The following is a 112001-nucleotide window of genomic DNA, read 5'->3' as shown; positions in this document are numbered from 1 at the left end:
GGCGCCGCGCCCGACGGCGTGTGGTTCGTGGAACTCGCCTCGACCACTGACGGCACCGACGTGGCCCCGGCCGTCCTCCGCGCCATCGGCGCCCGCGAGGCGGGCCTCCTGGAGCCCTCCGCGCACGACGCCGCCTCCCGCCTGGAGGAGTACTTCGCGGACCAGGACGCGCTCATCGTGCTCGACAACTGCGAGCACCAGCTCGACGGCGTCGCCGACCTCGCCGCGCGCCTCCTCGGCGCCTGCCCCGGCCTGCGCGTGATCGCCACGAGCCGCGAAGCGCTCGCCATCGGCGGCGAGCACCTGTACCCGATCCCGCCGCTGCCGCTGTCGGAGACCGACCCCGCCTCCAGCCCCGCTGTGCGGCTGTTCGTGGAGCGCGCCGCCGCGGTCCGGCCCGGGTTCAAGCTCGACGGGTCGAACACCGAAGCGGTCGTGGAGATCTGCCGCCGGCTCGACGGCCTCCCGCTGGCCGTGGAACTCGCCGCCGCTCGCATGAGGGCACTGGACGCGGCGCAGATCGCGTCCCGCCTCGACGACCGGTTCGCGCTCCTCGCCGGCTCCGACCGCACCGCCCCCGCCCGCCACCGCACCCTCAGCGCCGTCATCGCATGGAGCTGGGAACTGCTCTCCGACGCCGAGAAGACCCTGGCCATGCGCATGTCCGTGTACCCGGCGGGCCTCGCACTGGAGCGGATCGACGACCTCGACGCGCTCGCCGGACTCGTCGACAAGTCCCTGGTCGACCGCGACGGCGAGCGCTACCGGATGCTCGAGACCATCCGCTCCTACGCCGTCGCGCGCCTCGAGGAGAGCGGGAACGCCGAGACCGTGGCCGACGCGATGGCGAAGTTCTGCGTGGAGATGGCGGAGTCCGCCGACGCCGAGCTGCGCACCGCCGCCCAGATCGAGGCGATGGCCCGGCTGACCGCCGAGCACGGCAACCTCGTCACCGTCATCGGCCGCGCGGTCGCCACCGCCGACGCCGAGACCGGCCTGCGCATGGTCGCGGCCCTGTTCTGGTACTGGCACCTCCTCGGCAGCCACACCGAGTTCCGCCACTGGACCCTCGCGGTGCTCGCCGTCCCGGCCGAGATCCCCGCACCGCTCCAGGCCGCGGCCCGCATCCTCGAAGGCATCGCCGCGACCGAGCAGCAGGGCTACACCGCGGGCGAGGCCGCGATCCGCGAAGGCGTCGCGATGGGCGGCGGCCTCGAAGCGGGCCCGGCCCGGTTCCTCGTCTCGATGGGCCCCGCGTTCCTCCCCGACGCGCCGCCCGCCGACCAGCGCGGCCTGGACGGCTGGGAGCTCGGGACGGCCCTGCTCATCTCGGCCGCCGCCGGCAGCGTCCTCGGCGGCCTCGAAGGCGCCGCGCCCGCCGAGCGCGCCGAGGCCGTGTTCGCGGGCCTCGGCGAGCGCTGGGGCCTCGCGTCGTCGCTGCGCATCAAGGCCGAGAAGCTCGGCTGGGAGGGCCGGCGCGAGGAGGCGCAGGTGGCGTCCGCCGAGGCCGCGCGGCTCCTCGACGAGCTCGGCACCCGCGGCGACGCGAGCGAGGCGTACGCCGAACTCGCGTGGTGGTACGCCCGGAACGGCGCCGTCGCGCACGCCTGGGAGGCGCTGGAGCGCGGCCTCGCGCTGGCCGAGGCCGCCCGGGAGCCGAACAGCCTCGCGTACGTGCGCTGGTTCCGCCTGCCGGTGCTCGTCTCCGAGGGCCGCTATGCCGAAGCGCTCGACGAGCTGCCCGCGGCCGAGCGGTCCCTGGACGGGGCGCCGAACCTCGGCGAGCGGATGCGCGTGCTGAGCGCGTCGTTCAAGGACCTCATCGTGCTGCTGCAGGGGGAGGGGAAGGCGACGGCGATCGCGGGCCTCGGTGCGCATCACATCGAGGGCGCGGCCGTGGCCGACATCGCGATGGCCGCGCGGGTCGCGGCGGCGATCGACCTCGCCGGCGGCGACGCGGCCGGCGCGGCCCGCAAGCTGGGCTTCGGGCGTGCGGTGCTCGGCATCGACGACGGCCGCGGCTACGACGAGGACCTGCACACCGATCAGCGGACGCGCGAGGCGCTGGAGCCGGAGGCGTTCCGGGAGGCGTACGACCGCGGCGCGGCTCTGGGGCGCGGGGACGCGGTCGCGGTGCTGATCGGGAAGTAGGAGAACGGAAGGCCGCCCGCGACCTGGGGTCGCGGGCGGCGCTGGTTTCCTGTGGCTCAGTGCCCGTACCGGACGGTGAGGCTGCCGACGCCGCTGGTCACGGCGATCGTGTAGTCCGCCTGGACGCTCGGGTCGGTGGCGATCTCGATGTTCCGGTCGCCCACGCCGCCTTCGAAGTCGACGTCGTAGGTGGTGCCGTCGTCGGGGACGGTGATGATGACGTCGCCGGTCCCGGCGTCGATCACGATGTCGCCGAGCACCTGGTCGTATTCGAGCGTCACGGAGCCGACCCCGGACTCGATCGTGGTCGAGGTGGCGCGCAGGTCCTCGCCGACGACGTCGCCCACGCCGGTCTCGACGTCGACGGCCCCGTCGACGCCTTCGAGGCTGACGGTCCCGACGTCGGTCTCGGCCGTCGCGTCGGTGCCCGCGGGCAGGCCCAGGACGTAGTTCGTCTGGCACTGGTCGACGTCGAGGCCGAAGAAGCGGCCCTGCGCGCACTCGCCGGTCGCGGAGAAGACGTCCCCGTCCCAGTCCTCGCGGGTCTCGGGCTCCTCGCCGAGCCAGCGGGTCTTCAGCTGGAACTCCAGGGCGGTGCCGTCGACGGCCTCGAAGGCGATGTCGCCGACGTCGGCTCTGACGTCGACCGCGTCCACGGCCTGGTCGTACTCCTTGGTGCGGGTCTCGTCCTCATCGGTGGAGGAGACGACCCAGGACCAGGAGCCGAAGATGGCGACGCCGGTGACGAGTGCGGCGCCGGTGATGGAGCCGCCGAGGATCCACCACACCTTGCGGGCGGGGTAGGCGGCCGGTTCAGGTGACTCGGGGGCGGCGGGCTTGGCGGGGGTGTCGATCATGACCGGTCCTTTGCGTTGCCTTGCAGGAACTTGAGAATGGCGAGGACGCGGCGGTTGCCGCTGTCGGTGGGCGGGAGTCCGAGCTTCGCGAAGATCGAGTTGATGTGCTTGGAGACGGCGCCTTCGGAGAGGAACAGGACCCCCGCGATCCCGGCGTTCGAGCGGCCTTCCGCCATGTGCGACAGGACCTCCCGCTCGCGCGGCGTGAGCCGTTCGAGCTCGTCGCCCTCGCGGCGGACCAGGAGCTGCGAGATGACCTCCGGGTCGAGGGCCGTGCCGCCCCCGGCGACGCGGCGCAGCGAGTCCAAGAACTCCTCCACGTCGGCCACGCGGTCCTTGAGCAGGTAGCCGATCCCGCGCATCTGCCCGGTGAGCAGTTCGACCGCGTAGCGCTCCTCGACGTACTGGGAGAGCATGAGGACCGCGAGGTCGGGGTAGCGGCGGCGGAGCACGAGCGCGGCGCGGACGCCTTCGTCGCTCTGGTCGGGCGGCATCCGGACGTCGGCCACGACCAGGTCGGGGCAGTCGCGCTCGACCGAGCGCAGCAGCGCCTCGGCGTCGCCGACGGTGTCGACGACCTCGATCCCGCCGATCTCCATGAGCCTGGCCAGGCCCTCGCGGAGGAGGACCGAGTCTTCGGCGATCACGACGCGCATGGCAGCTCCGCTTCGATGGTGGTGGGCCCGCCGAGCGGGCTGGTCAGGGTGAACGTCCCGTCGACCGAGCGGACCCGGTCGGCGAGGCCGCGCAGGCCGGTCCCGGACTCGGGGTCGGCCCCGCCGCGGCCGTCGTCGACGATCCGCAGGCACAGCAGGTCGCGGCGTTCGACGTCCTCGGCGAGGACGACCTCGACGGCGGCGTGCGCGGCGCCGGAATGCCGGGCGGTGTTGGTGAGGGCCTCGGAGATCACGAAGTAGGCGACCGCCTCGATGTCGCGGGCGACGCGCCGCTTCATGTCGACCTTGAGCCGCACCGGGATCGGCGACCTCGCGGCGACCGCCGAGAGCGCGGCGTCGAGCCCGCGATCCTCCAGGACGGCCGGGTGCAGGCCGCGCACGAGGTCGCGCAGGTCGGTGAGGACCTGCTTGGACTCCTCGTGGGCGTCGGCGAGGGCGCGCTTGGCGTCGTCGGGCAGGTCGGTGAGGGTGGCGCGGGCGATCCCGAGGTTCATGGCGAGCGAGGTGAGCCGCTGCTGCGCGCCGTCGTGGAGGTCGCGTTCGATGCGCCGGCGCTCCGCGTCGGCGGCGTCGACGGTCGAGTCGCGGCTGACGGTGAGGTCGGTGACCCGCAGCTCCAGCTGCTGGGCCCGGGTGGTGCCCACCAAGAGCTGGCGGGCGATGAGCCCGTCGAGCTCCGACAGGCCCCGCGTGATCCACGGCGCCGCGAGCAGGAGGACGAGGCCGCCCAGGAGGAGCGCCCAGTGGCGGATCTCCAGGCCCGACTGGAGGCCGAACAGCGGCGCGGCCATCATGGCGGGCGCGATCGTCCAGGCGACCAGGGCGATCATCGCCGCGAAGCCGCCATAGACGCCGGCGATCACGTGGTAGGAGAACTGCCGCCAGGTCTTCACGGCGGCGAGGACCCCGAGCATCGACTTCCAGGTGAACTCGACCGGCGGCGACTGGTCGGCGGGCCAGCGGATGCCGAGGAAGGCCGAGTGCCTGGAGCGCTGCACGGCGGTGAGCGCGGCGCTGGTGAACAGGATCGCGGCGAGCGCCGCGGCCGGGATGACGAGGGTGACGAGACCGGCGGCGCCCGTGGCGAACAGCACCCCGATGACGATTCCGCCGAGCGTGCCGACCACCGACCCGGTCACGAGGTGAACCAGGGCGAGCCAGGTGCGCCCGTCCCACAGGCCCGCCACGATCACGCGGGGGGCTCGGCGCCAGGGGAGCGCCTGCGGCACTGAGATGTCCATGCCTAGAACAGTAGGTAGTTCCGCAGCTCCGGGCATTGCCGCAGGCGCCCGGCTTCGGGGTGAAGTTTCCTCTACCCCCAAGCCCCAGGTTCGCTCGCAGCCGACGCCGTCACCGGTCCGTTCGACGTGCGGCCCGTAATCCGGATCGCCCGCGTGAACGGGCGCGGCACCTGCGGCGCGAGCCGTGGCCCGGTGGCCGCGGGTTCAGGTTCGGGGGTCGTTGCGGGGCCGGACGAATCCTGATTCGTAGGCGATGATGACCGCCTCGGTGCGGTTGGCGGCGCCGAGTTTGGCGAGGACGCTGCGGACGTGGGTCTTGACCGTCTCCTGGCTCAGGTAGAGGCGGTCGGCGATGGCCTGGTTCGACAGGCCCTCGGCGATGCGGCGCAGGACCTCGGCCTCGCGCTTGGTGAGGGCCATCGGGCCGTGCGCGTTGCCCGGCGGCGGGGCGTGTTCGGCGGCGAGGCTGCGGATGGCCTCGGGGAACAGGAGGCCGTCGCCCGCGGCGACGGTGAGGATCGCGCGGGCGATCTGGTCGATGTCGCTGCGTTTGAGGATGAAGCCCGCCGCGCCCGCGCGCAGCGCCCGGTACACGTACTCGTCGTTCTCGAACGTGGTGATGACCAGGACCTTCGGCGGATCCTCGAGTGCCGCGCGCAGGGTCTTGGTCGCCTCGATCCCGTCCATGCCCGGCATGCGCACGTCCATGAGGACGACGTCGGGCCGGTGCCGCCGCACCAGCGGCAGCACCTGGTCGCCCCCGGCGGCCTCGGCGACGGGGTCGATGTCGGGCCGGGCGGCGAGGAGCGCGCGCAGGCCGGTGCGCACGAGCGGGTCGTCGTCGGCGATGAGCACCGAGACCGGTGGGGTGGGCATCGTCCGATGATGCCACCCCTCCGGTGCGTCGGGTTCCACTGCTCAGCCTCGGGCGGCCAGGGCCGGGCGCGGCTCGGGCGCGGTCGTCTCGGGGCGGTCGGCGGCGAGGCGGCCGCTGAGGATGATCCACAGGGCGAGGACGACCATCGGCACCGTGCCGATCAGGGTTTGGGCGACCGGCTGGTCGTCGCCGAGGGCGGTGCCGACGAGGAGCGCGAGGACCATGTTGTTGCCCGCGTGGGCGAGGCTGGCGGCCCAGACCGAGCCGCTGCGCATGCGGAACCAGGTGAGGATGACCTCCTGGAACATGAACGACACCGTCCACACGGCCAGCCCGAGGGCGACGTTCGCGAACTCGATGTAGCCGAGGAACGCGAGCGGGTAGTGCCAGACGGCCCAGATCAGGCCGGTCGCGAGCGTCGATGCGAAGGGGCGCTCCGGGAACAGGCGCAGCCGCAGGTAGCTGGTCCAGCCGTACTCCTCGCCCCAGTAGATCGGGGTCAGCACGATCACGACGAGCAGGAGCGCGCCGATGGCGACCCAGACGGGCTGGCCGGGGATGAGCGCGAAGGCGGAGGCGTCGAACTCCCACATGCCGACGGCGACGGCGATGCCGATCGCGGCGGCGGCGAACGCGAGCGGGCCGAGCCAGGCGGCGAGGTAGAGGCCGATGTTCCGGCGGATGCGCGGTTTCATGCCGGTGTCGGCGAAGCCTTCGCGGGTGACCCATTTGCGGACGACGAACGCGGCGATCGCGGGGGTGAACGCGATCCCGGCCAGTTGGACGAGCGGGTTCACCAGCGACAGCCCGAAGCCGAGCCGTGCGATGAACATGCCGGCCCAGGACAGGCCGAACGCGAGGAGGAGGAAGACGAGAACGCCCTTGGTGCGGGTCGTCATGTGCGGGGGTCCTTTCGATTGCGGTTCGCCCCCAACGGTCGCCGCCGCGCCGGTCCTCTGACTCCCTCGAAATCGTGGTCTTCGGGTCCCTCGTGCGAGGGAGTCAGGCGCACGGCGGCCCTGGCAGACTCGCCGCCATGCGACAGTTTCTCCGCCTCCCCTTCACCACCGGCCCGTACCGCGGCGCGGTCCACGCGTTCCTCGGCGTGGTCCTGGCGGCATCGGTGGCCCTGGTCGCCTCCGGCCTCCTGATCCTCTGGCCCACGCGGATCCACGCACTCGTGCTGGGCGCGGCCGCGCTGGTCCTCACCGGCGCGATCGGGCTGCTGCGCCCGACCAGGCGGGCGAGCGTGCGGCTCGCCAACGGCCTGCTCTCGACCGGCCTCCCCGCCCCGCGACGGCCGCGGCGGTCGGCCTCGGCGGCGTGGCTGGTCGCGTGGACGATCGCGGGCGGGTTCCTCGCGGCCGTGGTCAGCCTGGCGCTGTTCACCCTCGGACTCCCGGTGGTGTGGCTCAACGACGGCGGCACCGTGATGTTCGGATCGGAGGTGACGATCGCGCCGGGCGCCGACGGCGCCTGGACGCTCGCTGCGGCAGTGGGCGCCGCCCTCGCGGCGGTCTACCTCTGCGCCGGATACGAAGCCCTCATGCGAAGGATCGCCGCGCTGCTGCTCGGCCCCGGCCTGGCCGAACGGCTCGCGGCGGCCGAGGCCGACGCCGACCAGGCCGCCGCCCGCAACCGCCTCGCCCGCGACCTCCACGACTCGATCGGCCACACCCTGACCGCCTCCACCATTCAGGCGGCCGTCGCCAAGCAGGCCATGGAATCCGACCCCGAGAGCGCCCGCCGGGCGATCGAGGCGATCGAGGGCACCTCCCGCGCGGCCCTGGACGACCTCGACCGGGCGCTCGGCGTCCTCCGCGGCGAACCGGCGACCGCGCGGCCCGAACCGGCCCTCGCCGACCTCGACCTGCTCCGCGACCGCATCGCCCAGACGGGTACCGGCATCACCATGCACCTCGACGGCGACCCCGACTCGGTGCCGGCGACGATCTCCCAGGAGGCGTACCGCATCGTCCAGGAGGGCGTCACCAACGCCCTCCGCCATGCGCCCGGTGCCGAGATCCGCGTGCACCTCGACATCACGGACGACCACCTGCACGTACGGGTGTCGAACCGGTCCACGGGCACGACCGGAACCAGCGCCCGCGGCCGCGGGCTGACCGGCATCGCCGAACGCGTGAGGCTCCTCGGCGGCGACGCCTCCGCCGGAACGGAGGGAGGAACCGACTGGACATTGCAAGCGACACTGCCGCTCCGATCCACTGCGAGGCCATGAGATGACGACGTTCAGTTCCGTATCAGCAACGCACGCAGCGGATCACGGAGGTCGGAGCGCCGGACGCGGGCGCGAGCGCGGTCCGCCTCTCGGCGCCCGGCGCGGGTGCCTGTCGGACCCGGTCCCTACGATTTCGAGATGGCCGAACCCGAGAGCACCGCCGGCAAGTACTTCGCCAGTCTGGAGGCGCGCGACTGGGATGCGTTGCACGCCTTGCTCGCCGAGGACGTGGTGTACGAGATGCCGCAGACGCGTGAGCGGGTCGTCGGCCGGGAGCCGTACATCCGCTTCAACCAGGAGTACCCGGGCGACTGGCACCTGCGAACGCAGCGAGTGGTCACCGAGGGCAGGCACGCCGCCGCCCTGGTGGACTTCTGGATCGGCGACGACCACGAGCCCGCCTGCGTCTGGCTCGACTTCGACGAGACCGGACGCATCACCCGCATCACCGACTTCTGGCCGGTGCCCTACGTACCTCCGACAGGCCGGGAGCACCTCGTCGAACGCTATTGAGCGGCCCCGCCGGTTGCCGCTTCGGTGCTCGCGAGAGACCGGACTGCGACTGCGGGGCCCGGCAGCGGGGTCCGGTCAACGAAGTCTGCTCAGCGGGGCAGCCGCGACGGGATGTCGTTGATCGTGCCGGTGAGGTCGTCGACTGAGTGGGCGAACTTCTGGGCTTGCTCGAAGGTGGCGCGGGAGAGGGCGATGGTGGCCCACACCTGCGCGAGTTGGAGGTGGTGCTCTCGCGTCGCGGGGTCCCGCTCGGTGGCTGCGGCGGATGCGTGGGTCACGGCGTGCTGCTGCGCTTCGCTCCACGTCGGAAGTTCGGACTCGGGGGTGGCCACGGCGCCGTCCTTTCGTCGAAGGTCGCTGGGTCGATGAGCACCGGTCGATGAACGCTGGGTCGATGGGCGGTGAGTCAATGAGCGCTGGTCGATGAGTGCTCAGTCGACCGGTTGCCGTCCTGGTACCCGGATCGAGCGAGATCCAAGCGTGGGGGCCGTACCAGAAGCCTTGCCGACTTCCGGTCGGCAGTGCACCGCCGTCCCCTGCGCATACGAAAGCACCGGAAGCATCGTCGATGCTCCCGGTGCCGATCTGTCGGGTTGACAGGATTTGAACCTGCGACCCCCTCGTCCCGAACGAGGTGCGCTACCAAGCTGCGCCACAACCCGATGTTCTGTTTTCCCGCGCACGCTGGGCGAACGCGTCGATTGGAAATGCTACCCGAACCCGGCGCGGGCCGTCGAACGGGGTCGGGGGCGCGGGGCCCGGTCACATCCGGGCCCCGGCCCCGCGACTAGAAGACCTTCGGGACGAACGTCAGCAGGCTCGCCTCCGGGGCGCACGCGAAGCGCACCGGCGCGTACGGGCTGGTGCCGAGCCCGGCGGACACGTGCAGCCACATGTCCTCCCACGGGTGCAGGCCCTTCACGCGCTCGCGGTCGATGCCGCAGTTGGTGACGAGCGCGCCGTAGCCGGGCACGCAGACCTGGCCGCCGTGGGTGTGGCCCGCGGCGACGAAGTCGTAGCCGTCGGCCTCGAAGGAGTCGAGGACGCGCGGTTCGGGCGAGTGCGTGAGGCCGATCGACAGGTCGGCGCTGCTGGGGACGGCCCCGGCGACGAGCTCGTAGTCGTCGAGGTCGAAGTGCGGGTCGTCGACGCCCGCGAAGTGGACGTTCATCCCGGCGACGACCTTGTCCGCGGCGGCGTTGTTCAGGTCGAGCCACCCGCCGTCGACGAGGACCTTGCGCAGCTCCTCGGTCGGCAGCGGCTCGCCGTACTTGTGCTCGTGGTTGCGGTTGAAGTACTGGAGCGGGTTCTTGAACACCGGCGCGTAGTAGTCGTTCGAGCCGAACACGAACGCGCCAGGGGCGCGCAGCAGCGGCCGGAGCGTCTTCGCGACGAGGTCGACCGCGTCCGGGTGGGCGAGGTTGTCGCCGGTCAGGAGCACCAGGTCCGGGTCGAGCGCGGCCAGGGACGCGACCCAGTGGGCCTTGCGCACCTGCCCGGGCGTCATGTGCAGGTCGGAGATGTGCAGGACCCGGATAGGCTCGGACCCTTCGGGAAGCGCCGGCACGGCGAAGTGCCTGAGCGTGTACTGGACGCGTTCGTATAGGGACGCGTAGGCGAGCGCCAGCGCCCCCGCGCCGACCCCGATCCCGGCTGCTGCGGCAAGTCCACGGCTGATCTTCATACCCCCAACGGTAGATTGTCGAGATATGAGCGAGCTAAAGACCCAGTTGGAAACGGATATGCGAGCCGCCCTCAAGTCGAAGGACAAGGTGACACTGGGCACGCTCCGCATGATCATCACCGCAATTCGGAACGAAGAGGTCGCCGGGAAGTCCAAGCGCGAACTCGACGACGCCGACGTGGTGAAGGTGCTGGTCAAGCAGGCGAAGCAGCGCCGGGAGGCGGCGGACGCGTTCCGCGCGGGGGGCCGCGAGGAGTCCGCGGACAACGAGCTCGCCGAGGAAGCGGTCATCAAGCGGTACCTGCCGACCGAGCTCACTGAGGCGGAAGTCACTGAACTGGTGCGGTCGGCGATCGCCGAGGGCGGGTTCTCGGGACCCCAGGACATGGGCAAGGTGATGAAGGCGATCGGCCCGAAGACGGCCGGGCGCGCCGACGGGAAGCTCGTCGCCGGGATCGTCAAGGCCGAGCTCGCCGGTCAGGGCCGTTAAGAGTCAGGACGGTTGAGCGTAAGGGCCGTTAAGGGCTTGCGCTTGTAGACCATCCCGAGCCCCCACCCACCCAGAAGGGGAACGTAGCGTCCAGGGTTGCGCAGGGGTCCGACAGGAATCGGCCCCGGAACGGGCTGCCCGGTCGTGTCGTTCGCCACGGCTATCGTTGAAGGCCGGCCCCCGACGCGCGTCGCCCCGCATCGCGGCGCGGCCCCGGGCCGCGGTTCGCAGCACTTTGAAACCTTGAGGAATCCATGTCCAGCCACATCTCGGCGGAGGCCGCGCGCCGCCGCACGTTCGCGGTGATCTCCCACCCCGACGCCGGCAAGTCGACCATCACCGAGGCCCTGGCGCTGCACGGCCGCGCCATCTCGGCCGCGGGCGCCGTCCACGGCAAGGGCGACCGCAAGGGCGTGGTCTCCGACTGGATGTCCATGGAGCAGGACCGCGGCATCTCGATCACCTCGGCAGCGCTCCAGTTCGAGTACCGCGACTGCGTCGTCAACCTCCTCGACACCCCCGGCCACGCCGACTTCTCCGAGGACACGTACCGGGTGCTCACCGCGGTCGACGCCGCGGTGATGCTCCTGGACGCCGCGAAGGGCCTCGAACCGCAGACGCTGAAGCTGTTCGAGGTGTGCCGGGCGCGCCGCATCCCCGTCATCACGTTCGTGAACAAGTGGGACCGGCCCGCGAAGGACGCCCTGGAGCTCATCGAGGAGATCGAGACGCGCATCGGCATCAAGCCGACGCCCGTGACGTGGCCGGTGGGCGTCGGCGGCGAGTTCCGCGGCGTCATCGAGCGGATCGCGTTCGGCGAGCGGAGCGAGCCGGACCGGAAGCACAGCGGGGAGCGGCGGGACGGCCGCCGGCCCGTGGGGCCGCAGGTGCCGGGCATGGTCCGCTACGAGCGGTCCCCCGGCGGGCAGCAGTCGGCGATCGCGGAGGTCCTCGGCGAGGACGAGTCCCTGGCGCGGTTCGGCGAGGACTACGAGCGGGCGCGCGAGGAGTCGGAGCTGCTGAGCGCCGTCGACGCCGACTTCGACCAGAAGACGTTCGAGTCCGGCCAGACGACGCCGACGCTGTTCGGGGCCGCGCTGGTGCACTTCGGGGTCGGGCAGCTCCTCGACCTGCTCGTGGACATCGCGCCGTCGCCGTTCTCGCGCGACGACGCCAAGGGCGAGCCGCGCGACCTGGAGGACGGCTTCTCCGGGTTCGTCTTCAAGTCGCAGGCGAACATGAACGCCTCGCACCGCGACCAGCTCGCGTTCATCCGCGTCTGCTCGGGCCGGTTCGAGCGCGGCATGCAGGTCACGCAGGCCCAGGGCGGGCGCACCATGTCGACGAAGTACGCGCAGACCCTGTTCGGGTCGGCCCGCGACACCGTCGACGAGGCGTGGCCCGGCGACATCGTGGGCCTGGTGAACGCCACCGGCCTGTCGGTCGGGGACACGATCTACCAGGGGAAGGCCGTCGAGTACCCGCCGCTGCCGGCGTTCGCGCCCGAGCACTTCGGGGCGCTCCAGATGCACGACACCTCCAAGGCCAAGCGGTTCCGCCGCGGCATCGCGCAGCTCGACGCCGAGGGGGTCGTGCAGGTCCTCTACTCCGAGCGGCGCGGCGAGGCCACGCCCGTGCTCGCCGCGGTCGGCCCGCTCCAGTTCGAGGTGACCACGGCCCGGCTCCAGGCCGAGTTCGACGTGCCCGCCACGATCGACCACCTGCCGTACCAGCTCGCGCGGCTCACCGACGCCGAAGGGGCGGCGCGGCTGCGCACCGCGCCGGGCGTCGAGGTGTTCTCGCGCCCGCGCGACGGCGCGTTCCTGGTGGCGCTGCCGAACAAGTACCGCATCCAGACCATCGAGAACGACTACCCGGGCATCAAGCTGGAGCCGCTGCTCGCCGGGGGCCAGGGCTGATGGCGCGCCTGCTCACCTCGGGCGACATCCGGACCCTCTCGCGGGGCCTGGGCATCACCCCCACCAAGAAGTGGGGCCAGAACTTCGTCGTCGACGCGAACACGGTCCGGCGCATCGCGGCCGCCGCGAAGCTCGCCGAGGACGACGTGGTCATGGAGGTCGGCCCGGGCCTCGGTTCGCTCACGTTGGCGCTCATCGAGATCGCCCGGAAGGTGATCGCGGTCGAGATCGACCCGAAGCTCGCCCTCGCGCTGCCCACGACCGTGGCGCACCGCGCGCCCGAGGAGCACCAGCGGCTCGTGGTCGTCGAGACCGACGCGGCCCGCATCGACCCCGCGCAGCTCCCCGAGCCGCCCACGGCGCTCGTGGCGAACCTGCCGTACAACGTGGCGGTGCCGGTCGTCCTGCACGCTCTGGAGCACTTCCCGACGCTGCGCAAGGGCCTCGTCATGGTCCAGGCCGAGGTCGGCGACCGGCTCACCGCGCAGCCGGGCTCGAAGATCTACGGCGGCCCGAGCGTGAAGATGGCCTGGTACGCGAAAGCGAAGCGCGCCGGGTCGGTGTCGGCGAACGTGTTCTGGCCGGTGCCGAACGTCGCGAGCGCACTCGTGGCGTTCGAGCGCATCCAGAGCCCCGACGCGAACCGGGTCGAGGTCTTCGGCGCGGTGGACGCCGCGTTCGGCCAGCGGCGCAAGATGCTGCGCCAGTCCCTGAAGGCGTGGGCGGGCGAGGACGTGGACGCGGTGCTCGAGCGGTCGGGGATCGAACCCACGAGGCGGGGTGAGTCGTTGGACATAGCGGAGTTCATCGCCCTCGCCGACGCCAAGGAGGCGCTGGGCGGGACCAGTCGGACCTGAGGAGGACCGCATGACCGGACAGACCGCTCCAGCCGCACCGCAGGCGGGCGTATCGGTGGACGTCCCCGCCAAGATCAACCCGCACCTGGGGGTGGGGGATCCGCGCGCCGACGGCTACCACGCGCTCTCCACGGTGTACCAAGCGATCTCGCTGCACGACACCGTCACCGCGCAACCGCGCGACGAGCCGGGCATCGCGATCACGATCTCCGGCGAGGGCGCCGGGGAGCTGCCGACCGACGAGGGGAACCTCGCGCACAAGGCCGCGAAGCTCGTCGCCCTGTACGCGGGGATCGAACCGGCCGTCAAGCTGCACTTGAACAAGCGCATCCCCGTCGCCGGGGGCCTCGCGGGGGGCTCCGCGGACGCGGCGGGTGCGCTGATCGCCTGCGCCCGGCTGTGGGACGTGGAGATCGGCGACGCCGAGCTGCACCGCCTCGCCGCCGGGCTCGGCTCCGACGTGCCGTTCTGCCTCAAGGGCGGGACCGCGATCGGCACCGGGCGCGGCGAGGAGCTGACGCCGGTGCGCGCCAAGGGGTCCTGGCACTGGGTGGTCGCGACCACCGACACGCAGATCTCGACCCCGGAGTGCTACAAGGAGGTCGACCGGCTCCGCGAGGACGGCATCGGCCGCTACTCCGCCGACATCGCTCCGATCGTCGCGGCCTTCGAGGGCGGCGCCGACGCCGACTCGCTGGCGCGGCTGCTGGTCAACGACATGGAGGCCGCGGCGGTGAGCCTGCGCCCGCAGCTCGCCTCGCTCATGCACGGCGGCCTGGAGGAGGGCGCGCTCGCCGCGCACGTCTCCGGTTCGGGGCCCACGGTCCTGTTCCTCGCCACCGACGTCAAGCACGCGGTGGCCCTGGCCCGCCGCATCCGGATGCGCGGCGGCGCCCGCAGCGTGCACCTCGCCCACGGCCCGGTGAGCGGCCCGGCCGCCTGAGCGGACCGCCGCGCCCGGAACGTCCACGCAGGACCTGGGCGCGGTGGCCGGCACTCGCTACTGTTGGGCTCGGACGGCGGCCGGGGACCGGCGCCCGCCGCGTCCCCGCCGCCTTCCCACTGCCTTCACCGCGCGACCGGTCCGTCCAATGGAGACCGGCCGTGCCGACCGATGCGAGTTGCCGCACCATGAGAGAGACGATGCGGATCGGGCTGCTCGGCCCGTTCCAGGTCACCGACGGCGGTGCGCCGGCGCCCGTCACGGGGGGCCGCCAGCGCGCCGTCCTCGCCGCCCTCGCCCTGGCCGCCGGGAGGCCCGTCCGCAGCAGCACGCTCGCCCGGCTCCTGTGGGGCGAGGACGACCCGGCCGCGCGGCACCGCCTGCACGCCATCGTCAACCGCCTCCGCCAGGCCATCGGCACCGACGCCGTCACCGCCGGGCCCGGCGAGTACACCCTCGACGTGGACCCCGAGGCGGTCGACGTGCACCGGTTCCGGGCGCTCGTCGCGGCGTCCAGGCACGCCGGCGCCGCCGAACTCGCACTGCTGGAGGAGGCGCTGGGCCTGTGGCGCGGGGAGCCGCTGGTCGACGTGGAGGCCGAGTCGCTGGCGCTCGCGCACGTACCCGCGCTCACCGAGGAGCGGCTGCGAGCTATCGAGCGCCGCACCGACCTGGTGCTCGCCGCGGGCGGCCACGCTGAACTCGTCGCCGAGCTCGGCGACCTCACCACGCGGCACCCGCTCCGGGAGTTCCTGTGGTCGCGGCTCATGCTCGCCCTGCACCGCTCCGGCCGCCAGGCCGAGGCGCTGGGGGCCTACCAGCGGGTGCGCACGCTCCTGGCCGACCGGCTCGGCGTCGACCCCGGGGAGGAGCTCCAGCGGGCGCACCGCACGGTCCTGGGGCCCGCGAACGCGGCCCTCGCCCCGGCGCCCGCGCCCGTGGACGCCGTGCCGCGCCAGCTCGCCGCCGACATCGCCGGGTTCACCGGACGCGCCGACCCGCTCGCCGACCTCGACAGTTTTTTGGAGCGCAGTCTGGAGCGCAGTCTCGGGCGCGGTCCCGGGCACGACAGTGCGACCGGCGCCGCGCTCGCGGTCGTCAGCGGCCCCGCGGGGGTCGGCAAGACGACGCTCGCGGTGCACTGGGCGCACCGGGTCGCGGGCCGGTTCCCCGACGGGCAGCTGCACCTGAACCTGGCCGGGCACCGGCCCGGGCCCGTCGCCGATGCGGCGCTCATGACGCTGCTGCTGGCGCTGGGCACCGATCCGGAGCGGATCCCGCCCGACACCGACGGCCGCTCGGCGACGCTGCGGTCCGCGCTCGCGGGCCGCCGCGTCCTCATGCTGCTCGACAACGTCTACGACGCCGAGCAGGTGCGCCCGTTCCTGCCCGGCTCAGCCGCCGGTGCTGCGGCCGGGTCGGGCAGCGTCGTGCTCGTGACCAGCCGGAACCGGCTGCGGAGCCTGCGCCGCCGCGAGGGCGCGCACCTGGTGGAGCTGGAGCCGTTCACGCCCGACGAGTCCGCCGCGCTCCTGGGCGGGGTGCTCGGGCCCGAGGCGGTCGCGGGGCACGCGGGGGCGATCGCGGAGCTCGCGGGGCTGTGCGGGCACCTGCCGCTGGCGGTGGCGCTCGCGGCGGAACGCGTGCGCAACACCGGGATGGCGCTCCCGGCGCTGGTCGAGGAGGCGCGCGAGGGCAGTGCGCGGCTCGACGCGCTCGGGGACGGCGCCGACGACGTGCGGAAGGTCTTCTCGTGGTCGTACGAAGCGCTCCCCGGGCCGGAGGCGGCGGCGTTCCGGGCGCTGGGGACGGCGCCGGGCACGGACATCGGGGCGGCCGCGGCGGCGGCGCTCACCGGGTCGCCGTCCGCGACCCGACTCCTGGAGTCCCTTGTGGACCACAACCTGCTGCGGCGCCCGCGGCCGGGCCGGTACGAGCTGCACGACCTGCTGCGCGTGTACGCGGCCGAGCTCGCCGCCGCCGACGGCGGGCACGATGCGGACCTGGCGCGGCTCCTCGACTGGTACATCGCCACGGGCCTGAGCGCGCGGGCCCATCTCCAGCCGACCTCCGAGGACCCGCGGCTGGAGCGGCCCGCCGGGGTCGAGCCGCTGGCGTTCGCCGACTCGCAGGAGGCGCTGGGCTGGTTCGAGGCCGAGCACGCGAACCTCGTCGCGGCGGTCGGCGCGGCGGCCGCGGCGGGCCTGGACCGGCGGTGCTGGCGGCTCGTGCACCTGCTGTGGGCGCACCTGGACCGGTGCCGGGCCTGGCCGGAGATGGCCGTGCTCGGCGAGGCCGGACTGGCGGCGGCGCGGCGCGCGGGCGACCGGTTCGGCGAGGCCGAGATGCTGACGATGGGCGCGAGCCTGCGCCACCTGGGGCGCTTCGAGGAGGCGATCGGGTCGCAGCGGGAGGCCCTGGCGCTCTACTTCGAGCTGGGGAGCACCGGCGGCCAGGCCGCGGTGCTGAACAACCTCGGGATGATCTTCCGCAGCATGGGAAGGCACGAGGAGGCGATCGACCACCTGCGCCGCTGCGCCGCGCTGGACGAGGCGGCCGGGGACCCCGCCGACCTGGCGGTCTCGCTGTTCAACCTGGCCCGGTCGTACATCGACGCGGGGCGGGCGGCCGAGGCGATCGAGGCCGCCGGGCGCTCGCTGGAGCTGCTGCGCGGGCTCGGCCACCGGCGCGGCCAGGGCCGGGCCATGGAGGCGATCGGCCTGGCGCACCGGCAGGCCGGGGAGCACGAGGCGGCCGCGCGGTGGCTGCGCGAGGCGTCCGAGGTGTTCGGCGAGATCGGCGACCGCTGGTACGAGTCGGTGAGCCTGACGGCGCTCGGCCGATCGCTGCGCGCTGGAGGACGCGGTGCGGAGGCGGCCGAGGTGCTGGAGCGGGCGCTCGCGCTCGCGACGGAGCTGGGCGACCCGCGGGCGGCGGAGATCCGGGCCCTGGTCGAGGGGTGAGCGGGCGGACCGGGACGCCCGGGCACGGTGATGGGGCGCCCGGCGGTCACTCGCCGAACGCCCCTGATCGCGCCGCACCCGAACGGCGCCCTCGCCGCCGGACGGCGCATCGATCCCCACGCCCGGAACCCGGGCTCCCCCAGCGGGTCAGTCACCACCCGCAGGTCGCGCCGCCGGCGCCGGGGGTCTAGAAGTCGCGGTTGTCCGCGCCGGTGATCCGGACGCTGAAGTCGCGGTTGTCGATGTCGTCCTTGGTGATCCGGACACTGTCGCCGGTGACGCGGGTCCCGGTGATCCGCACCGAGAAGTCCCGGTTGTCGGCGCCCGTGATGCGGACGCTGAAGTCGCGGTTGTCGGTCTCGTCGCCGGTGATGCGCACGCTGTAGGGCGGGGTGAACCCGTCCTCGCCGGTGATCCGGACACTGGCGTAGGGCGGCGTGAAACCGCCGTCCTCGCCGGTGATCCGCACGCTGTCGGGGTCGTTCGAGAGGGTCCAGTCGGTGCTGGCCTGGGCGGGGGCCGCGAAGGCGGCCACCGCGAGCGCCGCCAGCGAACCGGCGGCGGCGGTGCGGGCGAGCGCGGCCGAAGCGCGCCGCAGGGGCGATGTGGTCGTCTGCTGTGCCATGCGCCCCAACGTATGCGCCGCCGCTCACGCGCCGGTCACACGCGGCCCATCCGGCGCCCACGCACCGGTCACGGTGCCGCTCAGACGTTCCGGTCCCAGATCATCCTGAGCCCGTGCAGGGTCAGGTTCGGCTCGTAGTGGGTGACGGTCTCGCACTGCTCGATGACGACCGGCGCGAGGCCGCCCGTGGCCACGACCGCGGTCGGGTCGGTGCCGAGCTCGGCGGTGATCCGGCGGACCAGGCCGTCGACCTGCGCCGCGGTGCCGTAGACCATCCCGGACTGGAGGCATTCGACGGTGTTCTTGCCGATGACGCTGCGGGGCTTGACGAGCGGGATCTTCAGCAGGTTCGCGGCCCGCGAGGCGAGCGCGTCGATGGAGATCTCGATGCCGGGCGCGAAGGCCCCGCCGAGGAAGTCGCCGCTCTCGGAGATCACGTCGATGTTCGTGGAGGTCCCGAAGTCCACGGTGATGCACGGGCCGCCGTACAGGTGGAAGGCCGCGTACGTGTTCGCGATCCGGTCGGGCCCGGCCTCGCGCGGGTTGTCGATGCTCAGGCGCACCCCGGTCTTCACGCCCGGCGCGATCTGCACGAGGGTCGCGTGCGGGTAGTACCGCTGCGCCATCTTCGCGACCTCCGCGCCCTGCTGGGGCACGGTGGAGGACAGCGCGATCCCCGACAGGTCGACGCCGTCGCCGGAGAGCAGGGCCCGGAACGTCAGGCCCAGCTCGTCGGCGGTGGCGTGCGGGTCGGTGCGGATGCGCCAGGAGTGCTTGAGGGTCTCGCCCTCGAACACGGCCAGCACCGTGTTGGTGTTCCCGATGTCGACGCACAGCAGCACGGCTCTACTCCTCGAAGTCCAGGCCGATGTCGAGAATGGGCGAGGAGTGGGTGAGCGCCCCGACCGAGATGTAGTCGACGCCGGTGGCGGCGTGGTCCACGGCGGTGTCGAGGGTGATCCTCCCGGTCGCCTCGAGTTCGGCGCGCTCGCCGACGGTCTCGACGACCTCGGCGAGCTCCTTGGGGCTCATGTTGTCGCACAGGAGGAAGACGGCCCCGGCGGCGACCGCTTCGACGGCCTCTTCGAGGGTCTCGACCTCGACCTGGATGTCGACGTCGGGCTCGGCGGAGCGGACGGCGGCGAACGCCTCGCTGATCGAGCCCGCGGCCTCCTTGTGGTTGTCCTTGATCATCGCGACGTCGTACAGGCCCATGCGCTTGTTGTCGCCGCCCCCGGCGCGCACCGCGTACTTCTCGAAGGCGCGCAGGCCGGGCGTGGTCTTGCGGGTGTCGAGGACGGTGGTGTGCCAGTCGGCGAGGACGTCGGCGAAGCGGCGGGTGTGGGTGGCGACGCCGCACATGCGGCACAGCAGGTTCAGGGCCGTGCGCTCGGCGGCGAGGAGGGACCGGGTGGGGCCGGTGACGCGGGCGAGGACCTGCCCGGCGCGGATGCGGGAGCCTTCTTTCGCGAGGTACTCGAACGTCACGTCGCCGGGCATGGCGTGGAAGACGGCGTGGGCGACAGGGAGGCCCGCGAGGAGCCCGTCGGCGCGGGCGGTGACGGCCACGGTGGAGGTGTGCCCGGGGCCGAAGATCGACTCGGAGGTCACGTCGCGGCGCGCGTGGGAGAGGTCCTCGTCGAGGTAGTCCTGGACGGCGACGTAGACGTCCTCGGGGTCGAGGCGGCAGGCGAGCAGCCGCTCGTCGAGGCCGGCCCCGCCGGGGACTTCGGCGAATCTGCTCATGCGATGGGCTCCCAGGTGGTGTCGAGCTCCCCGTCGGAGCTGATGGAGAGGCACAGGTGGCCGAGCCAGGCGTCGGCGGCCTCGGGGTGGTCCTCGCGCCAGTGGCTGCCCCGGGTCTCGCGGCGGCGGTGGGCGGCGGCGGTGACCGCGGCGGCGACGGTGAGGAGGTTCGTGGCCTCCCATGTGGCCGGTCGCGGACGACCGGACACATTGTCCCCCAATGCCGTCAGCGACGCTGCGGTGGCCTCCAGTGACGCTTCGGAGCGGAGCACGCCGGCGCCGGCGGTCATCGCCTCCTGGAGGGGCGCGCGGGAGGTCGTGGAGCAGACGGTGCCCTCGCCGCCGGGGAGCTCGGGGACGCCGGGGCTCGGCTTGTGCTCGGCGAGGTCGTCGGCGATGCGCTGCGCGAACACGAGCGCTTCGAGCAGGGAGTTGGAGGCGAGCCGGTTGGCGCCGTGGAGGCCGGTGCAGGCGGCCTCGCCCGCGGCGTAGAGGCCGGGGACGCTGGTGCGGCCGTGGAGGTCGGTGCGGACGCCGCCGGAGGCGTAGTGGGCGGCGGGGGCGACCGGGATCATGTCGGCGACGGGGTCGACGCCGAGGGACCGGCAGGTCGCGGTGATGTTCGGGAACCGGTTCTCGAGCATGTCGCGGCCGAGGTGGCGGGCGTCGAGCCACATGTGCGGGCGGCCCTCGGCGATCATGCGGTTGGTGATGGCCTTGGCCACGACGTCGCGCGGCGCGAGCTCGGCGAGCTCGTGGAGGCCGGTCATGAAGCGGTCGCCGGAGAAGTCGCGGAGGTACGCGCCTTCGCCGCGGAGCGCTTCGGAGATGAGCGGCTGCTGGTCGCCGCCGACCCGGGCGGGGCCGGCGTCCGGGGCGGATTGTCGGTCCCCGGGGATACGTTCGAGGTCCGGTTCGGTGCCCCCGGTCGCGGAGCCGCCGCCGCGGCCGGGGGTCCCGGGCACGTACAGCGAGGTCGGGTGGAACTGGACGAACTCGAGGTCGGTCACGGTCGCGCCGGCCCGCAGCGCCAGCGCCACCCCGTCGCCGATGGACACGGAGGGGTTGGTGGTCGACTGGAAGATCTGACCGAGGCCGCCCGTGGCGAGCACGACCGCCCGGGCCTCGACACCGCCGACGCCGTGCTCCACGCCCGCGCCGAGGACGTGGAGGCTGATCCCGGCCGCGTGGCCGCGGGCGTCGGTGAGCAGGTCGAGGACCATGGCGTTCTCGATGATGCGGATCCACGGGTCGCGCAGGACCGCGGCGTGGAGCGCGCGCTGGATCTCGGCGCCGGTGGCGTCGCCGCCGGCGTGGACGATCCGGCGGGCGCGGTGGCCCCCCTCGCGGGTGAGCTGGAGCGAGCCGTCGGGGTCGCGGTCGAACTCGGTGCCGAGGTGGACGAGGTCGGCGATGCGCTGGGGGCCTTCGGTGACGGTGACGTCGACCGCCGCAGGGTCGCAGAGGCCGACGCCGGCGATCTGGGTGTCCCTGGCGTGCGCGGCGGGGGTGTCGAGGGGGTCGAGGACGGCGGCGACGCCGCCTTGAGCCCAGCGCGTGGAGCCGTCGTCGATGTGGACCTTGGTGACCACGGTGACGTGGAATCCGGCGCGGCGCAGGTTGAGCGCGCAGGTGAGTCCGGCGACGCCGGAGCCGATGACGCACACGTCGGTGGTCTCGGTCCAGGACGGGGCCTCGGCGCGCAGGCGCCGCGGCAGGTGGGGAAGGTGCGGGAGCGTCCCGGCCTCCGGCCCAGTGAACACGGGTGGCACGTGCCGTAGCCCTTCTAGCCCCGTCGGCCCGGTCGCCCGGGGTCCGGCTCGGTGTGCGCGCCGGCCGAGGCCCGCGCGCGGTTCGGATCAACTGTGCCCCGCGGACGCGCCCGCGCGCCAGCAGACGTGACGATCGCGTCACAGGAAAGAGTGGGAGTGCGGCGCACGTTCGCGGCGGCGCGGCGGGCGGGAACGCGAGTGATTCGCGGGTTCACGGTCGCCCCCGCTTGCAAGCGTGCCCGAGGGGTCCGACAGGGGTCCTCGGGCGATGCGTCCCGGCCGGTTCGATGAGCGGCCGCGGCGCGGCGGCGGGCCGCCTCGCGGCCGGAGGACGCAGCCCGACCGGATGGGGCGGCGCGGCCGGAAGACGCGGCCTGACCCGAAGACGCGGCCTGACCCGATGGCACAACGGGGACGGCCGGCGCAGAACGGCGGCGGGGGCCGTTCAGGCGCCGGACTGTCGGGGTGGCCGCCTCGTGCGGCCGGGCCCGGCCTGTACCGCGTGGTGCGGTGCAGGCCGGGCCCGGGTTCGCGGTGGTCACGGGTGCGGTCAGCCCCGGGCCGAGGCGCGCTGGACGAAGTCGGCGAGGTCGGCCGACTGGGCGATGCGCGACTCCTCGTGGACGTACATCATGTGCCCGGCCGGGTAGGTCTTCGTCTCGATGGCCGCCCGGGCCTCGAGCGGGATCTCGATGTGGTCGAGGGTGTACTCGATCGCCTCGACCGGCACGCCGCCGTCGTAGCGGCCCATCGCGATGTGCACCTTCATGAAGGGGTTCAGGCGCATGGCGTTGCCGAGCTTGCCGATCACGTCGACGGCCTCGCCCTCGAACTCCTTGTACGACCACGGGTGCACGGCGCGCGAGAGCCGCTCGTAGACGTGCTCGTTCTCGTATTCGAGCTCGGTGCGCACGTAGTGCTGGAGCGCGGCCGTGTACGGGCCGTCGGTGCCGACCAGGAACGGGTCGTACGGCATGCGCTCGTACGTGTAGTGGTCGGCGGGGCCGGTGAACCGGGTGTCGAGGCGGCCGGTGACCAGGCGCTTGTGGCGCAGCAGCTCCGCGTAGTAGCGGGTGTGCTCCAGGCGCAGGTTCGCGGCGTCGACGTACGCCTCGCTGACGCCCGCGAGCGACGCGACCTTGGCAACCGCGGCGGCGCGCTCCTCGGGGGTCAGGTTCTGGCCCTTGGCGAGGACGGCGCGGTACTCGTCGGCGTAGGCGCGGGCCTCGGCGACGAGGTCGTCGAGCTCGCGGTCGGGGTGGAGCCCGTGGTAGTGCGCGGTGGCCGCGTACATCGGCAGGAACAGCGGGCCCGGCAGGTCGGAGCGGCTGGTGTGGAACAGCGTCTCCATGTTGAAGGCCGGGGCGATGAACATGACGCCGTTGAGCGCCAGGCCGAACCGGGTGAGCAGGTACTCGGCGATGCCGGCGCCGCGGGTGCCGCCGTAGGACTCGCCGATGAGGAACTTCGGCGAGAGCCAGCGGTTGTTCCGCGTGGTCCACAGGCGGATGATCTCGCTGACGGACTCGATGTCCTTGGTGAACCCGTGGTAGTCGCGGGGGTTGCCGCCCTCGACGGCGCGCGACCAGCCGGTGGAGATCGGGTCGATGAAGACCAGGTCGGTGTGGCGCAGCAGGGTCTCCTCGTTGTCGAGGAGGCCGTACGGGGGCGGGGTGAGGTTCCCGGCGTCGCCGGAGTCGACGCGGCGCGGGCCGAGCAGGCCCATGTGCAGCCAGATCGAGGACGATCCGGGCCCGCCGTTGAAGGCGAAGGTGACCGGCCGCTCGGCGGCGTCGGCGTCGTCGAGGGTGTAGTAGGTGATGGAGACCTCGGCCTTGGGCTTGCGGCCGTTGAACTTCTCGTCCTCGGTGACCTCCTCGTGGAACACGATGCGCCCGGTGGTGGCCGTGTACGCGAGGTCGCCCAGGGTGTGGCGGGTGGTCTTCAGGTCGTCGACGGGGTCGGGCTTGTCGGCCTGCTTGGCCTCGTCGGTCCCTGTCGCGGCGGTCGCGGTCTTCGGTTCTTCGCTCATGAGTCTGTAACTTACCGCTCGGCTAGTGGCGACGCCACCACGTTGCCCGCGGTTCCCGGGGCGGGGTGCGCCTTGTCGGCGTTGACCTCGATGATCTCGTTGCGCTCGTTGACGTGAACGACCGTGGGCGCGAACGCGCGGGCCTCCGCGTCCTCCATCTGCGCGTATGAGATGAGGATCACAAGGTCGCCGGGGGCGACGAGCCGGGCGGCGGCACCGTTGATGCCGATCACGCCCGTGCCGCGCTCGCCCGCGATCGTGTAGGTCTCCAGGCGCGAGCCGTTGGTGATGTCGACGATCGCGACCTGCTCGCCGTCGAGGATGTCGGCGGCGTCGAGCAGGTCCGCGTCCACGGTCACCGAGCCGACGTAGTGCAGGTCGGCCTGGGTGACGGTGGCGCGGTGGATCTTGGACTTGAACATGGTGCGGATCATCGGGCGTCTCCTACGGTCACGGGGGCGTTGTCGATCAGGCGGGTCGTGCCCGCCTTCGCGGCGATGAGGATCCTCGCCGGGCCCCGGTCGGGGGCCTCGCCGAGGTCGGCGGACCGGACGGCGACGTAGTCGACGTCCAGGCCGGGTTCGGCCGCCAGCACCGCCCGGGCGGCGGCGAGCGGGTCGGGGGCGTCCTGGGCGGCCGCGATCGCGCGCGGGATCGCCAGCGCGGCGGCGCGGTCGGCCCCGGACAGGTACACGTTGCGGCTGGACCGGGCCAGGCCGTCGGGTTCACGGTCGGTCGCGACCGCGACGACCTCGATGCCCGTGTCGAGGTCGCGCGCCATGCGGCGGACCATGGCGAGCTGCTGGAAGTCCTTCTCGCCGAACACGGCCGCGTCAGGGCGCGTCAGGTGGAACAGCTTCGACACCACGGTGAGCACCCCGGTGAAGAACCCGGGGCGCGAGGCGCCTTCGAGGATCTCGCCGTCAGGCCCGGCGTGCACGGTGGTCAGGCCCTCGCGCCCGTCCGGGTACATCTCGTTCACGTTCGGCGCGAACACCACGTCCACGCCTTCGGCCTCGCACATCGCGAGGTCGGCGTCGAGGGTCCGCGGGTAGGTGTCGAGGTCCTCGTTCGGACGGAACTGGAGCGGGTTGACGAAGACCGTGACGATCACCGAATCGGCGACCTCCTTGGCGCGCTTGACGAGCGCCAGATGGCCAGCGTGGAGCGCCCCCATCGTGGGGACGACCGCGACGCGCCCGGGCAGGGCGGCGCGGGCCTTCGCCAGGTCGGCCTTCGCGTGGACCAGGACTGTCACTGCGACTCCTCGGTGTCGGGGTGGGCGAGCACGTCCAGCAAGCCCTCGGCGTCGGCGCTCTTCAGGCGCCCCGATTCGAGGGCGCGCTCGGCGGTGCGCCGGGCCATGGCCCGGTAGGTCTCGGCGATGTCGGTACCCGCGAGCGCCCGCAGGTGCCGGGCGACCGTGCCCGCGTCGCCGCGGGAGACCGGGCCGGTCAGGGCCGCGTCGCCGTGGCGCAGCGCGTTGTCGAGCGACGCGGACACCAGGGGCTCCATCAGCCGCTCCGGGTTCGCGATCCCGATGGCGCGCAACTGGTCCGCGGCGTCGTTCACGAGCGTCATGAGGTGGTTCGCGGCGTACACGAGCGCGGCGTGGTAGCGGGCCCGGTCGGCCTCGTCCACGTGCTCGGGCTCCCCGCCCATCTCCAGGACCAGGGCCTCGCCCACGAAGCGGGCCTCGGCCTCGCCGGTGATCGCCCACGAGATGCCGCCCAGGCGCTCCAGGTCCTCGTCGCGGCCGGTGAACGTCATCGCGGGGGCGAGCGCCACCGTGAGCGCCCCGGCGTCCCGCGCGGGCCGCAGGGCCGCGGCGCCGAGCGCACCGGAGGTGTGGACCCAGATCTGGCCGGGCCGCACCGGCAGCGAGGCCACGAGCGGGGCGATCGCGTCGTCGGGGACGGCGACGAGCACCAGGTCCGCGGCGGCGACCACATCAGGAGGAGTGAGGATCTCGGCGCCGGGCAGGTGCCGGGCGGCGCGGGCGAGGGAGTCGTCGGATACGGCGGAGGCCGCCACCACGCGGTGGCCGGCGCGGGTGAGGGCCGCCCCGACGACGGAGCCGACCCGGCCCGCGGAGACGACGCCGACGGCGAGCCGGGAGGCCGGTCGCCGCGACGCGCCGCTGCGCTGCTGATCCATGATGCTGATCCAGTCCTTCTCGAGGTACCGGTCATTGCCTACGCGTTAATTGTGCGTCTCCGGCACGGCAACGCCAGCCCGGGAGCCTCCGAGTGGCGATTCTCACTGAACGCCTAGGGTCAGGCGATGAGCGGGTTCGAGCGGTGGGGCACCGCGATGGCGCGCGCCCTGTACGGCCCCGAGGGCTTCTACCGGCGCGAACTCCCCGCCCACCACTTCGCGACCAGCGCCCAGACCAGGGTCTTCGCCGACGCGGTCGCCGCCGTGGCCGACGAGGCCGACGCGCGCCTCGGCCGCCCTGCGGACTTCGCGGTCGTGGACGTCGGCGCCGGGGGCGGCGACCTCCTCGCGCACCTCGCCGACCGCCTCCCCGCACGCGTCGCCCTCACCGCCGTCGAACTGCGCCCGCGCCCCGCCGGGCTGCCCGAGCGGATCGCGTGGCGCACCGAGCCCCCGGAGCGGTGCACGGGGCTGATCCTCGCGTGCGAACTCCTCGACAACGTCCCCTGCGACGTCGCGGTCGTCGACGAGCACGGCGAGCGCCGCTACGAGGAGGTCGACCCGCACGGCGCGACCAGGCTCGCAGGCCCGCTCGAACCCGCCGACGACCGGTGGCTCGACCAGTGGTGGCCCATCGCGGCACCGGGCGAGAGGGCCGAGATCGGGCGGCCGCGCGACGCCGCCTGGCGCGACCTCGCCGCGCAGCTCGTGCACGGCACCGTGCTCGCGGTCGACTACGGCCACACGGCGGACGGCCGGCCCGGCGGCGGCACGCTCACCGGGTTCCGGGACGGCCGCGACACCGCCCCAGTCCCCGACGGGACCTGCGACCTGACCGCGCACGTCGCGGTCGACGCGCTCGGCGCCGGCCGCGTCGAGCGCCAGCGCGACGCGTTGCGGGCCTTGGGCGTCGCGGCCGAGCGGCCGCCCCTGGACCTCGCGTTCCGGGCGCCGGTCGAGTACGCGACGGCGCTGGCGGGCGCGGGCGAGGCCGCGCGCCTCACCGATCCGGCGGGCCTGGGCGCGCACTGGTGGATGCGCACCGACCGGTAACGGGGCGCCGCGCTCAGACGGCGGCCTTGGCCCGGTACGCGGTGGGGCTCTTGCCCTTGCGGCGCTTGAAGGCGTTGCTGAAGCCGAACTGGTCGGCGTAGCCGACGCTGCGGGCGATCTGCGCGACGGTCAGGTCCGGATCGCCGAGGAGTTCTTCGGCGAGCTCCATGCGCCGCTCCGTCAGGTACGTCAGCGGCGGTTCGCCCATGATCTCGGCGAACCGCTTGGCGAGCAGCGCCCGCGAGACCCCGGCCTCGGTGGCGAGGCCCGCGACGGTCCACGGCGCCGAGGGCCGGGTGTGGATGGCCTCCAGGGCGGGCCCGGCGACGGGGTCGATGAAGCCGCGGTACCAGGAGGGCGCCTGCGATCCCTGCTGGTCGAACCAGGTGCGGAGGGTGCAGACCAGGCCCCAGTCGAAGAGGCGGTCGATGAACGCCTGCGTGCCGAGCTTGCGGGAGGCGAAGTCCTCGGTGCAGGCGTCGAGCATGACGCACACCTCGCTGCGGTCGTCGATGACGAGCACGGGCGGCAGGGCGCGCAGCAGCCGCTCGTGGCGGCGGCCGGAGGCGCGGTAGGCGCCGACGAACACGTCCGTGGCCTCGCCGGGCCCGCCGGGCGGGGCGGGGACGCCGTCGGGGCCGCACGCCTCGGGGTCGAAGCAGGTGAGCCAGTACTCCAGGTGGGGGCGGTGCACGGAGGCGGCGGTGTCGGCCATGCGGAACGGCTCGTGGCCGCGCACGACCGCGGTCTGGCCGCCCTTGACGGGGACCTCGGTGCCGTCGGCGAGGAGGATCACGCCGCCGCCGCGGGCGACGGTGACCATGGTGAGCGGGGCGCGGTCGTCGAAGCCGACCACCCAGGGGGCCTTGAGGAAGGCGCCGGAGAGGATCGCGCCCTCGGCGCGGATGCCACTGAGGAGTTCACTGAGCGGGTCCATGCCGCAATCGTAGACGATCGCGCATGGATCGAAGGGCCTCAGTCATCGCCCGTCCAGGCGTTCGCGGCTGTACTGGATCCGATGCAACGAAACGCCTTGGAGGCCAGCATGACCGCTCCGACCGCCCTCGTCGTCGTCGCGCACCACCGCGCCGACTCGCTCACCGCCCACGTCGGCGACGTGGCCGCCGCCCGCCTCAAGGAGGCCGGGTACGCGATCGACCTGCTCGACCTGCGCGCGGAGGGCTTCGACCCGCGCATGACCGAGGCCGACCAGCCCGACTGGGACGACCGCGACAAAGCGTACTCGCCGGAGGTGCGGGCGCACATGGCGCGCCTGCTCGCCGCCGACGTGATCGTCCCGGTCTTCCCCGTCTACTGGAACGGGGTCCCGGCCCTGCTCAAGGGCTGGATCGACCGGGTGTGGAACTACGGATTCGGGTACGGGCGCAGCGAGCCGCGGCTCGCCGGGAAGCGGATGCTGTGGCTCGGCCTGGCCGGCGCGGGCGACGGCGACGAGTTCGCGGCGTGGATGCAGGAGACCCTCGACCGCGTGCTGCGCGAAGGGATCTCGTTCTACTGCGGCATCCCCGACTCCGCGGTGGCGGTCCTCCACGACGCCGAGGGCGAGTCCCAGACCGTCGACGCCGAGGGGAACTTCAGCAAGGGCGCGCCGCTCACCGGCGACGCCCGCGCCGCCCACTACGCGGCCCTCGACCGCCGCGCCGAGCACCACCTGGAGGCGTTCCTGGGCCTGTAGGCAGAGCGCAAAGGCTTTGACGGGCGGGCGCGGCTGCCAGCACAATCGCGGGATGGGATTCGTGGACCTGTCAGGCGTGGGGTACGTGCTCGGGGACGGACGGACCCTGTTCTCGGACGTGTCGTTCCGCGTCGGCGAGGGCGCCAAGGTCGCCCTCATCGGCGCGAACGGGACAGGCAAGACCACCCTGCTCAAGATCGTCACCGGGGACCTCCAGCCGGAGTCCGGGACGGTCGCGCACGCGGGCGGGCTCGGCGTCATGCGCCAGCTCGTGGGCATGCGCGAAGGCGAGCGGCCCCTGCGCGACCTCGCGGTCGAGCTGGGGCCGCGGGCTCTGCGCGCGGTCTGGGAGCGGCGGCGGAAGGCCGAGTGGCGCATGATGACCGGCGACGGCGGCACCGAGCGCGACCAGCTCGCGTACGCGCAGGCCCTCGCCGACTGGGGCGAGGCGGGCGGCTACGAGTTCGAGGTCGTGTGCGACACCGTCGCAGTCGCGGTCCTCGGGAAGCCGTGGACGGAGGTCGAGCAGCGGCCCCTGCGGACGCTCTCGGGCGGCGAGCAGAAGCGGTTCGCGCTCCACCTGCTGCTCCAGGGCCGCGACGAGGTGCTGGTGCTCGACGAGCCCGACAACTTCCTCGACGTGCCCGGCAAACGCGAACTGGAGCAGGCGATCCGGGAGTCCGACAAGTCGATCCTGTTCGTCTCGCACGACCGGGAGGTCCTGGCGAACGCGGCCGACCGGATCGTGACCCTGGAGGCGGGGACGGCCTGGACGCACGGCGGCGGGTTCGCGACCTGGCACGAGGCGCGGGTCGCCCGGCACGAGCGGTTCGAGGAGCTGCGGCGGCGCTGGGACGAGGAGCACCACAAGCTGCGCGAGCTCATGCTCATGTACAAGAACAAGGCGGCCTTCAACTCCGACATGGCCTCCCGGTACCGGGCCGCGCAGACGCGGCTGCGGAAGTTCGAGGAGGCCGGGCCGCCGCCGGTGCCGCCGCGCGACCAGGACATCCGCGTGAAGCTCGAAGGCGGGCGCACCGGGAAGCGGGCCGTGGTGTGCGAGGCCCTGGAGCTGGAGGACCTGACGTTCCCGTTCGACCTGGAGGTCTGGTACGGCGACCGGGTCGCGGTGCTGGGCGCCAACGGCACCGGCAAGTCGCACTTCCTGCGCCTGCTCGCCCGCGGCGGCACCGACCCGGAGCCGGGAATGGGGCACGCAGCGGAGCCGGGCGTGGTCGCGGCGCTGGAGCCGGTGCGGCACAGCGGGACCGCGCGGCTGGGCGCCCGCGTCCACCCGGGGCACTTCTCGCAGACGCACGAGCATCCGGAGTTCGCGGGCCGCACGCTGCGGGAGATCCTGTGGGAGGGCGACCGGGACCGGCCGTCGCTGGAGCGGTCGAAGGCGATGAGCGCCCTGTCGCGCTACGAGCTCGCCCATCAGTCCGAACAGGACTTCGGGACGCTCTCGGGCGGGCAGCAGGCCCGGTTCATGGTGCTGCTGCTGGAGCTGTCGGGCGCGACCTGCCTGCTCCTGGACGAGCCGACGGACAACCTCGACCTCGCCAGCGCCGAGGCGCTGGAGGAGGGCCTGAAGTCGTTCGCGGGCACCGTGATCGCGGTGACCCACGACCGCTGGTTCACGCGCGGCTTCGACCGGTTCGTGGTGTTCCAGCGCGACGGCGAGGTCGTGGAGTCGGACGAGCCGGTCTGGGACGTGCGCTGAATCGGAGGGCTCCGGGTCGCGCCGGTCCATGACCGCCGCGGTCCCGATGCGACCGCGCCGCTTCGCGATCGCGCCGCTTCATGGTCGCCGCCGCGCCGACGCCCCGGCACGCGCGGACGTATTGGGCGCGACCGGGACCGCACTGGTGGCTGGCGGTCCCGGCCGCGCGTCCGGGGTGCGGTTCAGCGCAGCGTGATCGCCCCGGAGGGGCACCGCTCCGCCGCCGCGAGGGCCGCCGGGTCGCCTTCGGGCACTTCGGCGTCGAGGACGACCACGCGGCCGTCGGCCTCGGCCTGGTCGAACCGGCCGGGGTCGGTGAGCGCGCACATGCCGGCGCTCGTGCAGACCTCCCGGTCGGCGTCGATCCTCATGGGCGCCTTACCACTCGACGGGCAGGGTATGGACGCCGTAGACGTTCATCTCGACGCGCATCGGGATGTCCTCCGAGGGCACGGCGAGGCGCAGGTCCGGGAAGGCCGCGAAGAGCTTCGCGAACGCGATGCGCATCTCGACGCGGGCGAGCTGCTGGCCCACGCACTGGTGGAGGCCGTGCCCGAACGCCAGATGCCCGTGGGCGTCCCGGCCGAGGTCGAGCTCGCTCGGCCGCTCGTACCGCTCGGGGTCGCGGTTGGCGGTCTGGAGGACGACGGTGACGTGCTCGCCGGCGCGGATGACGTCGTCGTCGATCGCGACGTCCTCCTTCGCGATGCGCATGACCCCGTTGTGCGGCACGGTGAGGTAGCGCAGCAGCTCCTCGACTGCGGTCGGCACGAGGCCGGGTTCGGCGCGGAGCCGGGCGAGCTGTCCGGGGTGCTCCAGGAGCGCGAAGGTGCCGAGGCCGAGCATGTTCGCGGTGGTCTCGTGGCCGGCGACGAGGAGGATGAGGGCGATCCCGGCGGCCTCGGTGTCGTGGAGGTCGTCGTCGGCGGCGAGGGCGCTGAGCATGTCGTCGCCGGGGTGGTCGCGCTTGGCGGGCACGAGGGCCGCGAGGTAGCCGTACAGCTCGGCCATGGACTTGTTGCGGTCCTCGACGGACCGGGCGAGGTCGAGCATGTCGGCGGAGTCGCGCTGGAACGCGTCCCGGTCGGCGTAGGGGACGCCGAGCATCTCGCAGATGACGAGGGAGGGCACGGGGAGCGCGAACTCGCGCACCAGGTCCGCGCCGGGCCCGGCCGCGCGCAGGCCGGCGATGCAGCCGTCGACGATGTCGGCGATGCGCGGCTCCAGCTCCTTCATCCGCTTGACGGTGAAGACACCGGTGACCTTGCGGCGCAGGCGGGTGTGCTCGGGCGGGTCGAAGAATAGGAAGAACCCGGGCGGGACCCGCTCGCTGATGGACACGAAGACGTGCGGGAGGTCGGTGGGCGAGTGGAGGAACCGCTCGCCCATGACGAACCGGGGGTCGGCGAGGATCCGCCGGGACTCCGCGTGCCCGGTGGCGAGCCAGCCCTCGACGCCGTCGGGGTGGTACCTGATGCGGCGCAGCGGCCGGTCCTGGAGCTCCAGGAGCGCGGCGGGCGGGTCGTAGCGGGTCTCCCGGCGGTAGGGCATGCCGAATGGCGGCTCTTCGGTTTCGGACATACGAGAACTCCTGTGCGCGAACGTGATTCGGCCAGTGCGGTCCCCACCACAAAGGAGCCTAGGGGCGTTCGCGCCCGGACGCAACGCTCAGTAGCGGCCGTGTCCTAGATCCGACACGGCCGCCGGAGCCCCGGTCACAGGAGTTCCAGCAGCTCCTCGACGTACTGCGCCACGCCGTCGTCGTTGTTGCCGGCGGGGGCGATCTCGCTGGCGGCGGCCTGCACCCACGGGTGCCCGTTGGGCATCGCGACGGAGTGCCCGGCGGCCTTGATCATCGAGAGGTCGTTGGTGGCGTCGCCGAAGACGAGCACGTCGGACCAGTCGATGCCGAACTTGTCGAGGACCACCTGGATGCCGGCGGCCTTGGTGACCCCGACGGGGCACACTTCGAGCATGCCGACGCCGGACTCGGTGACGGTGACCAGCCCGGGGTCGACCACGTCCTGCGCGGCGACCAGCAGCTCGGGGCCGGTGAAGGAGTCGGACACGAAGTAGCCCTTGACCATCGGGCCGGTGAACGCGACGTCGCGCGGCGCGGTCTCCAGGCGCACCGCCGTCCACGGCCAGTCGGGCATCGGGTCGCCGGTGAGGGCGCGGTCGGGGTCGGCGGGCTCGGCGATCGCGCGCAGCGGGCCGACCTCGGCCTCGATGAGCCGCAGGGCCTCGTGGAGGATTCGCCCGTCCACGGACCGGTCGGCGAGCTCGACGACCGTGTCGTCGTAGCGGCACTCGAAGACGAACGCGCCCTGGGCCATGACGAGGAAGTCCGCGGAGGGGACGTCGTTGCGGCACAGGTCGAGCAGGCGCGGGCCGCGGCCGGTGGCGCCGACGAGGATGACCCCGGAGGCGGCGAGGCGCTTGAGCGCGGCCATGGTGCGGGGGGACACGGACTCGTCGGAGCGGACGACCGTCCCGTCGAGGTCGGTGGCGACGAGTCTGGGGAGCCGGGCCAGTTGGATCATGCGTCCTCCTCGGTAGTCTCGACCCGCCGCGGCGAATCTCGTTCGTCGAACATCCGCCGGGCTCAGGGGAACCAGCGGGCCAGCACCTTCGCGACGCCGTCCTCCCACACCGAGGGGGCGACCTCGTCGGCGGCGGCGCGCACGTCGGGGTCGGCCTGCGCCATGGCGACGGCGTGACCGGCCCACGCGAACATGGTCAGGTCGTTGTGGGCGTCGCCGAAGACCACGGTGTCGGCCGATGATACGCCGTAGCGCTCGGCGATGCGGGCGATGCCGGTCGCCTTGCTGACTCCCGGGGGGCCGATGTCGACCCAGCCGTTGTAGCCGACCTCCACGTGGTACGCCAGGGGATCGAGGCCGGCGCCCTGCGCGAGGCGCAGCGCGCGGGGGCAGCGGGTCGCGGAGCCGTACCGGTTGTCGGAGGCGACGCGGGCGACGATCCGGGCGGCGGGGCGCTCCAGGATGTCGTCGAGGTCGATGACCCCGGCCCACTTGGCGTGGAAGTCGCGCTTGAAGCCCCTGGTGTGCCACCAGCCGTCGAGCCCGTGGGCGACGGCGAACTCGACCTCCGCGTCGGCCGCGAGGAACGCCTCGACCGCGGCGCGCGTGTCGACGACCGCCTCGTGGGAGACCTCGCCGAGAGCCAGGTCGTACTCGGCCGCGCCGTGGTTCGCGGAGGCGAAGCCCTCGTCCAGGCCCAGGTCGGCGGCGGTGCGGACGGTGCCCCACAGGGCCCGGCCGGTGACGACCGCGACCGGGACGCCGGCCGCGCGGACCTTCGCGACGGCCTCGACCACGGCCTTGGAGGGCGTGGTGAGCTGCTTGTCGTGGTAGTCGACGACGGTGCCGTCGAGGTCGACGGCGACGAGCTTGGGGGGCTGCTCTCTCAGGGGGCCGGGGGCGATGTCTGACACGTCTCAACGGTAGCCCCACCGGGGTGAACGGCGGGGTGTCGAGCGGCTGAACTCACGTGGCCGGCCCCGTGAAAGCTGCAATCGCACCAAACCCACCCATCGCGGGGCGCGGGGGCATACCGTGCGTACATGTCCGACATCACGATCGAACGCGTCTACGACTACCGCCAGGACCCCCACCGGGCCGGGACGGTGTTCCTGGTCGACCGGCTGTGGCCGCGCGGGGTCAGCAAAGAGGACCTCGACGGCGTCGAGTGGGCCCAGGACGCCGCGCCCTCCCCCAACCTGCGCATCTGGTTCGGCCACATGGCCGACCGCTTCGCGGAGTTCACCGGCCGGTACCGGGGCGAGCTCGACGGCCACCCCGAGCGGGCCGAACCGCTCCTGGCCGCCGCCCGCCAGGGCCCGGTCACACTCCTGTACGCCGCCAAGGACACCGAGGTCAACCACGCCCTCGTCCTCAAGGGCTGGCTGGAAGAGCAGCTCGACGGATAGCGCCACGGCGCCGAACATGAAACCGGAACCGGTCGGCGAACGCTGTCGGACCCCCGTGTCAGGGTTTTGACCGGGGGCCCGCGATCCGCCGGTCCCAGGCGTCGCCCCTGCCCGAAAACCGCTCCCGCCGCCGCGCCCCCGGTTCGGTGACGGACCCCTGTGTCAGGGTTGAGCTCGGGGGGCGCCGAACCGGGCCTCCCGCGGCTCGGATGCTGCCTTCAAACCCCTGCCTTCGAAATCCCGCCTTCAAAGCCCCTGCTTAGAACCGCGAAGCGGCCCGCCGACCAGAAGTCGGCGGGCCGCTTCGCGCGTGCGCTACTTCTTCGGTTCCAGGATCTCCTTGCCGAGGTACGGCTGGAGCGCCTTCGGCACCTTGACCGTCCCGTCGGGGAGCTGGTGGTTCTCCAGGATCGCCACGATCCAGCGGGTCGTCGCGAGGGTCCCGTTCAGGGTCGCGGCGACCGCGTTGCGGCCCTGCTCGTCGCGGTACTTCACGTTCAGGCGGCGGGCCTGGAACGTGGTGCAGTTCGAGGTCGAGGTCAGCTCGCGGTAGCGGCCCTGGGTCGGCACCCACGCCTCGCAGTCGAACTTGCGCGAGGCCGAGGTGCCGAGGTCGCCCGCGGCGACGTCGATGACCCGGTACGGCAGCTCCATCTTCTGGAGCATCTGCTCCTCATAGGACAAGAGCTTCTCGTGCTCGGCGGCCGCGTCCTCGGGCCGGCAGTACGAGAACATCTCGACCTTGTCGAACTGGTGCACCCGGATGATCCCCCGGGTGTCCTTCCCGTACGAGCCCGCCTCGCGGCGGAAGCACGACGACCAGCCCGCGTACCGGCGCGGCCGCGTCAGCTCGCCCAGGTTCTCCCCCGAGTGGTACGCCGCCAGCGGGACCTCGGAGGTCCCCACCAGGTACTGGTCGTCGCGCTCGAGGTAGTAGATCTCGTCGGCGTGCTCGCCGAGGAAACCGGTGCCCTCCATGGCGTCCGGGCGCACGAGCACCGGCGGGATCATCGGCGTGAAGCCGGTCTCCACCGCCTGCTGCATCGCCAGGTTCAGCATCGCGAGCTGGAGCAGCGCGCCGTCGCCGGTCAGGTAGTAGAACCGCGAACCCGAGACCTTCGCGCCCCGCTCGGTGTCGAGCAGGCCCAGCGCGGTGCCGAGCTCCAGGTGGTCCTTCGGGTCCTCGATCTCGGTGCGCTCGCCGACCTCGCGCAGGACGATGTAGTCGTCCTCGCCGCCGGCGGGCGCACCGTCGGCGACCAGGTTCGGGATGGCCTTGCCGGCGGCGTCGAACGCCGCGGCGGTCGCCGTCACCAGCGACTCGGCCTCCTTGACCTCGCCCGCGAGGGTCTTCGTGCGCTCGAGGAGCTGCTGCTTCTCGTCGGCGGCGGCCCCGGCGATCTTCTTGCCCAGGCCCTTCTGCTCGGCGCGCAGGGACTCGAAGGACTGGAGGGCACTGCGGTGGTCGGCGTCGGCGGAGAGGAGGGCGTCGACGGCGTCCGGGGACGCGCCCCTCTTGCGCTGGCTGTCGCGATAGGCGTCAGGGTGCTCTCGCAGTGCTCGCAGATCAATCACGTCCACAGATTACCGGCCGGGCCGCCGGGCTCCCCAGCGCATATTGTGGGCGTGTGGCGGTAGATATGGACGAGGCGGACTTCGAGGCGGCGGTGTCCGACGCGCTCGACTCGGTGCCGGCCGAGCTGATGGCGATGCTCGACAACGTGGTGATCCTGGTTGACGACGAACCCGAGGGCGCCGACAAGGAGCTCCTGGGCCTCTACCAGGGCACGGCCCTCACGGATCGGGGCTGGGAGTACGGCGGAGTGCTCCCCGACACCATCACGATCTACCGCGGCCCGACCCTGCGCATGTGCGCGACGCCCGAGGAGGTCGTCGAGGAGGTCGCGGTGACCGTGGTCCACGAGATCGCCCACCACTTCGGGATCGAGGAGGCGCGGCTCCACGAACTCGGCTGGGGCTGACCCAGGGCACGGTTTCGCGGGCGCACCAAACCGCTTTTCGGTCGCGAGACCCGACCAATCCGTGGGCCCCCGGTTCAAGAACCGTGCCACAGGGGTACGACGTTTCCGCTGGAAGCGAGGCTGGCTCGTACTTCGGGCGGGGCGTTTCGCGGGCATGCCAAACCGGTTTTTCGGCGGTCGCACCGCCCAATTCGCGGGCCCCCGGTTCAACGACCGTGCCATAGGGGTACGACATTTCCAGGATCCGCATTCGCGAGGGCTTCACGATCACGAGTTCGCAAACACGAGCGTTTGTCAACACGGGCGTCGCATTCGCGAGGTTATGCTCGAAGGGTGACGACGTTTCGCATCGGTGAGGCCGCCGAACTGCTCGGGGTCTCCGCAGACACCCTCCGCCGCTGGATCGACGCCGGGCGGCTCGCCGCCGACCGCGACGAGCACGGGCACCGGGTGATCACCGGCGCCGACCTGGCCGCGTTCGCGCGCGACCGGGCCGCCGCCCCGGACGGCACCGGGAACTCCTCGGCCCGCAACCGGCTGCGCGGCATCGTCACCGGGATTGTCAAGGACCAGGTCATGGCCCAGGTCGACCTCCAGGTCGGCCCGTTCCGGGTCGTCTCGCTCATGAGCCGCGAGGCCGTCGACGAACTCGGCCTCGAAGTCGGCTCCCTCGCGACCGCGATCGTCAAGTCCACCAACGTCGTGGTCGAGAGATGACACCGCCGAGGGATGACACGGCTGAAAGGTGACAGCGCCGAGAGATGACACGGCTGAAAGATGACACCGCCGCACGATGAAACCGCCGCACGCCGAGTCGCAGACGATCCGCACGGCGCGGCCTCGGTGAGCGCCGGGCCGGCTGGCACCGCGAACCGCCGTACGACACCGCACCCACCCCGGGAGACCCGCATGCGCACCAGACCAGCACTCGCCCTCACCGCCGTCCTCGCGCTCGCCGCTCTCACCGCCTGCGGCAGCGGCGGTGAAGGCGACGACGCCGAGGAGTCCACGCTCACCGTCCTCGCCGCCGCCTCGCTCACCGAGGCGTTCACCGAGATCGGCGAGCGGTTCGAGGCCGAGCACGACGGCGTGGCCGTCGAGTTCAGCTTCGCCGCCTCCTCCGATCTCGCCGCGCAGATCACCGAGGGCGCGCCCGCCGACGTGTTCGCCTCCGCCGACCAGAAGAACATGGACAAGGTCGTGGAGGCCGGCGCCGCCGAGGACCCGCGGCCGTTCGCGCTCAACCAGCTCGTCATCGCCGTCCCCGAGGGCAACCCCGCCGGCGTCGCCGGCCTCGCCGACCTCGCGGGCCTCGACTTCGCCGCCTGCGCCGCCGAGGTCCCCTGCGGCGCCGCCGCACAGACCGCCATCGACGCCTCCGGCACCGCCCTCACCCCCGTCACCTTCGAGGCCGACGTCAAGTCCACCCTCCAGAAGCTCACCCTCGGCGAGGTCGACGCCGCGCTCGTCTACCGCACCGACGCCATCGCCGCCCAGGACGAGGTCGACGCCGTCGAGTTCCCCGAGTCCGCCGAAGCGGTCAACACCTACCCGATCACCGCCCTCGCCGACGCCGCCGCGCCCGACCTCGCCGCCGAGTTCACCGAGTACGTCCTCGGCGACGACGCCTGGGCCGTCCTCGAAACCGCCGGATTCCAGCGGCCCTAGCCGCATAGGATGAGGAACGCCATGCCCGCCAAGCGCAACCGCCAGCGCCGCCGCGTCCCGGCCGCGCTCCTGGTCCCCGCCGCCGCCGGGCTCGCGTTCCTCATCCTGCCCCTCGCGGGCCTCCTCGCCCGCGCCCCGTGGACCGAGCTCCCCGCGCGCCTCGCCGAACCCGCGATGCTCGACGCCCTGCGCCTCTCGCTCGTCACCGCGAGCCTCGCCACGGCCCTCTCGCTGCTCTTCGGCGTGCCCATCGCGTGGCTGCTCGCCCGCGGCGACTTCCCCGGGCGCAGCCTCCTGCGCGCGCTCGTGACCGTGCCGCTGGTGCTCCCGCCGGTCGTCGGCGGCGTCGCGCTCCTGCTCGTGTTCGGCCGCAGCGGGATCGTCGGCACGTGGCTGCACGAGCGCTTCGACGTCACCATCCCGTTCTCCACCACCGCGGTCGTCCTCGCCATGACGTTCGTGTCGATGCCGTTCCTCGTCGTCTCGGTCGAAGGCGCGCTGCGCGGGGCCGACGTGCGGTTCGAGGAGGCCGCCGCGACCCTCGGCGCCGGGCGCTGGACCGTGTTCACGCACGTGACGCTCCCGATGATCGCCCCGGGCGTCCTCGCGGGCGCGGTCCTGTGCTGGGCCCGCGCGCTCGGCGAGTTCGGGGCGACGATCACGTTCGCGGGCAACTTCCCCGGCCGCACCCAGACGATGCCGCTCGCGGTCTACCTCGCGCTCCAGTCCGACCTGGAGGCCGCGATCGTGCTCAGCCTGATCCTGCTCGCGGTGTCGGTCGCGGTGCTGGCGTCGCTGCGCGAGCGCTGGACGGCGGTCGCATGAGTACCCCTGGAGCGCACGGCCTCGACGCGCACCTCGTGGTCGACCGCGGGACGTTCCGCCTCGACCTGCGGCTCCAGGTCGCCCCCGGAGAGACCGTGGCGCTCCTGGGCCCCAACGGCGCGGGGAAGACCACCGCGCTGCGGGCGCTCGCCGGGCTGGAGGACCTGTCGGAGGGGCACATCGCGCTCGACGGTGTCGTGCTCGATGGTGTCGTGCCGGATAGTGCCGTGCCCGACGGCGCCCTCCCCGACCGGCCGCGCGGCGGTGCGCGCTGGGTGCCGCCCGAGCACCGGCGGATCGGCGTCGTCTTCCAGGACTACCTGCTGTTCCCGCACCTGAACGCTGTCGAGAACATCGCGTTCGGTCCGCGGCGGCGCGGCCTCGGCCGGGCCGAGGCGCGGGCGCTCGCGGCCGAATGGCTCGACCGGGTCGGCCTGGGGGACTTCGGGAAGCGCCGCCCGGGGCAGCTCTCGGGCGGGCAGGCGCAGCGGGTGGCGCTCGCGCGGGCGCTGGCGACGGACCCGGCGCTGCTGCTCCTCGACGAGCCGCTGGCGGCGCTGGACGCGCGGACCCGGCTCGACACGCGCGTGGAGCTGCACCGGCACCTGGCGGGGCTCGCGGGCCCGGCGGTGCTGGTGACGCACGATCCGGTGGACGCGCTCATGCTCGCCGACCGGCTCGTGGTGGTCGAGGACGGGCGGGCGGTCCAGGAGGGCGACGGCGAGTCGGTGACGGCCCGGCCGCGCACGGACTACATCGCGCGTCTGGTGGGCTTGAACCTGTACCGCGGCACGGCGTCGGGCCGGACGGTGCGGCTGGCCTCGGGCGAGGTGCTGGCGACCGCGGAGGCCCTGGAGGGCGATTCGTTCGCGGCGTTCCCGCCGAGCGCGGTGGCGCTGTTCCGCACCGAGCCGGACGGGAGCCCGCGGAACACGTGGCGGGCGGTGGTCGCGGGGGTGCACCGGCACGGGGACCATCTGCGGGTGCAGCTGGACGGCCCGATCCGCGCGACGGCCGACGTGACCCCTGCCGCGGCGGCGCAGCTCGGCCTCGAACCGGGCCAGGAGGTCTGGGCGGCGGTGAAGGCCGCCGAGATCCGCGCCTACCCGGCTTGAAAGGTGGCCGCGCCCGGCGGTGCACGCGAGAGCGTCTCGGTCTTCATCCCCCGATCGCGTGGATTTCCGGTGGGACACCGGTTTCCGGGCCCGGAAGTGTCGCACCCCTCGGCAAGCATCGCGCCTACGGTCCCCCTCAGGGTGGGTGGGGGCTGTGGATGGCACTACCTCTACTACGCGCGCGTAGGCGAGCAAAGTGAAGGCCGGAGCCGCATTGCGGCTCCGGCCTCTACTTTGGCCTCTACTCCGGCCTCTACTCCGGCCTCCTTGTCCGGACTTCGCGTCCGGCCTTCCTGTTCCCCGTTCGCGGGCTTCGCCTCCCGCTCGCAGGAGTTCACCCTCGGCGCGGCGTGGCCATCCCTAACGCGGCCGCGCCGGCCAGGGCGCGCTCCGCGGGGGCCTCGGCGGGCCGCTCGGCGGGGGTGCCGCCGTCGGTCTCGTCGGCCCGGGCCGCGCGGCGGATGACCGGGAGGCAGGCGAGGACGATGAGGATCGAGACGAGGCCGACGGCGACGAACGCGGTCTGGACGTCCATCACGGTCGACATCGCGCCGCCGAGCAGGAACCCGATGAGCTGGGCCGCGTTGACCCGGCCGTTGACCGCGGCGTTGGCGCGGCCCCGGAACGCCTCGGGGACCCGGCGGGCCAGCGCGATGCCGAGCGCGGAGTTCTCGCCGGCGTTGAAGATCCCGCCGATGAGGTTGAGCGGCACCATGAGCAGCACCGAGAAGAGCGGCAGGCCCTGGCCGACGCACATGAGGCCGACGCCGGCGAGGCAGGCCATGAGCATCCAGGCGAGCTGCACGTCGCGGTCGAGGCGGCGGATGAGCGCGGCGGCGATCCAGGCGCCGGCGACCATGCCGATCGTCCAGCACGCCTTGATGAGCCCGTAGGTGCTCTCGGAGGCGTCGTAGACTTCGCGGACCAGGAAGACGCTGAGGACGTTGACGGCGCACATCGCGGCGATCACGGCGCTGAGGCCGAACACCATCGCGGTGAGGAGCCGGTCGCCCTTGAGGCGCCACGCGGCCTTGGCCTTCGCGGCGGTCGCGGTGAGGTCGCGGCGGACGCCGCCGCGGCGGGTGCGGATGTCGAGGCAGCACAGGACGCGCAGGAGGGCGCATCCGGCGGCGAGCATGAGGGCCGCGCCGGAGGAGTGGGCGCCGATGACGAACCCGGCGACGGCGGGGCCGGCGGCGAGGCCGACGAGCGTGCCGGTCTGGACCATCGCGACCGCGTGGGGCAGGTCCTCGCGGCGGGCCATGACCGGGACGAGCGCGGAGACGACCGGCTGGTTGACCGCGGTCCCGCAGGCGTTCAGGATGACCAGGCCGTAGAGCGCGATCAGGTTGTCGGTGAAGGCCATCGCGACGATCGAGGCGGCCTGGAGCAGGCCCGAGAGGGCCATGAGCGCGCGGCTGTCGAAGCGGTCGGCCAGGCGGCCGGTGACCGGGGAAAGCACCACGAGGGGGAGCGTGGCGGCGATGATGAGGGCGGCGATGGCGAAGCCGCCGTAGCCCTCGGACTGGAGGCGGAGGGTGAGGGCGAAGTCGGCCGTGAACATGGCTGTGCCGGCGAGGAAGGCGCAGGCGGCGGAGGTGTAGACGTCGGACCAGCGGGTCCCGTCGGCGAAGGATGTGAAAGACATATTTCGAAGATACACTTTCACGCCTCGATGCGAAAGACCTTTTTCAGATTTCTCGAAGATTTTCTTTCACGCCTCGCCGGGACGCCCCCGCCGGACTTGCGGCGGGCCCGCCCCCGAGCCCGCCCCGTCGCAGGTCAGACCCGCGGGAAGAACCGGAACAGCACGCTGAACACGTGCGTGCCGTCCTCGGGGTCGTGCCCCTCCTCGGCGCGCTTCACGCCCAGGTCCACGTACTCCTGCTCCAGCTCCATGAACCGGCGCGTGAACTCCTCGGCCTCCTCCAGGGTCAGCCGGACGTGCCCCTGCTGCGTCATCGACGCCCGCCGCAGCGCCGGATCGACCGTGCGGGCCCGCTCCACCCACCGCGCGAAGTTCCGCTCCTGCTGCGCCCGGAACGCCTCGCTCATGGTCCGCTCGATCACCTGGTGGCTCTCGGGCGCGTCGTCGTCCGCCGAGATCGAGAACGAGTGCAGCAGCAGCCGCCACACGCGCTCGCGGGCGTCGCCGCGGCTCGGGGCCTCCTCGATGAACCCGGCCTTCGCGAGCGTCCGCAGGTGGTAGCTCATCGCACTCGGCGTCATCCCCGCGACCTCGGCGATCTCCGTGGCGGTCGCACCGTCGAAGCCCTCGGCCCGGCGCTTCGCGAGGAAGTCGAACACGGTCATCCGGGCCGGGTGCGCCAGCGCCTTCATCCGCTCCGGGTCGGTGATCTTGACGTGGTCCATGTCGACCTTGCGCGGCCGCGACGGCGGCTCCGGCGGGACCGGGACCCCCGGGACATCGGGCACGGGCGGCACGCCGAGGCCCGGGACCGGGGGCACTGGCGGCACCGGTATCCGCGGTACCGGGGGGATCTGGGGCTCCGGGACCGGCGGCGACTCCTCGCCCGAATGCGAAGCAGATGTTTCAGACATGCCTCAAGCTAACCACGCCGCAGGCGCGACCGCACTGAGGACCGCTCGGAAGATCCCTCAGCCCCCGCCGCCGGAGGCGACCGCGGCGCTGGCGCCCCGCCGGTTCGCGACCGCCTTCCGGGTGGCGGAGCCGACCCAGTGGGCTTCGGCGAACGCCTTGAGCCGCTTGCGGTCCGGGCGGGTCTCGCGGTCGGGGAACACGGCCTTCTCCAGGTTGACGGCGGCCACGAGCGCCAGGAGCGCCGCGGTGCGCTCGTCGGCGGTGCGGCCGGTCCGGACGGCGGAGGCGAGGCGGACGCGGGTCTCGTCGCCGATCCCGCCGCGGGCCTGGAGGTACCGGTTGACGGGGAAGACCCCGAGGGCCTTGCCGCGCTCGTGGCGCAGGGCCCCGTCGGCGACGAGGCCGTCCCGGACGGTCTCGGTGAGCTTCCTGGCGAAGCGCTCGACCACCGTGTGCGGGGCGCGGGGCTTGTCGGCGGCGAGGGCGGCCAGCCGCTCGTCGACCACCGGGTCGCCGGTGGGGGCCGGGTCGAGGACGCGGACCTTCTTGCCGTCCAGGTCGACGCGCCCGGCGAGCGCGAGCGTGAACAGGACCGCGCCGCCGAGCGCCAGGTCGAGGTATCCGCCGGTGCGCTCGCGGCCGGTGGTGCGGTCGTAGGCGAGGAGCGCCAGCTCCTGGGGGAGAGTGGACATGCCCTCAGCGTAGGCCGGAGCGGCTAGGCGGCGCCGCCCCCGCGGAGGCGGTCGAGCCAGGCGGCGGCGTCGGCGAAGTCGGTGTCGCCCAGCCCGGCGGGGGGCGGGACGGGCCGGTCGGAGTGGTCGCGCGGGTAGGACCCGAGGTACCGGACGTCGGCGCAGATGCGGCGCAGCCCGGTCAGGGCCTCGCCCATGCGCGGGTCGGCGAGGTGGCCGGTGCAGTCGAGGAAGAACGCGTAGCGTCCCAGGCCCTCGCCGGTGGGGCGGGACTCGATGCGGGTGAGGTTGATGCCGCGGATGGCGAGTTCGGTGAGGACGGCCAGGAGCGCGCCGACCCGGTCGTGGTCGATGGAGACGACCAGGGAGGTGATGTCGTTGCCGCTGGGCTCGGGCGGGGCGGTGGGGCGCACGACGTGCACGAAGCGGGTCTCGGCGCCGGAGCTGTCGCCGATGTCGAACGCCTGCACGGGGAGTCCGGCGGCCTCGGCGGTGAAGGGGGCGCACACGCAGGCGTCGAACTCGCCGTCGGCGACCCGCTGTGCGGCCTGGGCGGTGGAGAGCGCCTGGTGGACGACGGCGTTCGGGAGCTCGCGGCGCAGGAACCCGCGGACCTGGGCGATGGCGTGCGGGTGGGAGGCGACGGTGGCGATCGCGGCGGGGGCCTTCGCGGAGGCGAGCACGAACGTGACCGGGAGGACGACCTCTCCGGCGATGACGAGCGGATCGCCGCCGACGAGTTCGTCCACGGTGAGCGTGACGGTGCCCTCCTGCGAGTTCTCGATCGGCACGAAGCCGGCGTCGACCTCGCCGCGGCGGACCGCGTCGAGGATCTCCGGGATCGAGGGCAGCGGCACCGCGGCGGCGCCCTTGGCGGCGGGCAGCCGGCGGAGGGCGGCCTCGGTGAAGGTCCCGCGCGGTCCCAGATAGGCGAACTCCATGTCCCCAACGCTAGCAAGGCTCCTGGCGCACGGCCGCGAGCAGCGGTTCGACCGGGCCTGCGGCCCGCTCGCGGCGGAGCGGCGGCCCGGTCGCGGCCGGGCTGCGGACGGGGCGCGGCCGGGCGCGGATGAGACGGCGGTCTCAAGGGCCACCCGCCTTTCGCGGGGATGCCGCTGTCGCGTATGCTTGTCGAGCCCAAGCGGAATTCCGCGGTGGTGAGCCGGAGAAATCGGAATGCGACAGTCCTTGTCGCGTGCCAGGATCAACGTGCGCCCCCATCGTCTAGTGGCCTAGGACGCCGCCCTTTCAAGGCGGTAACACGGGTTCGAATCCCGTTGGGGGTACGACCCAGACGCGGTGCCGGTCACACGGAGCGCGGCTGGTATAAATTGAAGAGGTCTTGCGACCTTGACGGACTCGCACGAGTTCACCAAGGTCCCGTGGAGCAGCTAGGAGTGCTCGCCGCCCTGTCAAGGCGGAGGTCGCGGGTTCAAATCCCGTCGGGACCGCAGCGAAAACCCCCAGGTTCGCCTGGGGGTTCTTTCGTGCGCATGGCAAGCAGGGGCCGGCTACCGGCCCTTCCCGCTCCGGGCGGGAGCCGAAAGGGGGGCCGCACCGGTCGGTGCGGCCCCCCTTTCCGCGTCGCAGGCCGGCGGTCCTCAGGATCCCGGCGGGGCCGGCTCGTCCGGGAGGGGTTCGTCGCCGTCCGGGTCGGGGTAGCCGGGGGGCTCGTCGGGGATCGGGTCCCCGGGGCGCGGGTCGTCGGGCTCGCCCGAGACGTCGGGGACCTCGGCCGCGAGCTCGTCGGCGAGGGACGCGCCCCGCCGCTCCTCGTCCGGGGTCATGCCCCAGCGGTCGGCCTCGCGGTAGTCCTTCTGGTCGAGGATGTCGTCCTCCACGTCCTCGCCCTCCTCCTCGCCGTCGTCGATGAACCCGTAGGGCTCCTCTTCGCCCGCCGCGTACGGCGCGTTCTCGTCTGACACGGGCCCCTCCTCTGCGTTCCCGCCAGTGTCTACCCCCGGAGGCCCCCGGTCATGCGGACGCGCGGATTCGCCTCACGGGGCGCGTCACCTGGCGGACACCTCGCGCGGCGCCCGCCCGGAGCGCCGCAACCGGGTGCGCGGGAGGACGGCGGGCCGGTGCGCGATATCGTGGCTCCCCTGTGGTCACGGTGGGTGATCCCGCGATCATGAACGGATTTCAAAGCGCGTTCACCGTGAGTTCATTTTCTTCGTTAACCTTGTGATGTATGACGAATAGTGACCCTGTTCCCCTCGTTGACGCCGGTTTGCCGCCCGACCGGTTCCTCGACCGCGAGGAGAGCTGGCTGCGGTTCAACGGTCGCGTCCTGCGCCTGGCCCAGTCGCCCGAGCTGCCCCTGCTCGAACGGGTCCGATTCCTCTCGATCTTCTCCAACAACCTCGACGAGTTCTTCATGGTCCGCGTCGCCGGCCTCATGCGCCGCCTCGCGACCGGCCTGCCCGTGCGCACCTCCTCGGGCCGCTCCCCGCACGCCGTCCTCGGCCGCCTCGCCGGGCTCGCCCACCAGCTGAGCACCGAGCACGCCGAGTACTTCCGCGACGAGATCGCCCCGCTCCTGGCCAAGGAGGACATCGCGATCGTGCGCTGGGCCGACCTCGAGGACGGCGAGCGCGCCCGCATGCAGGAGCTGTTCCGCACCCGCGTGTACCCGGTGCTCACCCCGCTCGTCGTCGACCCCGCGCACCCCTTCCCGTACATCTCCGGGAAGTCCCTCAACCTCGCCGTGCAGGTCCGCGACCCCCGCAACGGCACCACCCGGTTCGCGCGCGTGAAGGTCCCGCCGCTGCTGCCCCGCTTCATCGCCGTCGCCCCCGGCCGGTTCGCGCCGCTGGAGGACGTCATCGCGGCCAACCTGGAGCAGCTGTTCCCCGGCATGGACGTCCTCGCGCACCACACGTTCCGCGTCACCCGCAACCAGGACCTGGAGATCGACGAGGACATCACCGAGAACCTCCTCCAGACCCTGGAGCGCGAGCTGCTGCGCCGCCGCTTCGGGCCCGTGGTGCGCCTGGAGGTCGAGGACACCATCGACCCGCGCGTCCTCGACCGCCTCACCGCCGAGCTCGGCGTCGAGGACGAGGTCGTCTACCGCCTCCCCGGGCCGCTCGACCTCGCCGGGCTCGACGCGATCGCCAACATCGACCGGGCCGACCTGAAGTACCCGCGGTTCCGGCCCTCAGAGAAGGTCCTGCCGCCCGAGGCCGACCTGTTCGCGGTCATGCGCGACCGCGACGTCCTCCTGCACCACCCCTACGACTCGTTCACCGCCTCGGTCGAGCGGCTCATCGAGGAGGCCGCCGCCGACCCGAAGGTCCTCGCGATCAAGCAGACCCTGTACCGGACCTCCGGCAAGTCCCCCATCGTCGACGCCCTCATCAGCGCCGCCGACGCGGGCAAGCAGGTCGTGGTCGTCGTGGAGATCAAGGCCCGCTTCGACGAGCAGGCGAACATCGACTGGGCGCAGAAGCTGGAGCGCGCCGGCTGCCACGTCATGTACGGGATAGTGGGGCTCAAGACGCACTGCAAGCTCTCCCTGGTGGTCCGGCAGGAGGCCGACGGGACCCTGCTGCGGTACACGCACGTGGGCACCGGGAACTACCACCCGACCACGGCCCGCCTCTACGAGGACTTCGGGCTCCTCACCACCGACCCCGAGGTCGGCGAGGACGTCAACGCCGTGTTCAACCACCTCACCGGCTACTCCCGGGACGAGGACTACCACCGGCTCCTCGCCGCACCGCACTCGCTGCGGCCGGGCCTGCTCGAGCGCATCCAGCGCGAGATCGACAACCACAAGGCCGGCCTGCCCGCGCGGCTGCGCTTCAAGTGCAACTCGCTCACCGACGAGGGCATCATCGACGCGCTCTACCGGGCGTCCCAGGCCGGCGTCGAGGTCGACCTGCTCCTGCGCGGCATCTGCGCGCTGCGCCCGGGCGTGCCCGGCCTGTCCGAGCACATCCGCGTGCGCAGCGTGCTCGGCCGTTTCCTCGAACACTCCCGGGTGTACGTGTTCGAGAACGGCGGCGACCCGGAAGTATGGTTGGGCAGCGCGGACCTCATGCACCGCAACCTCGACCGCCGCGTCGAGGTGCTGATACGGGTCCAAGGCGATGCCCATCGCGCGCAGCTGACCTCGCTGCTGGACCGCGGCATGGACGACGGCACCCGGACCTGGAAACTGGGCCCCCTGGGGCTCTGGTCGCGCCAGCGGGGCGGCGCCGACCTCCAGGAACAACTCATGCAGGAGCACCGTTGATGCAACCCGAGATCTTCGCCGCCGGCGCCGTGCTGTGGCGCCAGGGCGCGGAGGGGCCGGAGCTGGCCCTCATCCACCGGCCCAAGTACGGCGACTGGACCTTCCCGAAGGGCAAGCTCAAGCGCGGCGAGCACCTGCTCGCGGCCGCCCAGCGGGAGGTCTTCGAGGAGACCGGGATCAGGCCGGTGCTCGGCCGCCCGCTCGCGCCCTCCTTCTACGACAAGGAGGGCAAGCTCAAGCGCGTCGACTACTGGTGCGCGACCCCCGCCGCGGAGGAGGCCGTCGACGAGGCGGTGGACCCGCGCGAGGTGGACGACCTGGAGTGGATCCCGCTCGACCGGGTCGCCGAGCGGCTGACCTACGAGCGCGACCAGCCGGTGCTCGCGGACTTCTCCCGCGAAGTGGCCCGCGAAACGGTCCCGATCGTGTTCGTGCGCCACGCCGTCGCGCTCTCCAAGGCCGACTGGTTCGACCAGGACGAGCTGCGGCCGCTGAACCAGCGCGGCCGCGAGCGGGCCCAGCAGCTCGAAGTGCTGCTATCGGCGTTCCCGTCGGGCACCGCGTACAGCTCCACGAGCGCGCGCTGCCTGGAGACGCTGCTGCCGTACTGCGCGGCCGAGGGTGTCTCGGTCACCGGCCTGCCCGAGTTCACCCTGGGCACCCTCAAGCCCGCGCAGGCGACGGCCCGCCTCGACGCGATCATCGACGCGGGGGAACCCGCGGTGGTGTGCGGGCACGGTGAGCACATCGACGAGATGATCGCCTACACCAGCGGGCGCCTCGGCACCCCGGTGCCGGTGGGGCCCATGGAGAAGGGCGAGTTCGTGGTGTTCCACACCTCGGGCGGGCGGCTCGTGGCGACCGAGCACCACGACTGAGTCCGGGACCCGTTCTCTGCGCTCGTGCGGGCGGCCGACCTGAATGGTCGGCCGCCCGCGGTGCTCCGCGCGGAGCGGGTGTGTCGACGGGGACCCGAGCGCGGGTGGCTTCCGCGCCGTTCGGGCCTCGGTATGGAGCGACGTTTCGCGAATCCCCTTGATGTCGCCGCCATCCCGCCGACAGCGGATGACGTTTTTGCTATCCACTACAACAGGTGCGGCGCGACACTGTCGAATGTGAACTTGCTACTTGTGGATAACTCTGTGGAATCGCTGGTCGCGGGGGTTCAGCGGGTCAAGCGGATCGTGTCGATGTAGACGCCGCCGGCGCGGTAGACCAGGTACAGGTCCTGGATCCCCTCGGCGCCTTCGAGGTCGGCGCCGGTGCCGGTGAAGTCCTGGAGGCCGGTGGTCTGCGGGACCTGGACTTGGGCGAGGAGCGGGCCGTCGGGGGCGCCCGCGCGGACCTCGATGACACGGTCCGCGGGGGCGGAGGCCGAGGCGGCGTCGGAGGCGGGGTTGGAGGCGGGGTCGGCCCAGGCGGCGGTGGTGGTGGCGGTGCGCAGTTCGATCCGCTTCGCGCCGTTCAGGTCCACCCCGGTGAAGCCGACGTGGTCCCCGGGGCGGCGCGAGGCCGTGGAGTGGTACCCGCCCTCGCGCTTGAGCGTGTGGAGCTTCGACACCTCCCAGTAGGTGACGCCCTGCGCGATCGTGGCCTTCTCCCACACGTTCGCGCCCTGCGACAGGTCGAGGGGCGCGATGGTCTCGCCGTGGATGCGGACGGCGGCATCGGGCAGCTCGCCGCGGTCGCCGACGGACACCCGGTACTCGCCGGACTCCACGATCCGCCTGCCGCTCACCACGTCCCACACGAACAGGTCCCGCGGGTCGACGGCGACCTCGACCCGGCGGGTCTCGCCGGGGGCGACGTCCTTGACGCGCTGGAAGCCCGCGAGCTGGACGCCGGGGACGCGGGAGCCGTATGCAGACCGCACGGCGCTCGCGTAGACGATCGCGACCTCGTCGCTGGTGCGGTCGCCGGTGTTGGTGAGGTCGAACGCGACGGTGAACGGCTCGTCGGCATCCGCTTCGGCCGGGACCTCCAAGGCGCCGTAGGCGAAGGAGGTGTAGGTGAGGCCGTGGCCGAAGGCGTAGACCGGTTCGGCCCGGGAGTACCGGTAGGTGAGCCCGGCGCTGATGACGTCGTACTCGAGCATGTCGACCTCGTCGACCCGGTACGCCTCGGTGCGCGGCCCCGGCTTGGGCAGCGAGGAGGTGTCGGCGAGCCAGGTCGAGGTGAGGCGGCCCGCGGGCGCGTAGTCGCCCGTGAGGGCTTCGGCGATCGCGGTCCCGGCGGCCTGCCCGGCATGGGAGGTGTAGAGGATCGCGGCGACGTTCGGGTCCTCGGCGATCGCGCCGATCGCGAGCGGGTAGGCGGAGACGACGACCACGACGGTGCGGCCGGGCTTGGCGGCGGCCACCTCGCGGACGAGGTCGGCCTGGCGCGGCGCGAGGTCGAGGCCGGGGCGGTCGAAGCACTCGCGGGCGTTGACGAGCGGGTGGTTCCCGACGAACACGACGGCCCAGTCCGCGTCGGCCGCGAGCGCCGCCGCTGCCGCGGGGCCGTCCTCGACCACGGTCTCGGTGAGCACGGGTGCGAAGGGGCCTTTGGCGAGCGGCAGGGAGCCGTCCGCGGCGAGGCGCACGTGGTAGGGCCCGTCCGGTTCGGACGGGACGTGGTTGACGCCGAACAGCTCGACGCCCTCGGCCCCGCGCACGTAGTGGAGGTTCTGGTGCGTGAACCAGGCGTTGGCGTCCTCCATCGCGGTGTCGTGGGCGACCAGGCGCGGGCCGCCGCTCCCGGAGGCCCCGGCCTGGTTCGCGAAGCTCGCGGGGCCGTCGCTGAGCTCCAGCAGGTTCGCCATGACGAACGTCCCGGTCGCGGTGTGGCGGAACATGTGCTGCTCGTGGGCCCAGTCGAAGACCTCGAACGCCTCGGTCTCGCCGGCGTCCTCGGCGCGGGCGGCGAGCGCGCCGTCCTCGGTGCGGGTGACGAACTTGCCGTCCGCCGCCCACGCGACGGTGTCGTTGCCGCTGTGGGTGCGCACGCGGTCGGCGCCGAGGCGGTCGCGGAGCGCCTGGAGGGGCGTGGTGCGGCGCTCGGCGGGCACGAGGGGGCTGTAGTAGTCGCGGAGGTTCAGGTCGGCGAGCGGCCCGACCACGGCGACGCTGGCGGCCTCGGGGAGCGGGAGGGCCCCCGCGGTGTTCTTGAGGAGCACGAGCTGCTCTCGGGCGGCCTGGAGGGCCAGCGCGACGGCCTCGGGGCGTTCCTGGGGGTGCGGGTCGGCGGCGATCAGGTTATAAGGGCAGGCGTCGCCGTCGAGTTTCCCGGTGCGGACGAGGAAGTCGAGCCAGTCGCGGACGACCCGGTCGACGTGGTCCATGGTGAGGCCGAAGAGGCCGCGGCGGACGGCGGCGGCGGCGTTGGCGGTGAAGGGGAGTTCGGAGCCGTCGTGGAAGTTGGTCTGGCCGGCGAGGAGGAAGAGCGCGGAGGAGTAGACGCCGATGTCGCCGGTGCCGTCCTCGCCCATGTCGATGTCGCGGCCCTCTTCGGCGGCGAGCGCCTGGGGGTAGGGGACGTCGCCGCCTTCGGGGGTCTCCCAGGTGTCCCAGACGGCGCCCTTGGTGGTGTGGAGGTTGACGCCGTCCCAGCCGTCGGGGAGGAAGAAGAAGCGGCCGTCCTCGCGTTCGGCGCGCAGCTCGTCCATGATGGGGGCGATGACGGAGGGGACGCCGTTGACAAGGTTGTAGGAGGTCATGGCGCCGTGGACGGCGCCGGCGGCGACGGGCTTGCGGTAGGGGACCTCCTGGTATTCGCGCAGGGCGCGCACGCTCATGGAGGCGGAGCCGCGGTGGCGGTGCCATTCGTGGTTGTAGCCGAGGTAGTGCTTCATCTGGGGGAGCATGCGGACGTAGTGGGGGTGGCGTCCGCGCAGGCCCCACGCGTAGGCGGTGACCATGGCGGCGGTGTGGAGGGGGTCTTCGCCGAAGCCCTCTTCGAAGCGGCCGGCGAGGGGGTTGGAGCGGAGGTCGGCGACGGGGCCGAAGGCGGCGTGGACATCGGTGTCGCGGGCGCGGGTCTCGTGGGAGACGACTTCGCCGATGCGCTCCATGAGTTCGGTGTCCCAGGTGGCGCCGAGGCCGATGGCCTGCGGGAAGAGGGTGGCGTCGGCGTGGTGGCCGGAGCCGTGGAGGACCTCGTTGAACTGGTTGCGCAGCGCCGGGAGGAGGAAGCCGTCGGCGAGGACGGTCTCGGGGACGCCGTTGAGGCAGGCGAGTTTCTGCTCGTCGCTCATGAGGGCGAGGATGGCCTCGACCCGTTCGGCGACGGGCCGGTTGGGGTCGAGGTAGGCGGGAGCGCTCATTCGGGTCCGATCGGTCGGTGGCTGGTCCCCCGACATTACGACGTACGACCAGACTAATTCAACCGGGTTGCGGTCAGCGGCCTCCTCGGAGCGGGCGGAGGGGGTGGCGGGCCGCGGCGATTTCGGTGCGACCGGCCCGTATCCGTCCCGAACCCCCACCCGCCCCGGGGAACATAGCGGCCATCATGTCGCGGGGGTCCGACAGGAATCGGCCGGGCGCGGGCCCGTGTCACCCGATCGCGGGACACGGGGGCGGTGGGGCCGCGGGTCGCGCTCCCGCGGGGCGGCGCGGCGATGGGGGCGGCGCGCCCGCGCGGCGGTGCAGGCGGCGGGCGCGTGCGTCGGCACGGCGGTCGAAGCGGCGGCCGCGTGCGCTGGACGACCCGTGTTCGTTCGGTTCGTTACGATTCTGGTCATGAGCCCCGGCCCCCAAGGAACCGCACTCGGCGTCGACTTCGGCACCTCGCACACCATCGCGGTGGTCCGCCGCGCCGACGGGAGCGTGCGTCCGCTGCTGTTCGACGGCGCGCCGCTGATGCCGTCGGCGGTGTGCGCCGACGCCGACGGCGGTCTCCTGGTGGGCCGGGACGCGGTCCACGCGGGCCGGCGCCACCCCGAGCGCTTCGAGCCCAACCCGAAGCGGCTCATCGACCGGCCCTCGACGCTGTTGGGCGAGCGCGAGTTCCCGGTCCCCGACCTCATCGCGGCCGTGCTCGGCGCGGTCGCGGCCGAGAGCCGCCGCGTCGTCGGCGCCGCCGCGCAGGTGACGCTGACGGTGCCCGCCGAGTGGGGCCCGGCCCGCCGCCGGGTCGTCGAGGACGCCGCGTCGCGCGCGGGACTGGGCCGGGTGCGGCTGGTGCCCGAGCCGGTCGCCGCCGCCACCTACTACGCCGAGGCCCTGAAGCACCGCACCGCGGTCGGCTCCTCGATCGTGGTCTACGACCTCGGGGCGGGCACGTTCGACGCGAGCGTGGTGCGCCGCACCGAGTCCGGGTTCGAGACGGTCGCGCTCGACGGCCGCGGCGACCTGGGCGGCCTCGACATCGACGCCGCGCTCATCGAGCACCTGGGCGGGGTCTACGGGGACCGCGAGGGCTGGAAGCGGCTCGTCGGCCCCGAGACGATCGAGGAGCGCCGCTACTTCCGCGAGTTCCAGGAGGAGGTGCGCGGCGCCAAGGAGCGGCTCTCGCGGCACCAGCAGTCGGACATCGCGATCCCGCTGCTCGACGTCGAGGCGCACCTGACCCGGCACGAGCTGGAGCAGATCGCCCGCCCGCACCTGGAGCAGACGGTCCGCGTCACACTCGGGGTCATCCGCGCCGCGGGCCTGTCCCTCGGCGAGGCCCCCGTGTTCCTCGTCGGCGGCGCGAGCCGCATGCCGCTGGTGGCGACCATGCTCCACCGCGAGCTCGGAACGGCCCCGACGGTGCTCGACCAGCCGGAGGTCGTCGTCGCCGAAGGCTCGGTGCTGTGGGCGCGGTCCGACGCGGCCACGCTCCACCTCCAGCGCCCCGCCCCCGCCGCGGCCCCGGCGCCCGCGACGACGCCGCAGGCCGCCCCCGTGTTCGCGCCGCGGCAGCCGACCGCGTACCGCCCGCAGGAGTCCCCCGCCTCGCCGCACCGGGCGCTGCCGCCGGTCGCCACCCCGCCCGCCGCCCCGCCGGTGTCGGTGTCCGGTGACGCCCCCGAGCCGCCCGAGACCGACGCGGAGCGGCTGCGGCGCAAGAAGATCGGCCGCCGCCTCCTCGCGGGCTTCATCGCCGTCGACCTGCTCATCGTGGCGGGCCTGTGGTGGTTCAACCGCGACGAGGGCGCCACCGACGAGTTCGACGACCTCGCCACCGCGACCTCGTTCACACCCGACTGGGAGCCCGCCGAGGCCGGCACCAACATCGCGCAGATCGAGTCCGCCCACGCCGACGCCGTCATGGCCCTGGCGCCCGCCGAGACCGCGGACGGCCCCATGCTGTTCTCCCGCGGCAACGACGGCATGCTCCGCCAGTGGAACCTGGAGACCGGCGCGCTCGTCGACGAGTTCGACCTCGAGATCGGCGTCCAGGCGCTGTGGGCCGCGGCCTCCTCCACCGGCTACGACCACATGGTCGCGATCGGCGACGACGGCGACCCGTACCTGTGGACCGCCGAGACCGGCGAGTTCACCTGGGCCGGCACGCCCGAGATGGTCGCCGAGGGCGCCGAGGTCCGCATCCGCCGCACCGGCGTCGTCGACGGCCACGCGGTCCTGAGCCTGCTCAACGAGACCGAGTACGAGCTGTACGACCTGGAGTCGCAGGAGACCGTCACGCGCCTCCCCGTCCCCAGCGGCTACGGGTACCCGCGCTTCTTCACCTCCACCGACGGCCCCGCCACGAACCTGGTCGCGGTCACCGGCGCGCAGCAGGTCGACGTCGTCGACGGCGCCACCGGCGAGCCCTGGGGCCTGGCCATGACCGCGGGCGACCAGCCGCTGTCGACCGCCGCGTTCGCCGTCGTCTACTACTGGGACACCCCCTACGCGATGCTCTACGACGCGGGCGGGGACCTGTACTTCTGGGACCTCGACGCCCAGACCCCCGCCCTCGAACCGGTCCCCTACGGCGACGAGGACGACTCGATCCACCACGAGCTGGTGGACACCTCCGGCGGCATGTCGCTGCTGTGCCTCGACACATCCGGCGCGGCCAAGGCCGTCGGCATCGGGCACGACGAGGAGATCGAGTTCCCCTCCGGCGGCGCCGAGGTCACCAAGCTCGTGGACGTCACGGTGGACGGCACGCAGTACGCGGCCACCGGCGACAGCAACGGCAACATTCGATTCTGGAGTCTGGGACTGTGATCATCCTGGTCGTCGCGGCCGTCATCGTGGCCGCAATCACCGCATACGCCATCTGGGCCGGGGGCAAGGAGCACCGGATCGAGACCACCGCGCACCTCGACGCGCGCGCCAACGAGGTGTGGGCGGTCCTCACCGACTTCCCCGCCTACGGGGAGTGGAACCCGTTCATCACCGCGATCGCGGGCCTCCTCGCCGAGGACGAGCGCCTGGAGGCGACCTTCCTGCGGGGCGACGGGAAGCCGATGACGTTCCGGCCCCGCGTCCTGCGGGTCTCCCCGGCCCGCCAGATCCGGTGGCTCGGCAGGCTCGGCCCCGGCGGCCTCTTCGACGGCGAGCACTACCTCGTGCTCGAACCGCAGCAGGACGGCACCACGGTCCTCACCCACGGCGAGCGGTTCACCGGGATCCTGGTGCCGCTCATGGCGGGCACCCTCGCCGACACCGAGCGGAGCTTCACGTCGATGAACGACGCGCTCGCCGCCCGCCTCGACGCCGTCCGGGACTGAACGCGGATTCGCGCCGCGGCCCTGAGGCCGCGGCGCGAGTGCGGTATCGATGTGCGGTATCGACAGTGCGGTTTCGAACGTGCGGTCGTGCGGGGCGGGGAGGGCGCCCGGTTCGGCGCTCCCCCGCGGTGTCCTTAGCGGACGCCCGCGCCGGCCAGCTCGGTCACGCCGGAGACCGCGTCGGAGGCCGTGTCCGCAACACCTTCGGAGGTGGTGTTGCCGACCAGGCCGCCGGCGAGGCCGCCGACCACCGGGGCGCCGCTGACGACGCCGCCGACGGTGTCGAGACCGGGGACGGGCAGGGCCTCTTCGTTGAGGTCCACGTCCGCCGCCTCGGCGGTGGCGAGCTCCTTGTGGCTGTCGTGCCCCTCGTGCTTGTCGTTGCCGGGGATCTCGGCCTCGGAGCCGCCGTCGCACGAGGCGGTGGCGACACCGAGGATCGCGATGGCGTTGCCGCACACGTTGATCGGGGCCTGGATCGGCGCGAACACCTGGTTGCCGTTGCCGAGGCCGACGTTGCCCTGCGTGGTGAGGTCGCCGGCGCCGCTGTAGTCGGCGTCCGCGCCCCCGTCGCAGTCCGCGTCGGACACGCCGCCGACGGCGATCGCGTTGCCGCAGGCGTTGATCGGGGCCTGGATCGGCGCGAGGAGCTGGTTGCCCGAGAGCGCGCCGTAGTTGTGCTGGGTCAGGGTGCTCCCCGACTCGGTGGCGCGGCCCGACTCGGCGATGTCCGCGTCGGCCCCGCCCTCGGAGCCGGCCCAGGAGTGCCCGCCGACCGCGGCGGCGATGCCGCTCACGTCGACCGGGACCTGGACGGGGGCGAACGCCTGGTTGCCGTTGCCCAGACCGGTGTTGTTCTGGGTGGTGAGGTCGCCCGCGCCGTCGAAGTCGGCTTCGGAGCCGCCCTCGCAGCCGGAGTCGGCGGTGCCGAGCACGGCCGCGGAGACGCCGCAGATGTTGACGGGGACCTGGATCGGGGCGATGACCTGGTTGCCGGAGACCGCTCCGACGTTGTCCTGCGTGGTCGTGTCAGGCCCGGTGGCGTGAGCGGTGCCGGCGCCGGCGACGAGGACCGCCCCGACGGCGACGAGTCCGGTCTGCGCGGTCTTGCGAGCCCATGAGTTGTGCACGAAGTTCACCTTTCAGGGAAGTTGTTGCTGTTCCATCACGTCCCCCGTGAAGCTCCGTGGCTCCAAAAGCTTGTGCGCGTCCGAGGAAGGCGAGCTGGGTCTCGCCTGCGGACGGGGTGCTGTTGAAACCGGGAGAGTTGTGGCGGTCGGCGGGCCGTCCGGCCGGGCGCCCGCGGGCACGCTCGCGCGGACTCGGCGGTGCACCGCCTCGTCGCGTTCACGTGTCCGCTTGCGTCCTGGGGCCGGACGGGCCCGTCGTCCGTGTTCGGGCCGGCGCGGCGGGCGCCGGGACCGAGGTACGAGCCCTAGAAGGGCAGCGGGACCGGCAGGCCGCCGCCGAGGCCGCCGAGCAGGTCGCCGACGGGGAGCCCGTCGAGCGGTCCGCCCTGGGGCGCCTCGTCCTGGCCGCCCTTGTTCGGGTTCTCGGCGGGCTTGTCGGCCTTGGCCTCGGCGTCGGCGCCCGAGGGCACCAGCATGTCGAGACCGGGGACCGCGCTGACCGCGCTGAGTCCGGGCACCTTGTCGGTGACGCCGGAGGCCATGCCGGTGACCGCGTCGGGAGAGACCGGGAGCCCCCCGAGGGCTTCCGGAGTCGCCGCGACCAGGTCGCCGGCGGACTCCTCGACAGTGTCGGCGGCCTGAGCGGCCGTCCCCGCGAGCAGCAGAGCCCCCGTGGCGAGGCCCCCGAGGAGGCCCGCCGTACGCGCAGTGCGCATCTTCATCTGCTTCATTGCCTTTCTTCGTACCGCTCTGGTCCGGCCGTCACTGGGGAAGCAGCACTGACCGGGCCGGCGGGCGGCACAAGATCGCTGAATTGTCCGTGTTCGACAAGCGGCTGACGGCGGCGCGCACGAAGCGGCGCCCGCGCATGCGACCCCCAGCCGCGACCGCACCGGCTGGTTCGCCGGGGGATCGGGGACCGCGCTCGCTGTCCGGTGGGCCGGTGACACTCCGGCCCGGCCGCATCGCGTGCGGCCACCCTGACTAACTGGAGAGGCGGGGGCGCGGTTACGCCCAGACGCGAAGAAATTCGAAAAAGATGCGATGTTGCGCACCAGGAATGTGAGGATGACGCATATGCCCGAGTCGCCCGCGCCAAGGGACAGCGAAACGGCCCTCCGCTCGAAAGCGAAGGGCCGCAACGAAAAACGTGATGAACGTTACCGCACGCGGGGCAGGATCATCGTGTCCGTGTGCCCGGAGCCGCCGTTCTGGTCCTCACCGCCGCCGCGCTTCCTGCGGATCAGCTTGACGACGCGCGCGATCACGAACCACGCGAACAGGCCGCCGATGACGACGACCACGATCTTGCTCAGCAGCCCCGAGTACTCGGCCAGGACCGGCTCGATCGAGGGCCCGAACGCGAAGCCGAGCCCGATCCAGATCCCGTTCCACACCACCGAACCGACCAGGGTGTAGCCGGTGAACTTCCAGAACGGCATCTTCTCGATCCCGGCCGGCACCGAGATCGCGCTGCGCACCAGGGGAAGGCACCGGCCCGCGAGGACCGCGATCCCACCCCATCTGGCGAAGAACTTCTCCGAGCGCTCGAAGTCCTTGAGCTCCAGGAGCGGCAGCTTCTCGAACAGCCAGCGCGTGCGCTCGCGGCCGAAGAAGTAGCCGACGTAGTAGAGGATGTACGCGCCGGCCATCGAGCCGAGCGCGGCGAAGAACATCGCCAGCCAGAAGTTCATCTTCCCCTGGTAGGCGAGGAAGCCCGCGACGGGGAGGATGAGCTCGGAGGGGATCGGGGGGAAGACGGACTCGATCGCGAGGGCCAGCCCGACGCCGACCTCCCCGAACTTCGTGATCAGGTCGAGCACCCAACCGATGATGCCGTCGTACTCGTCGGCGTGGGTGACGTCTCCCGTGGAGGCGGCCGCCAGTGCCAGTGTTTCGCTGAGCATGTTGGTCACGCCGCCAGCGTATCCGGCTCGCGTTCGGGCCCGCCTCGGTCATCGGGCCGAGGGCGCCCGGCCGCCCGGCGGAGCTCCGGGCGCGAGCGTTCGGCCAGGTGTCGCGCGGCGTGCGGGGCCGGGCCATACTTAGTGGTAATTCCGCGCTTCTCACGGCACCCACGCCCGGACAGCGCTCGGCGTATCGCAGGTTGAGGGGGCTTCGATGAGTCGCACGGTCGGGCCGTACAGCGACGTCACGACCGCGCGCGTCGAGGGCGCCTACGAGCTGTGCGAGGGCGAGGACGAGAACGGCCGGCCCGTGCAGATCCTCACCCTCGGCTCCACCTCCTCCAAGGACCCCGCCCGCCGCGGTCTCCTCTCCGACACCGTGGCCTGGGCCTACGCCACGGCCGGGCCCGACGACGCCCCGATCCTCGTGGCCGACCTCGAAGCGGAGCAGCCCTACGTGGTGGTCCTGCGCGACCCGCGCCTGCGCGGCGCCGACCGCATCATGGACCGGCTCCTCGCGCTCGGCCCCGCGACGGGGCCGCTGCCGGTCGGTCCCGCGGCCGCGGCCCAGCGGGCCGCCCACCAGATGGCGGCCGCGCAGCGCTCGCCCGCGCCCGTCGCCTCCCCGGTCGGGCCGCCCTCGCCGCCGCCCATGTCGCCGCCGGTGGTCATCATCGCGCCGCCCCGGAAGCGCTCGCAGCTGGTGCCGATCCTCGTGGGCATCGGCTCGGTGGTGGTCATCCTGGCGCTCGTGGTGGGCGTGTGGATCCTCATGTCGGGCAGCGGCGACGACCCGGACGGCTCCAGTGCCGAGCCGGGCGACACCGCGGCGGTCGAGGACGTCTCCCAGGCGCCTTCCGAGGCCGGTGAGGACGAGCAGGCCGGGGACGAGACCCCGCAGTGGGACGAGGCGGCCGGTGAGGAGCGGGTCGGCGGGACGCTGTTCCCCGACGACGCCCGGACGCGGACCGTCGCGTACGCGGGCTGGCCGTTCGCGTTCCGCGTGCCCGAGGGCTTCGACTGCGACGAGGAGGGCGCGTCGGCGGTGTGCACCGCGGACGGCGGCGACTCGACCATCACGGTCGGCTGGGAGGTGTGCGGCGGGGACTGCCCGCCCGAGGCGCGCGACATGCTCCGCGAGGAGCTGCCGTACCAGCCGCTCCAGACGTTCCAGAACGGCGACATCGGGGTGTCGGAGCGGACGCAGGAGGCGGGGCGCTGGCGCGGGTCGCTCAGCGTGTTCACGGCCGCGGAGGACGGGGTGTTCCACGCCTGGTCGACGGTCGACGTGATGGAGTTCCGGTCCGACGAGTGCTGGCAGGTCTTCAACGACGTGCTCAACCAGTCGCAGGCGAAGGCGGCCTAGCGTTCGTCCCAGCCTCGCAGGGCGGCTTCGATGACCTCGGTCGAGGAGGGCGCGGGCTGCGGGATGCCCGGGGTGAGGCCGTGCTGGGCGAGGAGTTCGCCGTACTGGGCGCTGCTGTAGGAGCGCAGGAGGTTCTGGGCGGCCTCGCGTTCGTCGGGGCCGAGCTCGGCGCGCACGAGCATGGGGTACTCGAACTGGGCGACCTGGGCCGCGCCGGCGGGGGCCTGGAGGGTGGTGCCGCCGGTGCTGTTGTGGGCGGCGACTTCGGGGGCGGACATGACGGGCGGGCCGTCGCCGCCTTCGGGGGTGTACTCGTCGACGCCGAAGATGATGATCCACATGAGGCTCGCGGCGTGCTGCCGCGGGTCCTGGAGCGCCACGACGGTCTCGTCGGGGAGGACCTGGTCGGTGCTCTGGCCTTCGGGGAGTGCGAGGCCGACCGCGCTGGAGGCGGTGGAGTCCTGGAGGACCTCCCACTGGTCGGCGGGGAGCGCGCCGTCGGGGCCGGGGAGGTTGCGCCACAGGCCGGTCTCGGGGATCCACACGTCGGCGCCGGTGTCCTGGACGGCGTTCCCGGCGACGGCCTCGACGGTGATGTCGGCGCACACGTCGGAGCCGCGGGAGGGGGCGCCGCCGCCGGCGGCGATGAACTCGTCGAGGACCGCGGCGATCTCGGGGGCGGCCGCGACCTTCAGCTCCACCTCGGTCCCGCAGGACTGGACGTGGGCGATCGCGGCGTTCAGGGTGTAGGCGGTGACCGGGGCGAAGACGGCGAGCAGCGCCGCGCCTCCGAGGAGGCGGCGGCCCTCTTTCGAGAGGCGCCCTCGTCTGCGGTGTACGCCTGCCATGTGACGAGTGTATGACCTGGCGCGAGCGCCGTCGAGATCGCGTTTTTCAGTTATCAGTTTGGGACGGAGCGTGGCCGCGCACCCGACCGGGGGTCGGGACGCGCGGTGCCGCGGGACGGGACGTCCGCGGCCGGTCCGGGCCCGGGTTCGCACCCGGTCCCGGTCCGGCCCCGGCGTCCGCGCGGCTCACCGGCGACGCGGGCGCCGCTTGGGCGGCGTCAGCAGGTCGGCGACGATCCGCATCGTCTCGGGGACGAGGCGGAAGTAGGCCCACACCCCGCGCTTGTCGCGCTGGACGACCCCCGCCTCGGCGAGGATGCGCAGGTGGTGGGAGACGGTGGGCTGAGAGAGTCCGAGGGGCTCGGTCAGCTCGGCGACGCATGCTTCCTGCTCGGGAGCAGCCTGGATGAGGCTGATGAGCTGGAGGCGGTTCGGATCGGCGAGTGCTTTGAGGACACCCGCGATGCGCTCCGCGTCGGATTTGGAGAGCGTTTCGCCGCTGACCGGCGAGACTGGCGTCTCTGCCTCGACGGTGACTCGCACCATGATCGTGTTCCTTCCGGATTGGTTCCAGTCGGAACCGGATTCGGCCGCACTGCCCATTAATCCAGTTCCAACCCTGAATATGCCTCCGCGGTGTGGCCGGGCGGTAACGACGACGCTTCCGGCTCGCAAAGGCTTTCGGTTCCGTTGGATCGCGAATCGGGCTGCACCACGGCCCGTCCCGGATCCACAGCCGAGATTACGCCTGCACTGCCAGCGGGGCCACCGCCGACACTTGGTCATTTCGCAGGCCGCAGGATCGGCTATTCAGTTGAAGCCGCACTACCAGGAGTTATATCTACATCTCCCTATATTTAAGCGGTTGCCGAATTCACGGTGAGAGCGGATTCACCCGCATCGATCGATCGACGTCCCAATATATAGAACAGCTCTGATTCATGATGTTAGCGCGCGTCGGCAAGGAATGCGGCCCAGTGGTGTTTCCGCTCGGTTACATGAAGTTGAGAAATCCCACATTCGGGACAAGCCGAAGGGCGGGGCCCATCGGTCCCGCCCTGCACGGAGCGAATCGGTTCCGGGCCGCCTCAGGGGCGCGGCCGGGCCGTCGAGTCGCGCTCGATGAGCTCGGCCTCGACCGACAGCTCCTCGGGGTACTCCTCGTCCTCCACCAGCGCCGCCTCCAAGGCGCGCACGCCCATGTCGTGCAGCGGGAGGGCCACGGTCGTCAGCGACGGGGTGAGGTCGCGCACGATCGGGATGTCGTCGAACCCGGCCACCGAGACCTGCTCGGGGATGCTCACGCCGCCCTCGCGCAGGGCCGTGCACAGGCCCGTGGCCTGCACGTCGGAGGTCACGAACACCGCGGTCGGCAGCTTCCCGCCGTCGAGGAGGAAGCGCCCGGCCTGGTAGCCGCCGTCGCGGGTGAACTCGGCGGGGACGTGCACGACCTCGGCGTCCTCCGGCAGCGCCGACAGGAACCCCTCGCGGCGCTCGCGCACCACCTGGAGCTGCTCGGGGCCGGCGACCACGGCGAAGCGGCGGTGGCCCAGCTCGGACAGGTACCGCGCCAGTCCGGCCGCGCCCTCTCGGTTGGCGGGGCGCACGACCCGCCCGGGCAGGCCCGGCTGCCCCACCGAGACCACGGTCGCGCCCAGTTCCAGCAGGTCCGACAGGTGCTCGGAGAGCCGCTGCTCGGCGGCCTTGTCCGTGGTCCGCGACCCGGCGACGATGACCGCGCGCGGCCGGTAGCCGCGCAGCGAGTCCAGGTGCTGGATCTCGGAGTCGGGGTCGATGCCGGTGTCGGCGATGAGGACGCGCACGTTCCGGCGGGCCGCCTCCGCGAGGACGCCCCCGGCGATCTGCCCGAAGTAGGGGTCGGTCACGTCGTGGAGCAGCAGGGCCACGGTCTGGGACGTCGCCCGCGCGAGCACCTGGGCGCCCACGTTGGGGGCGTACCGCAACCGGCGCGCCGCCTCGCGCACCCGCTCGCTGAGCTGGTCGCTCACCCGGTGCGGGGAGCCGTTGAGCACGCGGGAAGCGGTGGCCACCGAGACGCCGGCGGCTCGGGCGACATCGGCCAGTCGGGCCGGTTGTTTGCGTTCCATCCCGCTGAGGCTACCCATCTGCGGAAAGCGCTGCTCAAGCGGTCCGGAGCCGCCGGTCCCTCCACACTCGCCACACCACGTAGGCAACAGCCGCAACACCGGCGCCGACGGCCGCGACCTTGAGCGGACTGGGCCCGGACAGCTGCGGGCGCAGGGCCACCGGGCGCCGGAACGTCAGCTGCGGCCACCCCTCCTCCTGGGCGAGGCGCCGCAGGCCCCGGTCGGGGTTGACCGCCCGCGGGAAGCCCACGGCGCGGAGCATCGGCTCGTCGGTGATCGAGTCGGAGTACGCGAACGACGCCCCCAGGTCGATGCCGCGCTCGGCCGCGAACGCCCGCATCGCCTCGGCCTTCGCCGGGCCGGCCGCGTAGAAGTCGACCTCGCCGGTGTAGCGCCCGTCGGCGCCGACGACCATGCGCGAGGCGATCACGTCGGTCGCCCCGAGCATCCGCCCGATCGGCGCCACCATCTCCTCGCCCGACGCGCTCACCAGGACCACCGCGCGCCCCGCCGAGCGGTGCGCCTCGATGAGCGCCGCCGCCTCCGCGTACACCGCGGGCGCGATCAGTTCCTCGAGGGTCTCCTCGACGATCGCCCTGACCTCGTGGGCGGGCCAGCCGCGCGACAGCTCCGCGACCGCGTCGCGGGTGCGCGCCATCTGCGCCTCGTCCGCGGACCCGCCGAGGCGGAACAGCAGGTGGGAGTAGCCGACCTTGAGGACGTCGCGGCGGGCGAGCAGGCCGCCCTGGTAGAGCGGCCGCGAGAACGCGAGGCTGCTCGCCTTCGCGATGATCGTCTTGTCCAGGTCGAAGAAGACCGCGCCGCCGCGCGACCGCTCCGGGGCGGGAGCCGGTTCGAGCGAGAGTGCCGTTGATCCGTTGCGGGGCTCCGCTGCGTTCATGCCGCCAGTCTAGACAGCGCGGCAAACCGCTTTCGCCCACTTGTCCCACGGCACCGGACCGTGTCGGGCGCCGGGCACGGCGAGAGCCGCGCGGCCCCCGGGGACGGGCCCCCGGTCTGCAATGGTGCCGGAGGGGTCCGACATGGCGGCCGGGGCGGCGCTTCGAACAGCGGGCTGTCGGCCCCGGCCCGTAAGCTGGCGCCATGCCGAAGAGCCAGCGAATCGCCTACGCCTGCGGGGCATGCGGGGCCCGCGTCCCCAAGTGGGTCGGCCAGTGCCCCGAGTGCGGCGAGTGGGGCTCCATGGAGGAGACCGCCGCGCCGCCGCGCCAGGCCGCGGGCCCGGGCGGCGGCGGTGGCGGCGCGACCGCCGCGCGCCGCCCCGCGATGCCAGCGCTGAAGATCGGCACCGTCTCCGGGGAGCAGGCCGCGAGCCTGCCCACCGGCATCGGCGAGTTCGACCGCGTCATGGGCGGCGGCATCGTCCCCGGCGGCGTGACCCTCATCTCCGGTGAGCCGGGCGTCGGCAAGTCGACGCTGCTCCTCGAAGTGGCGCACCGGTTCGGCGAGGCCGGGTACGGGCGCGCGCTCGTGGCCACCGGCGAGGAGTCCGCGGCCCAGGTGCGCCGCCGCGCCGACCGGACCGGGTGCCTCTCCGAGGAGCTGTACCTCGCCGCGGAGACCGACCTCGGCGCCGTGCTCGGGCACATCGACGACGTCAAGCCGGGCCTGCTCGTGCTCGACTCGGTCCAGACGGTCCTCGCCCCCGACACTGACGGCGTCCCCGGCGGCGTCACCCAGGTCAAGGCCGTCGCCACCGCCATCACCCAGGAGGCCAAGGCGCGCAACATGGCCGTGATCCTGGTCGGGCACGTCACCAAGGACGGGAACATCGCCGGGCCGCGCGCCCTGGAGCACCTGGTCGACACCGTCGTGCACTTCGAGGGCGACCGGCACTCGATGCTGCGCCTGCTGCGCGGCGTCAAGAACCGCTTCGGCCCCTCCGACGAGGTCGGCTGCTTCGAGATGACCGAGGACGGGATCGTCTCGCTCGCCGACCCCTCCGGGCTGTTCCTCGACGACGCCCCGACCGAGCCCACGCCCGGCACCTGCGTGACCGTGACGATGGAGGGCCGCCGGGCCGTGCCGGTCGAGATCCAGGCCCTGCTCGGCAAGTCGGTGAAGGACGGCGCGGTCCCGCGCCACACCGTCTCGGGCCTCGACCTGGCCCGCCTGAACATGATCCTCGCGGTCCTCACGCGCCGCAGCGGGATGCGGATGCTCGACCGCGAGGTGTACGCGACCACGATCGGCGGCATCCGGGTGCGCGAACCGGCCTCGGACCTCGCGCTCGCCCTCGCGCTGGTGAGCGCCGACCAGGACATCGCGGTGAGCGCGGACCTGGTGGCGATCGGCGAGGTGAGCCTGACGGGCCAGGTGCGGCGCACCGTGAACGCCGACCGGCGCGTGAGCGAGGCGGCGCGCCTCGGCTTCAAGACCGCGATCGTCCCCAAGGGATCGGTGTCGGAGCGGCACCGCATCGAGGTGGTCGAGGTCGAGACCATCAACGATGCCAAGCAGGCCGCGGCGCGCACGTGGGCCCGCCGGGGCTGACGGGCGGTCGCAACGGCCGCGGCGGGGCCGACCTGGGCTTCGCGAGCACGCGCTCGGGAAGCGGCGCCGGTGCACCGCGTGCGGGCGGCCGCGACCTCAGTGGAGGCGATGGCGATGGCGGCAGCGGCGGTGCCGGCGGCGGCCGCTACAGCGGTCCGGGCCTGAAGGGGGCGCGCTCCACCTGGCCGACCTGCTCGGCGAGGAGGTCGCGCTTCGAGGCGAGGTCGGCGATCTGCCGGTCGAGGCGGTCGAGGCCGTCGTCGAGGACGGCCTTGGAGTGGTCGCAGTGGCGCACGCCCTTCGCGCACACGCACGGCATGATCTCGCGGATCTCCCGCGAGGTCAGGCCCGACTCCAGGAACCGCCGGATGTGCCCGACCCGCTCGGGGGCGTCCGCGGCGTAGCGCCGGTACCCGTTCGCGTCCCGGTGCGGGACAAGGAGCTCCTGCTCCTCGTAGTAGCGCAGCAGCCGGGTGCTCACCCCGGTGCGCCGCGCGAGCTCGCCGATCAGCACCATGGCCTCCGTCACATGTGTTGGACCTTCACACTGGTGTGAAGCCATAACGTCGCGGCCATGACGAACATTTCCAGCGGCATCGCGCACCCGATCCTCCTGTCCACCAGCGTCACCGGCTCCGGCCCCGGTGTCGTCCTCGCCCACGGCGCCAGCGGGAGCATCGAGTCGAACTTCGGTTCGCTCATCCCGCTGCTCGCCCAGGGCCACACGGTCACCGCCTCCGGCTACCCGACCGACGACACGCCCCTCGACCTCGACGGCCTCGCCGACGCGCTGGTCGCCGCGGCCGCCACCGAGCGCTTCACGATCGTCGGGTTCTCCCTGGGCACGGCCGTCGCGGTGCGGGCCGCGGTGCGCCACCCCGACCGGGTCGCCGGACTGGTCCTCGCGGCCGGGATCGCCCGCGCCGACCACCGGCTGCGGCTGGCGTTCGACCTGTGGACCGCGCTGCTGCGCGCGGGCGACCGGGACGCGTTCGCGAGGCTCGCGATGTACGCGGCGTTCAGCGCCTCCTTCACGAACGGCCTTGCGCCCGAGGCGGTCGCGGCCTCGGTCGACATGATCGCCGCGCGCGTCCACGACGGCATCCTCCCGCAGGCGGCCCTCGGGCGGGCGGCCGACACGACCGCGGACCTCGCCCGCGTCGCCGTCCCGACCCTCGTCATCGCCGCCACCGAGGACCTGCTGGTCGACCCCGCGAACCACCGGTTCCTGGCCGAGCGCATCCCCGGCGCCGAGTACACCGAGATCGCGGCCGGGCACGTCCTCATGGCCGAGCGGCCCGACGAGTGGCACCGCGCGGTCCTGGAGTTCCTGGACCGCAAGGGGCTCTAGGTCGGAGGCGCGTCAGAGCCAGGTCTCAGCGGCGGATCTCAGCGGCGGAGCTCAGAGACCCAGCTTCGCGAGTTCGGTGCGGGAGGCGACGCCGAGCTTCGGGTACGCCTTGTACAGGTGGTATCCGGCGGTGCGCGGGCTCAGGTAGAGCTGCTCGCCGATCTCGCGGTTGCTCAGGCCCGCGGCGGCGAGGCGGACCACTTGCAGCTCTTGGGGAGTGAGCTTCCCGGCGAGGTCGGGGGCCGCCTCCACCGGGCCGGCGTCGCCCGCGGCGCGCAGCTCGCGGCGGACCCGCTCGGCCCACGGCTCGGCCCCGAGGCGCTCGAACACCGCCGCGGCCGAACGGAGCCGGGTCTTCGCCTCGTTGACGCGGCGGGCCCGGCGCAGCCACTCGCCCAGGAGCAGGTCGGTGCGGGCGGCCTCGAACGGGAAGCCGCCCCCGGCGTCGGCGAGCTCGGCGGCGCGGTGGAGCGCGGCGGCCCGCTCGTAGTGCGCGCCCGCGTCGGCGTCCGCCGCGAGGAGCCCCCGGCAGCGCTCGACCAGCGCGGCCAGGTGGTCGCGGCCGGCGGCCTCGGCCCACTCGGTGAACCAGCCGAACGCGGCCTCGACGCGGCCGGGGTCGCCGGCGCGGACGGCCGCCTCGACGGCGAACGGCACGTACCCGAGCGCGTCGCCGGGGGCGCTGGAGTCCAGGTGGACCATGAAGTGGTCCAGCGCCTCCTCGTTGCGTCCCAAGGAGAAGTCGAGGACCGCGGTGGCGATGTCGATGGGCACCGGGTTGCTGCCGGGCGAGTCGAGCGCGGCGGCCTCCACGAGCTCGCGGACCAGCGCCCGCTCGCCGCGGAGCGCGGCGATGGGGGCGAGCACGTAGGCGCGGGCCTTGACTGGGCCGATCTTCTGGCCCAGCTCGACCGAGAGTTCGACGGCGTTGCCCGCCAGCGCTTCGGCGTCCTTCCAGCGGCCGCGGTGGAACTCGGTGACGGCGTGGAGGGTGAGCGAGCGCGGCAGGGCCCCGGCGGCGCCGGTCTGGCGGGCGAGGCGGACGGTGGCGGCGGCGGTCTGCTCGGCGGCGGGGATGTCGCCGACGAGGGTCTGCCACCAGGCGACCATGGCGCGGTTCTCGGGGGTGACGGCCTCGCCGAAGCCGACGTGGATGTCGATGAGGCGGCGCAGGGCCGCGACGGCGTCGGTGACGGTGATGGCGCAGGAGCGGTTGAACCCGGCGGTGGCGGCGGCGAGGTCGCGCACCCACGGGGAGTGGTCGATGGCGAGGCGCTCGGCGTGCTCGGCGGCGACCTCGGCGCGGGAGAAGTCCCCGGCCTGCCAGGAGAGTTCGACGGCGCGGAACAGCGGGTAGCCGGCGGCCTCGGGCTGGGCGGCGGTGTAGTGGTCGGCGGCCTCCATGTAGAGGCGGTACGCCTCGCGGACGTCGTTGTCCCAGGTGGCGACGAGGGCGGCGATGAGGGTGGCGCGGGCGTGGACGGCCCGGTCGCTCGTGGAGCGGCCGATCTGGAAGCACAGCTCTCTCGCCTTGGGGCCGTTGCCGGCCGCGACGGCGGCTTCGGCGGCGCGCAGGAGGCGGCGGCCGCGTTCGGGCCCTTCGGGGGTGAAGGCGGCGGCGCGTTCGAAGGTGGCGTACTCGACGCCGTGGCCGCCGCAGGTGGAGGCGCATTCGGCGGAGGCTTCGAGGGCGGCGGCGACGGTCTCGTCGGGGCCGGTCGCGGCGGCGGCGAGGTGGAAGGGCCGGCGGTGGTCCTCGGGGTCCATGACGTCGGCCATGGTCCGGTGGGCTTCGAGGCGGCGGTGGACGGGCGCGCCCTGGTAGGCGGCGGAGCGGATGAGGGGGTGTCCGAACGTGAAGCGGCCGGCCTGGAAGCGGACGAGGTCGTCGGCCTCGGCGGGGGCGAGGTCGGTGAGCTGGGCGCCGAGCTTCCCGGCGGCGTCGAGGACGAGCGCGGTGTCGGCGGTGTCGTCGGCGGCGATGAGGAGCAGGAGGGTGCGGGTGGGTTCGGGGAGGCCGTCGATGCGGTCGCCGAAGACCTGCTTGAGGCGGGTGGTGGTGGACCGGGGGCCGGCCCAGTCGGCGGCGAGGCGGGCCTCGGGTTCGACCGCGGGGAGTTCCAGGAGCGCGAGGGGGTTGCCTTCGGCGGAGTGCAGGACCCGGTTGCGGGCGTTGAAGGGCAGTGCGCCGAGGCGGGCGGACAGGAGGGCTCCGGCGGCCTCGTCGTCGAGGGGGCCCAGGCGCATCTCGTCGAGGCCGGGGGTGGGGAAGTCGGGGGCGTAGCCCTCGCGGACGGTGAGGAGCATGGCGACCGGTTCGGCCGCGAGGCGCTTGGCGAGGAACAGCAGGACGGCCGCGGAGTCGGGGTCGAGCCAGTGGGCGTCGTCGACGACGCACAGGACCGGCCGCACGGCCGCGGCGGCGCCGAGGAGGCTGAGGGCGGCGAGGCCGACGACGAACCGCAGGTCGCCGGGGACGGCGGCCTTGTCGGGGGCGGCGGCGAGGCCGAGGGTCCGGGAGAGGACGCACGCGTGGTGGTCGGGGATGGTGTCGAGGTGCGCGGCGAGCGGCAGCAGGAGCGCCTGGAGGCCCGCGAAGGACCAGGAGTGCTCGGACTCGACGCCGGTGCAGCGCAGGACGGTGAAGTCGGCGGCGGCCTCGGCGGCGGCGGCCGCGAGGCTCGACTTGCCGATCCCGGCCTCGCCGCGCACGACGACGGCCGATCCGCGGCCCTCGCGGGCCCGGGCGAGGCGGTCGGCGAGGGCGGCGGTCTCGGTGTCGCGTCCGTACAGCACGGCTCCAACGGTACCGCCGCCCGCAGCGCCTAGTACGGGCTCGGCATGGGGGTCGCGGCGCGGGCGTTGGCGAGGGCCCGGCCCCACCAGTGCAGCTCGTCGAGGAGGGTCTTGGCGGCCGGCCCGTTCTCGTCGAACTTGGTGAACTCGCCGCGCTCGTCGAAGTGCTGGTAGAAGCGGGGGAACGAGATCGAGTTGCGGATGGTGAGGGTGCGCAGCTCGGGGAAGATCTGGCGCAGGTGCTGGGCGGCGTTCTGCCCGCCGGAGAGCTTGCCGCCGTAGGTGACCAGGGCGACGGGCTTGGCGGCCCACTCGTTCATGTAGAAGTCGATCGCGTGCTTGAGGGAGGCGGGGATCGACATGTTGTACTCCCCGGAGACGACCACGAACGCGTCGGCGCGGTCGAGCCGGTCGGCGAGGGCGGCGACGGGCGCGGACCGGTCGCTGTCGGTCGACCACATGTCGTGCTCGGCGAGGTGCTGGGGCAGGTCCGCGTCGAGCAGGTCGATGAGGTCGACGTCGAAGCCGCCGTGCTCGGCCGCGACGCCGGCGATCCAGTTCGCGGGGGCGGGGGCCCAGCGGCCCTCGCGGGTCGATCCGATGATGACGCCCAGGTGCAGCTTGTCGCTCATGGTGGTTCCTTCACTGTCGGTGCCGTTCGGGACCGAAGCTACGGACGGACCGACCGGCACGTCATCCGTCGGTCGACTGGCCGGCGACTGGAACCGCAGGTGACCGGTGGCGGGCGGGCCGACAGGTCGTATTACAGATGCGCCGCAAGTCGCCGCGTCCGTAGCGTGGCGGCCATGACTACAGATGCGGCCCAAGAGGCCGCGACCAGGACCGACTGGGCGGCCATCGCCGCCGTGGGATTCGCGCAGCTCGTGGTGGCGGCGGGCATGTCGAGCATCGCGGTGGCGCTGCCGCTGATCCGCACCGGTTTCGCGGTGTCGGAGTCGGCGACGGCGTGGGTGCTCCTCGCCTACGCGCTGCCGACGGGCGCGGTGGCGATCGCGGCCGGGCGCCTCGCCGAGCGCGCCGACCTGCGCGCGGTCTCGGTGTTCTCGATGGGCGCGCTGGCGCTCGGGTCGGTCGCGGCGGCGCTCGCGCCGACGTTCGCGACCCTCCTGCTGGCGCGGGCCCTGTCGGGGCTCCTCGGGGGGCTGCTGTTCGGGATGACCGGCCGGATCATCGTGACCGCGTCGGCGCCGGAGCGGCGCGGCCGGGCCGTGTCGGTGATCGCGCTGATGATGACCGTCGGTGGGATGGGGACCGTGGGCGCCGGGGGCTTCGTGGTGGGCGCCTTCGGCTGGCAGGGCCTGTTCTGGGTCTTCGCGGCCCTGTCGGCGGTGGCGGTGGCGGCCCTCGCGCTCACGGTGCCCTCCAACGGGACCGGGCTGCCGCGCCCCGATAAGGCGCTGGTGGTGGACGTCGCCACCTCGGGCGGCGCGATCGCGGCGTTCCTGCTCGCGTTCGAGTACGTGGACACCTCGCCGTGGATCGCGCTGGGCGCCTTGGCGGCGAGCGTGGCGCTCGCGACGGTGTGGGTGCGCCAGCCCGCGTCGGCGCCGACGGTGGCGCTGCTGCGGTCGCCGCTGCTGGCCGGGGCGCTGCTGAGCCTGACGCTCCTGTCGACGATGACCGGCCTGCTCAACTTCGCGCTGCCGTTCCTGCTCACCGACGTGCACCTGGTGCGCCCCGAGACCGTCTCGACGGTGATGCTCGCGTTCATCGGCGGCGTGGCGGTGACGACGCCGGTCGCGGGCTGGCTCTCGGACCGGTTCGGGCCCGGCCGCGTCTCGTTCGCCGGCGCCGTCATGGCGGTGGCCGCGACGGTGCCACTGCTGCTCGTGGACGGCTCGACGGGCCTGATGGACCTCGGCGTCCGCATCGGGGTCGCGGGCGCGGCGATGGGCCTGTTCAGCATCCCGATGAACGCGTACCTGCTCGCGTCGGCGCCGCCGGAGCAGTCGGGGACGGCGGGCGCGTTCATGGCCACGACCCGCACGATCGGCGCCTCGCTCGGCCCGGTCGTGGCCGCCCTCGCCTGGGGCCTTGGCGCGACGGCCGTCGACGGCTACCGCCTGGCGGCGTGGACGATCGCCGCGATCCTCCTCGCGGGAGCGGCCCTCCAGGCCACGACCCGCCCCTGGCGGACCCCGGCCGCGGCCTGAACGGGCCGGGCCGCCGGAAAGCGGCGTATGATGGCGACACACCCGTTCTGCATGTCCCACATTCGGGACATGCAGAACGGTCCGGTGAGTGATGCTCTTGGAGACGCAGATGGTGAAGAACCTGCAAGTGCGCGACCTCGATGAAGAGGTGCTCGCGGAACTGAAGGCGCGGGCCGCTCGGGCCCGGCAGTCGCTGTCGGCCTACACCGCGCAGCTGCTGACCGAGGCGGTCGCGCGACCGACCGCCGACGACCTGCGCGGACGGCTCGAAGCGCTCAAGGCGCTCGGCGGGGGCGCCGATCGCGCCGACATCCTCGACGAGGTCCGGAAGACGCGCGAAGCGTGATCGTGCTCGACAACTCGGCCCTGGTCGAAGCCCTCGCCGGGGCGGCCCCGTCCCCCGAGCTCCTGGCGGACCTCACCGGAGGCGAGCTGCACGTCCCGCACCTCCTCGACTACGAGTTCCAGAGTGCGCTCCGCGGGCTCCTCATGGGCGGCAGGATCACCCGGGAGCGTGCCGAGGGCGCACTCCTGGTCAAGGCGTCGCTGCCGTTCGTCCGGTACCCGGAGTCGGTGACCGGGCCGCGGGCGTGGGACCTCCGGGACAACCTCAACCCGTACGACGCGAGCTATGTCGCCCTCGCAGAACTGCTCGACTGCCCGCTCGCCACGACCGACGCGAAACTGGAGCGGCACGTCCGCACCGTCGCGGTGCGGTTGTACCGCTGACTCACAGGTCGAGCTTCGCCAGCTCCGTCCGGGAGGAGACGCCGAGCTTCGGGTAGGCGTTGTACAGGTGGTAGCCCACCGTGCGGGGGCTGACGAACAGCTGCTCGCCGATCTGGCGGTTGGTGAGGCCGTCCGCGGCGAGGCGGACCACCTGCAGCTCTTGGGGAGTGAGGAGCTCGGCGAGGTCGGGCTTGGCCTGCACCGCCGTCGAGTCGCCCGCCGCGCGCAGCTCGCCCTGGGCCCGCTGGGTCCACGGGACGGCGCCCAGGCGCTCGAACACCTCCGTGGCCTCGCGCAGGTGCGCGCGGGCCTCGTTGATGCGGCGCACCCGGCGCAGCCACTCGCCGTAGACGAGTTCGGTGCGGGCCCGCTCGAACGGGTCGATGTCGTCGGCGCGGTGCAGCTCCACCGCCCGCGCGAAGTGCGTCCCGGCCTCGGCCTCGGTCGCCATGAGGGCCCGGCAGCGCTCGACCAGGGCCTCCCAGTACGAGCGGCCCGTCGCGTCGGCCCAGTCGGCGAACCAGTCGAACGCCTCCTTCACCTCCGCCAGCCGCCCGGCCCGGAACGCGGCCTCGACCAGGGTGGGGACCTGCGTCAGCACCTCCATGGGCGTGACGCCCTCGGCGATGCGCAGCAGCCGGTCGAACGCCGCCTCGTACCGGCCCAGCCCCAGTTCGAGCAGGCCCAGCGCGGTGTCGGCGGGAATCACCGAGTCCTCGGGGGCGTCCTGGATCGCGGCGGCCACGAGTTCGCGGCAGCGCCGCTCCTCGCCGCGGATCGCCGCGATCGGCAGCAGCACCCAGATGCGGCCCTGCATGAGCGCCCGGCGGTCGTTCTGCTCGTGCGCCAGCTCGATCGCGCTGGTAGCCGACGCCTGCGCGTCGGCGTACCGGCCGTAGTGGAACTGCGTCTGCGCCTGGACCAGGAGCGCCTGCACGAGCGGGCTCATCGCCCCGCGCTCGCGGCACCAGCGCACCTGCTCGCTCGCCGCCTGGTACGCGGCCGGCACGTCGCCGGCGAGGAACCGCCAGCGCGCGGCCAGGACCTGGTCGAACGCCTGGAAGTCCTCGTGGAGGGGCTGGTAGTAGTCGTAGAGGGAGCGCAGCGCGTCGACCGCCTCCCCGGCGGTGTCGTCGGGCTGGCGGTTGAGCCCGGCGGCGGCGCGCGCGAGGCGGCGCACCCAGGCGTTGTTCGAGCCGCCGTACTTGGAGGCGAGGCCCGAGGCGTACTTCACCTTCGCGAAGTCGCCGGTCTCCCAGGCGTTCCAGACGCCGCGCAGCAGCGGGTAGCCGGTGTTCTCGTGGCCGGTGGCCGCGTAGTGCTCGGCCGACTCCATCCACACGTCGAACCCCTTGGAGTGCCCGGCCCAGGACAGGACGGTCGCGCGGATGAGCGCGGTGCGGGCGAGCAGCAGGTGGTCGTCGGTGAGCCGTTCGGCGGCCTCGGCGAGTTCGACGGCCTTCCCGGTCATGCCCGCGGCGTAGGCGCACTGGGCGGCCTCGGTGAGGCGCCGGGCCCGGCGGGAGGGGTCGGGGGTGAAGCTCGCGGAGCGTTCGAGGGCGGCCATCTCGGCGACGCAGCCGCCGCGCTCGGCCTCGTAGGAGGCGATGGACTCCAGGGCGGCGGCGGCCTTCTCGTCGAGGCCGGTGGTGGCGGCGGCGAGGTGGCGGGCGGCGCGGATGTCGTCGTCGCCGAACGCCTCGGACAGGGCCCGGTGGGCCTCGATGCGCCGCGCCCGCGGCGCCGAGTGGTAGGCGGTGGAGCGGATCAGGGGGTGCACGAACTCGATGCGGCCCCGGTGGTAGCGCAGCAGGTCGTCGACTTCGGCGGGTTCGAGGTCGGCGAGGCTGGAGCCCATGCGGGCGGCGGCCTCGGCGATGACGGCGGTCTCGCCGGTCTCCTCGGCGGCGGCCAGCAGCATGATGGTGCGGGTCGACTCGGGGAGGGCGATGATGCGCTCGGTGAACGCCTGCTTGATGCGCGAGGTCGTGGAGTAGCGGCTGTTGGAGGTGTCGGCGCGCAGCAGCGACTCCTCGTTGTCGGCGGCCGGCAGCTCCAGGAGCGCCAGCGGGTTCCCCTCGGCCATGCGCAGGATCCAGTCGCGGCTGGTGAAGGGGATCTCGTCGGCGCGCATGTCGAGGATCGACTGGGACGCGTCGAGGTCGAGCGGCCCGAGGGTGAGTTCGGGGATGCCCGGGGCCGGGAAGTCGGGGGCGAAGCCGTCGCGCACGACCAGGACCATCCCGATGGACTCGGTCGACAGGCGGCGGGCGGCGAACAGGAGCGCGTTGGTGGAGTCGCGGTCGAGCCAGTGGGCGTCGTCGATGACCACGTACACGGGCTGCTTCGCGGAGGCGTCGACGAGGAGGTTCAGGAGGGCGAGGCCGACCTGGAGCGAGTGGGCGCGGCCGGTGCCGTCGGCCATGCCGAGCGCGGTGCGCAGGGCGTCGGCCTGGGCGGCGGGGAGCCGGTCGAGCCGGTGCAGCAGCGGGTGGAGCAGCATCTGGAGGCCCGCGTAGGACCAGGTGTGCTCGGCCTCGACGCCGAGGGTGCGCAGGACGGTGAAGCCCTCGGCGCGGGGGATGACGGCGTCGACGATCGCGGACTTGCCGATGCCGGGCTCGCCGCGGACGACCAGTGCGCCGCCGTGGCCGACGCGGGCGCCGTCCAGGAGCGCCTGGATCGAGTCGAGTTCGCGGTCGCGGCCGTAGAGGACGGCGCGGAGCGCGGGGGCGGGGGACTCGCCGTAGTCCGGGACGGCGGCGTCCCGGGTCTCGCGCAGGAACTGCGGGGCGGGGCCGGAAGCAGGCGACACGGCGACTCCATCCTCAGAACGACCGGGGACGCCCCAACCCTATCCGCGCGCGGGGCGGGGCCGCATCTGTCATTCGACTGGGATGGGCGCCGCTCGCCCTGACCTGGAGGAACCCCGGGCGTGACCGGGGTCGGGGACCGGTCGCCGCGACCGGTCGTCCGACTGGGGCGCAAGGGCTCCGGCGCGCTTAGCGTCGAGGGCATGACCGCTTCGATGGAGACACGGCCCGTCCGGGCCGGCAGGCGCCCCGCCGCCCGGCGCTGGGCGGCCGCACTGTGGGCGGCGTACGCCCAGGCCGTGGCGTTCGCCGCGGGCGCGGTGGCGGCGTTCCTCGCCGCCGACGTCGCCGCGCACTTCGCGGCGGGGCCGGGCACGCGGCTGTGGCCCCTGGGCGCCTTCGCGATCGGTTTCACGGCAGCGGTGGGCACCGTGCCGCGGACGGGCCCCCTGGGGCGGGCCCGCGCGGTGGGTGCGTCCGGCGCCGGCGTCCTCGCCCTGTTGGCACTGGCGGTGGCGCTGGCGCCGGGGTTCGCGTTCGCGGTGGCCGCGGCGGGCCTGCTGGGGGCCGCGTCGGGGACGGTGGTCGCGGTGTCGGGCCGGGTGCTGGCGGCGGCGGAGGTCGGGGACGGTTCGGCGTCGGTCGCCCTGTCGGCGGCGTCGCTGCTGGCGGGGATCGCGGCCGGGGTCCTGGCCCTGCTGGCGCTGCCCCTGTACGGGTGGCGGGGCGTGTTCGGTCTGCTGGTGGTCGCGGCGGTGCTCGCGGCCTGGAAGTTCGCCGAGCATGTGCCGAAGGACACCTAGTGTTAGCGAACTGTGACGTGAGGTTCGTCCGAGATGCGTGTCCGCTCCGGGGGTTCCGATGTCACGATGAGTCGTCCGGGTATTCGGAGGTTTTACCCGGCACGCGGGCACCGGCCGTCCTGTGGCGGTGTCCGGAGGAGGGCCCCGGGGAGGTTCGAGACCCCGGGGCCCTCGCCTTTCCGTCTGCGGCGCTTACGGTTTGGGCGAGAGCCTGGTGCGCGGTCCGGCGCGCAGGACCCCGGATTCGAGGGGGCGGCCGACGACCTCCTGGGCCAGTTCGGCGACGGCGATGAGCGCGTCGAGGTCCACGCCGGTGTCGACGCCCATATCGTGGAGCATGTGCACCACCTCCTCGGTGGCGACGTTCCCCGAGGCCCCGGGCGCGAAGGGGCAGCCGCCGATCCCACCGACGCTGGCGTCGAACTCGGTGACGCCGCGGTCGAGGGCGGTGAGCAGGTTCGCCAGCGCGGTGCCCCGCGTGTCGTGGAAGTGCATGAGCATCGGCAGGCCGGTGGCGACGGCGTCGAGGAGGTCGGTGACGCGCCGCGGCGTGCCCATCCCGGTGGTGTCGCCGAACGCGACCCGCCCGGCGCCCGCGGCCTCGGCGGCCTCGACGATCCGCGCGACCTGCGCGGGCGCGATGTCGCCTTCGAAGGGGCAGCCGAAGCTGGTCGCGATGATGACCTCGACGGACGCCAGGTGCTCCTTCGCGAGCGCGCAGATGTCGGGGAGTTCGGCGAGCGATTCGTCGACGCCGCGCCCGATGTTCGCCCGGTTGTGGGTCTCGGAGGCGGAGACGACGACCTCGACGGCGCTGAACCCGGCGTCCAGGGCCCGCTCGACGCCGCGGCGGTTGGGGGCCAGCGCGGAGTAGCGGATGCCGGGGTGCTTCTCGACGGCCGCCCACACCTCGGCGGCGTCGGCCATCTGCGGGACGGCCCTGGGGTGCACGAAGCTGACGGCCTCGATGCGGGAGAGCCCGGTGCGCGCGAGCGCGTCGATGAGGCGGATCTTGTCGGCCGCGGGCACCGGCGGCTCGTTCTGGAGCCCGTCGCGCGGGGCGACCTCCCTGAGTACGACCCGATCGGGCTGGTGCATCGCCGACTCCGTCCCTCGGTGGACCGCTGCCCCGCCCATGCTATCCCGTCGTCCCGCGATGCGGGATCAGCCGGGGTCGAGGGCCCGCAGGGCGGCGGCGCGCAGGAGCGCGGCGGTCTCGTCGGCGCTGACCTCCTGGCCCAGCGAGAGGTACGGGGTGGAGTTCATGAGGCCGAACGCGCCGTGCGCGAGGACCCGCGCCTGCTCGGGTTTGAGGCCGTCGCGCAGGCGGCACAGGACCCCGACCCACTCCTCGACGTAGACGCGCTGGAGCTTGCGGACCTCGCGGCGCGGCTCCTCGGGGAGCCGGTCGAGCTCGTGGAGGTGGAGGATGACGATCTCGGGCGAGTCGATGACCACTTCGAGGTGGAAGTCGACGAGCGCTTCGAGCGCGGCCTGCGGGTCCTCGGAGTGGACCGAGGCCCAGTGGCGCCCGCCGGCGAGGAGCCGCTCGGAGACGGGGATGAGGGCGTCGGCGAGCATCTGCTCCTTGCCGCCCTTGAAGTGGTGGTACAGGGCCGGGCCGGTGATGGAGGCGGCCGCGCCGATGTCGTCCATCGAGACCCCGTGGTAGCCGTGCTTGGCCAGCAGCTTGACCGCGACGTCGAGGATCTCGCGGCGGCGCTTGGACCCGCCCCGTCCGTCTGCCGTTCGTTTTTCCACCCCGATGAGGTTACTCGGGCGTAGTCCTGCGGACACGGAGCAAAAGCCCACTTTCACATGGCGGAACTCCCGCCCGAATGCGGCGGGCCGGCCGCACCCCCCGTGCACGGGATGCGGCCGGCCCTGCCGGAACGCGGCCGGTCGAGCGGCGCGTTCATGCCGTTGCCGGGAGACCGGACACATGGACTCCCGGGCGGGACGCTAGCGGTCGTTCGGGTCCATGCGGCCCGCCGCGCCCGGTTCGCCCGGTGCGGCCGTGCCGGCCGCGGGCGCCCCGGTGGGCGGCATGGGCTCCTGAACCTGCGTGTTCACCTCGGTGCCGTAGCGGTCGGAGGTGTACGTCTGGGACATGGAGGCGGTCGCGTCGTGCGTGCGCGCGTCCTGCATGTCGTCCTTCATGCGCCCGGCCTCGGTCTCGGCGCTGGCGAGCATCCGCTCCCAGCGCTCGCGCATCGGAGCGACGAGGCCGCCGCCGACGCCGACGATGGTGACGCCGGCGATGATCGCGAGGACCGTCCACATGATGGGCGTGGTGACGGTGGTGGCGATGCCGACCTGCCCGAAGGCGGCGACGGCGCCGAAGAAGATGATGGCGACCTGGCAGACGCGGGCGACGGTCCGCCCGTAGCTCGCGTTCTCCAGGGTGCCGTCGACGATCTTGAACACCGCGTTGGCGATCGCGAAGGCGACCACGACGATGACGAGCGCGACGAACAGCAGCGGCAGCCAGCCGACGAGCTGGTTGAGCAGGGTCGACACGGGGTTGTTCCCGAAGGCCCCGAACGCCAGCTGCAGCGTGAACAGCAGCAGCATGTAGTAGACGACCTTGCCGAGCAGGTCGCTCAGCTCGAACTTGCCGGTGAAGCGGCGCAGCCCGGAGCGCTCGCCGACCCGGTCGAGGCCGACCCGGTTGAGCAGTTTCCCGACGAGGCGGCCGATCCACTTGGAGACGAACCAACCGATGACGAGGATGGCGAGGAACGCGAGCGCTCGCGGGAGGAACGCTACGACGCTGTCCATCATGTTCTGGAAGCTCTGCGTGAAGTTCATACACCGACCGTAGGCCCGATAGCACCCGTATTCAGGTGATTCGCTCGATTGGCGGCCCGGGCGGGTGTATCGCGGCCGGTCGGGCTACGTGGGCCAGGTGCGCCAGTGCATCCAGGACTTGGACGGGGTGGGGCCGCGCTGGTCCTGGTAGCGGGAGAAGTTCGCGCCCTGCCCGTAGGGCTTCTCGGCGGGGCTGGAGAGCCCGAAGAGGCAGAGCTGGCCGATCTTCATGCCGGGCCACAGGGTGATCGGCAGGTTGGCGACGTTGGAGAGCTCCAGGGTGACGTGCCCGGAGAACCCGGGGTCGATGAACCCGGCGGTGGAGTGGGTGAGCAGGCCCAGGCGCCCGAGGCTCGACTTGCCTTCGAGGCGGGCGGCGAGGTCGGCGGGGAGGCTGATGACCTCCAGCGTCGAGGCGAGGACGAACTCGCTCGGGTGGAGCACGAACGGCTCGTCGCCGTCGACCTCGACGGCCGAGGTGAGGTCGTCCTGCTGCTCGGCGGGGTCGATGTGCGTGTACTTCTGGTTGTTGAAGACCCGGAAGCGGCGGTCGAGGCGCACGTCGATGCTGGAGGGCTGCACGAGCTCCTCGTCGAACGGGTCGATGCCGAGGCGGCCCGACTTGACGGCATCGAGGATGTCGCGATCGCTAAGCAGCATGCGCCCAGGTTAACGGGGCCGCATCCGCGGGACCGGAGAGCCCCGCCGAGGACGGCGCGGGGCGCTGTGGTTCAGGCCCCGGGCGGCAGGGCGTAGCCGACGGTGCCGAGGTCGACGAACTCCCAGCCCGCCGGCGTGAGGTCGGCGCACTGGTCGAGGTCCTCGGCGCAGACGATCGCGTCGACCGAGGCGGGGTCGGCGGGCTCCTGTCCGGGGACGACGGAGTCGAGGGCGACGATCTCGGCGTCCGGGAGCAGGAGCCACCACGGGTACTCCCACGAGTCGTTGCCCTGGACGAGCCCGACGGTCTCCGGCCCGGTGGCCGCGACCGCGTCGGCGGCGGCCTCGTACTGGGGGAGCCATTCGAGGCGGCGCACGAACCGCTCCTCCATGTCGGTGAGGCTGAAGACCGACCAGGCGCCGGTGAGGCGCCGCGGGTACCCGTACGCGACGGTGAGCAGCCCGGCGACGGAGGCGAGGACGGCGAACGCGGCGATGACGCCGACGGCCGTGCGGCGGCGCCGCCTGTCCCCGGCCGAGCGCGCGAACCCTTTGACGAGGGCGGCGGCGAGGAGCCCGGCGGCGGGGGCGCCGAGGACGACGAGGAAGAGCACGAGCCGGTTCACCCACGGCTGCCACGAGACGGTGCAGGCGACGGCGACGAACGCGACGACGAGCGCGGCGGCGTAGGCGCGGCGCAGCCGCGGGCCCTTGACGGCGAACCAGGCCAGCCCGGCGAGGGAGGCGAGGCCGGTGAGCGGGAACGCGGCGCGGTCCTCGTCGGGGTACCAGGCCGGCACCGGGAACTCGGTGGTGCCGAACGTGATCCGCGGGTCGTTGACGTCGACGCCGAGGAGGTGCGCGAGCCCGCCGATGGCCGCAGCGGTGGCGTCGGAGAGGACGAAGACGGGCGTGTCGAGGTTGGTGTGGGCGATGCGGAGCGCGTTGATCAACAGCAGCCGCGGGTCGGCGGTCTGGACGCCGATGGACTCGTGCAGGACCGGCGGGCCGAGGGGGCTGCCGAACGCGGCCTGCATGCGCAGCAGGAAGGGCCCGGCGAGGGCGAGCATGAGGGCGACGATCGCGAGCGACGCGAGGACGGTCTTGCCGCGCGAGGCCCAGGCGCGGGAGGCGTCGGCGCGCGAGCAGCGGCCGGGGCTGCGCCCGCACAGGCAGGGCCGGCGGCGGTGCCGGTCGCGCACGAGCCGCCCGACGCCCCAGATGAGCAGGAGCGGGGCGGCGGCGAGGAGCCCGGTGGTCTTGGTGACGGCGATGAGGCCCAGGGCGAGGCCGAGGTAGAGCGCGTCGGTGCCGGGGGCGGCGGCGCGCAGGGCGCTGCCGGAGGCGTCGCCCGGGCGGGTGAACTCGTCGAGGACCACCGTGGCGAGCGCGGCGACCCACGCGGCGGCGACGAGGTCGACCTGCGTGGAGGTGGCCTGGAGCAGGACCTCGGGGGTGGTGGCGAGGATGAAGACGGTGGCGAGCTGGGCGAGGGGGCCGCCGCCGAGCTGCGCGGTGATGCGGGAGGCGGCGAGGACGGCGCCGATGCCGGCGAGGTACTGGAGGAGGTTGTAGGCGCCGTCGCCGCCCGAGAGCAGCCGCAGGTGGGTGAGGAGGTACTCGGCGCCGGGGCCGAGGTCGACCTGGCGGTGGATCTCGGTGGCGTAGACGGCGACCGAGCCGTTCTGCACCCAGTGCTCGATGCGCGGCAGGTGGTAGGTCTGGGAGTCGAAGTTGTTGGGGGAGGAGGCGATCGCGAGGACGGCGGCGCTGATGGCGAGGATCGCGATGACGCACCCGAGCGCCCACTGCCAGGCGGGGGCCGCGGCGGCGGCGCTGCGCGTGCGGCGCCAGGTGCGGCGGGTGGCGCCGCGCCGCGAGCGCAGCTCCTCGCGGAGCACGTCGAGGGACTGCCCGCGGGTCCCGCCGGAGTCGACGTCCTTGACGCAGCGGACGACGACCGCGGCGGCGACGGCCGCGGTGGCGCCGAGCCAGGCGGCCAGGACCGTCCCGAACGTGAGCGCCCCGAACGCGGACGCGGCCTCGACGACACCGATCGCGAAGGCGCCCAGCAGGATCGCGGATCTGACGATCGCCAGGCGGGCGGGGGCGAGGACCGCCCCGTCGCGGGGCCGCAGGGCGTAGGCGAGCGCCGGGAGCAGGGCCAGGACCCACAGGACGAGCAGCACCGCTCCATTCAACACGACCCGATCCGGCAGGTGACGGCGCGGCGGGCTCGCGTTATGGTTATGCAATCGTGTTCGAACGCGCGGGGATGGAGCAGCAAGATGCTGTTGTCAGTACTCGTCCCGGTATTCAATGAGGAACGCCTCGCAGCCGGGACGCTGAAAGAGCTGCTCGCGGTGGAGTTCCCCGGGGAGACGGAGATCGTCGTGGTCGACGACGGCTCCCGCGACCGCTCCTGGGAGGTCCTCCAGTCCTTCGAGGACAATGCGCGGGTCCGGCTGATCCGCCACGACCGCAACAAGGGCAAGGGCGCGGCGATCCGCACCGCGGCGAAGGCCGCGACCGGCGACAGCATCGTGGTGTTCGACGCCGACGGCGAGTACGACGCCGCCGACCTGCCCCGGCTCCTCACCCCGGTCCTGGAGGGCCGGGCCGAGGTCGTCTACGGCTCCCGGTCCTTCGGCTCCCACTCGGCGTACTCGTTCTGGTACGTCATGGGCAACAAGGGGATCACCCTCGCGGCGAACATCCTCTTCAACTCGTACATCTCCGACCTGGAGACCTGCTACAAGCTCCTGCCGCGCCAGCTCTACCTCGACCTGAACATCCGCTCGGGCGGGTTCGGGATGGAGGCCGAGCTGACGGCGAAGCTCCTCAAGAGCGGCATCCGCCCCTACGAGGTCCCGATCTCCTACACCGCGCGCAGCCGCGAGGAGGGCAAGAAGATCACCTGGACGGACGGCGTCCAGGCGCTCTGGCTCCTCGGCCGCGAGCGCGTGCGGCGCAGCAAGCGCCCCGCGATCGGCCGCTAGGCCGCCGGTCCCGCGAGCGGGCCGGTCCGCTCGTCCGCGATGACGACGTCGAGGCGGCGGGGGCCGTGCACGCCCTCGACCCGCTGGAGTTCGATGTCGCTGGTCGCCGAGGGCCCCGAGATCCAGGTCTGCGGCGCGGCAGGGTCGAGCCGGGGCAGCGCCTCGGCGAGGTGCCCGACGATCTGGTCGCGGCGGACCACGACCACGTGGTGGTCGGGGACCAGCGTGAGCGCGCGCCGGCCCTGGGCCTCGCCCGCGTCGAGCATGATCGTCCCCGAGACCGCAACGGCCGCAGCGCATCCGGTGAGCACCGCGTCCACTGCGTCCAGTTCCTCCGTGGTGAGCCCGCGGTCCTCGACGAACTCGGCGCTCCCCACGCGCCACTGCGCGGGCAGGTCCGCCGGGACGGCCACGCGGCGCGCCCCCTCCAGGGCCCGCTCGATGGCCGCGGTCCCGTGGTGCACGGTGGCCTTGTAGTCCACGAGGCGGTCGACGAGCACCGCGACGATGTCGACCCCGGGGTCCAGGGCCCGGCGGTACTCGCGCGGGACCTCCGGCGCCGGGGACGCGTCCTGCAGGGCCTCGCGCATCCGCGCCAGGATCTCCTCGCGCGCGTTCACCGCTCGCGCTCCTTCCACCAGTCCCGGAACGACTCCTTCGGCGGCACCGGCAGGTCCCGGCTCACCGTCCACTTCGATGCGGGCCACGGCATCCGCCGCACGAATCCCTTGCGGCGCCACGGCATCGAACCGAGCCGCGCGGCGCGCAGGGCCGTGCGCCACAGGCGCGGGCGGGCCATGACGGCTTCGGCCGCGCCCATCGCGGCCCGCTCCCCGGCGGCGTGCGGGCCCTGCTGGCGCAGGTGCACGAGCACTTCGGGGATGTCGATCTTGACCGGGCAGACCTCGTAGCAGGCGCCGCACAGGCTGGAGGCGTACGGGAGGTCATCGTGGCGGCCCGGTTCCAGTTGCGGCGCGAGGATCGCGCCGATCGGGCCGGGGTACACGTGCCCGTACGCGTGGCCGCCGGTCCGCTCGTACACCGGGCACACGTTCAGGCAGGCCGAGCAGCGGATGCACGAGAGCGCCTGGCGGCCCACCTCGTCGGCGAGGACGTTCGTGCGGCCGTTGTCGAGCAGGATGACGTGCACGTGCCGCGGCCCGTCGCCCTCGCGGACCCCGGTCCACACCGACGTGTACGGGTTCATCCGCTCCCCTGTGGACGACCGCGGCAGGAGCTGCATGAACACCTCCAGGTCGGCGGTCTCCGGCAGCAGCTTCTCGATCCCGACGATGCTGATGAGCGTCTCGGGCATCGTCAGGCACATGCGCCCGTTGCCCTCCGACTCGACCACGACCAGGGACCCGGTCTCGGCGATCGCGAAGTTCGCCCCCGACACCGCGACCGTGGCCGACAGGAAGCGCCGGCGCAGGTGCAGCCGCGCGGCCTCGGCGAGCGCCGCCGGGTCGTCGGTCAGGCCCGCGGGGGCGTCGCCCATCCGCTGGTCGAAGATGTCGCGGATCTCGGTGCGGTTGTAGTGGATCGCGGGCACCAGGATGTGGCTCGGCTTGTCCTCGGCGAGCTGCACGATGAGTTCGGCCAGGTCGGTCTCGAAGGCGCGCAGGCCCTCGGCCGCGAAGTGCTCGTTGAGCTCGATCTCCTGGGTGGCCATCGACTTGACCTTGACGACCTCCTCGGCGCCCGCCTCGCGCACGAGCCGCGCCGCGATCGCGTTCGCCTCCGCGGCGTCCCGCGCCCAGTGGACCACGGCGCCCGCGGCGGTCGCGCGCTCCTCGAACCGCATCGCGAGCTCCGGCAGGCGCCGCTGGACGCCGGCCTTGACGGCGGCCGCGGTGTCGCGCAGCTGCTCCCAGTCGTCGAGCTCCCCGGCGACCTTGGCGCGCTTGGCCCTGATGGTGCCGGTGGCGTGGGCGAGGTTCTTGCGCAGCTGCGGCATGCCCAGGGCCACCTTGGCGGCCTTGGGGAACGGCGCGTCGGCCGGGATCAGGGACGCGGCGGGGACGATGTCGTTCACGCGGTGCTCGCCAGGATCTCGGCGTAGTGGATCGGGCGGGGGCCGCCGCTGCGCGAGACCCCGCCGCCGATGTGCGTCAGGCACGAGTTGTCGGCCGCGGCCAGGTACTCCGCGCCGGTGGCGGCGGCGTTGGCGCACTTGTCGGCGAGCATCGCGGAGGAGACCTCGGAGTTCTTCAGGGCGAAGGTCCCGCCGAAGCCGCAGCACTGGTCGGCGGCGGGCAGACCGACGAGGTCGATGCCGCCGACCGCGCGCAGGAGGCGGAGCGGCTTGTCGCCCAGGCCGAGTGCGCGGGTGCCGTGGCAGGTCGGGTGGTAGGTGACGGTGTGGGGGAAGTGCGCGCCCACGTCCTCCACGCCCGCGACGTCGACCAGGAACTCCGAGAGCTCGTGGACCCGCCGCCCGATGCCGGAACCGGTGAGGTGCGGGTACTGGTCGCGGGCCATGGCCGCGCACGAGCCGGAGGGGGTGACGATCGCGTCGTAGCCGCCGAAGACGTCGTCGAAGGCGCGGGCGAGGCGGGTCGCGTCGTCCTTGTACCCCGAGTTGGCGTGCATCTGGCCGCAGCAGGTCTGGGCGGCGGGGAAGTCGACCTCGTAGCCGAGGCGTTCGAGGACGGTGACGACCGCCTTGGGCGTCTCGGGGAAGAGGGCGTCGTTGACGCAGGTGATGAACAGCGCTACGCGCTCCATCGCGCGGTCACCTCTTCTCTCTCGGTCGGTTTCCCTGTGCGCCGGTCCGGCGTTACCGGCTTGCCCTGGCGCGCTTGGGCTTCGGTGCGGTCAGGGCGTCGGCGGCGGCGAAGGCGGCGGCGTGCCGCACCTTCGAGCGTTCGAGGTGGCGGCGCATCGCCGCTTCGGCGGCAAGCGGTTGCTGAGCAATGATAGCCTCCGCGACCGCCAAGTGCTCGGCCTCGGTCTCGGAGATCGACTCGGGCGCGATGTAGGCCCGGTGGAGGTGCAGGTGCGCGTCGAGGCGCCGGATCGCCTTCGCGATCTGGGCGCTGCCGCTCAGCGCGGCGACCGCGTCGTGGAACCGCCGGTCGGCCGCGGTGAACGCGAGCTTCCCGGCCCCGGGCTCCGGCGTGCGGGCCGCGTCGAGGAGGAGCGGGAAGTCCGCCGCGTCGCCACCGTCCGCGGCGAAGGCGGCAACCGAGTCGGCCGCGCTCCCGGCGGCGGTGCCGGGACCCGCCTCGCCGCCGTCCGCGGCGGCCGTGTGCCCCGCAGCGGCGCCAGACGCTGCCGCGGATGCCCGAGCGCACTCGGCCGCGCGCCGGGCCGCGAGGGGTTCGAGCATCATGCGGAGGTCGAAGAGGTCGGCGAACTCGGCGGCCGAGAGCAGCGGCGCCACGGTGTACCCGCTCAGCGGGCGCCGGGCCAGCAGGCCCTCGGACTCCAAGCGCGCCAGCGCCTCCCGGATCGGCGTCTGCGAGAACGCCAGCTCCTTCGCCATGCCGTCGATGCTCAGCTTCACCCCGGGCGCGAGTTCAGAGCGCATGATCCGGGCCTTGAGCTCGGCGTACGCGTCGTCGGCCAGCGTCCGCTTCGCGGTGCGAGAGTCGTCCGCCGGTCGCTTCGCGGCCGCGGACGGTTCGGCCGGTGTTCGTCTTCCGGCCTCGGTGGCTCTCGCTGTCATGCCGAATATCCTATAGGATAGTGTCGCGACGGGCGTCCGGCTGCCGGACCGACCCGCGGAAACACCCCCATATGTCCCGCATTGGAGACCCTGTGAGCGCTCACCAGTCCGCGCTGCCGGTTCGGCGGCTGGGTTCCACCGACGTCACCGTCTCCGCCGTGGGCCTCGGTTGCGCCCCCCTCGGCGGGCTGTTCACCCCCGTCGACCCCGTGACCGCCACCGCGACCGTCGACGCCGCGTGGGCCGGCGGCGTCCGCCACTTCGACACCGCGCCCCACTACGGGGCCGGCCTCTCCGAGACCCGACTCGGGAACGCCTTGGCGCCCAAGGACCGCGACGCCTACACCCTCTCCACCAAGCTCGGCCGCGTCCTGGTCGACCACGAGGGCCGGTGGGACCTGTGGGCCGAGCCGAACGGCAAGCGCGCCGAGTTCGACTTCTCCTACCGCGCCGCCCACGACTCCTACCGCTCCAGCCTCGAACGCCTCGGCGCCGAGCGGGTCGAGATCGGCCTCATCCACGACGCCGACGACCACAAGGACGCCGCCCTCGAAGGCACCTACCGGGCCCTCGCCGAACTCAAGGCGGGCGGGCGGATCGGCGCGATCGGGATCGGCATGAACTCCACCGCCGACGCCGCGGACCTCATCGAGCGCGCCGACTTCGACGCCGCGCTCATCGCCGGGCGCTACACGCTCCTCGACCAGTCCGCGCTCGACCGGCTCTACCCGCTGTGCCTGGACCGCGGCGTCTCGGTGATCGCCGCGGGCGTCTTCAACTCCGGCATCCTCGCCGACCCCAGGCCCGGCGCGACGTTCAACTACGCCGCCGCCGACCCCCGCATGGTCGCGAAGGCCCAGGCCGTCGCCGCGGTCTGCGACCGCCACGGCACCCCCCTGCGCGCCGCCGCGCTCCAGTTCACCGCCGCACACCCCGCCGTCGCGTCGATCCTGGTCGGCGCGCGCAATCCGGCAGAGGTCGACGACGCCCTCGCGATGTACGCCCACCCGATCCCCGGCGCGCTGTGGCACGACCTCAAGCGCGCCGGGCTGCTGGCCGAGGAGGCACCCGTCCCATGACGGCTCCGCTCGTCATCGATGCGCACCACCACGTCTGGACCGCCGACTACCCGTGGCTCGCCGAGAAGCCGGAGTTCGCGCCGATCCGGCGCGACTACGGCGTGGCCGACCTGCGCGCCAACCTGAAGGCCGCCGGGGTCCACCGGACGGTCCTGGTCGAAGCCTCCTGGGGGCACCCGTCCGAGACCGTCGAGTTCCTGCACCTCGCGGGCGCGACCGAGGAGATCGCGGGCGTGGTCGGCTTCATCGACCTGCTCGACCCGAACCTCGCGAACACCCTGGCGCGCTACGCGAACCACCCCCGGGCCCGCTTCCTGGTGGGCGTGCGCGACCAGATCCAGGGCCGCCCCGACCCGCGCTTCCTGGCCCGGCCCGACGTGATCGCGGCCCTGCGCGCGGTCGCCGAGCACGTGCCGACCTTCGACCTGGTGGTCCGCGTGGACCAGCTCCAGGCCGCGGCCGAGGCCGCCGACGCGGTCCCCGGCCTCACGTTCGTCCTCGACCACCTCGGCAAGCCCCAGGTGCGCGACGGCGACGCCGGGCTGCGCGCCTGGCGCGCGGCCGTGGCCCCGCTCGCCAAGCGCCCCAACGCGGTCGCGAAGCTCTCCGGGCTCGTCACCGAGGCGGACTGGGAGCGCTGGAAGCCCGCGGACCTGCGCCCGTTCGTGCAGGCCGCCCTCGAACTGTTCGGCCCCGACCGCCTCATGTTCGGGTCCGACTGGCCCGTCTGCGAACTGGCCGCCACGTACACGCAGGTCAAGGACGCCCTCACCGACGTCCTCGGCCGTACCGACCCCGACGTCTTCGGCGGCACCGCCGCCAAGGTCTACCAGCTAGGAGAGCTATGAAGTACCTGCGCATCGGACAGCCCGGATACGAGACCCCCGTGGCGCTCCACGAGGGCAAGTACTACGACCTCTCCGGCCCCATCGGCGACATCGACGGCGAGTTCCTCGCGCGCGGCGGGATCACCACGGTCGCCGGCTTCCCCGAGATCGACGTCGAGGGCGAGCGCATCGCCCCGCCGATCGCCAAGCCGAACGCGATCGTGTGCATCGGCATGAACTACGCCGCGCACTGCGCCGAGTCCGGCGCCGAACCGCCCGCCGAGCCGGTCGTGTTCTACAAGCACCCCAACACGATCGTCGGACCGAACGACGACGTGCAGATCCCCCGCGGCTCGCAGAAGACCGACTGGGAGGTGGAACTGGGCGTGGTGTTCGGCAAGCCCGCGTCCTACCTGGAGTCGGAGGAGGCGGCCCTCGACGTGATCGCCGGGTTCGTCGTCGCCAACGACCTGTCCGAGCGCGAGTTCCAGATCGAGCGCTCCGGCGGCCAGTTCTCCAAGGGCAAGGCGTGCCCCACCTTCACGCCCCTCGGCCCGTGGCTGGTCACCCCCGACGAGATCGAGGACGTGCAGGCGCTCCGCATGTGGTCCAAGGTGAACGGCGAGGCGCGCCAGGACTCGAACTCGAAGGACATGATCTTCTCGGTGGCCCGCATCGTCCACCACATGTCGCAGTTCATGGCCTTCGACGCCGGCGACCTGCTCCTGACCGGCACCCCCGAGGGCGTCGCCCTCTCCGGCCGCTTCCCGTACCTCAAGGCCGGCGACACGGTCGAGGTCGGCATCGAGGGCCTGGGCGCCACCGCCAACCCGACGGTCCAGGCGTGACCATCACCGCCGTGGACGTCGTCGACGTCCGCTTCCCCACCTCGCGCAGCCTCGACGGCTCCGACGCGATGAACCCCGACCCCGACTACTCCGCCGCGTACGTGGTCCTCCACGCCGACGACGGGTTCGAGGGCCACGGGTTCACGTTCACGATCGGGCGCGGCAACGACCTGTGCTGCGCCGCGATCGAGACCCTGAGCGAGTACGTGGTCGGCGCCGACGTGCACGGCCCCGCCGACCTCGGCGACCTCTACCGGCGGCTCACGCACGACTCGCAGATCCGCTGGCTCGGACCGGAGAAGGGCGTCATGCACCTGGCCGCCGCGGCCCTGGTGAACGCCGCGTGGGACCTCGCCTCGCGCCGCGCGGGCCTGCCGCTGTGGAAGTACCTCTCCTCGCTCACGCCCGAGGAGGTCGTCGCGTGCGTCGACTGGCGCTACCTCAGCGACGCCCTCACTCCCGAAGGCGCGCTTGCGATCCTGCGCGCCGCCGAACCGGGGAAGGCCGAGCGGGTCGCCGAGGTCGAGCGCGAGGGGTACCCCGCGTACACGACCTCCCCGGGCTGGCTCGGCTACGACGACGAGAAGGTCGTGCGCCTCGCCCGCGAGGCCGTCGCCCAGGGCTACCAGCAGATCAAGCTGAAAGTCGGCGCCGACCTGGAGGACGACCGGCGCCGCTTCGCAGCCGCCCGGGCCGCGGTCGGCCCCGGCATCCGGATCGCGGTCGACGCGAACCAGCGCTGGGACGTCGACCAGGCGGTGGCGTGGGTCGAGGCGCTGGCCGAGTTCGACCCGTGGTGGATCGAGGAGCCCACGAGCCCCGACGACGTGCTCGGCCACGCCGCGATCCGCAAGCGCCTGGCGCCGATCAAGGTCGCCACGGGCGAGCACGTCCACAACCGGGTCATGTTCAAGCAGCTCCTGCAAGCGGGCGCGATCGACTTCCTCCAGATGGACGCGGCCCGGGTCGCGGGCGTCAACGAGAACCTCGCGATCCTGCTGCTCGCCAAGCACTTCGGCGTGCCGGTCTGCCCGCACGCGGGCGGGGTGGGCCTGTGCGAGCTGGTCTGCCACCTCTCGATGTTCGACTACACCTCGGTCAGCGCCACCATGGACGACCGGGTCATCGAGTACGTCGACCACCTGCACGAGCACTTCACCGCCCCCACGGTCATCGCGGACGGCCGCTACACGGCGCCGACCGCACCGGGCTTCTCCGCGGAGATGAAGCGGGAGAGCCTGCAGCGCTTCGCCTATCCCAACGGTCCTGAATGGAGAGAACTCGCATGAGCGGTTTCGCAGACCTCACCGTCGTGGTCTCCGGCGGCTCCTCCGGCATCGGTGCGGCCGCGGCCGACGCCTTCGCCGAGCGCGGCGCCAATGTGGCGGTCCTCGACTTGAACCCGAGCGAGAAGCACTGGTCCACCCGGTGCGACGTCGCCGACGACAACCAGGTGCGCCTCGCGGTCGCCGCGGTCGTGGAGCGGTTCGGCGGGGTCGACGTGCTCGTCAACAACGCCGGGATCGGCGCGGTCGGCACCGTCGAGGAGAACTCCGACAAGCAGTGGTTCCGGGTCCTGGACGTCAACGTCCTCGGCATGGTCCGCCTCGCCCGCGCGTGCCTGCCGCACCTGCGCGAGTCCGCATCGCCCGCGATCGTCAACACCTCCTCGATCGTCGCCACCACCGGGCTCGTCAACCGGGCCCTGTACTCGGCGTCGAAGGGCGCGGTCCAGTCGCTGACCATGGCGATGGCCGCCGACCATGTGGCCGAAGGCATCCGGGTCAACTGCGTCAACCCCGGCACCGCCGACACCCCGTGGGTGCAGCGCCTCCTCGACCAGGCCGACGACCCGGCCGCCGAGCGCGCCCGCCTCGAAGCGCGCCAGCCGACGGGCCGCCTGGTCTCGGCCGAGGAGGTCGCGAACGCGATCGTCTACCTCGGCGATCCGGCGAACAAGGCCGTCACCGGCACCAGCCTCGCCGTCGACGGCGGCACGGCCGGACTGCGCATCGTCAAGGCGTGAAAGGCGGAACCCGCCGCGTGCGAAGGGCGCCGAGCCTCCAATGAGGTCCGGCGCCTTTCGCGCGCCCGGCGCGGGATACCGGTTCCGGGGCCTCCGGACTGGAATGCTGCATGGGACCTTTCGGACATCGCACCCATGGAGAATCTCATGACCGAGGACATGCTGACCGCGAAGATCGCGCGCGGCTTCGACTACCTGGACGCCGACGGCGACGGGCACCTCAGCGAGCAGGACCACGTCGTGCTCGGCAAGCGCGCCGCCGCCGAACTGGGCCACGCGCCGGGTTCCGCCGAGGAGTCCTGGATCATCTCCGCTTACGTGGACATCTGGAACGGGCTCCACCGCCCCCACCTGGCCGAGGGCGCCGAGGCCATCGACAAGGAGACCTTCGTGGCCGCCACCCGGGTGCTCGCCGAGGATCCGGCCGCCGCCGACGCCACCGTGGGCCGGCTCGCGCGCACCTTCCACTCGATCGCCGACGGCGACGGCTCGGGCGACGTCAGCCGCGACGAGTTCAAGTCGTTCTCCCGCTCGCACTTCCCGGGGCTCGGCGACGAGGACATCGCGACCGCGTTCAAGCACCTCGACATCGACGGCGACGGCACCCTCACCGAGGAGGAGTTCGTCAGCGCGATCGTGGAGTACTGGTCGAGCACCGACCCCGAGGCCCCCGGCAACTGGTGGATGGGCGAACCGGCCTACGAGCGCTAAAGACCGGCACGAACAGCGAGGGCGAGGGAGTCATCCCTCGCCCTTCTCGCTGCGCCGACAAAGCTTGGTGCCAGCGGGGCCCGCACTGCGGGTGACGACAGAAGGCGGGCCGGGCGGCTCCCACCAAGGACCGCCCGGCCCGACCCCCGCGCCCGGTCACGGGTCCACCAACCCCCGACCGGACGCTCTGGGGAGGAGGAAGGTCAATGGGGCCCAGGTCCCGAGGCGAGGGCGCCGGCCTGATCCAGGATCCAGGGGCACCACTCGTCGTTCCTCCACGCGCCGAACCACTCCGGCACCGCTTCGGGCTCGTCGAAGTAGCGGCAGATCTCGCGCGGCCCGGCCCCGTCATTGCAGTCGATGCGGTACTCCGGAGGGCCCAGCGGGTGCCCGCCCGACTCGATGCCCAAACGGTAGAGCGAGAACACCGCCGGACCGCGACTGAAGTCGCCCAACCAGACGTCGCCACCGCTACCCATCGCAGAACCTCTCACCCCGGGTCGCGGCGCTGGTCGACGTGACCCCGTCGCCGTTGTAGAAGACGTGGAACGCCCACGCCCGCAGCCACTCCCGCGCGCTCTCGGGCGCGCCCCGCCACTCCTCGCCCCAGGTCGCGTGGAGGTTGCCGGAGGTCAGCCCCGACACGATCAGCACGATGTCCGCCGCGTTGTCGGTCCTGAAGACCTGGAACGAATCCGGCGAGTCCTTCCCGGAGGCCCGCACGGTGTAGCTCCGCCGCCCGTCGCTGAACCGCCCGCGCTCCAGCGCGGTCAGGTCCGCGACGCTCAGTCTCGCCCTTCGCATCGATATCACTCCATTTCGGACTCAGTCTTGAAACTGTCGGATATCCGATGGAGTCGCACCGGAGTGCCGCTCGAACCCACCTTCGGCCACGGCACTCCGATGCCCCCATCAAGCGCGCCGGCTCCAGAAGCCTCTGCGCTTGATTCGAAGGTATGGCTCCTGAGCTGCGAAAACAAGACGCCATCAGGTACGAGATACTGGCCCCCAGTTCCAGACCCTCAGAATCTGGGCCCTAAATTCTGGGGCCTAAATGCTTGTGGCCCTTAATTGCTGGTATTTGCTTCGGTTTCGAGACATGCCATCATGGAGTCCCACTAATCGCGGGTATCGGAGGTTCGGGGATGATCCGGTTGAAGCTCATGCGATGGCTGGTCGCGATCCTGATGCAAGATGCAAGGGAAGCGACCGGCATGTCTCAGAAGAAGGTAGCCAGGGCCTTCCGGGTATCGCCAGGCACGATCTACAACTGGGAGCGCGGGATCCACCATCCGCCATACGGCATGATCGCGAGGATCGCCGAGGTCTATGGAATCGACGCGGAGCTGCGGTTCTATATCGAACTCATCCTGGAAGCCAATGACTTCCGCATCCTGGAGGCGCAACCTCGGCTTCACGCAATCGCTCTCGCCAAGGCCGAGCAGAATGCAGAGTTCATCTTCAAGCACGAGCCCCACCTCATCCACGGGCCACTGCAAACCCGGGACTACCACTTTCTCGTGCCGCAAGCTGCTGAGCAGCTTCCCGATTCCGAGGCCGAAGACGGTTGGAACTTCAAGCGCGGTCGGCGCGAGGGCCTGCGCGCCCGCACGCCTGCACCACAGGTCCGGTACCTCAGCGGCGACAGTGCGATCTACCATCTCCGGTCGCTTCCTGAACCGGTCCGCATCGAGATCGTTCGAGACATGCTCGGACAGGATTCGCTCCCGAATGTTGAAATTCGGGTGATAAACCAGTTCCACCATGCCCGAAGCACTTCGTTCGACGTCTATCGAGGAGGCATCAGGGAACTCAGCCTCCCGCCATTCATCTACACGGAGAGCTTCCCGAATCGGAGCTGGTGCATCGAGGAGGAGCGCTTGGTGTCCCTGTACCATGAGGCCGGTCAGGCCATGTGGCAACTCGGAATACCGTTGAAGGAGTTCCTCCATGAACACTGCCGTGACCTCCTGGCGTAAAAGCACTCGCAGCGGCGCTTCGAATCAGTCGAACTGCGTCGAACTTCGCCGGGCCTGGCGCAAGAGCACCCTCAGCGGCGCTTCCAATGAGTCGAGCTGCGTCGAAGTCGCTGTCTGCGCTGAAGATGGGTTCCACCTGCGGGACTCCAAGCTCGGCGACGGCTCTCCCGTCTTCGACCTTGAGCTGAAGGACTTCCGCGCCCTCCTCGGCGCCGCAGGCTAGGACACCCGGAGACGAGGCAAGGGGCCGAGCGATTGCGCTCGGCCCCTTGCGTTCTCAAAAACGGCTCTGCGCAGGCCGTGGTGAAGCCCGGTATACCGGTAACCAATGCTCCCGTTACCGCTGGTGTACAGCTCGCCGATAGTCTGGGGACATGGACGGTGCTTCATATCTGCGGTGTTTTCGGCGGGAGATGGACGCGTTCCGCGAATGCGTCGCCACCGGCGATCTGGGCGCGTCGATCGCGTACCGGGAGGAGTTCGCGGAGCCGATCGACCTCGCCGGACTGGCGCGCGCGGTCGGGCATTCGAACCTGTTCACCGCCGCGTGCGTGACCGAGTGGACCGGGGGCGACACCCCGCCCGACGGCGCGCCGCCGCTCGCGCCCCAGGACCGCGGCGAACTGCTGAAATGGCTCGAAGGCACCGCCGAACTCCTGGTGATGTCGCTCGACGTCGACCCCTCGACCCCCGCATGGGGCCACTTCACTCCGCCGAACGCCGGGTACTGGCAGCGGTCGATCGCGGTGGAGACCATGCTGCACCGCTGGGACGCCCAGCGGACCGCGGGCGACCCGGCGCCGCTCGACCCGGACCTCGCGGTGGCGGGCGTCTCGGAAGTGCTCGATGTGCTGGCGCCCAAGATGGTGGGCGTGGGGAAGGCGTGGCCGCCGGACGCGTGCGTGAAGTTCAACGCCGACGACACCGGCGACTGGTGGATCTACGGTCCGGGCGACCCGGTGGCCGAGGTGCGCGGCACCGCGGGGAACCTGCTGCTCATGCTGTGGGGCCGCCTGACGAAGGACCACCCGTCGCTGGTGTGGCAGGGCGACCGGACGTCGGCGCTCTCGGTCCTCAAGGGGCCCTTGACCTACTGACCCCGGCTACCCGACCGGACGGGCGGCGCCGGCGCGGAAGGCGTCGATCATCAGGGCGAACCAGCGGTCGCGGGCCGGGGCGGGCTCGTCGATCGGGGCCGCGGTGAAGAACAGGTGCGCGTCGGTCACCGTGAGGTCGGGCCGCAGGTCGCCGTCGGCGATGCCCGCGGCGATGACCCGTTCCAGGGCCGCGTTGACCCGCACGAGGTGGCGGGCGTAATCGGGCTCGGTGCCGAGGCCGCGGGCGGCGGTCTTGACGGCGAGGTCGTCGGCCGCGCCCTCCAGGATGAGCCGGGCGAAGGCGGTGAACTCGGTGAGCGCGCGGGCGCCCGCGGCGACGCGCTCGGCGGCGGCCTCGGCCTCGGCGGTCATGTAGTCGAAGCGCGCTTCGAGGATGGCGCGCACCAGGTCCTGCTTGGTCGGAAAGTGCCGGTAGAGGGTGCCGACCGCCACACCGGCGTCTTCGGCGATGGCCTCCATGGGCGCCTCGGGACCGCGGCTCATGATCTGGCGGTTCGCGGCCTCCAGGATCCTGGCGCGGTTCCTCGCCGCGTCGGCGCGCAGCGGCCGGTCCTGTGCCATGCGGTCTCCTCTCTCCGCGAAGCATCATAGGCCCGCCGGACTTGCCATAACATGAATCAGGGTTCATTATATAGTGAAGGCAGGTTCATCTTATCCAATCCGAAGGAGCCACCATGTCCCGCGACTGGAGCACCGCCGACATTCCCGACCAGGCCGGACGCACGTTCCTCATCACCGGCGCCAACTCCGGCCTCGGCCTGGAGACCGCCAAGGCGGTGGCCGCCCGCGGCGCGCGCGTCGTCATGGCCGTCCGCACCCCGGCGAAGGGCGAGGCGGCGGCCGCGGCGATCAAGGCCGAGGTCCCCGGCGCCGACCTGGAGGTGCGGCGCCTCGACCTCGCCGACCTCGACGCGGTCCGGTCCTTCGCCGAGGGCTTCGACACCGGGATCGACGTCCTGGTCAACAACGCCGGCATCATGGCGCCGCCGCGGTCGCTCAGCAAGCAGGGCCACGAGTCGCAGTTCGCCACCAACCACCTGGGGCACTTCGCCCTCACCGGGCTGCTGCTCGACCGCCTCCAGGGCCCCGACCCGCGCGTGGTCACCGTGGCCTCGCTCGCCAGCAACCACGGCGACGTCTACTTCGACGACCTCACGGGTGAGCGCAGGTACAGCGCGACCCGCTACTACGGCCAGTCGAAACTCGCGAACCTGCTCTTCGGCATCGAACTCGACCGGCGCCTGCGCGCCGCCGGGAACCCCGCGAAGAGCGTCATGGCCCACCCGGGCCTCTCCGCCACCGACCTGCTCCAGAGCATGCGCCCGGTCGTGCGGTTCATCGGGCGGGTCCTGATGCCCCTCGCCACTCAGCCCGCGTCGACCGGCGCACTCCCGCAGCTGTACGCCGCCACCGAGCCGAAAGCCGAAGGCGGCCAGTACATCGGACCGCGGCACCGGGGCGAGCACCAGGGCCCGCCCGTCATCGTGCGGGCCCGCGCGGAGGCGTACGACCCCGCGACGGCCCGTCGACTGTGGGACGTCTCCGAGGAACTCACCAGGGTCCGGTTCCCGCTCCCCGCAACCGCCTGACCTCCGGACACGCCGTGTCGGAACGTGACCGGTATCGCTGACTATCGATGCAGCTCATCGATGTTGCGTCGCAAACCACACCATATATACCGACCTGATAACAAATTCGGTCCAGTTCGGGTGTGGCGTGCTCAAAATTCACTTTGACCGGCGAACATCCGTATATGTCTTCTGAATCGAACCGGTCTTCGACCCCGCGCCGGAGCGCGAACATAACGGACCGGGGTGTAACAGTCAGCGACAAGTCCGTCGTCAAGCAGCTGGTCACGCCGCTGCGCCGTTACATTCCGGTCGGCTGGTTCGATTGGGAGCCGTTCGGGGAGCGGCCGAAGAGCTGGTGGCCGGACCTCGTCCTGTTCGCCGTGTTCGTGGTCATGACCGTGCTGCTCGCCTTCCCCACCCCGCTGGTCACGCTCGACCACGAGGTGCGGATGTGGGCCGTGGAGAACAAGATCGACTGGTTGTGGGAGTTCGGGCGGACCATCGCCATGATCGGCGAGGGCGAGGCGGGCGCCTCGGTCGGCCTGGCGTTCTCGGTGTGGTGCGCGCTGCGGTCGCGGAGCATCCGGCCGATGCTCATGTTCGTGCTGTCGTTCATGACCTTGGCGCTGATCCTCGGCATGAAGCACTGGCTGGGCCGGCCGCTGTCGCAGCACCCGCTGCGCCTCGAGGAGGTCTCCCCCGACGGGCCGATGCTGTTCACGTACTTCCTGGAGGGCGGCGGGGGCGTCGCGCCCGCGACCGCATACCCGTCGGGGCACGCGGTCAACTCGATCCTGCTGTTCGGCCTCATCGTGATGCTCGTCGGCGGGCTGCTGCCGAAGTGGCTGCGGCTGACGCTGCTCATCGCGCCCCCGAGCATGGTGTTCCTCGGCCAGCTCTACAGCGGCCAGCACTGGCTCACGGACTCGATCGCCGGGTTCATCCTCGGCATCCTCATCATCCGCAGCGCCAAGCGCGTCGACTGGCACGACGTGCCGCTCGGGCCGCTCATGGTGTTCGAGCCGGCGACGCGCAAGACCATCCTCATCTCGACGATCCTGCTCGTGGGCGTGGCGATCACCCCGAACCTGCCGCTGAACCAGGCGCTCGTCCTCGCGGCCGTGCTGCCGGTGATCGGCCTGATCTGGCTGGGACTGAGCATCAGGGCGAAGCGCCGCGCGGACGCGGCGCTCCCCGAAACCGAAGGGGCGGAAGAGGACGGGGAGCCGCTGGCGGCCCCCGACATCCCTACCCAGCCGTCAGATAGCCGCCCGCGAGCTTGACGCCGGAGCCGCCGTCGGCGACCTCGCCGATGGTCCACGCCTCGACGTGGCGGGCCGTGAGCACCGCGAGGGACCGGTCGACCTGGTCGGGCGCGACGATGGCGACCATGCCGACGCCCATGTTGAAGGTGCGCTCCATCTCCTCCAGGGAGATCCCGCCGGTGCGCTGGACGACGTCGAACACGGGGTTCGGCGCCCAGGTGCCGCGGTCGACCTCGATGTGCATCCCCTCGGGCAGGGACCGGACCAGGTTGCCCGCGAGCCCGCCGCCGGTGATGTGCGCGAAGGCGTGCACGTCGCACTCCTTGGCGAGTTCGAGGCAGTCCTTGGCGTAGATGTGGGTCGGGGTCAGCAGCTCCTCGCCGAGGGTCCGCTGGCTGCGGTCGGCGGTGGCGAACTCGGGGACCACGGTGCCCAGGTCGAGCTTGCCGACACCGAACAGGGCCTCGCGCACCAGCGAGAAGCCGTTCGAGTGGAGTCCGGAGGCGCGCATGGCGATCGCGACGTCGCCGGGCTTGACGCGCTCGGGGCCGAGCAGCTTGTCGGCCTCGACGACGCCGACGCCGGTGGCGGAGATGTCGTAGTCGTCGGGCTTCATGACGCCCGGGTGCTCGGCGATCTCGCCGCCGATGAGGGAGCAGCCGGCGTACCGGCAGCCGTCGGCGATGCCCGCGCCGATGTCGGCGATCTTCTCGGGCACGACCTGGCCGGTGGCGATGTAGTCCAGGAGGAACAGCGGCTCGGCGCCGCACACGACGAGGTCGTCGACGACCATCGCGACCAGGTCGATGCCCACGGTGTCGTGGATGTCGAGCTTCTGGGCGATGACGAGCTTGGTGCCCACGCCGTCGGTGGAGGAGGCCAGCAGCGGCTTCTTGTACTTCTCGGTGTCGAGCGCGAACAGGCCGGCGAACCCGCCGATGCCGCCCACGACCTCGGGCCGGGTGGTCTTGCGGATCGAGGGCTTGAGCGCCTCGACGGCCCGGTCCCCGGCGTCGATGTCGACGCCCGCGGACTGGTAGGAGATCGTCTTCTGAGTGGTGCCGCTGCTCACGCTGTGGTCCCTTCCCGCACTTGCGTGCTCGCTTCGGTGGTTCGTGTCGACTGGGCGGTAGGTGAATGTGACGCTGCGGACTGGGGCTGCGGTTCCATCAGGTGCTTGCCGATGAGGTCGGAGGCGGGCAGCTCGATCGGGTAGTTCCCGTCGAAGCAGGCCATGCAGAGGCGGGACGCGGGCTGCTCGGTGGCGCGGACCAGGCCCTCCATCGACACGTAGCCGAGGGAGTCGGCGCCGATCTGCGCGCGGATCCCGTCGGTGTCGAGCGACCCGGCGATGAGCTCGGCGCGGGTGGCGAAGTCGATGCCGTAGAAGCACGGCCACTTCACCGGCGGCGCCGAGATCCGGATGTGGACCTCCACCGCGCCGGCTTCGCGCAGCATCCGCACCAGGGCGCGCTGCGTGTTGCCGCGCACGATCGTGTCGTCGACGATGACCAGGCGCTTGCCCTTGATCTGCTCGACCAGGGGGTTGAGCTTCAATCGGATGCCGAGCTGGCGCAGTGACTGCGAAGGCTGGATGAAGGTGCGGCCCACGTACTGGTTCTTGGTGAAGCCCTGGCCGTAGGGGATCCCGGACTCCTCGGCGTAGCCGATCGCGGCCGGGATGCCGGACTCGGGGACGCCGATGACGAGGTCGGCCTCGACCGGGAACTCGCGGGCGAGGGTGCGGCCGACCTCGACGCGGGTGGCGTAGACGTTGCGCCCGGCCAGCTTCGTGTCGGGGCGGGCGAGGTACACGTACTCGAACAGGCAGCCCTTGGGCTCGGGGTTCGCGAAGCGGGTCGAGCGCAGGCCGTGCTCGTCGATGGTGAGCAGCTCGCCGGGCTCGACCTCGCGCACGAACGTGGCGCCGATGGTGTCGAGGGCGGCGGTCTCGGAGGCGACGGCCCAGCCGGAGGCGAGGCGGCCCAGGACCAGCGGGTGCACGCCCTGCGGGTCGCGGGCGGCGTAGAGCGTGTGCTCGTCCATGAAGACCAGGCAGAACGCGCCGCGCAGCTGCGGGAGGACGCGCTCGGCGGCCGAGGCCACGGACTCGTCGGGGCGGGCCGCGAGCAGCGCCGTGATGAGGTGCGTGTCGGAGGTGGTGGTCCCCATGTCGATGCCGAGGTGGTCCACCTCCTTGAGCAGGTCGGCGGTGTTCACCAGGTTCCCGTTGTGGGCCAAGGCGATCGCGGTGCCCGTGGAGGTGGAGCGGATCGTGGGCTGGGAGTTCTCCCAGGTGGGGGCGCCGGTGGTGGAGTACCGGGCGTGGCCGATGGCCAGGTGGCCCTGGAGGGGCGCGAGGGTGGACTCGTCGAAGACCTGCGCGACGAGGCCGAGGTCCTTGTAGACGACGGTGCGCGCGCCGTCGGAGACCGCGATGCCGGCGGCCTCCTGACCGCGGTGCTGCAACGCGTAGAGCCCGAAGTAGGTGAGTTTCGAGACCTCTTCCCCGGGGGCCCAGATGCCGACGACGCCGCAGGCGTCGCGAGGTCCGGGGCTGTCGGGATCGAGTTCCGTGGTGAGTCGACCGTCACCTCGGGCCACTGCAACTCCTCAGTTGGCTGAGCAAAAGTACGGCCCGCTCACCGAGCCGCCGCAGACCGGCGGCGCTCGAACGCTGCCCCGCCTGCGATTGCGCCCGCCCGTTCATCCGGGCGACCACTGACAGTCTATCGGACCTGCGGGAAGTCGCCACCGTCCAGCGAGCGCGGGTGTGTGCCGTGCCCCTCCCCGACTAGGTGAAACTCCCCGCAATTCCGCCCACCGGGGCCGCTTTCACCGGAGCGGGCGAGCGGGGCCGGAACCCGGCACGGGCTCGGGCGGCCCGGACAGCCCGGGTCGGCCTGGGACCGGAGCGTCTGGGGACGTTCGCTGTCGCGCGCGAAGCTTAGGTAGGAGTTCCCATCCCAAACCCCCACCCACCCAGGGGACCGTAGCGGCCAGCATTGCGCAGGGGTCCGACAAGAATCGGCCCCCGCGGCGGTCGTTTCACCCGAAGGTGTGAACGCACAAGTGCGCCGATCACCCCAGAGCGAACCGGGCCGCCGACCGCGCCGGAGCGCGGTCGGCGGCCCGCGGTCACCGGGGGCGCGGTCGGTGGTCCGGGCTCACCAGGAGCGCGGTCGGTGGTCCGGGCTCACCAGGAGCGCGGGCGGTCGTCCCACTCGCCCCAGTTGCGGCGCTCGGTGCGGCGCGAGTCGGGGTCCTCGGGGTCGGCGTCCGGCTGGGCGCCGTACGGCGCGGTCGGCTGAGACTGGTTGCCGTACTGCGGCATCGGGCGCGTGCCGCCCGGCTGCTCGGACTGCGGCGCGTACGGGTCGCGGCGCATCGACTGGCCCTGGTAGCCCGTCGGCTCCTGCGGCGCGCTCGGGGCGCTGTGCGAGCCGTAGCCCTGGCCGGGCTGGCCCGGACCCGGCTGGCTGCCGCCGCCGAACTGCTGCGAACCGGGCTGGCTCGGCCCGCCGAAGCCCTGCGGGGCGGACGGCTGGCCCGCGCCGAAGCCCTGCGACCCCGGCTGGCTCCCGGCCCCGAAGCCCTGCGAACCGGGCCCGTACTGCGGCTGGGACTGGCCCTGGGGCTGACTCTGCGGTTGGCTCTGCGGCGGCTGGCTGTGCTGCGGCTGGCTCTGCGGCGCACTCGGGGCGCCGTAGCGCGGCTCCGAAGGCGGGCCGGACACCAGGCCCGGGTTCTGCGGCTCGAACATGCCGCCGCCGGAGGGCGGCGGGGTCGGGGCCGCGTACGGCCGGGTCGCGCCCGCGTCCCCGTACGGGCTCGGCGACGGCCGGGCCCCCGGGTCGGAGAACGCGCCCGTCGGCGACGGCCCCGGGTGGGGGCGGGTCGCGGCCGGGTCGGCGCCGAAGGCACCGGTCGGCGACGGGTGCGGACGCGTCGCCGCGTCGGCCCCGAACGAGCCGTGCGGCGCCGCCGGCGGCTGGTTCGACAGGTTCGCCTGCGGCATGATCTGCGTGGCGTCCGAGGCGTCGAACGCGCCCGGCGTCTTCACCACCGGAAGGATCGTGGTCCCGTCCGGGCCGACCGGACCGCCCGGTCCGGGCGGGGCGCCGAAACCGGACTGCGGCATGACCTGCGTCGAGTCGTTGCCGCCGCCGTACGCGGGCCCGAACTGGGTCGGGGCCGCGGAGTCGACGAGGCCGCCCGGGTGGATCATCGTCGGCGCCTCGGAACCGGGCGCGGGCCCGGCCTGGTAGACGCCGGGGGAGCCGACCTGGGCCGCGGTGGGCTTGTGGTCGGGCGGGCCGTCGGTCGGGAAGGAGTCGTTGTCGTCGTCCTTGTCGTCCTTGCCGCCGCGCAGCAGGAACACGATGCCGACGATGCCGCCGACCACGAGCAGCGCACCGATGATGATGAGGAACAGCAGCGTGCCGGAGATGCCGCCCTTCTCCTCATCGTCGTCCGCCGTGGGCTCCTCGGAGGGCGGAGGCGCCTCGGACGTCGGCGCCGCGGAGGAGGTCTGTTCGACCTCGGCCTGCGCGAGGGAGACGTTGAGGTTGAACTCGCCGGACTCGACGGTCAGCTCCTCGACCTTCTCCTCGAAGCCGTCCTTGGTGATGGTCAGCGTCATCTCGCCGGGCTCGATCGAGTCGTTGAACAGGAACGCGCCGTCGCCGCCGGTCTCGGTCTCGTGGTCGTTGCCCTCGCCGTCGGTGAGGACGACCTTGGCGCCCTCGACCGGGTCGCCGTTCGAGGTGACCTTGCCGGTGATCTGGGAGACCGAGGAGCCCGCGCCGATGACGGTGAGGCCCGCGTCGGCGGTCGCCTGGCCGCCGAAGTCGGCCTTGAAGGTGCCGGTGGCCTGCTCGCCGTTGCCGAGGTCGGAGTCCATCTCGGTGGTGACGGTGAAGGAGACGGTGCGCTGGCCGTTCGGCTCGACCTGGGAGCACTTGGCCCGGTCGCCGTCCTCGCGGGTGCACAGGCCGGCGCCGCCGTCGTTGTCGATGGCGGCGATGACGTCGTTCAGGCCGTCGACGTCGGCGCGGATCGTGATGTCCTTGGGCGAGACCGGGTCGAGGTTCTGGACCGTGACGGAGATGACCGTCGCCTGGCCGCCGACGCTGATCTGGCCCGGGTCCGGCCCGTAGCTGATCCAGCCGTTGACGGCGTTCGGCTGGGCCATCGCCGCGTGCGGGGACACCAGGAGTCCGAGCAGCAGGACGCCGCCCGCCGCCGCGAGCGCGGCCAGGCGCGAGACCAGGCCGACCCCTCGCCTGCGACGGGACCGCGGGAGGTTACTCTGGGTCCCGCTCGGTTCGGCCGCTCCGGTCATCTACATCCCCTCCTGGGCATGTGCTTCAGGTACCGGCCCGCGGCGGTCCGCAGCGGGCAGGCACGACGAACCCACGGAAGCGGGCCGTCGTCGCCACTATGCCTGGTCTCGTTTCGATCACGAGACCGGGGTGCGGACGGTGCCGCGGGCGATGGGTCGGCGGCGATCATCGCCGTTCGGCAACGTGCCGTAACGGGCAGTCTAACGTGACCGGGAGGTCTCCCCGTGGACGCTGTGGCCGACGCCATCGCCGCGATCGCCAACGACGAGGCCCCGGACAAGGAGACCCTCAAGAGCGCGGTGCGGGAGCTGCTGCGCGCGCTGGCCGACAAAGCCCCTGGTCACTCCGTGGAGGTCCGGGTGCCGCCGTACGGCGCGGTGCAGTGCGTCGAGGGGCCCCGGCACCGGCGCGGCACGCCGCCCAACGTCATCGAATGTCAACCGGTCGTGTTCGTCGAACTCGCGGCCGGCCGCCTGGCCTTCGCCGACGCCGTCGCCACCGGCCGCGTCACCGCCTCCGGCCAACGCGCCGACCTCACCGAGGTCCTCCCCCTGACCGGCCCCGACGGCGAACCCCTCGAAGAAGAAGAGGAAGAAGAGGCGTAGCCGCCGGCCCGGCCGCCCGCTTCAGCTCCCCTTCAGGTGCCCCGCGCTAGCTTCGAAACCGGGGGCCCTGAACCCAGAGGTGCGGGGGTGTTTGCGATGCCGCCGGCCCGGCCCGCCGCTTCAGCTCCCCTTCAGGTATCCCCAGCTAGCTTCGAAACCGGGGGCCAGCCTCGGCGAACGCTTGCGGAGCCGTATCTGTGCACAGCCCAGGCGATGTCCTCCCCGTTCGCATGCGCCGCAACATGAACGCCCCGGCGCTGCGCGCCGGGGCGTTCATCGTTCGTGTGTCCTTACTCTCCCAGGCGGGCGCCGATGCGGCCCTTGAAGGCCGCGTCGATGTCGTCGCGGGTGATGTCGAAGTGGTCGCGCAGGTGCAGGCCGTCGGTGTTCGCGTCGGCCACGCCCAGGGGCGTGATCGGCAGGCCGCGGGACTCGCAGGCGCTGCGCACCGCGAGCTCCTGGCCGCGCGGGATCACCACGAGCACCCGCCCGGACGACTCCGAGAACAGGTACGTGAACGGGTCCGCGCCCTCCGGCAGGAGGATCTGCGCGCCCATGCCCGAGAAGCTGATCGCCTCGACCAGCGCCTGCGCCAGCCCGCCCTGCGACAGGTCGTGCGCGGCGGCGAGCTGCTCGGTCTGCGACAGGCGCGAGAGCAGGTCGGCGAGCTTCATCTCGTGGTCGAGGTCGACCTTCGGCGGGACCCCGCCGAGGTGGCCGTGCTTGACCGACGCCCACTCAGAACCCGACAGCTCCTCGCTCGTGGTGCCGATGAGCGCGATCGTGTCGCCGGTGCGGCCCAGGCCGAGCGGGATGCGCCGGGCCACGTCCTCGAGCACGCCGAGCACGCCGATGACCGGCGTCGGGTGGATCGCCTCGCGGCCCGTCTGGTTGTAGAACGAGACGTTGCCGCCGGTGACGGGGATGCCGAGCTTCTGGCACCCGTCGGCGATGCCCGTGACGGCCCGCTCGAACTGCCACATCACGTGCGGGTCCTCGGGGGACCCGAAGTTGAGGCAGTCGGAGACGGCGATCGGGGTCGCGCCGGTGACGGCGACGTTCCGGTACGCCTCGGCCAGCGCGAGCTGCGCCCCGAGGTACGGGTCGAGCCGCGCGAAGCGGCCGTTGCCGTCCAGGGAGATCGCGATGCCGACGCCGGTGCGCTCGTCGAGGCGGACCACGCCCGCGTCGTGCGGGGCGCCGAGGACCGTGTTGCCGAACACCGAGGAGTCGTACTGCTCGGTGATCCACGACTTGTCGCACAGGTTCGGGCTGGCGGCCATGTCGAGGACGGTCTGGCGGATCTCCTCGTCGGTGGACGGGCGCGGCAGGGTCTCGGCGCGGTCGACCGCGATGAGGCCCAGGTCGTTCGGTTCGGCGAGCGGCCGGTTGTAGACCGGGCCCTCGTCGGCGAGCGACTTCGGCGGGACGTCGACCACGGTCTGGCCGTGGAAGTCCACGACGAGGCGGCCGGTGTCGGTGACGGTGCCGATCGCGGTGGCGAGCAGGCCCCAGCGGTGGGCGCGGGCGAGGACCTCGTCGGCCTTGGCCGGGTCGACGATGAGGAGCATGCGCTCCTGCGACTCGGAGGCGAGGATGTCCTGCGGCTCCATGCCGGCCGCGCGGAGCGGGACCAGTTCGAGGTCGACGTGCATGCCGCCGTCGCCGGCGGCCGCGGTCTCGCTCAGGGCGCAGGTGAGGCCGGCGCCGCCGAGGTCCTGGACGCCGACGACGAGCTGCGCGTCGAACAGCTCCAGGCACACCTCGATGAGGAGCTTCTCGGTGAACGGGTCGCCGACCTGCACCGACGGGCGGGCGTCGTCCTCGCCGGACTCCGAGAAGGTCGCCGACGCCAGGACGGACACGCCGCCGATGCCGTCGCGGCCGGTCTTGGCGCCGAGGAGGATCACGACGTTGCCGGTGCCGGACGCCTGCATCGACTGGAGGCGCGAGCGGGGCATGACGCCGACGCTGAGCGCGTTGACGAGCGGGTTGCCCTGGTAGCACGGGTCGAAGTAGGTCTCGCCGCCGATGTTCGGCAGGCCCACGCAGTTGCCGTAGTGGCCGATGCCGTCGACGACGCCCGGGAGGACCCGGGCGGTGTCGGGGTGGTCGATGGCGCCGAAGCGCAGCGAGTCCATGACGGCGATCGGGCGGGCGCCCATCGCGATGATGTCGCGGATGATGCCGCCCACGCCGGTGGCCGCGCCCTGCTTGGGCTCGACGTACGACGGGTGGTTGTGCGACTCGACCTTGAACGTCACCGCGAGATGATCATCGATGGCGACGACGCCGGCGTTCTCGCCGATCCCGGCCAGCAGGCGCGGGGTGCGCGGGTTCTTCTCGCCGAACTGGCGCAGGTGCACCTTGCTCGACTTGTACGAGCAGTGCTCGGACCACATGATCGAGTACATGGCCAGCTCGGACTGGGTGGGGCGGCGGCCGAGGACCTCGCGGATCCGCTGGTACTCGTCCTCCTTCAGCCCCAGTTCGGACCAGGGCTGCTTCTCGTCCGGAGTGGCGTCGGCGACGCCGACGGTGTCCACGGCGACGTATTGACTCATCGTCTCGCTCCCTCGCTGAGGTGGGCCAGGACGGAGGCGACCACGCCGAGGCCGTCGGTCGACGGCCCGGTGAGCGCCTCGACGGCGTGCTCGGGGTGGGGCATGAGGCCGACGACGTTCCCGGCCTCGTTCGCCACCCCGGCGATGTCGCGCATCGACCCGTTCGGGTTGTCGAGGTACCGGAAGACGACCCGGCCGCTCTGCTCGAGCGCGTCCAGGGTCGCCTCGTCGGCGACGTAGCGGCCCTCGCCGTGCTTGGCGGGGAGGACGATCTCGGCCTCGGGCGCGAACGCGTTCGTCCACGCGGTCCGGGTCGTCTCCACGCGCAGGCGCGCGGGCCGGTTGCGGTAGCGCAGGTGGGCGTTGCGCACCAGCGCGCCGGGCAGCAGGTGCGATTCGCACAGGACCTGGAAGCCGTTGCAGACGCCGAGGACGGGCATCCCCTGGGCGGCCGCGGCCTTCACGGTGTCCATCACCTGGCTGAACCGGGCGATCGCGCCGCAGCGCAGCGCGTCGCCGTAGGAGAACCCGCCGGGCAGGAACACGGCGTCGACGCCGTGGATCTGGGCGTCGTCGTGCCACAGCGCCACCGGTTCGCCGCCGGCCAGGTACACCGCGCGGGCGGCGTCCCGGTCGTCGAGCGAGCCGGGGAACGTGACGATCCCGACGCGCGCGCTCATGCGCCCTCGTTCGAGCCGCGCTCGACGGCGACGGTGAAACTCTCGATGACGGGGTTGGCCAGGAGCTGGTCGGCGATCACTCGCGACTGCTCCTCGACGTTCTGGGCGTTCTCGCCGAACTCGATCTCGACGCGCTTGCCGATCCGAACCGACGCCACATCGGTGACGCCGAGTCGGGGCAGCGCCCCGAGGACGGCCTCGCCCTGGGGGTCGAGGATTTCGGACTTCAGCATCACGTCGACCACTACACGGGCCACGGTCGCACTCCTGTCGGTCACATGGACGGAACAGGACCAGCATATTCACCGGTACTGACCTGGGCCAGCGCCGCGTTGTGCGACCGGTGCCAGGTCACAGCCCGTCAGAGGATGCCGGCGGGCCGGTAGGCGGCGGCCTCGGGGTGCGCTTTCGCCACCGCGGCCACCCTTTCGGCGACACGGTCGACCTGATCGCCTGCGGCGCCGGTGAATTCACCCGTATTCGCGACGAGGGCGCCGAGTCCGGCCCGGTCGAAGGGCAGGCGCGGGTCGGCGGCGAGGCGGTCGAAGAGGTCGTTCTCGCGCTGGCCGTGCTCGCGCATGGCGCGGGCGACGGCGACGGCGTGCTCCTTGATGGCCTCGTGGGCGTCCTCGCGGCCGGCACCCTGCTTGACGGCCTCCATGAGGACCTTTGTGGAGGTCAGGAAGGGGAGGTAGCGGTCGAGTTCGGCGCCGATGACGGCCGGGTAGGCCCCGAAGTTGTCGAGAATGGTGAGGAATGTCTCATAGAAGCCGTCGACGGCGTAGAAGAGGTCGGGGAGGGCGACGCGGCGGACCACCGAGCACGAGACGTCCCCTTCGTTCCACTGGTCCCCGGCGAGCTCGCCGAGCATCGCGGCGTAGCCGCGGGCGACCACGGCGAGGCCGTTGACGCGCTCGGAGGAGCGGGTGTTCATCTTGTGCGGCATGGCGGACGAGCCGACCTGGCCCGGCATGAAGCCCTCGGTGGCGAGCTCGGCGCCGGCCATGAGCCGGATCGTGAGCGCCGCGGAGGAGGGGGCGGCGACGGCGCCGCGCATCGCGGAGGCGACGGCGTCGTCGAGCGAGCGCGGGTAGACCTGGCCGACGGAGTCCATGACGCGCCCGAAGCCCAGGTGGGCGGCGATGCGCTGCTCGAGTTCGGCGAGCTTCGCGGTGTCGCCGTCGAAGAGGTCGAGCATGTCCTGGGCGGTGCCGACCGGGCCCTTGACGCCGCGCAGCGGGTAGCGGCGCAGGAGGTCCTCGACGCCCTCGTAGGCGAGCAGCAGCTCCTCGGCCCAGGTCGCGAAGCGCTTCCCGAGGGTGGTGGCCTGGGCGGGGACGTTGTGGCTGCGGCCGGCCATGACGAGGTCGCGGTACTGCTGGGCGCGGGCGGCGAGGCGCACGAGCGCGGCGACGATGCGGCCCTGGACGAGTTCGAGCGACTGGCGGACCTGCATCTGCTCGACGTTCTCGGTGAGGTCGCGGCTGGTCATGCCCTTGTGGATGTGCTGGTGGCCGGCGAGGTCGGAGAACTCCTCGATGCGGGCCTTGACGTCGTGCTTGGTGACGCGCTCGCGCTCGGCGATGGAGGCGAGGTCGACCTGGGCGAGGACGCGCTCGTAGTCGGCGATCACGCCGTCGGGGACGGTGACGCCCAGGTCGTGCTGCGCCTGGAGGACGGCGAGCCAGAGCCGGCGCTCGGCCTTGATCTTCCCGACGGGGTCCCAGATGTCGCGCATCGGCGCGGAGGCGTAACGCTCGGCGAGCACATTCGCAGTCACGGGGCAATGATGACACCCGAGGTCGCGACATCATGTGGCGCTCCGACGGCACATGATGTAACACTCGGCACCCGTTGGCGGCTCCTTCCGGGAGGGGTGTCGCGTTCACCACCGGCGTGGCGGTTAACCAGCACGTATCGGCCACGTAAACTGGCCCTGTGCGAGTACTCCTGATCGGCTCCGGCGGCCGCGAGCACGCCCTCGCGGCGGCCCTGGCCGCGGACGAATCCGTCACCAAGCTCATCTGCGCTCCGGGGAACCCCGGCATTGCCGCGCTCGGCGAGTGCGTGCCGGTGAACCAGACCGACCCCGCGGCGGTGGCCTCCCTGGCCGTGACCTCGGCCGCCGACCTCGTGATCGTGGGCCCCGAGGCCCCGCTCGTGGCCGGCGTCGCCGACGCGGTCCGCGCCAAGGGCATCCCCGTGTACGGCCCGAGCGGCGCGGCCGCCCGGATCGAGGGCTCGAAGGCGTTCGCGAAGGAGGTCATGGCCGCCGCGGGCGTGCCGACCGCCGCCGCGCGCGTCTGCCGCACCCGCGAGGAGGCCGAGGCCGCCCTCGACGAGTTCGGCGCCCCCTACGTCGTCAAGGACGACGGCCTGGCCGCCGGCAAGGGCGTCGTCGTCACCGAGGACCGCGCGCAGGCCCTCGCGCACGCCGTCGACTGCGAGCGCGTGGTCATCGAGGAGTACCTCGACGGCCCCGAGGTCTCCCTGTTCGTCATCGCGGACGGCACCAGCGCGAAGGCGATGCTGCCCGCGCAGGACTTCAAGCGCATCGGCGAGGGCGGGACCGGCCCGAACACCGGCGGCATGGGCGCGTACACGCCGCTGCCGTGGGCCCCGGACGACCTGGTCGCCGAGGTCATGACCCGCGTCGCCGAGCCGACCCTGGCCGAGATGGCCGGGCGCGGCATCCCCTTCGTGGGGACCCTGTACTGCGGTCTGGCGCTGACCTCGAAGGGCCTCAAGGTCGTCGAGTTCAACGCCCGCTTCGGCGACCCCGAGATCCAGGCCGTGCTCGCGCTGCTGGAGACGCCGCTCGGCGGGCTCCTGCACGCCGCCGCGACCGGGAAGCTCGCCGACTTCGGGCCGCTGTGGTGGCGCGAGGGCGCGGCGGTGTGCGTCGTGGTCGCGAACGAGGGCTACCCGGGCACCCCGGTGACCGGCCGCCCGCTGTACGGCGCCGACGCCGACGGCGTCCTCCACGCCGGCACCGCGCTCGACGCCTCCGGGCAGCTCATCGCCACCGGCGGCCGGGTCCTCGGCTGCGTCGGCACCGGCAGGTCCGTCGCCCAGGCCCGCCAGGAGGCGTACGCCCTCACCGAGGGCGTCAAGCTCGAAGGCGGCTACTACCGCAAGGACATCGCCGCGAACATCTAAAACGCTCGCGTTCGCCGCATGTCGGCGCCGGGTGATACAGGTATTGAGCAGGGGGCCTCGGTCAGGGACATATCGCTTATTACGGATATGTCCCGGACCGAGGCCCCCTTTCGAGCCAACGTATCCGATGCGGCCGACAGCCGCGCCGGTCAGTTCGCGAGGGTCTCTCGGCTGGTCGGGCAGGACATGCAGCGGGGGCCGCCGCGGCCGGAGCCGAGTTCGGAGCCGGGGATGGTGAGGACCTTGATCCCGGCGCGTTCGAGGCGGCCGTTGGTGACCGTGTTGCGCTCGTAAGCGACCGCGACGCCCGGCGAGAGGGCGAGGGTGTTGTTGCCGTCGTCCCACTGCTCGCGCTCGGCCGTCACCACGTCGCGCTCACCGGTGTGGACGATCTCGATGCGCTCCACCCCGATCGCGTCCGCGGCGGCGTCGAGGAAGCGGCGCGGGCCCTCGATCGCGATGCGGTCGCCGTCCGGGGTGATCGTGTACGACTCCAGGCGCTGGGCGGCCGGCGCGTAGATGACCATGCGGTCGCGGTCGACCATGGTGCACACCGTGTCCAGGTGCATCGTGGCGCGGCGCTGCGCGATCGGGACGGCCAGCACCGTGCGGATCGTGCCGCGCTCGAACACCTTGCGCGCCAAGCGCTCCACACCCGCGGGCGTGGTCCGCTCGCCGACGCCGACCGCGAGGACCCCCGGCGCCAGCGCCAGGACGTCGCCGCCTTCGAGGTGCTCCAGGGACGGGTCGTACAGCTTCGGCACGTCGGCGAAGCGCGGGTGGTGGTGGTAGACGATCCCGGTCAGCGTCGTCTCGCGGCGGCGGGCCGGCATCGCCAGGCTCGTGACGGCGACGGCGTCGCCGATCCACACCGACGAGTCGCGGGTGAACATCGTGTTCGGCAGCGGGTCGATGACGAACTCGGTCGCGCGCATCATCCGGTGCCGCAGGCTGCTCGACGGCCCGAACTCCTCCTTCGTCAGGCCCTCGATGAGGACCGCGGCGAGCCGCTCGGGCTCCAGCCCGGAGAGGTACGCGGCGAGTTCGCGGCCGAGGGTCTGGCCCAGGCGCGGGTCGGCGGCGACGCCGACGGTGACCGCCTCGCGGGCCTCGTCGAACTCGAGGCACTCGCGAAGCAGCGCACTGAGGTACAGGACCTCGACGCCGTGCTCGAGGAGCACCGCGGCGAACCGGTCGTGCTCCTCCTGGGCGCGCTCGACCCACGGGACCCCGTCGAACAGGAGGGCGCCGTTGTTGCGGGGCGTCAGGCGGCGGAGCTCGCCTCCGGGCCGGTGGAGCATGACGCTGCGAAGGCGCCCCACCTCCGAATCGACTCCGTATGCGGGCGCGGCATCAGCACTCATGGCCTGAGCGTAGACGCGCCGGGGACAGAGATCAACTTTTCTCTGTTAACGTGGACAGACTGAGCGTAACCACTACCCCCGGGACGCCCAATTGACGCAACTCGAACTGGTCATCCCGCTCCGCGCCTCCGCGCCCGGGCCCGATGGCAGGAGGCTCGACCCCGCGCTCGCCACCTGGCGCGCCGCGGTCGCCGCGAGCGCCGACGCCTGCATGCTGCTGGCGGCCGACACCCGCCTCGTCGCGATCTCCCGCGCCGCAAGGCAAGTGCTCGGCCTGCGCCCCGACGTGGAGCACCACACGCCCCGCTTCCTCGACGCGGGCCTGCGCTTCCTCGACTTCACCGCGGGCGCGCACCCGCTCGTGGACGCCGAGCTCGCGCGGCTCGCCCCCGTGCAGGCGCTCCAGACCGACGCCCTGGAGCGCAGCCTCATGCGCATCGAGCACCGCGGCGTGCACCGGACCTTCGACGTCACCGCCTCGCCGCTGCACTCCCCGCCGCGCCTCGACGCGATCGGGTCGCTGGCGTTCCTCACCCCGATCGGCCCGGCCTGATTCGGGCTACGGGTTGAGGTCGTAGACCGAGCTGTCGCCGACCCGCTGGACCTCCACGCCGAACGGCTCGATCCCCAGGTCCAGGCCCGACCCGGGCAGGACCACGACGGTCTCGATCCCCGCCTCGCGCAGCGCCTCGACGGCGTCGTCCGCGGGGAACGTCTCGGCCATCGAGCGCAGGCCCGCCTGCTCGTCCGGGGTGAACGCGGCGACGCCGTTGGCGACCTCCACGAACCCGTCGGTGCTCCAGTACTGGACCTTCGTGTCGCCACCGCCCGAGGGCAGGAACAGCACCGGCCCCTCCAGGGCGGCCATGTCGACCGGCGCCTCCGGGACCTCCACGTACGGCGCGACCGTCAGGCCCTCCCACAGGACCGGGACCAGCGGCAGGAACAGCAGCGCCTGGACCCGCCTGGGGGCCTTCACCTTCAGGCGCTTGTCGACGCGCGCGCGGTGCGCCACGTCGTCGGCCTCGTCGGCGAACCGCGTGAGCGTGCCCGCGGCCAGGACCGCGAGGATCAGCGTCAGGTAGATGACCAGGCGCCCGGGGGTGCGGATCGCGTCCCAGCCCGGCGCGTACTCGTACAGCGGCAGCCACGCCCACGACCCGTGGTCGAGGAAGTTGGGGCCCATGGCGATCGCGAAGACCAGCGCGCCGCCGAGGGCGAGCCACAGCCGCTGCCAGCCGGTCCAGCACGACCAGACCAGGCCCACGACCGCCAGCGCCGCGA

General features: G+C 72.7%; 102 protein-coding genes, 3 tRNA genes and 1 pseudogene (2 of these 106 running past the window's edge). 45 read left to right on the top strand and 61 right to left on the bottom strand.

Annotated features, from left to right (window positions below; genetic code table 11):
• Positions 1–2151: the 3' portion of an ATP-binding protein gene (locus BLS99_RS23065; protein ID WP_143034918.1), read on the top strand. The gene continues 888 nt to the left of window position 1, outside the view; 2151 of the gene's 3039 nt are visible here — the last part of the coding sequence; the start codon falls outside the window, past its left edge; its stop codon occupies positions 2149–2151.
• Positions 2152–2207: 56 nt separating this feature from the next.
• Here the strand turns inward: BLS99_RS23065 and BLS99_RS23060 are convergent, their stop codons facing one another.
• The 6 genes and pseudogenes from BLS99_RS23060 to BLS99_RS23040 form a co-directional block, all read right to left on the bottom strand.
• A complete protein-coding gene (locus tag BLS99_RS23060; protein WP_091054071.1) occupies positions 2208–3008 on the bottom strand; it encodes a DUF4097 family beta strand repeat-containing protein in 801 nt (266 codons plus the stop codon).
• Positions 3005–3664: a response regulator transcription factor gene (locus BLS99_RS23055; protein WP_091054070.1), complete on the bottom strand. Its 660-nt coding sequence runs from the start codon at positions 3662–3664 to the stop codon at positions 3005–3007. Before BLS99_RS23055 ends, BLS99_RS23060 begins: the two co-directional genes overlap by 4 nt.
• Entirely contained in the window at positions 3652–4926 is a 1275-nt protein-coding gene (locus tag BLS99_RS23050; RefSeq protein WP_091054069.1) for a sensor histidine kinase, read from the bottom strand. Before BLS99_RS23050 ends, BLS99_RS23055 begins: the two co-directional genes overlap by 13 nt.
• Positions 4927–5031: 105 nt before the next feature.
• A pseudogene (locus BLS99_RS27825) lies at positions 5032–5100 on the bottom strand (excalibur calcium-binding domain-containing protein); the annotation flags it as partial.
• A gap of 30 nt (positions 5101–5130) precedes the next feature.
• Complete coding sequence (locus BLS99_RS23045) at positions 5131–5802, bottom strand: response regulator transcription factor (protein ID WP_091054068.1); 672 nt, start codon at positions 5800–5802, stop codon at positions 5131–5133.
• 42 nt (positions 5803–5844) lie between these two features.
• Positions 5845–6702: a CPBP family intramembrane glutamic endopeptidase gene (locus BLS99_RS23040; protein ID WP_091054067.1), complete on the bottom strand. Its 858-nt coding sequence runs from the start codon at positions 6700–6702 to the stop codon at positions 5845–5847.
• Between the two features lie 137 nt (positions 6703–6839).
• Between BLS99_RS23040 and BLS99_RS23035 the strand changes: the two genes are divergently transcribed.
• Both BLS99_RS23035 and BLS99_RS23030 read left to right on the top strand, forming a co-directional pair.
• Positions 6840–8042 (top strand): sensor histidine kinase, encoded by a 1203-nt coding sequence (locus BLS99_RS23035; RefSeq protein ID WP_091054066.1) that lies wholly within the window; start codon positions 6840–6842, stop codon positions 8040–8042.
• A 138-nt stretch (positions 8043–8180) separates the two neighbouring features.
• A complete protein-coding gene (locus BLS99_RS23030) occupies positions 8181–8555 on the top strand; it encodes a nuclear transport factor 2 family protein (RefSeq protein ID WP_091054065.1) in 375 nt (124 codons plus the stop codon).
• Between the two features lie 89 nt (positions 8556–8644).
• On the opposite strand, the gene BLS99_RS23025 is transcribed toward BLS99_RS23030, so the two are convergent.
• From BLS99_RS23025 to BLS99_RS23015, 3 genes are all read right to left on the bottom strand, one after another.
• A complete protein-coding gene (locus tag BLS99_RS23025) occupies positions 8645–8887 on the bottom strand; it encodes a hypothetical protein (RefSeq protein WP_091054064.1) in 243 nt (80 codons plus the stop codon).
• Between the two features lie 256 nt (positions 8888–9143).
• Positions 9144–9217: transfer RNA gene (locus BLS99_RS23020), tRNA-Pro, on the bottom strand.
• A gap of 125 nt (positions 9218–9342) precedes the next feature.
• Positions 9343–10239 (bottom strand): metallophosphoesterase, encoded by an 897-nt coding sequence (locus tag BLS99_RS23015; RefSeq protein ID WP_091054063.1) that lies wholly within the window; start codon positions 10237–10239, stop codon positions 9343–9345.
• Positions 10240–10264: 25 nt separating this feature from the next.
• Between BLS99_RS23015 and BLS99_RS23010 the strand changes: the two genes are divergently transcribed.
• From BLS99_RS23010 to BLS99_RS22990, 5 genes are all read left to right on the top strand, one after another.
• The gene (locus BLS99_RS23010) at positions 10265–10729 is read left to right on the top strand and encodes a GatB/YqeY domain-containing protein (RefSeq protein ID WP_091054062.1); all 465 of its coding nucleotides are present in this window, start codon (positions 10265–10267) and stop codon (positions 10727–10729) included.
• Positions 10730–10983: 254 nt separating this feature from the next.
• Positions 10984–12648 carry a peptide chain release factor 3 gene (locus BLS99_RS23005; protein WP_091054061.1) on the top strand — a complete coding sequence of 555 codons (1665 nt, stop codon included), beginning with the start codon at positions 10984–10986 and terminating at the stop codon, positions 12646–12648.
• Positions 12648–13505, top strand: coding sequence for a 16S rRNA (adenine(1518)-N(6)/adenine(1519)-N(6))-dimethyltransferase RsmA (gene rsmA, locus BLS99_RS23000; RefSeq protein ID WP_091054060.1), 858 nt, complete (start codon positions 12648–12650; stop codon positions 13503–13505). The genes BLS99_RS23005 and rsmA overlap by 1 nt, the downstream gene beginning before the upstream one ends.
• A 10-nt stretch (positions 13506–13515) precedes the next feature.
• Positions 13516–14448: a 4-(cytidine 5'-diphospho)-2-C-methyl-D-erythritol kinase gene (locus tag BLS99_RS22995; RefSeq protein ID WP_091054059.1), complete on the top strand. Its 933-nt coding sequence runs from the start codon at positions 13516–13518 to the stop codon at positions 14446–14448.
• 188 nt (positions 14449–14636) lie between these two features.
• On the top strand, positions 14637–17411 hold the full coding sequence (locus BLS99_RS22990; RefSeq protein WP_091054058.1) for an AfsR/SARP family transcriptional regulator: 2775 nt from the start codon (positions 14637–14639) through the stop codon (positions 17409–17411).
• A gap of 187 nt (positions 17412–17598) precedes the next feature.
• Here BLS99_RS22990 and BLS99_RS22985 read toward each other — a convergent pair whose 3' ends face one another.
• The 8 genes from BLS99_RS22985 to BLS99_RS22950 all read right to left on the bottom strand — a co-directional run bounded on the left by BLS99_RS22985 (position 17599) and on the right by BLS99_RS22950 (position 25743).
• A complete protein-coding gene (locus BLS99_RS22985) occupies positions 17599–18036 on the bottom strand; it encodes a hypothetical protein (RefSeq protein ID WP_091054057.1) in 438 nt (145 codons plus the stop codon).
• A gap of 80 nt (positions 18037–18116) precedes the next feature.
• Entirely contained in the window at positions 18117–18878 is a 762-nt protein-coding gene (locus tag BLS99_RS22980) for a type III pantothenate kinase (protein ID WP_091054056.1), read from the bottom strand.
• A 4-nt stretch (positions 18879–18882) separates the two neighbouring features.
• Positions 18883–19782: a carboxylating nicotinate-nucleotide diphosphorylase gene (gene nadC / locus BLS99_RS22975; RefSeq protein ID WP_091054055.1), complete on the bottom strand. Its 900-nt coding sequence runs from the start codon at positions 19780–19782 to the stop codon at positions 18883–18885.
• Positions 19779–21545: an L-aspartate oxidase gene (locus BLS99_RS22970; protein WP_091054054.1), complete on the bottom strand. Its 1767-nt coding sequence runs from the start codon at positions 21543–21545 to the stop codon at positions 19779–19781. Before BLS99_RS22970 ends, nadC begins: the two co-directional genes overlap by 4 nt.
• Before the next feature lie 559 nt (positions 21546–22104).
• The gene (locus tag BLS99_RS22965; RefSeq protein ID WP_091054053.1) at positions 22105–23586 is read right to left on the bottom strand and encodes a S10 family peptidase; all 1482 of its coding nucleotides are present in this window, start codon (positions 23584–23586) and stop codon (positions 22105–22107) included.
• 11 nt (positions 23587–23597) lie between these two features.
• On the bottom strand, positions 23598–24020 hold the full coding sequence (gene panD / locus BLS99_RS22960) for an aspartate 1-decarboxylase (RefSeq protein ID WP_091054052.1): 423 nt from the start codon (positions 24018–24020) through the stop codon (positions 23598–23600).
• Positions 24017–24844 carry a pantoate--beta-alanine ligase gene (gene panC / locus BLS99_RS22955; RefSeq protein ID WP_091054051.1) on the bottom strand — a complete coding sequence of 276 codons (828 nt, stop codon included), beginning with the start codon at positions 24842–24844 and terminating at the stop codon, positions 24017–24019. The genes panD and panC overlap by 4 nt, the downstream gene beginning before the upstream one ends.
• Entirely contained in the window at positions 24841–25743 is a 903-nt protein-coding gene (locus BLS99_RS22950; RefSeq protein WP_091054050.1) for a Rossmann-like and DUF2520 domain-containing protein, read from the bottom strand. The genes panC and BLS99_RS22950 overlap by 4 nt, the downstream gene beginning before the upstream one ends.
• Positions 25744–25869: 126 nt before the next feature.
• Between BLS99_RS22950 and BLS99_RS22945 the strand changes: the two genes are divergently transcribed.
• Positions 25870–26796 (top strand): SAM-dependent methyltransferase, encoded by a 927-nt coding sequence (locus tag BLS99_RS22945; RefSeq protein ID WP_091054049.1) that lies wholly within the window; start codon positions 25870–25872, stop codon positions 26794–26796.
• Positions 26797–26809: 13 nt separating this feature from the next.
• Here BLS99_RS22945 and BLS99_RS22940 read toward each other — a convergent pair whose 3' ends face one another.
• On the bottom strand, positions 26810–27733 hold the full coding sequence (locus BLS99_RS22940) for an AraC family transcriptional regulator (protein WP_091054048.1): 924 nt from the start codon (positions 27731–27733) through the stop codon (positions 26810–26812).
• A 108-nt stretch (positions 27734–27841) separates the two neighbouring features.
• Between BLS99_RS22940 and BLS99_RS22935 the strand changes: the two genes are divergently transcribed.
• Complete coding sequence (locus BLS99_RS22935) at positions 27842–28492, top strand: NAD(P)H oxidoreductase (protein ID WP_218126809.1); 651 nt, start codon at positions 27842–27844, stop codon at positions 28490–28492.
• Between the two features lie 52 nt (positions 28493–28544).
• Positions 28545–30215: an ABC-F family ATP-binding cassette domain-containing protein gene (locus BLS99_RS22930; RefSeq protein ID WP_091054046.1), complete on the top strand. Its 1671-nt coding sequence runs from the start codon at positions 28545–28547 to the stop codon at positions 30213–30215.
• A 182-nt stretch (positions 30216–30397) separates the two neighbouring features.
• Here BLS99_RS22930 and BLS99_RS22925 read toward each other — a convergent pair whose 3' ends face one another.
• From BLS99_RS22925 to BLS99_RS22910, 4 genes are all read right to left on the bottom strand, one after another.
• The gene (locus BLS99_RS22925) at positions 30398–30586 is read right to left on the bottom strand and encodes a ferredoxin (RefSeq protein WP_091054045.1); all 189 of its coding nucleotides are present in this window, start codon (positions 30584–30586) and stop codon (positions 30398–30400) included.
• Positions 30587–30593: 7 nt separating this feature from the next.
• Positions 30594–31796, bottom strand: coding sequence for a cytochrome P450 (locus tag BLS99_RS22920; protein WP_091054044.1), 1203 nt, complete (start codon positions 31794–31796; stop codon positions 30594–30596).
• A gap of 134 nt (positions 31797–31930) precedes the next feature.
• On the bottom strand, positions 31931–32758 hold the full coding sequence (locus BLS99_RS22915; protein WP_091054043.1) for an HAD family hydrolase: 828 nt from the start codon (positions 32756–32758) through the stop codon (positions 31931–31933).
• Positions 32759–32820: 62 nt separating this feature from the next.
• A complete protein-coding gene (locus BLS99_RS22910) occupies positions 32821–33672 on the bottom strand; it encodes an HAD family hydrolase (RefSeq protein WP_091054042.1) in 852 nt (283 codons plus the stop codon).
• Positions 33673–33801: 129 nt separating this feature from the next.
• On the opposite strand from BLS99_RS22910, the gene BLS99_RS22905 reads away from it, so the two are divergent.
• Entirely contained in the window at positions 33802–34167 is a 366-nt protein-coding gene (locus tag BLS99_RS22905; RefSeq protein ID WP_091054041.1) for a DUF488 domain-containing protein, read from the top strand.
• 315 nt (positions 34168–34482) lie between these two features.
• On the opposite strand, the gene serS is transcribed toward BLS99_RS22905, so the two are convergent.
• Positions 34483–35742, bottom strand: a complete 1260-nt coding sequence (gene serS, locus BLS99_RS22900) for a serine--tRNA ligase (protein ID WP_091054103.1) — start codon at positions 35740–35742, stop codon at positions 34483–34485.
• A gap of 65 nt (positions 35743–35807) precedes the next feature.
• Between serS and BLS99_RS22895 the strand changes: the two genes are divergently transcribed.
• From BLS99_RS22895 to BLS99_RS27525, 5 genes are all read left to right on the top strand, one after another.
• Positions 35808–36149: a metallopeptidase family protein gene (locus BLS99_RS22895; RefSeq protein WP_091054040.1), complete on the top strand. Its 342-nt coding sequence runs from the start codon at positions 35808–35810 to the stop codon at positions 36147–36149.
• Positions 36150–36482: 333 nt separating this feature from the next.
• Positions 36483–36866 carry a TOBE domain-containing protein gene (locus BLS99_RS22890; protein ID WP_091054039.1) on the top strand — a complete coding sequence of 128 codons (384 nt, stop codon included), beginning with the start codon at positions 36483–36485 and terminating at the stop codon, positions 36864–36866.
• 192 nt (positions 36867–37058) lie between these two features.
• Positions 37059–37817 (top strand): molybdate ABC transporter substrate-binding protein, encoded by a 759-nt coding sequence (gene modA, locus BLS99_RS22885; RefSeq protein WP_091054038.1) that lies wholly within the window; start codon positions 37059–37061, stop codon positions 37815–37817.
• A 9-nt stretch (positions 37818–37826) separates the two neighbouring features.
• Positions 37827–38642 (top strand): ABC transporter permease, encoded by an 816-nt coding sequence (locus BLS99_RS22880; protein ID WP_091054037.1) that lies wholly within the window; start codon positions 37827–37829, stop codon positions 38640–38642.
• Positions 38639–39757, top strand: a complete 1119-nt coding sequence (locus tag BLS99_RS27525) for an ABC transporter ATP-binding protein (protein ID WP_091054036.1) — start codon at positions 38639–38641, stop codon at positions 39755–39757. Before BLS99_RS22880 ends, BLS99_RS27525 begins: the two co-directional genes overlap by 4 nt.
• Before the next feature lie 334 nt (positions 39758–40091).
• Here BLS99_RS27525 and BLS99_RS22870 read toward each other — a convergent pair whose 3' ends face one another.
• The 4 genes from BLS99_RS22870 to pheA form a co-directional block, all read right to left on the bottom strand.
• Positions 40092–41405: an MFS transporter gene (locus BLS99_RS22870; RefSeq protein ID WP_091054035.1), complete on the bottom strand. Its 1314-nt coding sequence runs from the start codon at positions 41403–41405 to the stop codon at positions 40092–40094.
• Between the two features lie 134 nt (positions 41406–41539).
• Positions 41540–42193, bottom strand: a complete 654-nt coding sequence (locus tag BLS99_RS26695; RefSeq protein WP_218126807.1) for a helix-turn-helix domain-containing protein — start codon at positions 42191–42193, stop codon at positions 41540–41542.
• A gap of 183 nt (positions 42194–42376) precedes the next feature.
• Positions 42377–43012: a GOLPH3/VPS74 family protein gene (locus tag BLS99_RS22860; RefSeq protein ID WP_091054034.1), complete on the bottom strand. Its 636-nt coding sequence runs from the start codon at positions 43010–43012 to the stop codon at positions 42377–42379.
• 23 nt (positions 43013–43035) lie between these two features.
• Positions 43036–43953 (bottom strand): prephenate dehydratase, encoded by a 918-nt coding sequence (gene pheA, locus BLS99_RS22855; RefSeq protein ID WP_091054033.1) that lies wholly within the window; start codon positions 43951–43953, stop codon positions 43036–43038.
• Between the two features lie 272 nt (positions 43954–44225).
• Here pheA and BLS99_RS22850 point away from each other — a divergent pair.
• Positions 44226–44298, top strand: a tRNA-Glu gene (locus BLS99_RS22850).
• Between the two features lie 90 nt (positions 44299–44388).
• Positions 44389–44463: transfer RNA gene (locus BLS99_RS22845), tRNA-Asp, on the top strand.
• Positions 44464–44613: 150 nt separating this feature from the next.
• Here BLS99_RS22845 and BLS99_RS22840 read toward each other — a convergent pair.
• A complete protein-coding gene (locus tag BLS99_RS22840; protein ID WP_091054032.1) occupies positions 44614–44937 on the bottom strand; it encodes a hypothetical protein in 324 nt (107 codons plus the stop codon).
• 266 nt (positions 44938–45203) lie between these two features.
• Here BLS99_RS22840 and BLS99_RS22835 point away from each other — a divergent pair, with 266 nt between their 5' ends.
• Positions 45204–47252 carry an RNA degradosome polyphosphate kinase gene (locus BLS99_RS22835; RefSeq protein WP_091054031.1) on the top strand — a complete coding sequence of 683 codons (2049 nt, stop codon included), beginning with the start codon at positions 45204–45206 and terminating at the stop codon, positions 47250–47252.
• Positions 47252–48130, top strand: a complete 879-nt coding sequence (locus BLS99_RS22830) for an NUDIX hydrolase (protein ID WP_091054030.1) — start codon at positions 47252–47254, stop codon at positions 48128–48130. Before BLS99_RS22835 ends, BLS99_RS22830 begins: the two co-directional genes overlap by 1 nt.
• 287 nt (positions 48131–48417) lie before the next feature.
• Here BLS99_RS22830 and BLS99_RS22825 read toward each other — a convergent pair whose 3' ends face one another.
• On the bottom strand, positions 48418–51555 hold the full coding sequence (locus BLS99_RS22825; RefSeq protein ID WP_176953491.1) for a glycoside hydrolase family 3 protein: 3138 nt from the start codon (positions 51553–51555) through the stop codon (positions 48418–48420).
• A gap of 415 nt (positions 51556–51970) precedes the next feature.
• Here BLS99_RS22825 and BLS99_RS26425 point away from each other — a divergent pair, with 415 nt between their 5' ends.
• Positions 51971–54391 carry an Hsp70 family protein gene (locus BLS99_RS26425; protein WP_176953490.1) on the top strand — a complete coding sequence of 807 codons (2421 nt, stop codon included), beginning with the start codon at positions 51971–51973 and terminating at the stop codon, positions 54389–54391.
• Positions 54388–54897 (top strand): SRPBCC domain-containing protein, encoded by a 510-nt coding sequence (locus tag BLS99_RS22815; RefSeq protein ID WP_218126806.1) that lies wholly within the window; start codon positions 54388–54390, stop codon positions 54895–54897. Before BLS99_RS26425 ends, BLS99_RS22815 begins: the two co-directional genes overlap by 4 nt.
• A 134-nt stretch (positions 54898–55031) precedes the next feature.
• Here the strand turns inward: BLS99_RS22815 and BLS99_RS22810 are convergent, their stop codons facing one another.
• From BLS99_RS22810 to BLS99_RS22800, 3 genes are all read right to left on the bottom strand, one after another.
• Positions 55032–56027 carry a chaplin family protein gene (locus BLS99_RS22810; protein WP_176953489.1) on the bottom strand — a complete coding sequence of 332 codons (996 nt, stop codon included), beginning with the start codon at positions 56025–56027 and terminating at the stop codon, positions 55032–55034.
• 305 nt (positions 56028–56332) lie between these two features.
• A complete protein-coding gene (locus tag BLS99_RS22805; protein WP_143034917.1) occupies positions 56333–56743 on the bottom strand; it encodes a hypothetical protein in 411 nt (136 codons plus the stop codon).
• A 444-nt stretch (positions 56744–57187) separates the two neighbouring features.
• The gene (locus tag BLS99_RS22800) at positions 57188–57934 is read right to left on the bottom strand and encodes a DedA family protein (protein ID WP_176953497.1); all 747 of its coding nucleotides are present in this window, start codon (positions 57932–57934) and stop codon (positions 57188–57190) included.
• 214 nt (positions 57935–58148) lie between these two features.
• On the opposite strand from BLS99_RS22800, the gene BLS99_RS22795 reads away from it, so the two are divergent.
• Complete coding sequence (locus tag BLS99_RS22795; RefSeq protein WP_091054026.1) at positions 58149–59300, top strand: flagellar basal body-associated FliL family protein; 1152 nt, start codon at positions 58149–58151, stop codon at positions 59298–59300.
• Here BLS99_RS22795 and BLS99_RS22790 read toward each other — a convergent pair.
• The 4 genes from BLS99_RS22790 to BLS99_RS22775 all read right to left on the bottom strand — a co-directional run bounded on the left by BLS99_RS22790 (position 59297) and on the right by BLS99_RS22775 (position 63157).
• Complete coding sequence (locus tag BLS99_RS22790) at positions 59297–60148, bottom strand: hypothetical protein (RefSeq protein ID WP_091054025.1); 852 nt, start codon at positions 60146–60148, stop codon at positions 59297–59299. The two genes, BLS99_RS22795 and BLS99_RS22790, sit on opposite strands and share 4 nt — an antisense overlap.
• 186 nt (positions 60149–60334) lie before the next feature.
• Positions 60335–60694 (bottom strand): ArsR/SmtB family transcription factor, encoded by a 360-nt coding sequence (locus BLS99_RS22785; protein WP_091033022.1) that lies wholly within the window; start codon positions 60692–60694, stop codon positions 60335–60337.
• 542 nt (positions 60695–61236) lie between these two features.
• Entirely contained in the window at positions 61237–62256 is a 1020-nt protein-coding gene (locus BLS99_RS22780; protein WP_091054024.1) for a LacI family DNA-binding transcriptional regulator, read from the bottom strand.
• 34 nt (positions 62257–62290) lie between these two features.
• Positions 62291–63157: an HAD family hydrolase gene (locus BLS99_RS22775; protein WP_091054023.1), complete on the bottom strand. Its 867-nt coding sequence runs from the start codon at positions 63155–63157 to the stop codon at positions 62291–62293.
• 203 nt (positions 63158–63360) lie between these two features.
• Between BLS99_RS22775 and radA the strand changes: the two genes are divergently transcribed.
• A complete protein-coding gene (gene radA, locus BLS99_RS22770; RefSeq protein ID WP_091054022.1) occupies positions 63361–64770 on the top strand; it encodes a DNA repair protein RadA in 1410 nt (469 codons plus the stop codon).
• 145 nt (positions 64771–64915) lie between these two features.
• Here the strand turns inward: radA and BLS99_RS22765 are convergent, their stop codons facing one another.
• Entirely contained in the window at positions 64916–65299 is a 384-nt protein-coding gene (locus BLS99_RS22765; protein ID WP_218126804.1) for a MerR family transcriptional regulator, read from the bottom strand.
• Between the two features lie 45 nt (positions 65300–65344).
• On the opposite strand from BLS99_RS22765, the gene BLS99_RS22760 reads away from it, so the two are divergent.
• Entirely contained in the window at positions 65345–66121 is a 777-nt protein-coding gene (locus BLS99_RS22760) for an alpha/beta fold hydrolase (RefSeq protein WP_091054021.1), read from the top strand.
• Positions 66122–66172: 51 nt separating this feature from the next.
• Here the strand turns inward: BLS99_RS22760 and BLS99_RS22755 are convergent, their stop codons facing one another.
• Positions 66173–68917 carry an AAA family ATPase gene (locus BLS99_RS22755; RefSeq protein ID WP_176953488.1) on the bottom strand — a complete coding sequence of 915 codons (2745 nt, stop codon included), beginning with the start codon at positions 68915–68917 and terminating at the stop codon, positions 66173–66175.
• Positions 68918–68946: 29 nt separating this feature from the next.
• Entirely contained in the window at positions 68947–69549 is a 603-nt protein-coding gene (locus tag BLS99_RS22750) for an NADPH-dependent FMN reductase (RefSeq protein ID WP_091054019.1), read from the bottom strand.
• 174 nt (positions 69550–69723) lie between these two features.
• Between BLS99_RS22750 and BLS99_RS22745 the strand changes: the two genes are divergently transcribed.
• The 3 genes from BLS99_RS22745 to BLS99_RS22735 all read left to right on the top strand — a co-directional run bounded on the left by BLS99_RS22745 (position 69724) and on the right by BLS99_RS22735 (position 71820).
• Positions 69724–71091: an MFS transporter gene (locus BLS99_RS22745; RefSeq protein WP_091054018.1), complete on the top strand. Its 1368-nt coding sequence runs from the start codon at positions 69724–69726 to the stop codon at positions 71089–71091.
• 109 nt (positions 71092–71200) lie between these two features.
• Positions 71201–71437: a FitA-like ribbon-helix-helix domain-containing protein gene (locus tag BLS99_RS22740; RefSeq protein ID WP_091054017.1), complete on the top strand. Its 237-nt coding sequence runs from the start codon at positions 71201–71203 to the stop codon at positions 71435–71437.
• Entirely contained in the window at positions 71434–71820 is a 387-nt protein-coding gene (locus tag BLS99_RS22735) for a type II toxin-antitoxin system VapC family toxin (protein ID WP_091054016.1), read from the top strand. The genes BLS99_RS22740 and BLS99_RS22735 overlap by 4 nt, the downstream gene beginning before the upstream one ends.
• A gap of 1 nt (position 71821) precedes the next feature.
• Here the strand turns inward: BLS99_RS22735 and BLS99_RS22730 are convergent, their stop codons facing one another.
• On the bottom strand, positions 71822–74635 hold the full coding sequence (locus BLS99_RS22730) for an ATP-binding protein (protein ID WP_091054015.1): 2814 nt from the start codon (positions 74633–74635) through the stop codon (positions 71822–71824).
• Between the two features lie 201 nt (positions 74636–74836).
• Here BLS99_RS22730 and BLS99_RS22725 point away from each other — a divergent pair, with 201 nt between their 5' ends.
• On the top strand, positions 74837–75436 hold the full coding sequence (locus BLS99_RS22725) for a hypothetical protein (RefSeq protein ID WP_143034916.1): 600 nt from the start codon (positions 74837–74839) through the stop codon (positions 75434–75436).
• Between the two features lie 192 nt (positions 75437–75628).
• Here BLS99_RS22725 and BLS99_RS22720 read toward each other — a convergent pair whose 3' ends face one another.
• The 5 genes from BLS99_RS22720 to BLS99_RS26420 all read right to left on the bottom strand — a co-directional run bounded on the left by BLS99_RS22720 (position 75629) and on the right by BLS99_RS26420 (position 81096).
• A complete protein-coding gene (locus tag BLS99_RS22720; RefSeq protein WP_091054013.1) occupies positions 75629–76534 on the bottom strand; it encodes a hydroxymethylglutaryl-CoA lyase in 906 nt (301 codons plus the stop codon).
• Positions 76535–76600: 66 nt separating this feature from the next.
• Entirely contained in the window at positions 76601–77203 is a 603-nt protein-coding gene (locus BLS99_RS22715; RefSeq protein WP_342761294.1) for a TetR/AcrR family transcriptional regulator, read from the bottom strand.
• Positions 77204–77398: 195 nt separating this feature from the next.
• Complete coding sequence (locus tag BLS99_RS22710; protein ID WP_091054011.1) at positions 77399–78247, bottom strand: mechanosensitive ion channel family protein; 849 nt, start codon at positions 78245–78247, stop codon at positions 77399–77401.
• 84 nt (positions 78248–78331) lie between these two features.
• Positions 78332–78907 carry a dCTP deaminase gene (gene dcd / locus BLS99_RS22705; protein WP_091054010.1) on the bottom strand — a complete coding sequence of 192 codons (576 nt, stop codon included), beginning with the start codon at positions 78905–78907 and terminating at the stop codon, positions 78332–78334.
• A gap of 71 nt (positions 78908–78978) precedes the next feature.
• Complete coding sequence (locus BLS99_RS26420) at positions 78979–81096, bottom strand: hypothetical protein (RefSeq protein ID WP_218126803.1); 2118 nt, start codon at positions 81094–81096, stop codon at positions 78979–78981.
• Positions 81097–81195: 99 nt separating this feature from the next.
• Between BLS99_RS26420 and BLS99_RS22695 the strand changes: the two genes are divergently transcribed.
• Positions 81196–81906, top strand: a complete 711-nt coding sequence (locus BLS99_RS22695; protein WP_091054008.1) for a glycosyltransferase family 2 protein — start codon at positions 81196–81198, stop codon at positions 81904–81906.
• Here the strand turns inward: BLS99_RS22695 and BLS99_RS22690 are convergent.
• Genes BLS99_RS22690 through BLS99_RS22675 form a run of 4 tightly spaced genes read right to left on the bottom strand, consistent with a single transcriptional unit; the run spans position 81903 to position 85576 of the window.
• Entirely contained in the window at positions 81903–82526 is a 624-nt protein-coding gene (locus BLS99_RS22690; RefSeq protein WP_218126802.1) for a LutC/YkgG family protein, read from the bottom strand. The two genes, BLS99_RS22695 and BLS99_RS22690, sit on opposite strands and share 4 nt — an antisense overlap.
• Positions 82523–83941, bottom strand: coding sequence for a lactate utilization protein B (locus BLS99_RS22685; RefSeq protein WP_218126801.1), 1419 nt, complete (start codon positions 83939–83941; stop codon positions 82523–82525). Before BLS99_RS22685 ends, BLS99_RS22690 begins: the two co-directional genes overlap by 4 nt.
• Positions 83938–84633, bottom strand: a complete 696-nt coding sequence (locus BLS99_RS22680) for a (Fe-S)-binding protein (RefSeq protein ID WP_091054007.1) — start codon at positions 84631–84633, stop codon at positions 83938–83940. Before BLS99_RS22680 ends, BLS99_RS22685 begins: the two co-directional genes overlap by 4 nt.
• A 52-nt stretch (positions 84634–84685) precedes the next feature.
• The gene (locus BLS99_RS22675) at positions 84686–85576 is read right to left on the bottom strand and encodes a GntR family transcriptional regulator (RefSeq protein ID WP_091054006.1); all 891 of its coding nucleotides are present in this window, start codon (positions 85574–85576) and stop codon (positions 84686–84688) included.
• A 92-nt stretch (positions 85577–85668) separates the two neighbouring features.
• Between BLS99_RS22675 and BLS99_RS22670 the strand changes: the two genes are divergently transcribed.
• From BLS99_RS22670 to BLS99_RS22645, 6 genes are all read left to right on the top strand, one after another.
• Positions 85669–86655, top strand: a complete 987-nt coding sequence (locus BLS99_RS22670; RefSeq protein ID WP_218126800.1) for an aldo/keto reductase — start codon at positions 85669–85671, stop codon at positions 86653–86655.
• Positions 86652–87503 (top strand): amidohydrolase family protein, encoded by an 852-nt coding sequence (locus BLS99_RS22665; RefSeq protein WP_091054004.1) that lies wholly within the window; start codon positions 86652–86654, stop codon positions 87501–87503. The genes BLS99_RS22670 and BLS99_RS22665 overlap by 4 nt, the downstream gene beginning before the upstream one ends.
• Entirely contained in the window at positions 87500–88330 is an 831-nt protein-coding gene (locus tag BLS99_RS22660; RefSeq protein ID WP_091054003.1) for a fumarylacetoacetate hydrolase family protein, read from the top strand. Before BLS99_RS22665 ends, BLS99_RS22660 begins: the two co-directional genes overlap by 4 nt.
• Complete coding sequence (locus BLS99_RS22655) at positions 88327–89619, top strand: enolase C-terminal domain-like protein (protein ID WP_245712378.1); 1293 nt, start codon at positions 88327–88329, stop codon at positions 89617–89619. The genes BLS99_RS22660 and BLS99_RS22655 overlap by 4 nt, the downstream gene beginning before the upstream one ends.
• Positions 89616–90356, top strand: coding sequence for an SDR family NAD(P)-dependent oxidoreductase (locus BLS99_RS22650; protein WP_091054002.1), 741 nt, complete (start codon positions 89616–89618; stop codon positions 90354–90356). Before BLS99_RS22655 ends, BLS99_RS22650 begins: the two co-directional genes overlap by 4 nt.
• A 147-nt stretch (positions 90357–90503) precedes the next feature.
• Entirely contained in the window at positions 90504–91067 is a 564-nt protein-coding gene (locus BLS99_RS22645; protein ID WP_091054001.1) for an EF-hand domain-containing protein, read from the top strand.
• 203 nt (positions 91068–91270) lie between these two features.
• Here the strand turns inward: BLS99_RS22645 and BLS99_RS22640 are convergent, their stop codons facing one another.
• Complete coding sequence (locus BLS99_RS22640) at positions 91271–91477, bottom strand: hypothetical protein (RefSeq protein ID WP_143034915.1); 207 nt, start codon at positions 91475–91477, stop codon at positions 91271–91273.
• Positions 91478–91538: 61 nt separating this feature from the next.
• A complete protein-coding gene (locus BLS99_RS22635; RefSeq protein WP_091053999.1) occupies positions 91539–91871 on the bottom strand; it encodes a hypothetical protein in 333 nt (110 codons plus the stop codon).
• 341 nt (positions 91872–92212) lie between these two features.
• Between BLS99_RS22635 and BLS99_RS22630 the strand changes: the two genes are divergently transcribed.
• The 3 genes from BLS99_RS22630 to BLS99_RS22620 all read left to right on the top strand — a co-directional run bounded on the left by BLS99_RS22630 (position 92213) and on the right by BLS99_RS22620 (position 94143).
• A complete protein-coding gene (locus BLS99_RS22630) occupies positions 92213–93046 on the top strand; it encodes a Scr1 family TA system antitoxin-like transcriptional regulator (RefSeq protein WP_091053998.1) in 834 nt (277 codons plus the stop codon).
• Positions 93018–93269 (top strand): DUF397 domain-containing protein, encoded by a 252-nt coding sequence (locus tag BLS99_RS22625; protein ID WP_091053997.1) that lies wholly within the window; start codon positions 93018–93020, stop codon positions 93267–93269. The genes BLS99_RS22630 and BLS99_RS22625 overlap by 29 nt, the downstream gene beginning before the upstream one ends.
• 151 nt (positions 93270–93420) lie before the next feature.
• Positions 93421–94143, top strand: coding sequence for a maleylpyruvate isomerase family mycothiol-dependent enzyme (locus BLS99_RS22620; RefSeq protein ID WP_091053996.1), 723 nt, complete (start codon positions 93421–93423; stop codon positions 94141–94143).
• A 6-nt stretch (positions 94144–94149) separates the two neighbouring features.
• Here the strand turns inward: BLS99_RS22620 and BLS99_RS22615 are convergent, their stop codons facing one another.
• Positions 94150–94725 carry a TetR/AcrR family transcriptional regulator gene (locus BLS99_RS22615; protein WP_091053995.1) on the bottom strand — a complete coding sequence of 192 codons (576 nt, stop codon included), beginning with the start codon at positions 94723–94725 and terminating at the stop codon, positions 94150–94152.
• A 113-nt stretch (positions 94726–94838) separates the two neighbouring features.
• Between BLS99_RS22615 and BLS99_RS22610 the strand changes: the two genes are divergently transcribed.
• Both BLS99_RS22610 and BLS99_RS22605 read left to right on the top strand, forming a co-directional pair.
• Positions 94839–95753, top strand: coding sequence for an oxidoreductase (locus BLS99_RS22610; RefSeq protein ID WP_091053994.1), 915 nt, complete (start codon positions 94839–94841; stop codon positions 95751–95753).
• 164 nt (positions 95754–95917) lie between these two features.
• Entirely contained in the window at positions 95918–97018 is a 1101-nt protein-coding gene (locus BLS99_RS22605) for a phosphatase PAP2 family protein (RefSeq protein WP_091053993.1), read from the top strand.
• On the opposite strand, the gene purM is transcribed toward BLS99_RS22605, so the two are convergent.
• From purM to BLS99_RS22590, 3 genes are all read right to left on the bottom strand, one after another.
• Positions 96984–98072 carry a phosphoribosylformylglycinamidine cyclo-ligase gene (purM, locus tag BLS99_RS22600; RefSeq protein WP_091053992.1) on the bottom strand — a complete coding sequence of 363 codons (1089 nt, stop codon included), beginning with the start codon at positions 98070–98072 and terminating at the stop codon, positions 96984–96986. The genes BLS99_RS22605 and purM overlap by 35 nt on opposite strands.
• Entirely contained in the window at positions 98069–99604 is a 1536-nt protein-coding gene (gene purF / locus BLS99_RS22595) for an amidophosphoribosyltransferase (RefSeq protein ID WP_091053991.1), read from the bottom strand. The genes purM and purF overlap by 4 nt, the downstream gene beginning before the upstream one ends.
• Before the next feature lie 592 nt (positions 99605–100196).
• Positions 100197–102344: a carboxypeptidase-like regulatory domain-containing protein gene (locus tag BLS99_RS22590; RefSeq protein ID WP_091053990.1), complete on the bottom strand. Its 2148-nt coding sequence runs from the start codon at positions 102342–102344 to the stop codon at positions 100197–100199.
• Between the two features lie 225 nt (positions 102345–102569).
• Here BLS99_RS22590 and BLS99_RS22585 point away from each other — a divergent pair, with 225 nt between their 5' ends.
• Complete coding sequence (locus BLS99_RS22585; protein ID WP_091053989.1) at positions 102570–102950, top strand: sterol carrier family protein; 381 nt, start codon at positions 102570–102572, stop codon at positions 102948–102950.
• Positions 102951–103240: 290 nt separating this feature from the next.
• Here BLS99_RS22585 and purL read toward each other — a convergent pair whose 3' ends face one another.
• The 4 genes from purL to purB all read right to left on the bottom strand — a co-directional run bounded on the left by purL (position 103241) and on the right by purB (position 107974).
• Positions 103241–105514 (bottom strand): phosphoribosylformylglycinamidine synthase subunit PurL, encoded by a 2274-nt coding sequence (gene purL / locus BLS99_RS22580; protein WP_091053988.1) that lies wholly within the window; start codon positions 105512–105514, stop codon positions 103241–103243.
• A complete protein-coding gene (gene purQ / locus BLS99_RS22575) occupies positions 105511–106194 on the bottom strand; it encodes a phosphoribosylformylglycinamidine synthase subunit PurQ (RefSeq protein WP_091053987.1) in 684 nt (227 codons plus the stop codon). The genes purL and purQ overlap by 4 nt, the downstream gene beginning before the upstream one ends.
• Entirely contained in the window at positions 106191–106451 is a 261-nt protein-coding gene (gene purS / locus BLS99_RS22570; protein ID WP_091053986.1) for a phosphoribosylformylglycinamidine synthase subunit PurS, read from the bottom strand. Before purS ends, purQ begins: the two co-directional genes overlap by 4 nt.
• A 104-nt stretch (positions 106452–106555) precedes the next feature.
• Positions 106556–107974 carry an adenylosuccinate lyase gene (gene purB / locus BLS99_RS22565; protein ID WP_091053985.1) on the bottom strand — a complete coding sequence of 473 codons (1419 nt, stop codon included), beginning with the start codon at positions 107972–107974 and terminating at the stop codon, positions 106556–106558.
• 158 nt (positions 107975–108132) lie between these two features.
• Between purB and purD the strand changes: the two genes are divergently transcribed.
• Positions 108133–109353: a phosphoribosylamine--glycine ligase gene (gene purD / locus BLS99_RS22560; RefSeq protein ID WP_091053984.1), complete on the top strand. Its 1221-nt coding sequence runs from the start codon at positions 108133–108135 to the stop codon at positions 109351–109353.
• A 149-nt stretch (positions 109354–109502) separates the two neighbouring features.
• Here the strand turns inward: purD and BLS99_RS22555 are convergent, their stop codons facing one another.
• Positions 109503–110717, bottom strand: coding sequence for an arginine deiminase (locus BLS99_RS22555; RefSeq protein ID WP_091053983.1), 1215 nt, complete (start codon positions 110715–110717; stop codon positions 109503–109505).
• 91 nt (positions 110718–110808) lie between these two features.
• On the opposite strand from BLS99_RS22555, the gene BLS99_RS22550 reads away from it, so the two are divergent.
• The gene (locus BLS99_RS22550) at positions 110809–111270 is read left to right on the top strand and encodes a hypothetical protein (RefSeq protein ID WP_091053982.1); all 462 of its coding nucleotides are present in this window, start codon (positions 110809–110811) and stop codon (positions 111268–111270) included.
• Between the two features lie 6 nt (positions 111271–111276).
• On the opposite strand, the gene BLS99_RS22545 is transcribed toward BLS99_RS22550, so the two are convergent.
• Positions 111277–112001: the end of a hypothetical protein gene (locus BLS99_RS22545; protein WP_091053981.1), read on the bottom strand. It continues 1216 nt past the right edge of the window; 725 of the gene's 1941 nt are visible here — the last part of the coding sequence; its start codon lies off the right edge, out of view; it ends in the stop codon at positions 111277–111279.

This window comes from Glycomyces sambucus, assembly GCF_900102815.1.
Classification (GTDB): Bacteria; Actinomycetota; Actinomycetes; order Mycobacteriales; family Micromonosporaceae; genus Glycomyces; species Glycomyces sambucus.
This window is presented reverse-complemented; position numbering and strand designations above follow the sequence as displayed.

What these genes read in the sequence shown, in the direction of transcription:
- BLS99_RS22940 (WP_091054048.1), bottom strand. Translation starts at nt 27,733, where the DNA reads ATGGACCCGCTCAGTGAACTCCTCAGTGGCATCCGCGCCGAGGGCGCG.
- BLS99_RS22825 (WP_176953491.1), bottom strand. Translation starts at nt 51,555, where the DNA reads ATGAGCGCTCCCGCCTACCTCGACCCCAACCGGCCCGTCGCCGAACGG.
- purL (WP_091053988.1), bottom strand. Translation starts at nt 105,514, where the DNA reads ATGAGTCAATACGTCGCCGTGGACACCGTCGGCGTCGCCGACGCCACT.
- BLS99_RS22630 (WP_091053998.1), top strand. Translation starts at nt 92,213, where the DNA reads ATGATCCGGTTGAAGCTCATGCGATGGCTGGTCGCGATCCTGATGCAA.
- BLS99_RS22695 (WP_091054008.1), top strand. Translation starts at nt 81,196, where the DNA reads ATGCTGTTGTCAGTACTCGTCCCGGTATTCAATGAGGAACGCCTCGCA.
- BLS99_RS22720 (WP_091054013.1), bottom strand. Translation starts at nt 76,534, where the DNA reads ATGCACCAGCCCGATCGGGTCGTACTCAGGGAGGTCGCCCCGCGCGAC.
- BLS99_RS22605 (WP_091053993.1), top strand. Translation starts at nt 95,918, where the DNA reads ATGTCTTCTGAATCGAACCGGTCTTCGACCCCGCGCCGGAGCGCGAAC.
- BLS99_RS22905 (WP_091054041.1), top strand. Translation starts at nt 33,802, where the DNA reads ATGTCCGACATCACGATCGAACGCGTCTACGACTACCGCCAGGACCCC.
- BLS99_RS22620 (WP_091053996.1), top strand. Translation starts at nt 93,421, where the DNA reads ATGGACGGTGCTTCATATCTGCGGTGTTTTCGGCGGGAGATGGACGCG.
- BLS99_RS22675 (WP_091054006.1), bottom strand. Translation starts at nt 85,576, where the DNA reads ATGACAGCGAGAGCCACCGAGGCCGGAAGACGAACACCGGCCGAACCG.
- dcd (WP_091054010.1), bottom strand. Translation starts at nt 78,907, where the DNA reads ATGCTGCTTAGCGATCGCGACATCCTCGATGCCGTCAAGTCGGGCCGC.
- BLS99_RS22780 (WP_091054024.1), bottom strand. Translation starts at nt 62,256, where the DNA reads ATGGAACGCAAACAACCGGCCCGACTGGCCGATGTCGCCCGAGCCGCC.
- BLS99_RS22750 (WP_091054019.1), bottom strand. Translation starts at nt 69,549, where the DNA reads ATGAGCGACAAGCTGCACCTGGGCGTCATCATCGGATCGACCCGCGAG.
- BLS99_RS22665 (WP_091054004.1), top strand. Translation starts at nt 86,652, where the DNA reads ATGACGGCTCCGCTCGTCATCGATGCGCACCACCACGTCTGGACCGCC.
- BLS99_RS22775 (WP_091054023.1), bottom strand. Translation starts at nt 63,157, where the DNA reads ATGAACGCAGCGGAGCCCCGCAACGGATCAACGGCACTCTCGCTCGAA.
- BLS99_RS22680 (WP_091054007.1), bottom strand. Translation starts at nt 84,633, where the DNA reads ATGGAGCGCGTAGCGCTGTTCATCACCTGCGTCAACGACGCCCTCTTC.
- nadC (WP_091054055.1), bottom strand. Translation starts at nt 19,782, where the DNA reads ATGAGCAGATTCGCCGAAGTCCCCGGCGGGGCCGGCCTCGACGAGCGG.
- BLS99_RS22740 (WP_091054017.1), top strand. Translation starts at nt 71,201, where the DNA reads ATGGTGAAGAACCTGCAAGTGCGCGACCTCGATGAAGAGGTGCTCGCG.
- BLS99_RS23055 (WP_091054070.1), bottom strand. Translation starts at nt 3,664, where the DNA reads ATGCGCGTCGTGATCGCCGAAGACTCGGTCCTCCTCCGCGAGGGCCTG.
- BLS99_RS22995 (WP_091054059.1), top strand. Translation starts at nt 13,516, where the DNA reads ATGACCGGACAGACCGCTCCAGCCGCACCGCAGGCGGGCGTATCGGTG.
- BLS99_RS22870 (WP_091054035.1), bottom strand. Translation starts at nt 41,405, where the DNA reads ATGTCTTTCACATCCTTCGCCGACGGGACCCGCTGGTCCGACGTCTAC.
- BLS99_RS23030 (WP_091054065.1), top strand. Translation starts at nt 8,181, where the DNA reads ATGGCCGAACCCGAGAGCACCGCCGGCAAGTACTTCGCCAGTCTGGAG.
- modA (WP_091054038.1), top strand. Translation starts at nt 37,059, where the DNA reads ATGCGCACCAGACCAGCACTCGCCCTCACCGCCGTCCTCGCGCTCGCC.
- BLS99_RS22895 (WP_091054040.1), top strand. Translation starts at nt 35,808, where the DNA reads ATGGACGAGGCGGACTTCGAGGCGGCGGTGTCCGACGCGCTCGACTCG.
- BLS99_RS22710 (WP_091054011.1), bottom strand. Translation starts at nt 78,247, where the DNA reads ATGAACTTCACGCAGAGCTTCCAGAACATGATGGACAGCGTCGTAGCG.
- BLS99_RS22635 (WP_091053999.1), bottom strand. Translation starts at nt 91,871, where the DNA reads ATGCGAAGGGCGAGACTGAGCGTCGCGGACCTGACCGCGCTGGAGCGC.
- purQ (WP_091053987.1), bottom strand. Translation starts at nt 106,194, where the DNA reads ATGAGCGCGCGCGTCGGGATCGTCACGTTCCCCGGCTCGCTCGACGAC.
- BLS99_RS22610 (WP_091053994.1), top strand. Translation starts at nt 94,839, where the DNA reads ATGTCCCGCGACTGGAGCACCGCCGACATTCCCGACCAGGCCGGACGC.
- BLS99_RS22915 (WP_091054043.1), bottom strand. Translation starts at nt 32,758, where the DNA reads ATGATCCAACTGGCCCGGCTCCCCAGACTCGTCGCCACCGACCTCGAC.
- BLS99_RS22760 (WP_091054021.1), top strand. Translation starts at nt 65,345, where the DNA reads ATGACGAACATTTCCAGCGGCATCGCGCACCCGATCCTCCTGTCCACC.
- BLS99_RS22965 (WP_091054053.1), bottom strand. Translation starts at nt 23,586, where the DNA reads ATGAGCGAAGAACCGAAGACCGCGACCGCCGCGACAGGGACCGACGAG.
- radA (WP_091054022.1), top strand. Translation starts at nt 63,361, where the DNA reads ATGCCGAAGAGCCAGCGAATCGCCTACGCCTGCGGGGCATGCGGGGCC.
- BLS99_RS23005 (WP_091054061.1), top strand. Translation starts at nt 10,984, where the DNA reads ATGTCCAGCCACATCTCGGCGGAGGCCGCGCGCCGCCGCACGTTCGCG.
- BLS99_RS22860 (WP_091054034.1), bottom strand. Translation starts at nt 43,012, where the DNA reads ATGTCCACTCTCCCCCAGGAGCTGGCGCTCCTCGCCTACGACCGCACC.
- BLS99_RS22660 (WP_091054003.1), top strand. Translation starts at nt 87,500, where the DNA reads ATGAAGTACCTGCGCATCGGACAGCCCGGATACGAGACCCCCGTGGCG.
- panD (WP_091054052.1), bottom strand. Translation starts at nt 24,020, where the DNA reads ATGATCCGCACCATGTTCAAGTCCAAGATCCACCGCGCCACCGTCACC.
- BLS99_RS22800 (WP_176953497.1), bottom strand. Translation starts at nt 57,934, where the DNA reads ATGCTCAGCGAAACACTGGCACTGGCGGCCGCCTCCACGGGAGACGTC.
- BLS99_RS22745 (WP_091054018.1), top strand. Translation starts at nt 69,724, where the DNA reads ATGACTACAGATGCGGCCCAAGAGGCCGCGACCAGGACCGACTGGGCG.
- BLS99_RS22785 (WP_091033022.1), bottom strand. Translation starts at nt 60,694, where the DNA reads ATGGTGCGAGTCACCGTCGAGGCAGAGACGCCAGTCTCGCCGGTCAGC.
- BLS99_RS23050 (WP_091054069.1), bottom strand. Translation starts at nt 4,926, where the DNA reads ATGGACATCTCAGTGCCGCAGGCGCTCCCCTGGCGCCGAGCCCCCCGC.
- BLS99_RS22555 (WP_091053983.1), bottom strand. Translation starts at nt 110,717, where the DNA reads ATGAGTGCTGATGCCGCGCCCGCATACGGAGTCGATTCGGAGGTGGGG.
- BLS99_RS22805 (WP_143034917.1), bottom strand. Translation starts at nt 56,743, where the DNA reads ATGCGCACTGCGCGTACGGCGGGCCTCCTCGGGGGCCTCGCCACGGGG.
- BLS99_RS22830 (WP_091054030.1), top strand. Translation starts at nt 47,252, where the DNA reads ATGCAACCCGAGATCTTCGCCGCCGGCGCCGTGCTGTGGCGCCAGGGC.
- BLS99_RS22935 (WP_218126809.1), top strand. Translation starts at nt 27,842, where the DNA reads ATGACCGCTCCGACCGCCCTCGTCGTCGTCGCGCACCACCGCGCCGAC.
- BLS99_RS26425 (WP_176953490.1), top strand. Translation starts at nt 51,971, where the DNA reads ATGAGCCCCGGCCCCCAAGGAACCGCACTCGGCGTCGACTTCGGCACC.
- BLS99_RS22650 (WP_091054002.1), top strand. Translation starts at nt 89,616, where the DNA reads ATGAGCGGTTTCGCAGACCTCACCGTCGTGGTCTCCGGCGGCTCCTCC.
- BLS99_RS23035 (WP_091054066.1), top strand. Translation starts at nt 6,840, where the DNA reads ATGCGACAGTTTCTCCGCCTCCCCTTCACCACCGGCCCGTACCGCGGC.
- BLS99_RS23010 (WP_091054062.1), top strand. Translation starts at nt 10,265, where the DNA reads ATGAGCGAGCTAAAGACCCAGTTGGAAACGGATATGCGAGCCGCCCTC.
- BLS99_RS22615 (WP_091053995.1), bottom strand. Translation starts at nt 94,725, where the DNA reads ATGGCACAGGACCGGCCGCTGCGCGCCGACGCGGCGAGGAACCGCGCC.
- BLS99_RS27525 (WP_091054036.1), top strand. Translation starts at nt 38,639, where the DNA reads ATGAGTACCCCTGGAGCGCACGGCCTCGACGCGCACCTCGTGGTCGAC.
- BLS99_RS22985 (WP_091054057.1), bottom strand. Translation starts at nt 18,036, where the DNA reads ATGGCACAGCAGACGACCACATCGCCCCTGCGGCGCGCTTCGGCCGCG.
- BLS99_RS23060 (WP_091054071.1), bottom strand. Translation starts at nt 3,008, where the DNA reads ATGATCGACACCCCCGCCAAGCCCGCCGCCCCCGAGTCACCTGAACCG.
- BLS99_RS23045 (WP_091054068.1), bottom strand. Translation starts at nt 5,802, where the DNA reads ATGCCCACCCCACCGGTCTCGGTGCTCATCGCCGACGACGACCCGCTC.
- BLS99_RS22945 (WP_091054049.1), top strand. Translation starts at nt 25,870, where the DNA reads ATGAGCGGGTTCGAGCGGTGGGGCACCGCGATGGCGCGCGCCCTGTAC.
- BLS99_RS22590 (WP_091053990.1), bottom strand. Translation starts at nt 102,344, where the DNA reads ATGACCGGAGCGGCCGAACCGAGCGGGACCCAGAGTAACCTCCCGCGG.
- BLS99_RS22790 (WP_091054025.1), bottom strand. Translation starts at nt 60,148, where the DNA reads ATGGCAGGCGTACACCGCAGACGAGGGCGCCTCTCGAAAGAGGGCCGC.
- BLS99_RS23040 (WP_091054067.1), bottom strand. Translation starts at nt 6,702, where the DNA reads ATGACGACCCGCACCAAGGGCGTTCTCGTCTTCCTCCTCCTCGCGTTC.
- BLS99_RS22950 (WP_091054050.1), bottom strand. Translation starts at nt 25,743, where the DNA reads ATGGATCAGCAGCGCAGCGGCGCGTCGCGGCGACCGGCCTCCCGGCTC.
- BLS99_RS22795 (WP_091054026.1), top strand. Translation starts at nt 58,149, where the DNA reads ATGAGTCGCACGGTCGGGCCGTACAGCGACGTCACGACCGCGCGCGTC.
- BLS99_RS22930 (WP_091054046.1), top strand. Translation starts at nt 28,545, where the DNA reads ATGGGATTCGTGGACCTGTCAGGCGTGGGGTACGTGCTCGGGGACGGA.
- rsmA (WP_091054060.1), top strand. Translation starts at nt 12,648, where the DNA reads ATGGCGCGCCTGCTCACCTCGGGCGACATCCGGACCCTCTCGCGGGGC.
- BLS99_RS23015 (WP_091054063.1), bottom strand. Translation starts at nt 10,239, where the DNA reads ATGAAGATCAGCCGTGGACTTGCCGCAGCAGCCGGGATCGGGGTCGGC.
- BLS99_RS22835 (WP_091054031.1), top strand. Translation starts at nt 45,204, where the DNA reads ATGACGAATAGTGACCCTGTTCCCCTCGTTGACGCCGGTTTGCCGCCC.
- BLS99_RS22880 (WP_091054037.1), top strand. Translation starts at nt 37,827, where the DNA reads ATGAGGAACGCCATGCCCGCCAAGCGCAACCGCCAGCGCCGCCGCGTC.
- BLS99_RS22925 (WP_091054045.1), bottom strand. Translation starts at nt 30,586, where the DNA reads ATGAGGATCGACGCCGACCGGGAGGTCTGCACGAGCGCCGGCATGTGC.
- BLS99_RS22990 (WP_091054058.1), top strand. Translation starts at nt 14,637, where the DNA reads ATGAGAGAGACGATGCGGATCGGGCTGCTCGGCCCGTTCCAGGTCACC.
- BLS99_RS22920 (WP_091054044.1), bottom strand. Translation starts at nt 31,796, where the DNA reads ATGTCCGAAACCGAAGAGCCGCCATTCGGCATGCCCTACCGCCGGGAG.
- BLS99_RS22725 (WP_143034916.1), top strand. Translation starts at nt 74,837, where the DNA reads ATGACCGCTTCGATGGAGACACGGCCCGTCCGGGCCGGCAGGCGCCCC.
- BLS99_RS22645 (WP_091054001.1), top strand. Translation starts at nt 90,504, where the DNA reads ATGACCGAGGACATGCTGACCGCGAAGATCGCGCGCGGCTTCGACTAC.
- pheA (WP_091054033.1), bottom strand. Translation starts at nt 43,953, where the DNA reads ATGGAGTTCGCCTATCTGGGACCGCGCGGGACCTTCACCGAGGCCGCC.
- BLS99_RS22625 (WP_091053997.1), top strand. Translation starts at nt 93,018, where the DNA reads ATGAACACTGCCGTGACCTCCTGGCGTAAAAGCACTCGCAGCGGCGCT.